Origin of the sequence: Parahaemophilus parainfluenzae, from assembly GCF_001053575.1 — a bacterium.
GTDB classification, from domain to species: domain Bacteria; phylum Pseudomonadota; class Gammaproteobacteria; order Enterobacterales; family Pasteurellaceae; genus Haemophilus_D; species Haemophilus_D parainfluenzae_S.
In genome coordinates this window covers 1-105,084 of the sequence record NZ_JVSL01000022.1, presented here as the reverse complement: position 1 = coordinate 105,084, position 105,084 = coordinate 1, and the positions used below count along the sequence as shown (strand labels likewise).

Below are 105,084 nucleotides of genomic sequence, written 5' to 3'. Positions count from 1 at the left end.
CCCGAGAGGCTTAACTATACAACGCTCAAGGGTTTTGGGTGTTGAGAAGACGAAACAAACTCAGAGAAGAAGAAAGTATTGAAGGTTATCAGCTTGTTTGGTTGTGAGCGCTAGAGATAGCGGAGCAGAAAGAGAGAGAAAAGTTATTAAAGGAATAATCCTGGCGGCGATAGAGCGGTGGTCCCACCTGACCCCATACCGAACTCAGAAGTGAAACGCCGATGCGCCGATGGTAGTGTGGGGCTTCCCCATGTGAGAGTAGGACACCGCCAGGTACTGAATGTGAACCCCGAGCTGAATGGCTTGGGGTTTTTGTTTATGGAGTTTTCAATATTTTAGCAAAGCGTTGATTATATGATACAATCACCGCTGTAATTTTTATAAAACAAGAGAAAATATGACCGCACTTAATGTATTAATTTATCCAGATGATCACCTAAAGATTGTTTGTGAGCCAGTTGCAGAAGTCAATGATGACATTCGTAAAATTGTAGATGATATGTTTGATACGATGTACCAAGAAGAAGGCATTGGTCTTGCTGCTCCACAGGTAGATATCTTGCAGCGTATTATTACGATTGATATTGAAGGCGACAAACAAAATCAATTAGTGTTGATCAATCCAGAAATTTTGGCTTCTGAAGGTGAAACAGGCATTGAAGAAGGTTGTTTATCTATTCCTGGATTCCGTGCTTTAGTGCCTCGTAAAGAAAAAGTCACGGTAAAAGCGTTAGATCGTCATGGAAAAGAATTTACGCTTGATGCAGATGGTTTATTAGCAATCTGTATTCAGCATGAGATCGATCATTTGAACGGTATTTTATTTGTGGATTATCTTTCATCGTTGAAACGTCAACGTATCAAAGAAAAATTAGTGAAATACAAAAAGCAAATTGCAAAACAATAATCAAAAGTGCGGTATAAATGACCGCACTTTTCCTATCAACGCCATAACGTAGAACATTATGAAACCATTGAATATCATCTTTGCCGGTACACCGGACTTCGCAGCACAGCATCTTGCTGCACTTTTAAATTCTCATCACAATATTATTGCTGTTTATACGCAGCCAGATAAACCGGCTGGCCGTGGTAAAAAATTGCAGGCGAGTCCTGTAAAACAATTAGCAGAACAGCATCAAATTCCTGTTTATCAACCAAAATCCTTGCGTAAAGAAGAAGCACAAGCAGAGCTTAAAGCGTTAAATGCTGATGTAATGGTTGTTGTCGCTTATGGTTTAATTTTACCTCAAGCAGTGTTAGATATGCCTCGTTTAGGTTGTTTAAATGTGCATGGCTCTCTCTTACCATGTTGGCGTGGCGCAGCACCTATTCAGCGATCTATTTGGGCGGGTGATCAACAAACAGGTGTGACAATTATGCAGATGGATGCAGGCTTAGATACTGGCGATATGTTACACAAAGTGTATTGCGATATTGATGCGCAAGAAACTTCTGCTTCGCTTTACCATAAATTAGCTGAAATTGCGCCAGCTGCATTGATTGATGTTTTGGATCATTTGGAAGAAGGGAAATTCATTGCAGAAAAACAAGATGATAGCCAAAGTAACTATGCAGAAAAACTTTCCAAAGAAGAGGCTAAATTAGATTGGTCGCTATCGGCAGTCCAGCTTGAACGCAATATTCGTGCGTTTAATCCTTGGCCGATTAGTTTCCTACAATTAACCGATGAGCAAGGTAATGAACAAACCTTAAAAGTTTATGCTGCTACCGTGTTGCCACATGTAGATAAACCAGCTGGGACGATTTTAAGTGTCGATAAAAAAGGTATCCAAATTGCCACGAAAGAAGGCGTTTTAAATTTATTGCAACTTCAGCCTGCAGGCAAGAAACCTATGTCTGTGCAAGACTTCCTCAATGGTCGAGCAGATTGGTTCCAGGTAGGTAAGGTTCTAAACTAATGGTATTTCAACGAAAAAAAACGGAAAAATCGACCGCACTTTCGGTACGCGCTATTGCTGCTCAAGTGATTTTACAGGTTTTAGATCAAGGTAAGTCCTTATCAACGTTGCTTCCTGAAGTGCAATCACAGGTAAAACCACAGGATTTTCCTTTATTACAGGAAATTACCTTTGGTATTTGTCGCGTATTGCCTCGTTTAGAAAATATTATAAAAAAACTATTAGATAAACCATTGAAGGGTAAAACCCGCATAGTGCACTGCCTACTATTGGTGGGATTGTACCAATTACTTTATATGCGAGTGCCCGCTCATGCGGCTGTGGATGAAGTGGTGAATGCCACAAAATCATTGAAATCGGATAGTTTCCGTGGTTTGGTTAATGGTGTACTGCGTCGCTTCTTACGGGAACAAGAAGATATTCTTGCTGTAGTAGATAAACATTGGCAAACGCTTCATCCTGAATGGTTTGTGAATAAACTCAAAAAAGCTTATCCGAATTGGCGTGAAATTATTGAGGCGAATAACCAAAAGCCACCAATGTGGTTACGGGTCAATCAACAGCAAAATAACACGAAAACTTACCGCACTTTGCTAGAAGAGCAAGAAATAGCAGCATTTGAATGTGACAATCCACATGCTTTACGTTTAGCTCAACCGCTTTCTGTCTCGAAATTACCAAATTTTGAACAAGGCGCAGTAACAGTCCAGGATCTCAATGCCCAATGGTCCGCTTTATTGCTTGAGTCACAAAATGATGAATTAATTTTAGATGCTTGCGCGGCGCCAGGTGGGAAAACTACACATATTTTAGAGATGGCGCCGAAAGCGAAGGTAATAGCGCTTGATGTGGAGGCTCATCGATTAAAACGTGTCGAAGAAAATCTTACCCGTTTGAATCAGCAGGCGACAGTTGTTTGTGGTGATGCGACAGAGCCAGAAAAGTGGCTCTCAGAAATAGGTTTAAGTGGTGCATCCTTTGATCGTATTTTATTAGATGCACCTTGCTCAGCAACGGGCGTGATTCGTCGTCATCCAGATATTAAATGGTTACGTCAAGAAACGGATATTGCTCAATTGGTTGCCTTGCAAGGACAAATTCTAAAAGCGCTTTGGGCAAAATTGAAACCTAATGGCATTTTGCTTTACGCGACCTGCTCAGTGCTTCCCGATGAGAATAGTCAGCAAATACAGCATTTTTTAGCTGAAACACCCGATGCAGAATTAATGCCATTGCCGCTTGAACAAACGGAAAATACGATTGGAATCCAATTCTTACCACAAGAGAATGGCGGGGATGGGTTCTATTATGCAAAATTGAGAAAACGGTCAGCTTAAATGAATTTGCCTTTAATTGATGTCGTCATTCCTTGCTATAACGCGGAAAAAACGCTTGTTCGTGCAGTAGAGTCTGTGTTGCAGCAAAATAATCTTGGTAACCTTTGGCTGATTGATGATGCATCGACAGATAATACATTTGAATTAGCCTTACAGCTTGCAGAACAATATCCAGACAGAATCTCTGTCGAGCAAATGCCGAAAAATAGTGGTGTAGCTATGACTCGAAATTGGGGTGCGATGCTCTCTGCTAAGAGTGCGGTCGATTTTGTCGCATTTTTAGATGCGGATGATGCATACGAACCTGGAGCACTAGAAGTGGTAGCGGCAACCTTTCATTTTCAGCCAGATACTTCGGTAGTAAGATTAGCATTAAAACCAATAAATTTAGCCCAACGTTATGCGGAACACCCTAATTTTGATCAGGCGTGGCAATATATGCGCATGACCTGCGGGGGAAACATCGTTTTTAATAAGGCTTTTTTCTTAGCTTGCGGCGGATTTCCAACACATCAATTATTTCGAGAGCTCGGCGGTGAAGATGGCGCTTTAGGCATTGCAACCACTAAAACAGCTAAAGTGGCAACATTATTTGAAGATGTAGGCGTGTTGCATTTTTGTCGAGAAGGTATGCATGCTGAACGTTTACTCGATGGCCTGTTATTTGGTAAACAAGATCCAGCGATTACCGCAGAAAAAATGGCAGAAGCTGAACAAGTCACATCGACGATTTGTCGCCGTATTGAGGCATTAAAGTGCGGTCTAAATTCAGCTGAAATTGGCATCCAACCTTTGGTTGTGGAGAGAACAGAATGAAAATAATCATCTTAGGTGCAGGGCAAGTAGGCACAACACTTGCGGCAAATTTAGTGAGTGAAGATAACGACATCACACTGGTAGATAATGAATCTCAACATTTGCAGAATTTGCAAGATAAGCATGATTTACGTGTGGTTAAAGGTTCGCCTTCTTCACCCAAGATTTTACGAGATGCTGGGGCAGCAGATGCAGACTTGATGGTTGCGGTAACCGCATCTGATGAAACTAATATGATTGCTTGCCAGTTGGGATATACCCTTTTCAACACCCCAACACGTATTGCGCGTATTCGTAATGCGGAATATTTGCGTGAGAAAGATAAATTATTTAATGATGAAAACGTACCAATTGATCATCTGATTTCACCAGAAAATTTAGTTACGGATGAGATTACACGTTTAATTGCTTATCCAGGTGCCTTACAAGTGGCGCATTTTGCCAATAATCGAATTAGCATTGTGGTTGTAAAAGCTTATTACGGTGGTCCTTTAGTAGGTTATGCGTTATCCGCTTTTAAAGAGCATATGCCACACATTGATTGCCGTATCATTTCGATTTTACGTAATGATAGATTAATTCGTCCGCAAGGCTCGACCATTATTGAGGCGGGAGATGAAATCACCTTCATTTGTGCGACAGAGCATATTAAAGCGGTGATGAGTGAGTTGCAACGCCTTGAGAAAACCTACAAACGTATCATGATCGTTGGTAGCGGGAATATTGCCTCAGGTGTGGCAAAACAGTTAGAAGATAAGTATCAAGTAAAACTCATTGAGCGCGATGGAGAAAAAGCGAAAGTTTTAGCTGAAAGGCTCTCTAAAACCCTGGTTTTCCATGGTGATGCTTCTGACCAAAATTTACTTTTTGAAGAGCATATTGAGAGCGTTGATGTTTTTTTATCTCTAAGTGCGGATGATGAAGCCAATATTATGTCGGCGTTACTGGCAAAACGCCTAGGGGCTAAAAAAGCCATGGTGCTTATTCAACGCATGGCGTATATCAATTTGATTCAAGGCGGAACCATTGATATTGCGGTTTCACCACAACAAGCAACAATCTCAGCTTTATTAGGACATGTGCGTAAAGGGGATATCAAAAATGTGGCCTCTTTGCGTCATGGTACCGCGGAAGCCATTGAACTTGTGGTACATGGCGATGCGACAACATCCAATGTGGTTGGAAGACAAATTGGCGATATTAAGCTGCCAGTTGGAGCGATGATTGCGGCAATTTTACGTAAAAATGAAGTAATCATTGCTCGTCGTCAGGTTGTTATTGAAGAAGGCGATAATGTGATTGTTTATATTAATGACAAGAAATCTGTGTCAGAAATTGAAAAATTATTCCAACCAAGTGCATTTTTTATTTAAATAACAGTTTACTTTTTAATCTGAAAACCTATAATACGCACTCTTTTAATTTTTTAAACCAACACAAAAGGAAATTTTATGAGCTTTCTTAAAGAATTCCGCGAATTCGCAATGCGCGGCAACGTAGTAGATATGGCAGTCGGTGTGATCATCGGTGGTGCTTTTGGTAAAATCGTAAGTTCACTTGTCGGTGACGTAGTAATGCCTGTATTAGGTATTTTAACAGGTGGCGTGGATTTCAAAGATTTGAAAATCACGTTAGCTCAAGCTGTAGGTGAAACCCCAGCAGTAACCTTAAACTACGGTGTATTTATTCAAAACGTCTTTGATTTCATCATCATTGCATTTGCAATCTTCATGATGATCAAAGGTATCAACAAAGTGAAAAAACCAGTAGAAGAAGTAAAAGGTCCTTCACAAGAAGAATTACTTACTGAAATTCGCGATTTATTAAAAAAACAATAAGAATTTAATTCAAATAAAAAAGGTTGGTATTTTACCAACCTTTTCTTTTACCTAAAATTTAAGCTTTTAATAATAATGCGACAGCCTCGCAAGCAATGCCTTCACTTCGGCCTGTAAAGCCAAGTTTTTCTGTTGTGGTTGCTTTCACGTTGACTTGTTCAATATCACAATGTAAATTTTCTGCAATCTTCGCTCGCATTGCATCGATATGAGGACGCATTTTAGGGGCTTGTGCAATAATGGTTACATCCACATTACCTACTTTATAGCCTTTTTCTTGTACTTGGCGGAATGCTTCTCGTAATAAAACACGGCTATCTGCATTTTTATATTGCATATCGGTATCAGGGAAGAGTTTACCAATATCCCCTAATGCTGCTGCACCTAATAAAGCATCTGTTAAGGCATGTAAGGCGACATCACCATCAGAATGGGCAATAAACCCAGTGTGGTAAGGCACTTCAACGCCACCAATAATTAAAGGGCGGTCTTCACCAAAGGCATGAACATCAAACCCATGTCCAATTCGTATCATAGTGTTTTCCTTGTTAAATAAAATTCGGCTAAAGCTAAATCTTCTGGACGTGTCACTTTAATATTATCACTTCGTCCTGCGACTAAGTGCGGTTGAAATCCAGCAAGTTCCATTGCAGAGGCTTCATCTGTAATATTGGCGCCTTGAGAAAGCCCCTGTTTAAGTGCATTTCTTAATAGATCGCAACGGAAAAATTGAGGCGTCTGAGCAAGCCAAAGTTCTGAGCGATCTTCTGTTTTAATAATATCTTGTTGTTCATTTGCGCGTTTAATTGTATCCACCGCAGGAATGGCCAAAATAGCACCTTGTTCATCATCGATTTGGAGCAATTTATCTAAATCTTGATGTGTTAAACAAGGTCTAGCCGCATCATGCACCAATACCCAAGCTTGGTCATTTTTGATTGCGCTGAGTCCATTTAGAACTGATTCAGCGCGTGTTTCTCCCCCTTCAACGAGGGTGATGTTTTGATGTGGGAATAAAGTTATTTCAAAAAGATAGGGGTCATTTTTTCCTACTGCAAGAATAACATGATTAATTGCAGGGTGGGATAGAATGACTGAGAGCGTATGTTCCAGAATCGTCTTGTCTCGGATTTTCAGATATTGTTTAGGCTTATTTGCTTGCATACGGCTTCCAACGCCTGCAGCAGGAATGACGGCGATAATTTCACGGCTCATTATTTATGCTCTTTGACGATGTGATAGAACACTTCGTTTGGTTTGACCATATCATGACTCATGCGCGCACGCTCTTCAATAGATTCAAAGCCTTTTGTTAATCCTTGAATTTCGGCGGAAATCATTTGATTTCTTTGTGAGAGCTTTTCATTTTCAGCTTTATTCTCTTTGATTTGAGCTTCGACATCTTTGTAGTCAAAATAGCCGTTTTTACCAAACCAAAGATCGTACTGAAATAGCACGAGAATACCCACTAAAATTCCAATGAAAAGACGCATAAATTACCTATTATTTCTGAAAACTAGGGATAGTTTACCGTGAAATACAGCGAAATGCGATGAAAAAGTGCGGTTAAAAAATAAGATGATTTTGAAATGATCTCATTGGGTTTGTTAGATAGCTTTAAAATGAAAAATGTGATCTAACTCACAAATTAGTTATAAAGTTTGATAAACCCATAGTCACTGCCCAAATAGGCTTGTTATACTTTTGTCTGTCATTATGACTTTTTAACAGAAGGAACAATCAATGAAAACAACATTAAAACTTACCGCTATTGCAGCGATGTCAGCATTTATTTTAACCGGTTGCGCGACTCAAAATAAAAGTGCAGAAGCGGATGCTCAGCTTCAACAACAAGCGGTATTAGGTCTAAACTGGATTCAACAATCAGGTGAATACCAAGCCCTTTCTTACCAAGCATACAATGCGGCAAAAGTGGCATTTGATCACGCTAAAGTGAAAAAAGGTAAGAAAAAAGCCGTTGTGGTGGATTTAGATGAAACCATGTTAGATAACAGCCCTTATGCAGGTTGGCAAGTTCAAAACAACAAACCATTTGATGGCAAAGACTGGACTCGTTGGGTAGAAGCTCGTCAATCAGGTGTTGTACCAGGTGCAGTAGAATTCAATAACTATGTAAATACCCACGGCGGTAAAATGTTCTACGTTTCTAATCGTAAAGAAAGCAATGAAAAAGCAGGTACGATTGATGACATGAAACGTTTAGGTTTTAATGGTGTTGAAGACTCAGCATTTTACTTGAAAAAAGATAAATCACCAAAAGCAGCACGTTTTGAAGAAATTGAAAAACAAGGCTATGAAATCGTCGTTTATGTGGGTGATAACCTCGATGACTTCGGTGATGCGATCTACGGTAAACAAAATGCAGAACGTCGTGATTTCGTTGCACAAAACAAAGCGAAATTTGGTAAAACATTCATCGTTTTACCTAACCCGAACTACGGCGGTTTTGAAGGTGGTTTAGCGAAAGATTACTTCAAAGGTGATTCAAGCAGCAAAGTGAAAGCGCGTTTAGATGCAATTAAAGCTTGGGATGGTAAATAATTCCCTTCTTGAGATAAAGCAACACCCGCAGAGATGCGGGTGTTTTGTTTTAGTCGAAAAGTGCGGTCTATTTTCGCATCATTTTTTCTTTATGCGCTGCGAAGTCACCACCTTTAGCAAGCATGCGAAGCTGTAAGATAACGCGTTCTTTTAACAAATCTTGTTCAGCTTTGGTCATATCTAAGGCATTAGAACCAGCCGTGAATACGATGGTTACCATGCCTTCTGCTTGTACATAAGAGACATATTGAGAGTAGTGATTTTTCTTCGCAATGTATTCAGCTAATTCATCGACAAAGTGTTTGATTTCACGGGCCGCTGCAGTACGGAACGCTTGAGAGGTTCCCGAACTTTCACGTAAAAGCAAACGGAACACATTGGTGCTGTGAGTGATAAATTCAAAAAAGGTTTCAACAGAAACACGGATGACACTGCCGCCGGCATCAATGCGTTTACGCGCTTGGCGCATTAATTGGCGAAGCGTTAAGCCAGCCTCATCAACCATTTCTAATCCGAGCTCATCCATATCGCTAAAGTGGCGATAGAAAGAAGTTGGTGCAATACCCGCCTCTCGTGCAACTTCACGTAAACTTAAATTAGAAAAGCTCTTTTCTGCACTCAACTGATTGAACGCTGCGTCAATTAAGGCTCGACGGGTTTTTTCTTTTTGAATTGCTCGAACGCCTGCCATTTGGTTTTCCTCAGTCTATGATGAATTATTTTTTATTCGCTAAAATTGATTTAACTTGTTCACTGATCGCATTTGCAACGCGTTCATAACGATTACGTAATGGCGATCCTGGGCGATAAACAAGCGCAATAGTACGAGCGGGTTCTGGTGAATGGCAAGGAATATATTTTACGCCTTTACGTGTACCTTCATTTAATACAGCAAGTTCTGGCATAAAGGTAATACCTGCATTAGCTGCCACCATATTGCGTAAGGTTTCTAGGCTCGTCGCTTGGAAGTGAGAGTCTTCTTTAGCACCTGCTGTAAAACAATAATCCAGTGCTTGATTACGTAAGCAGTGTCCATCATCTAGCATGAGCATTTCTTGCCCTTTTAAGGTATTCATGGCAATTTTGCTTTCTGACGCCCATGGATGCTGTTCTGAAACTGCCAGTAACATTTTTTCATCAAAAATGGGTACTTCGATAAAGGCTTCAGTTTCAGGTACACGAGCCACAATTGCACAATCTAGGCGACCCGTTTCTAATTGTTCTAATAATTGATGCGTTTGAGCTTCGTAAAGAAATACTTCAAGATCAGGGAAAGTTTCTTTTAATGTTGGTACAATGTAAGGAAGTAGATAAGGACCAACAGTTGGGATGAGTCCGATGTGTAATGGACCGGTCATTTCTTTACCTTGATTGCTAGCCATCTCTTTAAGTAATTTTACTTCACGTAATACAGTGCGAGCTTGCTCAACAAGCAACATACCTGATTGCGTGAAGAGCACTTTACGGCTAGTACGTTCAAGTAAAATAATGCCTAACTCATCTTCGAGTTTGCGGATTTGGCCACTTAAAGTGGGTTGGCTAACATTGCAAGAATCCGCCGCTCGACGGAAATGTTTAAACTCGGAAAGGGCTACTAAGTATTCTAAATCACGAATATTCATAGGGTTCTCACTTTATAGAATATGTCAATTAAAAGGATAGAATTAATTGATTGTAACTATATCACAAAACTTTCTATAATGCCTATCAAGTTTTTAAGGCAAATTCATTTAACTAACAGAGGAGACACATTATGTCTAATATGGAAGGAAAAAAAGTCCCACAAGTTACATTTCGTACTCGTCAAGGTGATCAATGGGTTGATGTGACTACATCTGAATTATTTGATAACAAAACAGTTGTTGTATTCTCATTACCAGGTGCTTTCACGCCAACTTGTTCATCTTCTCACTTACCACGTTATAACGAGCTTGCACCCGTTTTCAAACAACATGGTGTAGATGATATTTTAGTAGTATCAGTAAATGATACGTTTGTGATGAATGCGTGGAAAGAAGCAGAAGAAGCACATAACGTAAAATTCATTCCAGATGGTAACGGTACTTTCACTGAAGGTATGGGCATGTTAGTTGGAAAAGATGATTTAGGTTTTGGTAAACGTTCTTGGCGTTATTCTATGCTCGTGAAAAATGGCGTAGTGGAAAAAATGTTTATTGAACCAAATGAACCAGGCGATCCATTTAAAGTATCAGATGCAGATACCATGTTGAAATACATTGCACCAAATTACCAAGTGCAAGAATCAATCTCAATCTTCACTAAACCTGGTTGCCCATATTGTGCGAAAGCAAAACAACTTTTACGCGATAAAGGTTTAAGCTTTGAAGAAATCGTATTAGGTCACGATGCAACAATCGTGAGTGTACGTGCAGTTTCTGGTCGTTCAACTGTGCCACAAGTATTCATTGGTGGTAAACACATCGGCGGTAGCGACGATTTAGAAAAATACTTTGCATAATTGATTGCAGGTAGGAATTTTTTATATTTTTGATTATTAGGAACATAAATTAAAAGGGAGCGAAAGCTCCCTTTTTGTTGTTTGTGATTTTGTTTTTATATTCTTAAGCATTAAAGCCAATGTAGCAAACCGAAACTAAAACAATGTAAAAAATGACCGCACTTAGTAGCAATAATTTTACGGCAAGTTTAGGTTTGTGCTGATGTAATTTATAAAGTAAACGCGCAATCAAAACCAAAACAAAGGGATACACCCAAAAGATAATCGAGAAAAGATCGATCTGAAAGTCGCTTAATGTTGGGTTTTTCGCAAAAGCAGTGGAAAGTAGAGAAGCCATAGGCCACAGTAAAATGGGTAAACAAAATGCCGCGATTCCCCAAGCGAAGCCGCTAAATTCTGTCGGCATAGTTTGTTTTTTCATAATGAACCTTATATGATGAACAAAAATTAAATGAAAAAGGAATATAGCAAATGCAGCCTTTATTTGGTAGCGAAACAGATGGTATTCAAGAGAGAAAATTGGTGAAACGTCTATTAAGAAAGAAAAAAATTACGTTTATTTTGACCGCACTTTGCGCGGTGATTTATCTCTTGCAGAATATCGGATTTGAAGAGCCAATTATGGATTTATTCCATTATCCGGCTTATTCTTGGGAAGATCAGGAAATATGGCGCTATTTCACTCATGCTATTGTTCATTTGTCGGTACCGCATATTTTATTTAACCTTTCGTGGTTTTGGTTATTCGGTGGCGCGATTGAACGCCGATTTGGTTCTCTCCATTTTTTATTATTCGTTTTAGTCTCAGCTGCAGTGAGTGGCGCTGTACAGAATTATTTTACCGGTCCCGCCTTTTTCGGGCTATCTGGTGTGGTTTATGCCGTGTTAGGTTATGTGTTGGTGGTGGACAAATTGCACCCGCATAGTTTTGACTTACCAGAAGGCTTTTTTACAATGTTACTGGTAGGGCTTGTATTTGGCTTTATTAGTCCGCTTTTTGGTATTAATATAGGAAACGCTGCTCACATTTCAGGCTTTATCTTAGGATTGGTTTGGGGATTTCTGCAGAGTAAAATTAAGGCTAAATTGTTTAGCTAATTCAAATTTATAGGCATTTATATGAAGCAATCATTACGCCATCAGAAAATAATTGAGCTTGTGAAGCTAAAAGGGTATGCCAGTACAGAAGAGCTGGTTATCGAACTGGAAGTCAGCCCACAGACCATTAGACGAGATCTGAATATCCTTGCAGAACAAGATTTAATTCGTCGTCATCATGGTGGTGCCGCTCCTTCTTCTACCGCAGAAAACTCTGATTACATTGAACGTAAACAATTTTTCCCTTCTCAAAAAAGTGCCATTGCTCGTGAAGTGGCAAAACGTATTCCAAACGGTGCATCCTTATTTATTGATATTGGTACCACGCCTGAAGCGGTAGCTAGCGCCTTGTTAAACCATGAACGGTTACGCATTGTGACAAATAATATCAATGCAGCTCATCTATTACGCCAAAATGAAACCTTTGATATTACGATGGCAGGTGGTTCCTTACGTAAGGATGGGGGCATTATTGGTGAGGCAACGGTTAATTTTATTTCTCAGTTTCGTTTAGATTTCGGGATTCTGGGTATTAGTGCAATTGACCTTGACGGTTCATTATTGGACTATGATTATCATGAAGTCCAAGTGAAACGTGCCATTATAGAAAGCTCACGTCAAACGTTATTAGCGACTGATCATTCAAAATTTTCTCGACAAGCCATTGTGCGATTAGGGGAGCTCAAAGACGTGGATTATCTTTTCACGGATGATGTGCCAAAACAAATTGCGGATTATTTAGAAAATAGCAACACAAAGTTAGTGATTTGCAAATAATAGAAATAGGAAGTGCGGCCAAAATTGACCGCACTTTTTTGGTAAGCATCCATGCCTAGCCACTGCTGTTTCGACCAATTCAAAATTAACTTCATTCACCCAACCTCCTTATTGATGTGAGATGAAACTAATTTTGCTGCAATAGTTGTTAAATTTTAGGGATACAAACGGAGGGCAAATCATTCGACTGCCAATTCTTTATTTAGGACAACGGGGAAGGTTTGCTTGAAGAGTCAAGAAAGACTAGAGCTTGATAGATCAAGTGGGTACATCGAGATCCCTCTCTAAATGTAATTTATTTATACTGCTGTTTTGGTAAAAAGGGAATCTTAAAATTATAAATATGTGATCAAGATCACAAATTAAATGCAAAAAGAAAGCTGCTTATTTTTGTGTATAAAATAAGCAGCTATTTTACTGGTTTTTTATCGATTTAAATTCACCGCGCCTTCGTAACCAAGTTGTCGCCAAGCCTCATAAACTGCAACAGCTACCGAGTTAGATAAGTTCATACTGCGGCTATTTGCGGTCATTGGGATACGGATTTTTTGTTCCATTGGCATTTTATCCAAAATAGACATTGGAATACCACGTGTTTCAGGGCCAAACATTAAATAATCCCCTAATTCAAATTGCACTTCGCTATGCGCAGGGCCGCCTTTAGTAGTGAGTGCAAAAAGACGTTTCGGTTTTTCGCTTTCTAAAAAGGCTTCAAAGGTTTTATGTTTTTTGATTTCAGCAAATTCATGATAATCCAAGCCGGAACGACGTAATTTTTTATCATCCCAGGTAAAGCCAAGTGGCTCGATTAAATGAAGTCGAAAGCCAGTGTTGGCACAAAGACGAATAATATTTCCCGTATTTTGTGGAATTTCAGGTTCGTATAACACAATGTCTAACATAATGATTTCCTAATCTTTTTGATACAGGCGGTAACTCACCATACCTGTGGTTTTTTCTTTTAGTAATTGCCAATTTTCAGGCACGCTTAGCGGTTTGTCTTTTTCTGTTTCCACATAAATCAATGCATGAGGTAAGAGCCAATTCTTTTCCTCTAATAGGGTAATTGCTTGTTCAGCTAAACCAAAATGAAAAGGTGGATCCAAAAATACCACATCAAAGTGCGGTTGATTTTGTGCTTGTTTTAAAAATTCTAAACTATTTTGATTGATCACTTGGGCTTGTTCAGCTGTCGTTTTCAGCGTTTGCAAATTTTTTTTTAATTGATTCGCTACGGTTTTATCCAACTCTAAAAACGTTACCTGTTTCGCTTGTCGAGAAAGAGCCTCAAAGCCAAGTGAGCCACTACCCGCAAAGCAATCAAGACAATGGCTATCCACAATGTAAGGCATTAACCAGTTGAATAAGGTTTCTTTCACGCGATCACCTGTAGGGCGCAAGCCTTCCGCATTTAAAACCGGTAATTTTCGTCCACGCCAAAGACCCGCGATGATTCGAACTTCGCCTTTGGCATTTTGAACTTGCATTTTTTTCATAAAGAAACAGATTTTTAGTGAAAATTGTGCTTAGTTTAGACGATTTTTTGCTAGAATAGGCAGTATTTTTTAAAGATTTGTGTTTAAGAGAAGAATTTATGTCAGAAGAAAAGAAAAAAGGCGGGTTTTGGGCCTCTCTTTTTGGTCGCAATAAAAAGCAAGAAGAACAAAAAATTGAGCCAACTATTGAAGAGTCATCTGTTGAATCTGCCGATGTTTCGCCTACGGAAGAGATTGTTCACAATAGCGAGAACGTTCAATTAGAACAAGTTGAACAGGAAGAATTACAGGAGTTAGCGGAACAGCTGCAAGAGGATAAAGCTGAGAATACCATTGTTGAGCATATTGAACCTGTTGTAGAAGAAGTGATTTCACCTGAAAGTGCGGTCAATATTGAGCCAGTTTTAGATACACCGGTGATTGAGGCAACGGCTGAAGAGACAGAAAAAACAGAAGAAATTTCTACCGCACTTTCTGCGGAAGAACCAACAGAAAGCATTATTGAGCAAGATAATGTCGTTGAAGATCTTCCTGTAGTTGATGCTGAGATTGAGCCTGAAATTGTTGAAGATGTTAAAGATGAATTCCGTTCAGATATTAATACCGAAACGCAAGAAAAACCAAGTGAAGGTGGCTTTTTTAGTCGTTTAGTCAAAGGCTTACTCAAAACTAAACAAAATATTGGTGCAGGTTTCCGAGCGTTCTTTTTAGGTAAAAAGATTGACGATGATTTATTTGAAGAGTTGGAAGAGCAGCTTTTAATTGCGGATATTGGTGTACCAACAACCAATAAAATCATTAAGAATTTAACGGAGCACGCAAGCCGTAAACAGTTACAAGATGCGGAATTGCTTTACCAACAACTTAAAGTTGAAATGGTAGAAATTCTAAAACCAGTTGCAAAACCATTGGTCATTGATACGACTAAAAAGCCTTATGTTATTTTGATGGTTGGCGTAAACGGTGTAGGTAAAACAACCACAATTGGTAAATTGGCTCGTAAATTCCAAAATGAAGGTAAATCAGTCATGTTAGCCGCAGGGGATACTTTCCGTGCCGCAGCAGTAGAACAACTTCAAGTATGGGGTGAACGTAACAATATCCCGGTTGTGGCACAAAGTACAGGTTCAGATTCTGCGTCGGTGATTTTTGATGCGATGCAATCTGCCGCAGCACGTAATATTGATATTTTAATTGCGGATACGGCCGGTCGTTTACAAAATAAAAATAATCTCATGGATGAATTGAAGAAAATCGTTCGTGTCATGAGAAAATACGATGAAACCGCACCGCACGAAATTATGCTTACCTTAGATGCGGGTACAGGGCAGAATGCAATTAGCCAAGCCAAACTCTTTAATGAGGCGGTTGGGTTAACAGGTATTACATTAACCAAATTAGACGGAACAGCAAAAGGTGGGGTAATTTTCGCCATTGCAGATCAGTTTAATTTACCAATTCGTTATATTGGTGTGGGTGAAAAAATTGAAGATTTACGCGAATTTAATGCAGAAGAATTTATTGAAGCATTGTTTGTTCACGAAAATGAAGAATAAAAAGGAATAATAAAGTGATTCGATTTTCAAATGTCTCTAAAGCTTATCACGGTGCGACTCAGCCGGCCTTGCAAGGCTTGAATTTTCATCTTCCTGTTGGAAGTATGACTTATCTTGTTGGGCATTCTGGCGCGGGTAAAAGTACCTTGCTTAAATTAATCATGGGAATGGAAAAGGCGAATGCCGGTAATATTTGGTTTAATGGTCATGATATTACGCGTTTGTCTAAATATGAAATCCCATTTTTACGCCGCCAAATCGGTATGGTTCACCAAGATTACCGTCTATTAACGGATCGTAGCGTAGCAGAAAATGTGGCGTTGCCATTGATTATTGCTGGCATGAACCCGAAAGAAGCACATACACGCGCATTGGTTGCATTAGATCGTGTGGGCTTACGTAGTAAAGCGAATTATATGCCGCCACAAATTTCAGGTGGGGAGCAACAACGCGTGGATATCGCGCGTGCCATTGTGCATAAACCGCAACTTTTATTAGCGGATGAGCCCACAGGTAACCTTGATGATGAACTTTCCTTAGGGATTTTTAATCTTTTTGAAGAGTTTAATCGTTTAGGCATGACGGTGTTAATTGCGACACACGATATCAATTTAATTCAACAAAAACCAAAACCATGTCTTGTGCTTGAACAAGGCTACTTACGCTATTAAGGATAAAAAATGACAAGACGTATTGATGCTTCTTTTGGCGTGCAAACTGCTTATACTTTGCGTTCTGTGTTGAACGATTTAGTAAAACGTAAATTTGGTACATTACTAACAATTCTTGTGATTGCCGTGTCTCTTACGATTCCAACGGTGAGCTATTTGTTATGGAAAAATTTACACTTAGCGACAACTCAATTTTATCCGGAAAGCGAGCTCACAATCTATTTACATAAAAATTTAAGTGAAGAAGATGCTAACTTGGTGGTGGAAAAAATTCGTCAGCAAGAAGGTGTTGAATCGTTAAATTATGTTTCTCGTCAAGACAGTTTGAAAGAATTTAAAAGTTGGTCTGGTTTTGGTGAAGAGTTAGAAATTTTAGATGACAACCCATTACCGGCTGTGGTGATGGTGAAACCCTCTAAAGCGTTTAATGAATCAGAAAAACGAGCTGAGTTACGTGCAAATTTAAATAAAATTAAAGGCGTGCAAGAAGTTCGACTAGATAATGATTGGATGGAAAAATTGACCGCACTTTCGTGGCTTTTCGCACACGTGGCAATTTTCTGTACAGTGTTAATGACAATAGCCGTATTCCTTGTTATCGGAAATAGCATTCGTTCCGATGTTTATAGCAGTCGTGCAAGTATTGATGTGATGAAGCTATTAGGTGCAACGGATCAATTTATTCTTCGTCCTTATCTTTACACTGGTATGATTTATGCAGTGCTAGGTGGATTTGTTGCAGCTGTATTTAGTAGTCTTATTGTGGGTTACTTTACTTCTGCAGTGAAATATGTGACGGATATCTTTGCGGTCACCTTTGAGCTCAATGGATTAGGTGTGGGCGAGCTGATCTTCTTATTAGTAAGTTGCTTGATTATGGGTTATGTTGGTGCATGGATTGCCGCAACAAGACATATTGCAATGTTAGATAATAAGCTGTAGATTTCATTTTATAAAAGTGCGGTCATTTTTTCAGGTGAAAAATACTCGAGAAAATGACCGCACTTTTTTATTTGTGGAAATTAATTGAACAAAAAGCTTGCATAATTAGGTGTTTTTGTGTAATATCCACGGGCTTTCAGATATTGAAAGCCGTTTAATGTAATCATTTATTAAACGAGTATTACGATATGTAATACTAACAATGTTTCCGATTTGGAGACTATATAACAGGTAACTTACACCTCCTTTTCTATTTTGAAGTTAGAATTGTGATTGGTGTTAGTTTTTTATTAGCTAAATTTTATTGGAGCTCTGGTCTAATGCAGAACCAAAGAATCCGTATCCGCTTAAAAGCTTTCGATCACCGTTTGATCGATCAATCTACTGCGGAGATCGTAGAAACAGCTAAACGTACTGGTGCACAAGTTCGTGGTCCAATCCCTTTACCAACTCGTAAAGAGCGTTTCACCGTGTTGATTTCTCCACACGTGAACAAAGACGCGCGTGACCAATACGAAATTCGTACACACAAACGTTTAGTAGATATCGTAGAGCCAACAGAAAAAACTGTTGATGCATTAATGCGTTTAGATTTGGCTGCCGGCGTGGACGTGCAGATCAGCCTAGGTTAATTAAGAGGTTATTACAATGATTGGTTTAGTCGGTCGTAAAGTTGGTATGACCCGTATCTTCAATGAAGACGGTGTTTCTGTACCAGTTACCGTTATCGAAATCGAAGCCAACCGCGTAACTCAAGTTAAAACTCTTGAAAACGATGGCTATACTGCAGTTCAAGTTACTACTGGTTCTAAAAAAGCGAATCGTGTAACTAAACCTGAAGCAGGCCATTTTGTGAAAGCAGGTGTTGAAGCTGGTCGCGGTTTATGGGAATTTCGTACTGAAGGTGAAGAATTCACTTTAGGTCAAGAAATCAATGTTGACATCTTTGCAGATGTTAAAAAAGTAGATGTTACTGGTACTTCTAAAGGTAAAGGTTTCCAAGGTGGTGTTAAACGTTGGAACTTCCGTACTCAAGATGCTACACACGGTAACTCTTTATCACATCGTGTACTTGGTTCTATTGGTCAAAACCAAACTCCAGGTCGTGTGTTTAAAGGTAAAAAAATGGCAGGACATTTAGGTGCTGAGCGTGTAACCGTTCAATCACTTGAAGTTGTTCGTGTAGATGCTGAGCGTAAATTGCTATTAGTAAAAGGTTCTGTACCTGGTGCTATCAATGGCGATGTTATCGTTAAGCCGGCAGTTAAAGCATAAGTCTAGGAGATAGAGATGGAATTACAAGTTGTAGGTGCAAACGCACTAACTGTTTCTGAAACTACCTTCGGACGTGAGTTTAACGAAGCTTTGATTCACCAAGTTGTTGTTGCTTATGCAGCAGGTGCTCGTCAAGGTACTCGTGCGCAAAAAACTCGTGCTGAAGTGTCTGGTTCAGGTAAAAAACCTTGGCGTCAAAAAGGTACAGGTCGTGCTCGTTCTGGTGATATCAAATCACCAATCTGGCGTTCTGGTGGTACAACCTTCGCGGCTAAACCACAAGATCACAGCCAAAAAGTGAACAAGAAAATGTACCGTGGTGCTATCAAAAGCATTCTTTCTGAATTAGTTCGTCAAGACCGTTTGGTTGTTGTTGAAAAATTCGAATTAGATGCACCAAAAACTAAAGTATTAGTACAAAAATTAAAAGATTTAGCAGTTGAAGATGCGTTAATTATCACAGCAAGTTTAGATGAAAATCTATTCTTAGCGGCACGTAACTTATATAAAGTTGATGTACGTGATGTTCAAGGTATCGATCCAGTTAGCTTAATCGCTTTCGATAAAGTGATTGTTACTGTTGACGCTGTGAAACAAATTGAGGAGATCCTAGCATGAGTCAAGAACGTTTGCTAAGCGTGCTACGTGCACCGCACATCTCTGAAAAAGCAACTAACAATGCTGAAAAATCTAACACTGTTGTACTTAAAGTTGCTTTAGATGCGAACAAAGCTGAAATTGCTGCTGCTGTTGCTCAATTATTTGAAGTAAAAGTTGACTCAGTTCGTACCGTGGTTGTTAAAGGTAAAACTAAACGCCGTGGTAACAAAATGGGTCGTCGCAGCGACTGGAAAAAAGCTTATGTAACTTTAGCCGAAGGCCAAAACTTGGACTTCGTGGACAGTGCAGAGTAATCGGAGGAAATTAGAGAATGGCTATCGTTAAATGTAAGCCGACCTCCGCTGGTCGTCGTCACGTTGTTAAAATCGTGAACCCTGAATTATACAAGGGTAAACCTTACGCGCCTCTTCTAGATACTAAATCTAAAACTGGTGGTCGTAACAATTATGGTCGTATTACCACTCGCCACATCGGTGGTGGTCATAAACAACATTACCGTTTAATCGATTTCAAACGTAACAAGTTAGATATCCCAGCGGTTGTTGAACGTTTAGAATATGATCCAAACCGTTCAGCTAACATTGCTTTAGTGCTTTATAAAGATGGTGAACGCCGTTATATCTTAGCACCTAAAGGTTTGTCAGTTGGCGATCAAATCCAATCTGGCGTTAACTCACCAATTAAAGTGGGTAACTCATTACCAATGCGTAATATCCCAGTTGGTTCAACAGTACATAACGTTGAATTAAAACCAGGTAAAGGCGGTCAGATCGCTCGTTCTGCTGGTGCTTATGTACAAATCATCGCTCGTGAAGGCAACTACGTAACTTTACGTTTACGTTCAGGCGAAATGCGTAAAGTATTAGCTGAATGTGTTGCTACAATCGGTGAAGTTGGTAACTCAGAACATATGCTTCGCGTATTGGGTAAAGCTGGTGCTAACCGCTGGAGAGGCATTCGCCCTACAGTTCGTGGTACTGCAATGAACCCAGTAGATCACCCACACGGTGGTGGTGAAGGTCGTAACTTTGGTAAACACCCAGTAACTCCTTGGGGCGTTCAAACTAAAGGTAAGAAAACTCGTCACAACAAACGTACTGATAAATATATCGTACGTCGTCGTGGCAAATAATTTAAATTAATAAGAGGATAAGCCATGCCACGTTCTCTCAAGAAAGGTCCTTTCCTTGACCTACACTTGTTGAAGAAGGTAGAGAAGGCGGTGGAAAGCGGGGATAAAAAACCAATCAAAACTTGGTCCCGTCGTTCAATGATCATTCCTTCAATGATCGGATTGACCATCGCAGTCCATAATGGTCGTCAGCACGTTCCTGTTTATGTATCTGATGAAATGATCGGCCATAAATTAGGTGAATTTGCACCGACTCGTACATACCGCGGTCACGCGGCAGATAAGAAAGCTAAGAAATAAGAGGTAAATAGATGGAAACTATCGCAAAACATCGTTACGCTCGCACTTCTGCCCAAAAAGCTCGCTTAGTTGCCGATTTAATTCGTGGTAAAAAAGTTGCGCAAGCATTAGAAATCTTAACTTTTACTAACAAAAAAGCTGCGGCTTTAGTGAAAAAAGTATTAGAGTCTGCTATTGCTAACGCAGAGCATAATGATGGTGCAGATATCGATGATCTTAAAGTTGCTAAAATCTTCGTTGACGAAGGTCCTAGCATGAAACGTGTTATGCCACGTGCTAAAGGTCGTGCAGATCGTATTTTAAAACGTACTAGCCACATCACTGTGGTTGTGTCAGATCGTTAATAAGTAGAGGAATAGCAATGGGTCAAAAAGTAAATCCAAATGGTATTCGCCTAGGTATTGTAAAACCTTGGAACTCTACTTGGTTCGCGAATACACAAGATTTCGCCGACAATCTTGACGGTGACTTCAAAGTACGCAAATTCTTAACAAAAGAATTAGCAAACGCTTCGGTTTCACGTATTACTATTGAGCGTCCAGCGAAAAGTATTCGTGTAACAATTCACACAGCTCGCCCTGGTATCGTTATCGGTAAAAAAGGTGAAGATGTTGAAAAATTACGTAACGCAGTATCTCAAATCGCTGGCGTTCCGGCTCAAATCAACATTGCTGAAGTGAAAAAACCGGAATTAGATGCAAAATTAGTTGCAGACAGCATCGCTTCTCAATTAGAACGTCGTGTAATGTTCCGTCGTGCTATGAAACGTGCGGTACAAAGCGCAATGCGTTTAGGTGCTAAAGGTATCAAAGTTGAAGTTAGCGGTCGTTTAGGTGGTGCAGAAATCGCACGTTCTGAATGGTATCGTGAAGGTCGTGTACCTCTACATACTCTTCGTGCGGACATCGATTATAACACTGCAGAAGCTCATACTACATACGGCGTAATCGGCGTTAAAGTATGGATCTTCAAAGGTGAAATTTTGGGTGGAATGGCTGCAGTTGCGCAATCAGAACAACAACCTGCCGACAAGCCTAAAAAGGCTCCACGTGGCAAAGGTCGTAAGTAAGGAGAAACGCTAAATGTTGCAACCAAAACGTACAAAATTCCGTAAAGTTCACAAAGGCCGTAACCGTGGTATCGCGGGTGGTACTGAAGTTAGTTTCGGTACATTCGGGTTAAAAGCAGTTGGTCGTGGTCGTTTAACCGCTCGTCAAATTGAAGCGGCTCGTCGTGCAATGACACGTGCAGTTAAACGTCAAGGTAAAATCTGGATCCGTGTTTTCCCAGATAAACCAATTACTGAAAAACCATTAGAAGTCCGTATGGGTAAAGGTAAAGGTAACGTTGAGTACTGGGTAGCCTTAATCCAACCGGGTAAAGTACTTTATGAAATGGATGGTGTGTCTGAAGAGATCGCAAGACAAGCATTTGCATTAGCAGCTGCTAAATTGCCAATCAAGACTACCTTCGTAACTAAGACGGTGATGTAATGAAAGCTCAAGATTTACGTACAAAAAGTGTTGAAGAGCTGAATGATGAATTAGTGAACCTTTTAGGTGAACAGTTCAAATTGCGTATGCAAACAGCCACCGGTCAGCTTCAACAAACCCATCAGGCTAAACAAGTGCGTCGTGATATCGCACGCGTTAAAACCATTTTAACTGAGAAGGCGGGTGAGTAATGACTGATAAAATTCGTAGCGTACAAGGTAAAGTTGTTAGCGACAAAATGGAAAAATCTTTCGTTGTTGCTATTGAACGTAAGGTAAAACACCCGTTATACGGTAAGTTTATCCGTCGTACAACTAAATTACACGTACACGATGAGAACAACGAAGCCAAATTAGGTGATGTAGTAGAGATTCGCGAATGTCGTCCTCTCTCTAAAACCAAATCTTGGACTTTAGTTCGTGTTGTTGAGAAAGCAGTTATTGCTTAATTAACAAATTAAAAAATAAAAGCCAATGGTTATGCCGTTGGCTTTTTTCTTTCCAAGACTTGCTAAAAAGTCATAAAAATTTGATCGCACTTTAAATACGCTAACTTAAGTATAAAATTTTGATTGCGTTTATAGCTTGATTTTGATAAACTCCGCCACCTATCCGCCATATATCTTTATAAGGCATGGATAGGTTCGTCCCGCAAGGGTGTATTATTAACTTAACGGAGCATAAAATATGATCCAAGAACAGACTATGCTGGATGTTGCCGATAACTCTGGTGCTCGCAGCGTAATGTGTATCAAGGTTCTAGGTGGATCGCACCGTCGTTATGCTGCTATTGGTGATATCATCAAAGTTACTGTGAAAGAAGCAATTCCACGCGGTAAAGTTAAAAAAGGTGATGTATTAAAAGCAGTTGTTGTGCGCACCAAGAAGGGTGTTCGTCGCCCAGACGGATCAGTCATTCGCTTCGATGGTAACGCTTGTGTAATTTTAAACAATAACACAGAGCAACCAATCGGTACTCGTATTTTTGGACCGGTGACTCGTGAACTTCGTTCTGAGAAATTCATGAAGATCATTTCTTTGGCACCAGAAGTACTGTAAGGAGAAGTGAGAAATGGCTGCAAAAATTCGTCAAAACGATGAAGTAATCGTACTTGCCGGTAAAGACAAAGGCAAGCGTGGCAAGGTAACTAAAGTGTTACCAAACGGTAAAGTGTTTGTTGAAGGTATCAACATCATCACTAAACATGAAAAACCAGTTCCTGCTTTAGGACAAGCTGGTGGTTTAGTGAAAAAAGAAGCGGCTATCGATGCTTCTAATGTTGCGATTTTCAATCCAAAAACAAACAAAGCTGACCGTGTAGGTTTTAGATTCGAAGACGGCAAAAAAGTACGTTTCTTCAAATCTAACAATGAAATTATCTAACAAACTGGAGTAATGCGATGGCGAAACTGCATGATTACTACAGAGATCAAGTAGTAAACGAGTTAAAAAATAAATTCGGCTACAAATCTGTCATGCAAGTCCCACGAATCGAAAAGATTACCCTGAATATGGGTGTGGGTGAAGCATTGACCGATAAGAAATTGCTAGACAACGCAGTAGCGGACTTAGCAGCAATTAGCGGTCAAAAACCTTTAGTAACTAAAGCTCGTAAATCTGTTGCTGGCTTTAAAATCCGTCAGGGATATCCAATCGGTTGTAAAGTAACACTACGCGGTGAGCGTATGTGGGAGTTCTTTGAACGTTTAATTACAATTGCTGTTCCACGTATTCGTGACTTCCGCGGTTTAAGCGCGAAATCATTTGATGGTCGTGGTAACTACAGCATGGGTGTGCGTGAACAAATCATCTTCCCTGAAATCGATTACGATAAAGTAGATCGTGTACGTGGTTTAGATATCACTATCACAACTACTGCTAAGAATGATGAAGAAGGTCAAGCACTACTTGCTGCCTTTAATTTCCCATTCCGTAAATAAGGCAGGTTATAATGGCAAAACAATCAATGAAAGCACGCGATGTAAAACGCGTTAAATTGGCTGAAAAATTCTTCGCTAAACGTGCAGAATTAAAGAAAATCATTTCTGATGTCAATGCCTCTGACGAAGATCGTTGGAATGCAGTGTTAAAATTACAAACTTTACCACGTGATTCTAGCCCTAGTCGTCAACGTAACCGTTGCCGCCAAACTGGACGTCCTCACGGCGTTTTACGTAAGTTTGGTTTAAGCCGTATTAAGGTTCGTGAAGCTGCTATGCGCGGCGAGATCCCAGGCCTTAGAAAAGCGAGCTGGTAATATACCACTTTATTTTGGAATCGGAGAAAAAGTACAATGAGTATGCAAGATCCAATCGCAGATATGTTGACCCGTATTCGTAACGGTCAAGCTGCGAACAAAGTTGCAATCAATATGCCTTCTTCCAAGCTAAAAGTGGCAATTGCCAACGTATTAGCTGCTGAAGGTTATATCGAAAGCGTTAAAGTTTTAGAAGGTGCAAAACCTGAATTGGAAATTACTTTAAAATATTTCCAAGGCAAACCGGTTGTAGAAAGCATCCAACGTGTAAGCCGTCCTGGTCTTCGTATTTACAAACGTAAAGACGAATTACCGAAAGTTATGGGTGGTTTAGGTGTTGCTGTAATTTCTACATCTAAAGGTGTTATGACTGACCGTGCAGCTCGTCAAGCGGGCTTAGGCGGTGAGATCATCTGTTACGTAGCTTAATAGAGGGGTAGGAAAATGTCTCGTGTTGCAAAGGCACCTGTTAATATTCCTGCCGGCGTTGAAGTTAAACTCGACGGTCAGCTATTAACAGTAAAAGGAAAAAATGGCGAGTTATCTCGCACAATTCATCACTCAGTTGAAGTTAAACAAGATAATGGTCAATTTACTTTCACTCCGCGTGAAGGTTTTGTTGAAGCGAATGCTCAATCGGGTACAGCTCGTGCATTAGTTAATGCAATGGTTATCGGTGTTACTGAAGGCTTCACTAAGAAATTACAACTAGTGGGTGTTGGTTACAGAGCTCAAATTAAAGGCAACGCAGTTGCATTAAGTTTAGGTTTCTCTCACCCTGTGGAGCACACTTTACCAGCAGGTATTACTGCAGAATGCCCTTCACAAACGGAAATCGTTTTAAAAGGTGCTGATAAGCAGTTAATTGGTCAAGTTGCAGCAGATATTCGTGCTTATCGCCGTCCTGAACCTTATAAAGGTAAAGGTGTACGTTACTCTGATGAAGTAGTACGTATGAAAGAGGCTAAGAAGAAATAATTAAGGTAACACTATGGATAAGAAATCAGCTCGTATCCGTCGTGCAGCTCGTGCACGCCATATGATGAGAGAGCAAGGTGTAACTCGTCTAGTTATTCACCGTACTCCGCGTCATATCTACGCACAAGTTATTGCACCAAACGGTTCAGAAGTGCTTGCCGCTGCTTCAACTGTTGAAAAAGCAATTCGTGAGCAAGTTAAATATACCGGTAATAAAGATGCCGCAGCAGTAGTAGGTAAACTTGTTGCTGAGCGCGCATTAGCAAAAGGCGTTAAAGACGTTGCTTTTGACCGTTCCGGTTTTAAATATCATGGTCGTGTCCAAACTTTAGCGGACGCTGCACGTGAAGCTGGTCTACAGTTCTAATGAGGTAAATTGAGATGTCAAACATCGAAAAACAAGCTGGTGAACTGCAAGAGAAGCTAATCGCAGTAAACCGTGTATCAAAAACTGTAAAAGGTGGTCGTATTATGAGCTTTACTGCTTTAACAGTAGTAGGCGATGGTAACGGTCGCGTAGGTTTTGGTTATGGTAAAGCTCGCGAAGTTCCGGCAGCGATCCAAAAAGCGATGGAAAAAGCACGTCGCAATATGATTAATGTCGCTTTAAATGAAGGTACATTACAACACCCAGTTAAAGGTGTTCACACTGGTTCTCGCGTATTTATGCAACCAGCTAGCGAAGGTACAGGTATCATCGCAGGTGGTGCAATGCGTTCAGTGTTAGAAGTTGCTGGTGTACGTAACGTTCTTTCTAAAGCGTATGGTTCAACCAACCCAATCAACGTTGTTCGTGCAACTATTGATGCATTAGCAAATATGAAATCACCAGAAATGGTTGCTGCTAAACGTGGCAAAACCGTTGATGAAATTTTGGGGTAATTGATAATGGCTAAAACTATTAAAGTAACTCAAGTTCGTAGCTCAATTGCTCGTTTACCGAAGCACAAAGCTACCTTGCGTGGTCTTGGTCTTCGCCATATGCACCATACTGTTGAGTTAATCGATACTCCGGCAGTACGTGGTATGATTAACCAAGTTTCATACATGGTTAAAGTGGAGGAGTAAGAGAATGCGTTTAAATACTCTATCTCCGGCTGAAGGTGCTAAGCACAGCGCAAAACGCCTTGGTCGTGGTATTGGTTCAGGTTTAGGAAAAACTGGTGGTCGTGGTCATAAAGGTCAAAAATCTCGTACTGGCGGCGGTGTTCGTCGTGGTTTCGAGGGTGGCCAAATGCCATTATACCGTCGTTTACCAAAATTTGGTTTCACTTCAATGAAATCAGCGGTAACTGCTGAAGTTCGTTTAAACGAATTAACAAAAGTTGAAGGAAATGTTGTCACTTTAGAAGCATTAAAAGCTGCAAACATTTTAACTAAAGATATTCAATTCGCTAAAGTTATCTTAGCTGGTGAAGTGAAATCTGCAGTTACTGTACGTGGTTTACGTGTAACTAAAGGTGCAAAAGCAGCAATCGAAGCTGCTGGCGGTTCAGTTGAGGAATAATTAGCAAATGGCTAAACAACCAGGTTATCAAAGCAGAAGTACTAATAGTGGTACTGGTGAACTAAAAAGCAGATTGCTTTTTGTATTAGGTGCACTTATCGTTTATCGTATTGGTTCTTTTATTCCGCTTCCTGGTATTGATGCCGCCGTGCTAGCTCAATTAGTTGAACAACAAAAAGGCACCATCATTGATATGTTAAACATGTTCTCTGGTGGTGCATTGAGCCGAGCATCAATTTTAGCATTAGGTATCATGCCGTATATCTCGGCATCTATCGTAATGCAATTGCTTGCTACGGTTTCACCTGCTTTAGCAGAATTGAAAAAAGAAGGCGCTGCAGGACAAAGAAAAATCACCAAGTATACTCGTTATGCAACGGTGGTTTTTGCTACTATCCAAGCTATCGCAATTTCTACCGGTTTACCGAATATGTTGCCACAATTAGTGCCAAATATCGGTTTTACTTTTTACTTCACTGCAGTAGTGAGTCTTGTTACCGGAACCATGTTCTTAATGTGGTTAGGTGAGCAAATTACTGAAAGAGGTATTGGTAACGGTATCTCAATTCTTGTTTTTGGTGGTATTGTTGCAGGATTGCCACATGCAATCATCGAAACAGTTGAGCAAGCTCGTCAAGGACAAATGCATCCTTTAGTTCTTCTACTAATCGCTGCTATTGTTTTTGCAGTAACTTACTTTGTTGTCTTCGTAGAGCGTGGACAACGTAGAATTCGTGTTGAATATGCTAAGCGTCAACAAGGGCGTCAAATTTTAGGTGGTCATTCAACTCACTTACCATTAAAAGTTAATATGGCAAACGTAATGCCAGCAATTTTTGCTTCAAGCATTATTTTATTCCCTGCTACATTGACACAATGGTTTGGTCAGAATGATAAGTTTGAGTGGTTAAATGACTTATCAATGTTGTTGAATCCTGGACAACCTTTATATCTTCTTGTTTATGCGGTAGCGATTATTTTCTTCAGTTTCTTCTACACTGCAATGCAATATAATCCACGTGATACAGCAGATAATCTAAAAAAATCTGGTGCATTTATCCCAGGAATTAGACCAGGTGAACAAACATCTCGTTACATTGATAAAGTAATGACTCGCTTAACATTAATTGGCGGTCTTTATGTAACGTTCGTATGTTTAGTCCCTTATATTATGACATCAGCATGGGATGTTAAATTCTACTTCGGTGGTACTTCCTTATTAATCGTTGTTGTTGTAATTATGGATTTTATCGTGCAAGTTCAGAGTCACTTAATGTCGTCTCAATATGAATCTGCGTTAAAAAAAGCAAACCTTAAAGGTTTTGGACAGTAATTGTTCATTTAAGTAAAAAGGATAAGCAATGAAAGTTCGTGCTTCCGTTAAGAAGATGTGTCGTAACTGTAAAATTGTTAAACGTGAAGGTGTTGTTCGCGTATTATGCAGCGACCCTAAACACAAACAACGTCAAGGTTAATTAACATTTCTTCTTGCAAAGAACCGGTTGAGTAGTTATACTACTCAACTCATTTATGTCCTTGGTATTCTGTTTGAGTATCCTGAAAACGGGCTTTTCAAGATCAGAATACCAAATTAGTTAAAATAATAGGAGTGCATAGTGGCCCGTATTGCAGGCATTAACATTCCTGATCACAAACACGCTGTAATCGCTTTAACTGCAATTTACGGTATCGGTAAAACTCGTTCTAAAAGCATTTGTGCTGCAGCGGGTATTGCTGAAGATGTTAAGATCAGCGAATTGTCTGAAGAGCAGATTGACAAACTGCGTGACGAAGTTGGTAAATTTACCGTTGAAGGTGACTTACGTCGTGAAGTAACACTAAACATCAAACGTCTTTTAGACTTAGGTTGTTACCGTGGTTTACGTCATCGTCGTAGTTTACCGGTACGTGGTCAACGTACTAAAACTAATGCGCGTACCCGTAAGGGTCCACGTAAGCCGATCAAAAAATAGTCGGGGTAAATAAAGAATGGCTAAAACACCAGTTCGTGCACGTAAACGTGTAAAAAAACAAGTTGTAGATGGCGTAGCACATATTCACGCATCTTTCAATAATACAATCGTTACCATTACTGACCGTCAAGGTAATGCTTTAGCTTGGGCTACAGCAGGTGGTTCAGGTTTCCGTGGTTCTCGTAAATCTACCCCGTTCGCTGCACAAGTTGCTGCAGAACGTTGTGCTGAAATCGTTAAAGAATTCGGCTTAAAGAACTTGGAAGTTATGGTTAAAGGTCCGGGTCCGGGTCGTGAATCAACAATCCGTGCGTTAAATGCAGCGGGTTTCCGTATCACGAACATCACTGATGTGACTCCGATTCCTCATAACGGTTGTCGTCCACCGAAAAAACGTCGTGTTTAATGGCGTAATAGGATAGTTGGAGAAAGAAAATGGCAAGATATTTGGGCCCTAAACTCAAGCTCAGCCGTCGTGAAGGCACTGATTTATTCCTTAAATCAGGTGTGCGTGCGATTGATTCAAAATGTAAAATTGATACAGCACCAGGTCAACACGGTGCTCGTAAACCGCGTTTGTCTGACTATGGTAGTCAATTACGTGAAAAACAAAAAGTTCGTCGTATCTATGGTATTTTAGAACGTCAATTCCGTAACTACTATAAAGAAGCAAACCGTTTAAAAGGTAATACTGGTGAAAACTTACTAGTATTATTAGAAGGTAGATTGGATAACGTTGTTTATCGCATGGGATTTGCTGCAACTCGCGCAGAAGCTCGTCAATTAGTGAGCCACAAAGCGATTGTCGTAAATGGTCGTGTTGTAAATATCCCATCTTTCCAAGTTTCTGTAAATGATGTTGTTGCTGTTCGTGAGAAATCTAAAAAACAAGCACGTATTAAAGCATCATTAGAATTAGCAGAACAAAGAGAAAAACCAACTTGGTTAGAAGTTGATTCTGCAAAAATGGAAGGTGTGTTCAAACGTGTTCCTGAACGTTCTGATTTATCAGCAGACATTAACGAACATCTGATCGTTGAGCTTTACTCTAAATAATAGTTAAGCTTAAAAGCAAAGAGAGGATAAAATGCAGGGTTCTGTTACAGAATTTTTAAAGCCACGCTTAGTAGATATCGAGCAAATTAGCTCTACTCATGCTAAGGTGATCTTAGAACCGTTAGAGCGTGGCTTTGGTCATACTCTAGGGAATGCATTACGTCGTATCCTTCTGTCTTCAATGCCAGGTTGTGCTGTAACTGAAGTAGAAATTGATGGCGTACTGCACGAATATAGTAGTAAAGAAGGTGTTCAGGAAGATATTCTTGAAGTTCTTTTAAACCTTAAAGGTCTAGCGGTTAAAGTACAGAATAAAGATGATGTTATTCTGACATTAAATAAATCTGGAATTGGCCCTGTTGTTGCAGCAGATATCACCCACGATGGTGATGTTGAGATTGTTAATCCATCACATGTAATCTGTCACTTAACAGACGAAAACGCATCTATTAATATGCGTATTCGTGTTCAACGTGGTAGAGGTTATGTACCTGCATCTGCTCGTACTCATTCACAAAATGAAGACCGTCCTATCGGTCGTTTATTAGTAGACGCTTGTTATAGCCCGGTTGACCGTATTGCTTACAATGTTGAAGCAGCACGTGTTGAACAACGTACTGACTTAGATAAACTAGTTATCGAGTTAGAAACTAACGGGACTATTGATCCGGAAGAAGCAATTCGTCGTGCAGCAACAATTTTAGCAGAGCAACTCGATGCATTCGTTGATTTGCGTGATGTTCGTCAACCTGAAGTCAAGGAAGAAAAACCGGAATTTGATCCGATTTTATTACGTCCTGTTGATGACTTAGAGTTGACAGTTCGTTCTGCTAACTGTTTGAAAGCAGAAACAATTCACTATATCGGTGACTTAGTACAACGTACAGAAGTTGAGTTATTAAAAACGCCTAATCTTGGTAAGAAATCTCTTACTGAAATTAAAGACGTTCTCGCTTCACGTGGCTTGTCACTTGGTATGCGCCTTGAGAATTGGCCACCAGCAAGTATTGCTGAAGACTAGTTTGGTCATAGGTTAAGATTTTTCTGAGAAGGATAAGATCATGCGCCATCGTAAGAGTGGTCGTCAACTAAACCGTAATAGCAGCCATCGCCAAGCGATGTTCCGTAACTTAGCAAGTGCTTTAGTTAGTCATGAAATCATCAAGACTACTTTACCAAAAGCTAAAGAATTACGTCGTGTAGTTGAACCGTTAATTACATTAGCAAAAGAAGATAGCGTTGCAAACCGTCGTTTAGCATTCGCTCGTACTCGTAACATCGAAACTGTTGCGAAATTATTCAATGAATTAGGTCCACGTTTTGCTCAACGTGCAGGTGGTTACACCCGTATCTTAAAATGTGGTTTCCGTGCAGGTGACAACGCTCCAATGGCATACATTGAGTTAGTTGATCGTCCAGAAGTTGCAGAAGCAGCAGCGGAATAATAATTTGTTATAAATAAAAAGGCTCACATCAGTGAGCCTTTTTTATATTTCTTTTTTTCTAAAATTCAGCTTCAGCTCTGAATGTCATTTTTTCACCTGTAATAGGGTGAGTAATCGTAAGTTCTTCTGCATGTAAGCATAAGCGAGGTGACATCGATTTAGCTTGTGGGTGAGAATAAAACTTGTCACCTAAAATTGGATGTCCAAGTGCAAGTGTATGTAAACGTAGTTGGTGTGAGCGTCCTGTAATTGGAGTCAGTTTAACTCGAGTACAGTTGGTCGGTAATCGTTCTAAAACTTCATAAAAAGTGACCGCTCTTTTGCCAAATACAAAATCAATGCGCTGACGAGGGCGATTTTCCCAATCGCAAATCATAGGAAGATTTATTTCCCCACTATCTTGTTCTAAGTGTCCCCATACTAAAGCTTGATAATATTTCTTTGGCTCACGTTCACGAAATTGACGTTTCAACTCTTTATCTGCCGCTTTACTTAATGCAAATAGAATAATCCCACTTGTGGCCATATCTAAGCGGTGTGCAGGTTCACAAAATCCAAATTTCTCTTTTACCCGACTCATTGCACTATCATAGTACTCTGGCTGGTTACCTGGTACAGAAAGTAAACCACTTGGTTTGTTCACCACGCAGATATGATTATCTTGGTAGATAATATCTAAATAAGGTTCTAAAGGGGGATGGTATTCAATAAGTGCCATATTATTCCTTGTTTGTCACTATTACCCGAAGACTATCTAATCGCCAGCTTGCTTTACTTAACTCTTCCAAAGAAACTAAACGTTGTTTTTCTAATAAATCAATTTCCGCCTGACGAATATTTTTATTTACAGCTTTCAAGGCGATAAGTCGATTGAGCTCAGTGCTCAATGTTTGATCGGCTAATTTACTGGCTTCTCGAATTTGAGCTTGTGCAATTTCAGTCATTTTGTGATCGCCTAGTTTAATTAATTGCTCAATATTTGGACGAGCCATTTTAACCATTTTATTCGCAATGTCTTTACCTAGCGGCTTAAGTTTATTTTGCAATGTATCAAAATTAACTTGTCCGGCGAGATCATTTCCTTTGCTGTCCAACAATAAGCGAACAGGTGTAGGTGGAAGAAAACGATTCAGTTGCAAACCTTTTGGTGATTGGCTTTCAATCATATAAATCAATTCAACCAACAGAGTACCAGCAGGAAGTTGTTTATTGACTAATAATGCCATCGATGCTTTGCCAATGTCACCAGAAACAATTAAATCAATACCTTGGCGTATCATTGGGTGATCCCAGGTAAGAAATTCTAATTCCTCACGCGCAAGAGCAAGTTGTCGGTCAAAGGTTACTGTAACACCTTCTTCTTTGAGTCCTGGAAAATCGGGAACAAGCATGGTGCCCGTTGGCGTGATGACAATGCTGTTTTCACCTAAATCATCTTGTTCTACACCAATAATGTCAAATAAATTCAGTGCAAAATCGACTAATTGGGGTGAATTATCGGTTTGAGATATTTCTGCCGCAAGTCTTTGTGCGTTTTCGCCACCATTCGAATTTAACTCTAACAAACGATCACGCCCTTTCTCTAAGGTTAAACGTAATGTTTTTGCTTGTTTTTGCGTTTGGAGGATGAGTTGCTCAAAATCTGCTTTATTTTCTGACCGCACTTTTAATAAAGCTTCATATTGTTCAAACAATGCCATACCAATCGGACAAGTTTGTTCAAAGGCATTTAAACCTTCATGATACCAACGTGCTAAATCTTGCTGTGCAGAACCTAATAGGCAAGGTACGTAAATTTGTACGTCTCGCGTTTGCCCGATGCGATCTAAACGGCCAATACATTGCTCAAGTAAGTCAGGATTTTCTGGTAAATCGAAGAGTACGAGATGACAAGCAAATTGGAAATTTCTGCCTTCAGAACCAATGCTAGAACTCAGTAAAACTTGAGCACCATTTTCGGTATCAGAAAAATAAGCTGCCGCGCGATCTCGTTCAATGATTGACATTCTTTCATGGAAAACAGCACTGCGAATGGCTTCTTTTTCTCGTAAGATTTGCTCAAGTTGAATTGCCGTTTGTGCTGTTTTACAAATGACTAAGATTTTTTTATTTCGGTGTGATTTTAAGAAATCAATTAACCAATGAATTTTTTCATCAGCCTCAGTAGCATCAATCGTTACTTGGTGATAAACCCTGTGAGGGAAACCTTTTACACCTTGGCGTGTATTGCGAAATAAAATACGACTTGTACCGTGTCTATCGATGAGATTTTGAATGAGCTCTTGTCTCGCAGCTTGCTTCTCCTCATCATTATGACAGGCTAAAGCTTTAAATAATGGTTCGACATCTTGCTCATTAAGTAAATCAGAAATATGATTTTTTTCAACCGCACTTAGCGGCTTCTCTGAAAGCAATGATTGCACCGCATCGGCCACAGGTTGGTAATTTTCCTGCTCTTTTAAGAAGGCTTGGTAATCATAAAAACGCTCAGGATCAAGCAAGCGTAATCGTGCAAAATGGCTTTCCAAACCTAGTTGTTCAGGCGTTGCAGTGAGTAATAAAACAGACGGAATAACGTTCGCTAATTGTTCCACCAATAAATAAGCTGCACTCGGCGCATTTTCAGACCAAGCTAAATGATGCGCTTCATCGACAATTAAACAGTCAAATTCAGCTTCAATGGCTTGTTGTACGCGATGAGGATGTGCTTTTAACCAGTCTAATGCACAGATAATTAAGCTTTCTGTGCTAAATGGATTGATCGCTTGTTCGGCAAAATCTTCACAACGTTCTTCATCAAATAATGAAAAATGTAAATTAAAACGACGAAGCATTTCGACAAGCCATTGATGTTGCAAAGTTTCCGGTACAATAATTAACACACGTTGCACTTTTTCAGCAAAAAGCTGGTTTTGCAAAATCATGCCCGCTTCAATGGTTTTACCTAAACCTACTTCATCGGCTAAGAGTACACGAGGATTAACACGATTTCCTACCTCTTGCGCAATATGAAGTTGGTGAGGAATTAACCCCGCACGATTGCCTCGTAAGCCACGCAAAGGCGATTGGAATTGAGCTTGTTGATGTAGAAGCGTTTGATAACGCAACGCAAAATGTTCACTGCGGTCAATTTGCGATGAAAAGAGACGATCTTTCGCTTGGCTAAAGGAGATAATCGGAGAAAGTTCTTTTTCATTGACGATAATCTCTTCGCCTTGCATATTTTTGACTAAATAAAATAAGAGACCATTCATTTCTTGAACATCAAGCACTTCACCTTGCCAACCTGCCTGGTGATGAAGTTGTTCCCCTTTATTCAATGCAATTCGGGTTAATGGCGCTTGTGCCACCGCATAAATTCGGGTTTCATCTGTGGCAGGAAAGTGAAGGGTAATAGAGCGGAAATCTAAGGCGGTAATCATCCCTAATCCGAGGCTATTTTCTGTTTCGCTAATCCAACGTTGACCGATTGCAAATGACATCATCTTCCTCTTAATGAATCTCTTAAAATGGGGCGATATTGTAGTCTGATTATAAGGGAAAGCAAGGTATGGGCATCTAAAAGTATGAAAAATAAAGTGTGATTTATCTCACAATAATCAAATTAAATACCCGCTATGCTTTACTTTAAAAAAGTGCGGTGTGAAAATGGCGTACTTTTTATAAAACAGGAGTGTTCCATGAATTGGACAGAACGACTTAAAGAAGAATTTTTATCCGGTTGGAAGCCTTTTGAAGTGGTATGGGTAGTTATTTTCCTTGCCGCGCAAATTATTGCTTATGTTCTTGCTCCAGATAGCCCATTAGGCATGATTTCGGGTATTGCGGGTATTCTCTGTGTAGTATTGGTGAGTAAAGGAAAAATTAGTAATTATTTCTTTGGGCTTATTTTTGCTTACACCTATTTTTATGTCGCCTGGGGAAACAATTTCCTGGGCGAAATGAATACGGTGCTCTATGTATATATTCCATCACAATTTATCGGTTATTTTATGTGGAAACAACACATGCAAAACGATAATGGCGGTGAAAGTGTAATTGCAAAAGCTTTAACACCAAAAGGTTGGGCAATTTTACTCGTGAGTGTGGGGATTGGTACATTCTGCTTTGTGCAGGCTTTAAAAGCAGCGGGCGGGAGTTCTACAGGATTAGATGGTTTAACCACAATTATCACCGTAGCGGCGCAATTATTGATGATTTTGCGTTATCGTGAGCAATGGTTATTGTGGATTGTCTTAAATGTGCTTTCCATTTTGCTTTGGGCTGAGCAGCCAGCGATGTACTTAATGTATAGTGCTTACTTACTTAACTCATTATATGGTTATTACAACTGGACAAAACTCGTCAAAGCGGAAAGCCATTAATCACATCGATAGAAAAGGGCATAGTCATATGCCCTTACATTTTTAAATAAAATGTCTTCGTCAATGCAATAAATTCCTCTGTGTACTGATTGTTTTCGTTATAAATCACCAAGCTATCTTTTACCTGTGGTAAATGCTCTCGGCTAAACGTGAGTAACATTCGTTGTGGTGCTTTCCCTGTCTTTGTAATGACATCAGTCTGCTTAATACAATAAAGTGCGGTTGAATTTATCAATGTTTTTCCCGCCTCATAAGGCAAGACAAAACTGATTTTTCCTTTTTCGGATAAACAACTCGCCGCCCAATTTAACCAATCTAAATGGCTTTGTTGAACATAACGAGCAAGTGCTCGCTCATCATTTTTACATTCTATACCTTGCGCAAAATAAGGCGGATTCGCCACAATTAAATCAAATTGATGTGCAGTTTGTTGGCAATAGGTTTGCACATCTTGGCGTGTTAAATGAAGACGATTGTGCCATGGCGAAGCCTTGAAGTTTTCTTGTGCTTGTTGTGCTGCAAGGGGATCAAGTTCAACGGCTTCAATTTGGCAATGCTCATGACTTCGTTGGGCGAGCATTAGTGCAACCAAGCCTGTGCCAGTTCCCATATCAAGAATCCGCTGACAATCAGACACATCCGCCCAAGCACCCAGTAAAATGCCATCTGTGCCGACTTTCATTGCACAATGTTGTTGATTAATATGGAATTGTTTAAAGGTAAAGCTGCTCATAAAATCTTGCGGAAAATGACCGCACTTTCAGGTATAATCAGCCCCAATTTTAACAAATTAATGCAAAATAATGAATTTATCCCCATTTGAAGAATTCGATCTTTCCCCCGAATTATTAAAAGCCTTAGAAAAGAAAGGCTACACCCGCCCGACCGCAATCCAATTAGAAGCGATTCCGGCAGCCATGGAAGAACGTGATGTGCTCGGTTCTGCACCAACAGGTACAGGCAAAACTGCTGCATTTTTATTGCCCGCGATTCAGCATTTATTGGATTATCCACGTCGTAAACCAGGGGCACCTCGTATTTTAATTTTAACGCCAACCCGTGAGTTAGCGATGCAGGTTGCAGAGCAAGCGGAAGAGTTGACACAATTCACACATTTGAAGATTGCAACCATTACTGGCGGTGTGGCGTATCAAAATCATGGGGAAGTGTTTAATTCAAATCAAGATATCGTGGTGGCAACACCGGGGCGTTTGTTGCAATACATCAAAGAAGAAAACTTTGATTGTCGTGCGGTAGAAATATTGATTTTTGATGAAGCAGATCGCATGTTGCAAATGGGCTTTGGCCAAGATGCGGAGAAAATTGCCGCTGAAACGCGTTGGCGTAAACAAACCCTTCTTTTCTCTGCCACATTAGAAGGGGAGTTATTAGTCGATTTTGCAGATCGTTTATTAAATGATCCGGTAAAAATCGATGCAGAACCAAGTCGTCGTGAGCGCAAGAAAATCAACCAATGGTATTATCATGCCGACAGCAATGAACATAAAATCAAGTTGCTTGCGCGTTTTATCGAAACCGAGAACGTGAGTCGCGGCATTGTGTTTGTGCGTCGTAGAGAAGATGTGCGTGAGCTTTCTGAGACTTTGCGTAAACGCGGTATTCGTTCTACTTATTTAGAAGGCGATATGGCGCAAACACAACGTAATAATGCCATTGATAAATTAAAATCAGGTGTTGTTACTGTGTTAGTGGCTACTGATGTCGCTGCTCGTGGGATTGATATTGATGATGTGACACATGTCATGAACTTCGATTTACCTTACAGTGCAGATACCTATTTACATCGTATTGGTCGTACGGCTCGTGCAGGGAAAAAGGGCACAGCTGTTTCTTTTGTTGAAGCCCATGATTATAAATTGCTCGGTAAAATAAAACGTTATACGGAAGAGCTTTTGAAAGCACGGATTTTAGAAGGCTTAGAACCTCGCACTAAACCACCAAAAGATGGTGAAGTAAAATCCATGTCTAAAAAGCAAAAGGCGCGTATTAAAGAAAAACGTGAAGAAAAGAAAAAATCAGAGGTGAAGAAGAAAGCCAAATTACGTCATAAAGATACGAAAAATATTGGTAAACGCCGTAAACCAAGCACAGAAAAAACAGATGAGAAATAATAAAAAAATAACCGCCACTTATTAAGTGCGGTTATTTTTTTGACTATTTATTGACTTGGCTACCGATTACGCCACCTAATGCGGCACCACCTAATGTGGTCGCGGTATTACCACCAAGCATATAGCCTGCTGCACCACCAATAGCTGCACCAGCTGTTGTATTTTTTTGTGTACGGTTCATATTTCCACATGCAGCAAGGGAAATAATAGTCATCGCGATAACAAGTGATTTTCCAATTAATTTCATAGGATCTCTCCGTGTTTAACATATAAAACTATCCATATTGATAGTATTCTATAAGACAAACGGAGATGAATGAAAGTTCAGTAAATATATTTAATAGGATTGTTTATCGTATTTTTAATCGTATTTTTATAAGGGTGTTACATTTAATATATTGTTTTAAAATGATATAATTCCAATCTGGATTTATTTAATAACCCTAAGAGGAATCTACTATGAAAGTAAAACATACTTTATTATTAACTGTATTATCAGTTGCTTTAGCTGCTTGTGGCAGTGGTGGTGGCAGTGGTGATAGCAATAGCAATAGCAATAGCAATAGCTCTAGCAATAGCTCTAGCCCTGCACCAAATAATTCTTCGAATAAAAAAGTTGAATTGAAGAAAGATAAAGTAACAGGCTTGAGTTTTACAGGAAACAATTCGATTTTCTTCGATTCTTATGAAAGAGACAATAATATTGATAAATTAAGTGTAAGAGGGAAAGATATTCCACTAGTTGGATCTGATATGATTCGTAATGATGGTTGGTTGCAAGATGCTAAGTCGACAACCTCTGGTGTTACAACTCGAATGATTGGTGATAACCTAAAAAATGCTCGTTATGGTTTGGTGGTTGATCAGATGTCGCATGAGGGTATTCTTTTTGCTCAGGGTAGAGAAACTGATGTAGAAAATATTCCAGCTAGTGGCTCAGCAAGATATGAAGGTCAACATTTGATTGAAGTAGATAATAAAGATAACAAGTTTAGCAACGCTAAATATTACCTTGTAACCGGTAAAGCAACACTTGACGTCAATTTCGGTGATAAGACTATTTCTGGCGCTTTTGAAGTTCCAGCTGAAGATGGTAAAGGTAAAGCAGATCTTCCTTTCAATGCTCAAATTAAAGGCAATAAATTTAGTAATGAAGACGCATCCTCAGTTAGAAGTTTAAGAGTTTCTGGTGGTTTTTATGGCAAAAATGCTGAAGAGGTTGCGGGAGTTTATAATAACTTCAATAGATATGGCGGAGCTTTTGGTGCTAAAAAAGTAAGCAATTAATTATTCTATTTGGTTTGGCCCTGTCTACTTGGCAGGGCCATTATCTAATACTTTCGCAACCACTTTCAAATATTCAATCGCCAATCCATGGTGTCCTGTACTCGCATTAAATACTAAATCTTCACTTAATACACCACAAGGCATATCCTCTGGGATTTTACCGTCCTCATAAGCTTGATAATCTTCTCGCCAGTCACCATCAAAATAATAGTGTTCTAAGGTTTTCATTTTTGGTAAGAAAGCCTGCCATTTTTCAAGAAATTGTTCTGCGTCGGCTAAGAAACTCTCTGCTTCATTAAGAAGGTTTTCCATTTCTGAAATTTTATCTAAGCGTGATTGAGGTAACATAGGTTTCTCCAAAATAAGGTAAAAATAAACCGCACTTTATGTGAACAAAGTGCGGTGAGTTTATCATACGTTTTTAGACTTACACATCATAAGTAGTAGATGCAGTATTACCGCCGCGACCTGTCCAGTTGGTGTGGAAGAATTCACCGCGTGGTTTGTCAGTACGCTCATAAGTATGTGCGCCGAAGTAGTCACGTTGTGCTTGCAATAAGTTTGCTGGCAAACGGGCTGAAGTGTAACCGTCTAAGAAGGTAATCGCAGATGCCATACATGGCATTGGAATGCCCACTTCGATAGATTTTGCCACCACTTTACGCCAGTCACTTAATGCGTTTTCTAAAATGCCTTTGAAGTAGCTATCTGAACCCAAGAAGATTAAATCTGGATTTGCTTCATATGCATCACGAATGTTACCTAAGAAACGGCTACGGATAATACAACCTTCACGCCATAATAATGCTGTTGCACCGTAGTTGATGTTCCAGCCAAATTGTTCAGAGGCTTCACGAATCAGCATAAAGCCTTGTGCGTAAGAAATGATTTTAGACGCCAATAAGGCTTTACGTACCGCTTCAATCCACACTTTTTTATCGCCTTCAACAGGTTGAATTGTTTTGCCAAATAATTGGTTAGCGGCAACACGTTGATCTTTAAAGGAAGATACGCAACGAGCAAAGACAGATTCAGTGATTAAGGTTAATGGAATACCGAAATCTAATGCATTGATACCCGTCCATTTACCGGTCCCTTTTTGGCCAGCTGTATCTAAGATCTTTTCAACTAATGGTTCACCATCAGCATCTTTATAACCAAGAATATCGGTGGTGATATCGATTAAATAGCTATCAAGTTCAGTTTTTTTCCATTCTGCGAAGATAGCTTGCATTTCTTCATAGCTTAAGCCTAAACCTTCTTTTAAGAATTGGTAAGCTTCACAGATTAATTGCATATCGCCATATTCGATACCATTGTGAACCATTTTCACAAAGTGGCCGGCGCCTTCACCGCCAACCCAGTCACAGCAAGGTTCCCCTTGTTCTGTTTTAGCAGCGATTGCTTGGAAGATTGGCTTAACATATGGCCATGCTTCTTGGTTACCACCCGGCATGATAGATGGTCCATGACGTGCGCCTTCTTCACCACCTGAAACACCCGAACCAATAAAGCGAATGCCTTTTTCAGCCAATGCTTTAACACGACGGTTAGTATCAGGATAGTTTGAGTTACCACCATCAATAATGATGTCGCCTTCTTCTAAGTGCGGTAATAATGCCTCAATGAATTGATCTACCACATCACCCGCACGCACCATTAACATTACTTTGCGTGGTTTTTCTAATTTAGAAGCTAAATCTTCTAACGAGTATGCGCCGATAATATTGGTGCCTTTTGCCGGACCTTGTAAAAATTCATCCACTTTTGAAGTGGTACGGTTATATGCCACAACTTTAAAGCCATGATCATTCATATTTAAAATGAGGTTTTGCCCCATTACGGCTAAGCCGATAACACCGATGTCGCCTTTTACTGACATTGTTTTCTCCTGTTTGTGAGGTACAGATGCACCTATCATTTAGTATTTATTGTAAAGTATAAGAAGCTTGTTTTAGATATTCTATAGCCAAACTTCTTTTAAATTTCTCTAATTAAAGAGCTACCTTGCTCTAACGTGTCTAGCCACTGCCATTTTTCATGGCCGACGAGTTTACTTTCTTCTAAAGAAAATGTTGTACAACAACGACCCAGACGATTTTCTAGAGATTGATTTAAATGTTGATACGTAAATTCAATTTGAGTATCGTCAATCCATTTTCCAATTAAAAAGCCTTTTAAAATTTCACCGCCACCATATTCTGCCCAAATCATTTTACCTTGTTGATGGTAATGAAATTCTGTTTGGCTACTGACCTCACCATTTGCGGTATTTTCAACAGCAACAAATTTTTTATTATCTAAATTCAACATTAAGTCACTCCGCATCTGATGTATCTATATCTTATTTTTGCATAATGTAATGCATTTCGACATTTTTCGCTTTTGCGGCTTTTTCTAGATCTGCTTTATCACTTTGACTATCTCCAACAAGGTATAAAGATACATCCTTGCCGACCTTTTCTGCATTATTTAGTCCATACATAGCAACTGCTTTATTCACAGATTGACTGTTCCCTGCAATTCCAATGTGTAAATTATCTGTAGCTAAAAGAGATACGAGTCGTTTTCCTGAAGTACCACCTGCGGTTCTAATCGTTGCTACAAGCATTCCATTTGAAACTGGGTTTCCTGCTTCTGGAACTTGAAGCATTACTGAGCGATTATCTTTTGGCATTTGTGTCGCTAACTGATCTAAAGATGGACCAGATGAACAAGCAAATAACAACGTTGAAGTAAGTAGTACAAACAGTTTTTTCATTTTTGTCTCCATATCATTCTAATAAATTAACTCTTCGTCCATGCACTCATATGTTGAGTAAATCCAATATGCGGATAATAATCTACTGCTTGTGGAGCAGATAAAAGCACAATTTTGGCTTGTGGATGTAAGGCTTGTTTAGTGTGTTCAATTAACTGCAAGCCGATACCTTGTTTTTGATATTGCTCATCAACCGCTAAATCAGATAAATAACAGCAGTAGGCAAAATCCGTCACGGAACGTGCCACACCCACTAATCGTTCACCATCCCAAGCGGTGACTAATAAATCCGCATGATGCAACATTGCCGCGACGCGTTTTTCATCCTCTAACGGACGGCGTGCCCCGAGCGTTGTTTTATTTAACAATTCAATAAATTGTTTAACTGAAATTGGTTCATTTACTTTGTAGTCTATCATTTTGCAATCCTATGGTATTTGATACTCAACTTGTTATAGCAATTTCGCCGCCGCTTTATCCAAATACCATTCCGTCACGCCATTTTTTGCTTTAATTTTTGCTGCGGGATAAGGCAGATTCTCTGCAGGAGTCGTTTGGATTTCTTTTAAAATGTCTGCTTTGCTTTCGCCAGTGACTAAATAGGTAATGCGTTTGGCTTGTTCAATGAGTTTGGCTGTTTTAGAAATGCGAATTTGACCACTTTCAGGGTGTTTGGCAATGACAGCTAGGTTTTCATCATCAAAATTAGTTTGATGTGGGAAGAGAGAAGCGGTATGACCGTCAGTCCCCATACCTAAAATGATCCAATCAAAAACACCGTTTGGAATGACCGCACTTAATTCTTCTTCGAAACGTTTTAACTCAAAGTGCGGTTCATTTTCGCCACGAATTCGGTGGATATTTTCTGCGGGAATTTGAATATGATCAAATAAGCGTTTTTGCACTTCACCGTAGTTGCTTTCTGAATCTGTTGGCGGAACCATGCGATCATCACCCCACCAAAAATGCAGATTTCTCCAGTTGATTTGTTCGGTATAAGGCGCTTTGGCTAAAGTTTTGAATAACAGCTTAGGCGTTGAACCGCCAGAAAGAGAAATATGCACAGGGTGATTTAATTGGCTATAAATCACAAATTCTTGGGCGATCTTTTCAACAGCGTGTTGAGCCGTTGGGAAGGTGATGGTGTTCATGTTTGTTTCTCTCTATTCGGTGATAAGCCTTCTTCTATTTATTGAAGAAGGCGAGATATTGATGACTAAACCTTTTTCTTCATTTTACCGCTTGGTTTACGCCATACGCGACCACTTTTCGCAATGAGTTTTTCGGCTGCAATCGGTCCCCAAGTGCCCGCTTCATATTCGTAGATTCGACCACCAGCTTCTTTGTAATCCAAAATCGGTTGCACAAATTTCCATGCAGCGTGCACCGCATCCGTACGCGCAAAGAGTGTGGCATCGCCCTTCATCGCATCAAGCAATAAGCGTTCATAAGCCGTGAGCACTTGCTCATCGGCTAAATCGGCATAACGGAAATCCATTGAGACTTCTTTGGCTTCAAAGCCCGCACCTGGTTTTTTCAAACCAAAGCGCATTGAAATGGCTTCATCAGGTTGAATACGGATGATCAATTTATTCTCAGGCGCATTTTGACTGAATACCGGATGTGGTGTAGTTTTGAAATGAATCACAATTTCTGTCACACGTGCCGGTAAGCGTTTACCTGTACGCACATAGAAAGGTACGCCAGCCCAACGCCAGTTTTCGATTTCGCAACGTAATGCCATAAAGGTTTCAGTGCGAGAGTTAGCTGGAACGCCTTTTTCCTGTAAATAGCCTTTAACTTCTTTGCCATCAATTTCCGCTGCAGTATATTGACCAAGCACTAAGTTGTGCTCAACGTCATCTTGCGTTAATGGACGTAAAGAATGCATGACTTTGGCCACTTCATCACGCATTGAGTTCGCATTGATGATTGCGGGTGGTTCCATGGCAACCATGGCTAAAACTTGTAATAAGTGGTTTTGGAACATGTCACGCATTGCGCCAGAACCATCATAATAGCCACCACGTTCTTCTACACCAATGGCTTCGGCACCCGTAATTTCGACATAATCAATGTAATTACGGTTCCAAAGTGGTTCGAATAAGCCATTCGAGAAGCGCAAAACAAGCAAGTTTTGTACGGTTTCTTTACCAAGATAATGATCGATACGATAGATCTGATGTTCTTCAAAGAAACGATGAATTTGGACGTCGAGTTCTTGTGCTGTTTTTTCATCGTAACCAAAAGGTTTTTCGACAATAATACGTTTCCAACCGTCTTTTTCTTCGTTTAAACCATGGGCCGCGAGGCATTCTGGAATTACACCATATAAGCTTGGTGGCGTGGACATATAGTAAAGGGTGTTGCCATTTGTTTGATATTTAGTATGTAATTCTTCTAAACGTGGGACTAATTTACCGTAATCCGCAGCATCAGATGTGTTTACCGCTTGGTAATAGAGATGACTACAAAAAGCGTCTAGCGTTTCTGGAGTGGTTTCTTCTGTTTCAAGTAACGCTTCACGCATTTTTTCACGGAAAGTCTCATCGTTTAATTCTGAACGCGCGACACCTAATACAGAAAATTTGTTTAAACGACCAAATTTGAAGAGATTATAAAGTGCTGGAATGAGTTTACGGTGCGTTAAATCACCGGAAGCACCAAAAATCACGATACAGTTATTATTAGTTTGCATATTATTCCTTATTGTTCCGAGTAGTATTTTTAAATAATGCAATATATTACTGCACTTTACCAATCGAACCAATCAATTAAATTGAAAGACAGATGCCCAATTTTGTGTATTATCTGCCACCATCACAAAGGGTGGATTAATTAAACTTTCACGCTGATTATAGGTGAGCGGCTGATACTGCGGATCGAAAATCATTCCATTGATTTCAGCTAATAAAATTTCAGCGCCAGCCGTGTCCCATTCACCGGTTTTACCGAGTCGAACATAGCAATCAACGGTTCCTTCTGCGACTAAACCACTTTTTAAACTACTCGAACCAACTACCGTAAATTCACATGACAAATTCTTCGTTAAAATTGACCGCACTTTTTCTTGTGAGGTAGTAGCGCCAACGGCAATTTTTAATGGTTTTGTAAGATCAATTTTTCTTGGCTGTAAGCGTGTTATCTCTTTATCACTCTGTTTGAATGCGCCGAAACCTTTCATGGCGTAATAGCTGATATTCAAAATAGGGAAGTGAATCACACCTAGCACAGGTTGGTGGTTTTGCACGAGTGTAATTAATACCGAAAATTGATCCGTGCGATCAATAAATTGCTGCGTACCATCAAGGGGATCGATTAACCAATAAGTTTGCCAAGTTTGGCGTTGTTCAAAGGGGATGTTGCAGTTTTCTTCTGAAAGAACAGGAATCTCAGGAAAAAGTGCGGTCAGTTTTTCGATTAAAAATTGGCTGACAAATAAATCTGCTTCTGTGACAGGGGTGTTATCCGATTTGGTTTGTATTGTCACGTCCTGTTGGTAAAAACGAGCTAAATGTTTTCCCGCTTCATTAGCGAGCATGCGGGCTTGATCGAGAAGAGATTGAGATAATTGCATGTTTATTTCCTACTTTGATTTCGGTAATAACAAGGAGAGGAAAATTGTCGTATAGATTGCTAGGATGACAGAGCCCTCTAAGACGAATAATATACGGTCTGTCAGATATTGGGTATTTTGTGCGATGAGAAGATTGCCGATACTCCAATAACAAAAAAGAATGATAAATGAAAAAATGAGAATTTTATTCCATTGATGACGTAGATAGCCGCGGTATTTAGCAAAGTAAGCGTTGATTATCGCCGGCACGGTGAGTGGCCAGAATGTTAGAAAGAAACCAAATAATGCGGCATCGAAGTTCCCTTCTTTGCAGTAGTCCATTCCGAAAGCGACATAAGCAATAATGCTACCGATTAGCTGCGTCACCAATGGGAAGATGATAATTGCTTTTAGATAAGGGGATTGCGTAGACACCTTAAACTCCTAGAAAAATAGGCTATCCGAGGACAGCCTATTTAAATCCATTATTTCGATTTCTTCGCACGTAATACACGAGAAACAAAAATAAAGATACCAAAGATAAATACGGCAAGACCAAGTAATTCGCCAATATTATCCCAGTTTTCTAACGCTAAGGCTAATGGTGCTTCTGAACCACCCGAAGTCACAGATGCTGCAATAATAAAGGCTAAGATAACACCCATCAAGCTTTCACCTACAATTAAACCTGCCGCGAAGAGTGTGCCGAAACGTTCTGCTTTTTTCTCTACTTCAGCGTCATGAGTGCGTTTTGCATAGTTTTTAATATGACGGGTGATGAACCATGCCATTACAGCCCCAACGACAACCGGCATATTGATTGATGGTGGAAGGTAGATACCAATCCCGACGGCTAATACCGGTAAGGCAAAGCGACTGTTACTGGTTTTACGCATAAATGCATCTACAATAATCAACACAATACCTAAGCCCACACCACTTAAAATATAAGTCCATTCTAATTGGTTCGTAAAAATACCTTTTGAAATGGTGGTCATAATAGTTGCTTGTGGCGCAGAAAGTGCTTGTGTTGGATCCATATCTGGACGTGGTAATGCACCCGTGAAACCATAAGCGTGGTATAAAATTTCTAATACCGGCGCAATCACTAATGCACCAACGAAACAACCAATGATTAATGCAACCTGTTGTCTCCAAGGAGTTGCTTCCACTAAAAGACCGGTTTTTAAGTCTTGTAAGTTATCATTTGAAATGGTTGCTGTGGTTAATACGATAGATGCTGTGAATAAGGTCAATGCGGTTAAGAATTTTTGACCATCAGCAGTTTCAAATAAACCACTGCTTTTACCAATAGTCACTAAAACAAGTGAAATCACGATAACAGAAATAATCCCGATACCAGAAATTGGGCTGGAAGATGAACCAACTAATCCTGCCATATAACCAGAAGCCGCTGCAACGAAGAAGCCGATTAACACCGCAAGTAGAGTACAAACTACCACTAATAACACGGCAAGCTCAGCAGAAATTGGTGCTGCGGCAACGAAGTGATATAAAGAAATCACGATTAACACGACTGTCGCCAATAAAATGTAAATGATGGTTTTTGGTGATAAGTCGATATCAATACGATGTTCTGATTCAGCTTGTGAGCCTTTTAACATACGGAAAGAATGAACCATCCCTTCAATCATTGGTTTGAAAAGGATTAATAATGTCCAAATTGCTGCAATACCGATAGTACCTACACCGATAAAGCGAACTTTCGTTTTCCATTCAGCCATGGCATAACTAACAATAGAGGCATCCGTTGGCATGTCGCCTGTTGCGGTGAAATAAGGCACTGCTACACCCCAAGCAAGGAATGTACCGAATAACATAGCAAGACCGCCCACGATACCAATTAAATAACCGGCACCCACTAAGGCAAGAGAGAAGCCCATTGGTAATTGGAAAATCGCTTTGCCGTTAGAGAACCATGCGCTCGCGCTATCAGACATGACACGTAATGCGTTGGTTAAGAATGCAACGGTTCCTGCAAAAATACCGCCGTAAGCAATATCTTTTACACCACTGTCGCTTTCGTCATTATTACCTGCTTTTAAGATTTCAGCTGCAGCCACACCTTCAGGGTAAGGTAAGTCGCTGTTTACGACCATCGCACGACGTAATGGAATAGTGAATAATACGCCCAATGTACCGCCAGCAGCACAGATGAGCACTGTTTGCCAGAATGGGAATTCTTGCCAGTAACCCATCATTAATAGACCAGGAAGCACGAAAATAACAGAAGATAATGTCCCCGCTGATGAAGCTTGGGTTTGTACCATGTTATTTTCTAAAATACTGGAATCCTTGAAGAATTTTAAAACTGCCATAGAGATAACGGCAGCAGGAATGGAGGACGCAAACGTCATCCCCACTTTAAGACCCAAATAAACGTTAGATGCAGTGAAGATCACTGTAATTAACGCCCCAAGGAACATCCCCCGGAAGGTCAATTCTTTTAAATTATTATGAGACATAGATTTTCCTGTTTATTTTGAAAAATGGCGATACATTCTCAAAAAAAGAATATTTATGCAAGTTTTATTTAAAGTTAATCGCTTGCGATTAGAATTTATCTAAATTTATTCGATTAATTTACGTTTTTTCAAAAAATCTCGTAAAGAATAAAGTGCAGCTAGGTTTCTGGCTTCATTAAATTCATCACTGACCAAAAGTGCATCAAGTTGTGATAAAGGATAACGCACGATTTCTAATGGTTCAGGCTCATCCCCTTCTAGTTGATTTGGATACAGATATTCACCTAATAACACGTGCATTTTATGTCCCATAATTTGTGGATTGATTTTCATAGTACGTAAAAATGTCCATTTTTTTGCACCGAAGCCAATTTCTTCCTGTAATTCTCGATTTGCACTTTGTTCTGGCGTTTCTCCCATATCCATTCCACCTTTTACAAAGCCTAACTCATATTGTTCTGTTCCTACCGCGTATTCACGAACAAGAAGTAAATTTTCACCATCAATTGCAATCACTATGACAGAATCGCGATTGAAAGGGCGGAAACGTTCGTAAGTGCGGTCAATTCCATTAGAGAATTTGAGATCAACAGCTTGAATCTCAAACAAGCGGGATTTTGCCACTGTGGAAAGGGAGAGAATGTGTGGAAGTTGTTTTTTCATGATATTAGCCCTATTATCTTGTCATTGGCTCATCATACGCAAAGTGAGAGAAATAGGAAGAGTTATGGCTGAAAATAACGAAGTACGATTAGATAAATGGCTCTGGGCAGCACGTTTTTATAAAACCCGTAGCATTGCGAAAGCGATGATTGAAGGGGGCAAAGTACATTACAATGGCCAACGTGCAAAAGTAAGCAAAAATGTAGAAGTCGGCGCTATGATTAAGCTACGTCAAGGCAACGATGAAAAAGAAATTGAAGTGATTGCGTTGAGTGACCAACGCCGTGGCGCCCCTGAAGCTCAACTGCTTTACCAAGAAACAGCACAGAGTGTGAAAAAACGGGAAGAAATGGCATGGGCAAGAAAAAATAATGCCCTTTCGATGCCACATCCTGATCGTCGTCCAAACAAAAAAGAACGTCGAGATTTATTGAAATTTAAACACCAAGATGAGTTCTAGAAAACAAAAGTGCGGTCAAATTTGACCGCACTTTTTGATTCATTATTTTGTTCTGTTTGGATTCCATCCACACAGTTTAGCTAATCGAGAGTATTCATCATCTGGCATACTTTTGATGTGATCTGGATGAATGTAACAATCTTCATATACTTTGTCGTAAACTTGATCGACCAAAAAGCATCCATTAAAAAGGAAAATAGAGCCTATTGCTAGGAATGCCAAACTCATTTTATAGATTATTTTCATTTGTTATCCTTTAATGATTTTTATGACTTGTACTGTATAGGATTTTGTCGGTATAAGCCATTGCAATCGCTGAAATCAAGAAAGAAAAATGAATAATCACTTCCCACATAATCGTTTTTTCAGAAATTTTTGAGGCATTCACAAAGGTTTGCAATAAGTGAATAGACGAAATGCTGATAATTGACATAGAAAGTTTCACTTTCAGCACAGTTGCATTCACATGACTCATCCATTCAGGTTGATCCGGATGATTTTTCGTGCGTAGTTTTGAGACGAAAATCTCATAACCACCTAATGTTACCATCACCAATAAGTTCGCAATCATCACCACATCAATGAGATTGAGGACGGCGAGCATAATGGTGTCTGCATCCATTTCATTAACATTGGTGATGAGATACCACAAGTTTTTCATAAACTTGTAGGCATAGATGCCTTGCACGACAATTAAACCTAAGTAAATAGGCACTTGTAACCAACGGCTTGCAAAAATTGTTTTGCTTAGAAAACTGGTTTGTTCGTTATATTTTGCGCATGGATCCGTGATTTCTTTTTGTTCTGTTGCCATAAAATTCCCCACAAATAAAAAATTCAAATAAAAAAGCGGCAAGAAAATAGCCGCTTTTAAAGAAAAATTCAACAGGTATGTTTTATTTTACCCCGTTCTCGGTAGTGATAAGGGATAGGCGCGTTAAATCCACGTCATTATTGAGCAATTCAACGTTTGGCATGCTCTTGTTAGCCTTCGCTGACAAGTCTTTAAATCGCTCGACTTTCCCCACTAAACCCTGTTGCCCCACAAGAGCGGTAACAGTACTGTTATATTGATTGCTCACGGTGGAAAGGGTATTGCCCAGTTTGCTCAAGCGTTCTGCTACCAAGCAAATCTGGTTGTAAATTTCGCCTGCTTTTTCTGCGATTTCTTTAGCCTCAGCATTACCTCGTTCGATACGCCATAAATTTGCCACCGTGCGTAAAATTGGCATTAAGGTCGTGTGCGACACCATAATGACATTTTTCTCGTAGCCATAGTTAAACAGACTTGGGTCTAATTTTAAGGCTTCAATATAAGCGGGTTCCACAGCGATGAACATCAAGACAAAATTAGGGCTACGCATGCCAATCAAATTGCTGTAATCCTTGCGGTGCAAGTCATCAATGTGATTTTTCAACGCTTTAATATGCTCCCTTAGTAAACGCTCACGTTCGAATTCATCCTCAGAATTGACCGCACTTTCGTAAGCATTTAATGACATTTTGCTATCAATGATGATATTTTTCTCATCGGGCAGATTCAGTACAAAATCAGGATAGTTTCGTCCGCCTTGCTCATCTTTAAAATGGGCCTGTGCACTGTAATGCAAGTTCTCAATTAAACCAGCCAACTGAAGTGCGCGCTCAAGTTGTACTTCTCCCCAGTTGCCTAAGGTTTTCTTTTCACCTTTTAGTGCAGAGGTTAAATTATTGGCTTCTTTCGACATGTTTAAGCCAATTTCCAACACCTTTTTGATTTCCGCTTCTAAACCCGCATTGCCTTTTACTGATTCCGAATGGATTTCATTGACTCGTTTTTGAAAGCCTTCGATTTGTTCACGGAAGGGCTTCAACAAGGTTTCCAATGCCGTCTGATTGGTTTGATTAAAGGATTGGCTTTTTTCTTCCAAAATGCGGTTGGCCAGATTTTGGAACTCTACGCCAAGCTGTTGTTTGGATTGTTCAATATGCTGTTGCTGTTCAGCAAAATGCTTTTCTTTTTCGGAAAGCGTGGTTTTGAGCTCTGTTAATTCCTGTGAAAGTGCGGTCAATTTTTCCTGCGTTTTTTGCTGCTCTTGTTCTTTTCTAAGTAGATTTTCCTGAGCTTGTTGTAATTGACCTTGCAAGCTTTCGGCTTGTGCAGATGCTATCCCAAAACGTTCTTTTAATGCGGTGATTTGCCCGCCAATTTGATCGTGACGGAGTTGCTCTTCATCTAATTCTTTTTCTAAATATTGGATTTTTTCATCACGTTCATTAAGGCGAGTTTGCAAACCTTCTGCATGAGTTTGCGCTTTAACGGCTTGTTGTTCTAATTGATTTTTGACCGCACTTAAAGAATCAAAACGCTCCGCTAATTGATTGTAATCTTCGATAGTTTTATTGAGATCTTGTTGTAATTCTTGCGTATCTCGTTTGCTGCGGCTTAATAGAAAAAGCATCACAATACTGATAAAAACCAGCACGGCAATGATGATTAAATATTGATTAGACGTGAGTTCTGACATAAATAGGCTCCTAGAAACGCAAAAATTTTAGCATATTCCCAGAAACTTTTTAAAAATTAAGATTGTTAATTAGATAAGAAAAGTGCGGTCAAAATAACCGCACTTTTTTTATAAAGATTAGTAGTTTGAGTTAATCAATACTTCTTCGCCGTAGCCACCAAGGGTTGGCATTGGTTGGTAAGTAGAGTTTGCTGCACGCATTAAACGAATACCACGAATACCTGCTTCTTTTGCGGCTAGGATATCGTCATCGCTGTCACCATAGTGAATACTCACTTTGTGCTCAATAATACCCGGTGTTTTGTTATATTTAGTTGGAAGTTTGCGACCACCCATGAATTCTACAGGATGCATGTCTTTAATATTAAAGGCTTTTTGTAGCACTGGTGTCACACCATCTTTATCGCCTGCTGTACGACCCGTAATGAAATAAATTTGGTCACCACGTGCTTGGTGCATATTAATTAAATCTACCGCAATTTGTTTTGGAATAGAATATTGGTCACAACCCGCATTTACTTCATTCCAGAAATCTTGATTTTTTAAGTAATCATTTTTACCTGGTGAGTATTTTTCTTGGCCGTGATAGAAACAAGGACTACTGAAAAGTACAGTATCGTCAATGTCGAAGCTCACATTAATGGGTGCTTTGCCTTCCAATTCTTTTTTCAATTGTTCAACAGAGATCCAGTGAATCGGTTTTTGCTCTGTCATTTCACGAGCATTCGTACCTTGTTCAGTGTAAGGTTCTTTGTTTGATGCAAAAGTAGAGACTGCGCTTGCCGCTAAAATTGCAATGGCAGAAAGTTTAAGTAAATTTTTCATGTTTTCCTCATTAAGTAGTTTGTTTTACTTGTAACAAATCATATCCCTTTAAAATATGGGTGTGAAATAATAGCAATCGTTTGCTATTTAAAAAAGTGATCTTTGTCACATTTTTTTGAAATGGTTGTTTAATAAAGCATCAAAGAAAAATTTCCCCTTGAATTTGGCGGAATCGATCGCCATATAACGAATAACTTTTCTTAAAAGAAGGATAAAAAAGAATGACAACAATTGTAAGCGTACGTCGTAATGGCCAAGTGGTTGTTGGGGGCGATGGACAGGTTTCATTAGGCAACACCGTCATGAAAGGGAATGCCCGTAAAGTACGCCGTTTATATAATGGCAAAGTTTTAGCCGGTTTCGCAGGTGGTACAGCCGATGCGTTCACCTTATTTGAATTATTTGAGCGTAAATTAGAAATGCATCAAGGGCATTTGTTAAAAGCCGCCGTGGAATTAGCGAAAGATTGGCGAACCGATCGTGCGTTACGCAAGTTAGAAGCAATGCTGATTGTAGCGGATGAAAAAGAAAGTTTAATCATTACCGGTATTGGTGATGTGGTGCAACCGGAAGCCGATCAGATTTTAGCCATTGGTTCTGGCGGTAACTATGCATTATCGGCAGCCCGTGCGTTGGTGGAGAATACTGATTTATCAGCTCGTGAAATTGTGGAAAAATCTTTAAAAATTGCCGGTGATATTTGCGTGTTTACCAATACAAATTTCACTATTGAAGAATTACCGAATAAATAAGGAAAAATTATGTCTGAAATGACCCCTCGTGAAATTGTTTCCGAATTAGATCAACATATTATCGGCCAAAAAGAGGCGAAAAGAGCGGTTGCGATCGCATTACGTAACCGTTGGAGAAGAATGCAGTTGCAAGAACCACTTCGCCATGAAGTCACCCCTAAAAATATTTTAATGATTGGGCCAACGGGTGTGGGTAAAACCGAGATTGCACGTCGTCTTGCAAAATTAGCCAATGCGCCATTCATTAAAGTGGAAGCAACCAAGTTCACCGAAGTGGGCTATGTGGGGAAAGAAGTGGATTCCATTATCCGGGATTTAACGGACAGTGCGATGAAATTGGTTCGCCAACAAGAAATTGCGAAAAATCGTGCGAAAGCAGAAGATGCGGCGGAAGACCGTATTTTAGATGCATTATTGCCCCCACCGAAAAATCAATGGGGTGAAGTCGAAAACCACGATACCAACAGCAGCACTCGCCAAGCGTTCCGTAAAAAATTACGCGAAGGGCAATTAGACGATAAAGAAATCGAAATTGATGTGTCTGCGGGCGTGTCAATGGGCGTGGAAATCATGGCACCTCCAGGCATGGAAGAAATGACCAATCAGTTGCAATCCATGTTCCAAAGCCTGGGTTCGGATAAAACCAAAAAACGCAAAATGAAAATTAAGGATGCATTAAAAACCTTAATTGACGATGAAGCTGCCAAATTGATTAATCCGGAAGAATTGAAACAAAAAGCCATTGATGCAGTTGAACAAAACGGTATCGTGTTTATTGATGAGATCGACAAGATCTGTAAAAAAGGCGAATACAGTGGTGCAGATGTTTCTCGTGAAGGTGTGCAACGTGACTTATTACCATTAGTGGAAGGTTCAACAGTTAATACGAAACACGGGATGGTGAAAACTGATCATATTCTCTTTATTGCATCAGGAGCATTCCAAGTGGCGCGTCCATCGGATTTAATTCCAGAATTGCAAGGTCGTTTGCCGATTCGTGTTGAATTGTCTGCATTAACGGCAGAGGATTTTGAGCGTATTCTAACTGAGCCAAATGCGTCTTTAACGGAGCAATATAAAGCGCTTATGGCGACAGAAGGCGTGAGCATTGAGTTTACACAAGATGCCATTAAGAAGATTGCTGAAGCCGCCTTCCGTGTGAATGAGAAAACGGAGAATATCGGTGCAAGACGTTTACATACCGTTATGGAACGTTTAATGGATAAAATCTCATTTGATGCGAGCGATATGAACGGACAAACCGTGAATATTGATGCGGCCTATGTGATTGAGGCATTAGGCGAAGTGATTGAAAACGAAGATTTAAGTCGATTCATTCTGTAATGAAAGTTTAGATAAAGAAAAAGTGCGGTTATTTTTAACCGCACTTTTTTATCTCTTAAATGAAGATTAGTGACCGCCACAACCACAGCCGCCATGACCGTGTCCGTGATCATGATCGTGATGATGACCACCGCCACAGCAACCGCCGTGTCCGTGATCGTGATCATGGTGGTGATGACCGTGACCGCCACACCCACAACCGTGACCATCTTCGTCATCATGATGATGGTGGTGATCATGTGCGCCATGTACGTGACCGTGAGCAATTTCTTCTAATGTTGCTTCACGAGTGCCAACAACTTCCACAGTGAAGTGTAATTCTTGGCCCGCTAACATGTGGTTACCATCAACTACCACTTCATCACCATCTACTTCCGTGATCACAACAGGAACCGGGCCGATGTCTGTATCTGCTAAGAAACGCATACCAACCACCACTTCATCAACGCCTTGGAATACCTCTTTGGGTACACGTTGAACCATATTTTCATTGTATTCGCCGTAGCCTTCTTCAGGTTGAACACGCACTTCAAATTTGTCGCCAACTTCTTTACCTTCTAAAGCATTTTCAAGACCAATGATTAAGTTATTGTGGCCTTGTAAATATTCTAATGGTTGATTTGCTGGTGCTTCATCAACTAATACACCGTCTTGAGTACGTACTTGGTAAGCGATACTCACAACCGTATTTTTTGCTATTTTCATAGTGTTTTCCTTATTAAAAAAATCGTCGTTCATTGTATAGAAAATTATTCTTTAAGCAATGCAATTCGCGCATTCACACTGACTTTAATTTTCTCTTTGCCACTTTGAGTGTAAGTTTCATCTTTTTCATCCGAGTAAGAGAAACTTTTTGCCATCATTGCCCCTGCAGCATAAGGGCGGAAATCATTCGCGGAATCATTGGCAGAAGACACGTCAAGGCTTTGTGTGTGATAACCTTTCATCTGCAAAGATTCTTGAATTAATAGGGCTTTATCTTTAACTTTTGCTAAAGCCTCTTTGGTTAATTCATTTTCTAAACTACTTAATTTCTCACGTGAAACAGAGGCACTTACGCGATCAATGGCTAATACGCCATCTAATTCATGTACTAATGTTGATAATGCTTGAGAATCTTTACTTTCTAAGGTTAATTCTGCACGCGCAATCCAGCCTTGTTGTTTGCCTTTATTGTCATAGCGAATCCAGGTATTGCGAGAATTATCTTTAATTTCAACCGCACTTTGTGCTTTTGCCAACTCAATGGCTTTATTCATTTTTTCCGCCATAGTTTTATTGAGTGCGGATAAATCATTGCCTTCCGCTTGGTAAAAAAGGGACACTTGCAATAAATCTCGTTCTACCTCTCTTTCAGCTTCAACACTAAAGCTGACATCCGTTGACTGATGAAATACGGGTTCTGTTGCAAAAGAAGCGATAGGCAAGGCAAGTAATGCTAAAGAAAGCGTTTTGAGTTTCATTGTTTCATTCCTATTTGGGTAAGATAAAAATTAAGGGCGGTTTAATACGCCCTTTGTTATTATTAATGTAAACGTTCGTTGTCGTCTTCGACATCTTCATCGTCAAAAAATTCGCCGTCATCGCCGTATTCATCGTCCTCGGCATTCGGATCTTCAAAATACGTGCCCCAGCCATCATAAATGCCTTTGTATTTTTCCACTAATGGTAAAATTTCTTTTTGTTGTGCATCGATAATTTCGGGCTTTAATTCTACTTCACTGATGATGTCAAAGCAGAAAATGACCTTGCCACTTTCATCTTCAAATTCTTCCGCTTCTGACACTTCATAGCCTGCTTTGAAAGCATCCACAGCAATTTTTTCTAATGTATCAAAATCATAATGAGCGATGTGATGTTCGATAATATAAAGGGCATCCGGATCGCTGCCGTCATTTAATAAATCCGTAATGATTTCACGAGTTTCTTCTTGGAGTTCGTTAAAGTTCGTCATAAGGCATTCCTTTTGTCAGAAAAAGTGCGGTCATTGTAGGGGATAAAGATGAAAATGTCGCTAAAAATTTATGCTCATTTCAGTTTGCCTTGACGGGGAGGAAAGGTTAAAATTCTGCGCGAATAAATTGTGTTTAACATGCCCAGCTGATCACGCTATTTATTGCAGCGAAAAAGTTGGGCTTTCTTATTTTAGAACGAAAAAAATGGTCAAACATCTCCCTTATTTCACCTTAAAAACACCGCCAAAATCAACCGCACTTTTAAAGCAAGCGTTCGCTGACTTTATTGTTAAAGAAGATCTCGGCTATGAAATGTCAGGCGAAGGCGAATTTGTGGCGGTAAAAATCCGTAAAACGGATTGCAATACATTGTTTGTAGGCGAAAAGTTAGCCAAGTTTGCAGGTGTTTCTGAGCGAAATATGGGGTATGCCGGTTTGAAAGATCGTCATGGCATTACGGAACAATGGTTTTGTTTACAAATGCCGGGGAAGGAAACACCAGATTTTAGCCAATTTCAGTTGGAAGGCGTCGAGATTTTAGACGTCACTCGCCACAATCGTAAAATTCGTACGGGTAGTCTTCAAGGAAATGCCTTCGAGATTTTATTGCGCGGTGCAAAAGAAAGTGATGAGTTGAATGTACGCTTAAATTTTGTGGCGAAATATGGTTTCCCTAACTATTTCACCGAACAACGTTTTGGACGCGACGGTCATAATCTGACTCAAGCGATTCGTTGGGCGAAAGGGGAGATTAAGGTCAAAGATCGTAAAAAACGCAGTTTTTATCTTTCAGCAGCTCGCAGCGAAATTTTTAATTTAGTTGTAGCAGAACGAATTGAACAAAATGTGGCAGATCAGGTTCTAAGAGACGATATTGTGCAATTAAACGGATCGCACAGTTGGTTTAAGGCCGATGAAAATGAAGATTTAGCAGTCTTACAGCAACGTTTGAACGAACAAGATATTTTGCTCACCGCGCCTTTAATTGGCGAAGAAAATTTATCTGCAAGTGCGGTCGAAAATAAAGTGGTTTTGGAACATCAGGTTTTCCAAGAATTAATGAAACAAGAAAGAATGAAAGCCGCTCGCCGCCCTTTATTGATGCAGGCAAAAGATTTCCATTGGACGTTTGTTGAAGAAGGATTGAAGCTCTCATTTTATTTGCCGGCAGGGAGTTATGCCACTGCATTGGTGCGAGAGTTAGTGAATATTAAGGAAGAAGAATAATGCGAATTTTAGTCAGCAATGATGACGGTTTTCATGCCGAAGGGATTCAAGTTTTAGCAAAAGAATTACGCAAAATTGCCGATGTGGTGATCGTTGCGCCCGATCGTAATCGTAGCGCGGCATCAAGCTCATTAACGCTTGTTGAGCCACTTCGCCCACGTCATTTAGATAGTGGTGATTATTGCGTGAATGGCACACCGGCTGACTGTGTGCATTTGGCACTAAACGGTTTTTTATCTGGACAAGTGGATCTTGTCGTATCAGGCATTAACGCGGGTTGCAATATGGGGGATGATACGATTTATTCAGGTACTTTGGCTGCAGCATTGGAAGGTCGCCATTTAGGGTTGCCAGCTATTGCGGTATCTTTAGATGGTCGTTTGCATTATGAAACAGCGGCTCGTGTAGTGTGCGATTTAATTCCGAAATTACATCCTCAATTATTGAATAAACGCGAAGTGATCAATATCAATGTGCCAGATTTGCCTTACGAAGAACTCAAAGGCATTAAAGTCTGTCATTTAGGTTATCGCTCATCCGCTGCAGAAGTGATTAAACAAGAAGATCCTCGTGGCGAAAATATTTATTGGATTGGCCCGTCAGGCTTGCCAGAATATGATGGTGAAGGTACAGATTTTCATGCGGTAAAAAATGGTTATGTTGCCATTACGCCAATTCAAGCGGATCTTACGGCTCATCAGTCAATTGCTGCTTTACAAGATTGGCTGGAAAGTGAATAATGTGCCGTTTTGAAACGAATTTTCCCTATTGAAGCAATAAAGGATAAGTGAATGAATATTTTTGGTGCGATGTATGATAAAACAATGCAATGGTCAAAACATCGCTTTGCCGTGTTTTGGTTATCCTTTGTGAGTTTTATTGAGGCCATTTTTTTCCCTGTTCCACCAGATGTGATGTTGATTCCGATGTCAATGTCAAAACCGAAAAGTGCATTTCGTTTTGCGCTTTATACGGCGGTCGCTTCAGTAGTGGGGGGAATGATTGGTTATGCTATTGGTTACTATGCCTTTGATTGGGTACAAGGCTATATTCAACAATGGGGTTACCAAGCCGCTTGGGAGCAGGCCATGGCGTGGTTTAAAGAATGGGGTATTTTAGTGGTCTTTGTTGCCGGTTTTAGTCCTATTCCTTATAAAGTTTTCACCATTTGTGCCGGCGTGATGCAAATGTCATTTATACCCTTTGTGATAACCGCATTTGTATCGCGTTTTGCTCGTTTTATTTTAGTGGCAAAACTGGCCGCATGGGGCGGAGAGAAATTCGCCGCGAAATTACGTAAATCCATTGAAATCATTGGTTGGAGTGTGGTTGCTCTGGCTGTGATTGCTTATCTTATTTTAAAATAACAGGATGACCTTTTTTATGAATAAATTACTCTTAATTATCTCGAGTGCATTGCTGATTTCTGCTTGTACGGGAGAGCCGAAAAAACAAGATTCCGATGCGTTACCTGATGGTATTATGCAGCCAGTCGAGGGAACGGGAGCGGTTGCCGGTGGTAGCTTTATGCCGGAAATTGAAAAGAATTCGATGCCAAATCAAATGAAATAAATTTAATGTTAAAGGAAGAATAAATGAAAAAATCGTTTTTATTGCTCCCTGTGAGTATCGCTATTTTAACAGCTTGTAGTTCAAATAGCCCTGCGCCAATTGAAAATGTAGATGGCACACTTTCTCCGGGTGTAATGCAGCCTGTTGATAATAATTCGAGCGGTACATGGCAGCCAGAAATTCAACAAAATACGATGCCAAATACCATGGGTAATAGCGTGCCAACGGGCACTCAAACACCACAACCAAGTTTCCAACCGACGTATCAACCGGTTCAACAACCTGCTGCAGCACAGCCTAAACCAACGCCAGCTCCAGCACCAGTTCAACCACAAACTAAAACAGTAACCAAAACGGTTTCTGATTGCACCAGCTCTGGCGCAATCAACGTGCCTCGTAATCCAAATACTAATGCACCGGATTACAGCCAAATTCAAAAAGGTTCATACAAAGGAAATACCTATAAAGTAAACAAAGGCGATACCATGTTCTTAATCGCTTACTTGACCGGTATGGACGTGAAAGATTTAGCAAGCATGAATAATATGAAAGAGCCTTATAGCTTAAGTGTGGGCCAAACGTTAAAAATTTCAAATTGTTCTACTAAAACGGTTACTACGACTGTACCAGTGAAAACGACAGCACCAGCTGCACCGGCAGCTCCTGCTGAGCCAGAAGTGACTTATACACCAGGTGCAAACGGTACTCAAATTGGTTCTGATGGTACGGTAATTGGTCCAATTAAATCAGGTGTTGCAACAGGTGGTGCATCAACACCAGCGTTTACCAACAATACACCTAGCACACCGGTGACAACGACAACTCAAGTGGAAACCACAAACAATACGCCAGTTAATGCAAACGTTGTAGCACCAGTGGCATCGAATGTGGCATGGCAATGGCCAACCCAAGGCAACGTGCTCCAAGGTTTCTCTAACTCCGATGGTGGTAACAAAGGGATTGATATCAGTGGTTCTCGTGGACAAGCAGTTAAAGCGGCTGCGAGTGGTCGTGTTGTTTATGCGGGTAACGCATTACGTGGCTACGGTAACTTAATCATCATCAAACATAATGATGATTTCTTAAGTGCTTATGCACACAACGACAAGATCCTTGTGAGCGATCAACAAGAAGTGAAAGCGGGTCAAGAGATTGCGAAAATGGGTAGCACAGGAACCAATGCTGTGAAACTTCACTTTGAGATCCGTTATAAAGGTAAATCTGTCGATCCAGTTAGATATTTACCGAGAAGATAATCTTTTCTCAGAAAAAAGTGCGGTTAAAAATGACCGCACTTTTTGTTATACTCTCACCAATTTTTTCTCAATGCTTAGAATCTAAGGTTAATTCAATGCGTACAAGTCAATATTTATTCTCAACATTAAAAGAAACCCCAGCTGAAGCGGCCATTGTGAGCCATCAATTAATGCTTCGTGCGGGGATGATTCGTCCTCTTGCTTCAGGTCTTTATAACTGGATGCCAACAGGCTGGCGTGTGCTTCGTAAAGTAGAAAAAATCATCCGTGAAGAAATGGATAAAAGCGGCGCGCTTGAAATCAAAATGCCAGTCGTGCAACCAGCAGAATTATGGGAAGAATCAGGCCGTTGGGAACAATATGGCCCAGAATTACTTCGTTTTGAGGATCGTGGTAATCGTAACTTTGTATTAGGTCCAACACATGAAGAAGTGATTACGGATTTAGTTCGTCGTGAAGTGTCATCATACAAACAACTTCCGATTAACTTATACCAAATTCAAACCAAATTCCGTGATGAAGTACGTCCTCGTTTCGGTGTCATGCGTTCACGTGAATTTATCATGAAAGATGCGTATTCTTTCCATGCGGATCATGCGAGCTTGCAACAAACGTATGATGTGATGTACCAAACTTATAGCAATATTTTCAATCGCTTAGGTTTAGATTTCCGTGCAGTACAAGCGGATACCGGTTCTATCGGAGGGAGCGCCTCACATGAATTCCAAGTGTTAGCAAACAGCGGTGAAGATGATGTGATTTTCTCTACGGAATCAGATTACGCAGCAAACATTGAGTTAGCAGAAGCGGTGGCGATTGGTGAACGCGCCGCGCCAACGAAAGCAATGGAATTAGTTGATACGCCAAATGCAAAAACAATTGCTGAGTTGGTGGAACAATTCAATTTGCCAATTGAGAAAACAGTTAAAACCTTAATCGTAAAAGGGGCAAGCGAAGAGCAACCGTTAGTGGCATTAGTCATTCGTGGTGACCATGAATTAAATGAAATTAAAGCAGAAAAATTACCTGAAGTGGCTTCACCATTTGAGTTTGCGGATGAAGCTGTTATCAAAGCAAAAATTGGTGCGGGTGTTGGTTCATTAGGCCCTGTTAATCTCAATATTCCAGTGATTATTGACCGTTCAGTGGCGTTAGTGTCTGATTTCAGCGCGGGTGCAAACATTGATGGTAAACATTACTTCAATATCAACTGGGAACGTGATGTAGCGTTACCAAAAGTAGCGGATATTCGTAACGTAGTTGAAGGTGATCCAAGCCCAGATGGTAAAGGTACCTTATTGATCAAACGTGGTATCGAAGTGGGTCATATTTTCCAATTAGGTAAAAAATATTCAGAAGCCATGAATGCAACCGTTCAAGGTGAAGATGGTCGTCCAATGGTCGTAACCATGGGATGTTACGGTATTGGTGTAACGCGTGTGGTCGCAGCAGCGATTGAACAGCATTTTGACGAGCGCGGTATTGTATGGCCAACAGATGAAATTGCGCCATTCACCGTAGCTGTTGTGCCAATGAATATGCATAAATCTGAAAGCGTTCAAGAATATGCCGAAGAGTTGTACCGCACTTTACAAGCACAAGGCGTAGAAGTGATCTTTGATGATCGTAAAGAGCGTCCAGGTGTGATGTTTGCCGATATGGAACTTATCGGTGTACCACACATGGTGGTAATTGGGGAGAAAAATCTCGCAAACGGCGAAATTGAATACAAAAATCGCCGCACCGGTGAAAAACAAATGATTGCAAAAGATCAGTTGTTAGATTTCTTAAAAGGACAAATTAAAGCTTAATTAAGTCTTTGATGATTAAAAAGGAGATTGAGGCATCCACTTCAATCTCCTTTTTTATTATTGATTAGTAATTGCTTGAGGTATTACCAGAAGTACCAGTTATAATGGCAATCCCTGCGCTTGCACCAATTCGTGTCGCACCTGCTTCAATCATGGCTAGTGCGGTTTGAGTATCACGAATACCGCCAGAGGCTTTTACTCCAATGTTGCCTACCGTTTTCTTCATTAAAGCGACATCTTCTACGGTTGCACCGCCTTTATTGAAACCGGTTGAGGTTTTAACGAATGCCACACCTAACGCTTTACAGATTTCACAGGCTTTCACAATTTCTTCTTTGGTGAGTAAGCAGGTTTCCAAAATCACTTTAAGTGGCACGCCATGACAAGCGGTTAATACAGCTTGAATGTCGTCTTTTACGGCATCCCATTTATTGGATTTAATCAAGCCGACATTAATTACCATATCGATCTCACCCGCACCCGCTTTGATGGCTTCTTGGGTTTCAAACGCTTTGACTGAGGATAAGTTGGCACCGAGTGGAAAACCGACTACCGTACAAATTTTGACGTTTGAGCCAGCGAGTTTTTCTTTGGCTAAAGGAATATAGCCTGAATTAATGCAGACTGAATAAAAGCCGTATTGAATGGCTTCATCGCAGAGCTTAAGAATATCCTGTTCTGTTTTTTCTGCAGTAAGGGCAGTGTGATCAATATACTGTGCTAATTGTTTACTATCCATATTTTTTCTCCTTATAAAATGATGTGATTATCATAACAAAATCTCTGCAATTTTGACCGCACTTTTCTGATCGATTACAATCCATTTATCCTAGATCATGAAATTTTATTGTGAAACTTAAAACATTATTAAAAAATGCGATTTCGCTCCTGCTAACGTTGATTGTCGTAAGCAGTATTCTCGATTTTATTCGTAAACCTAATATTCCGCCTGAAATCAATGCGACGGCACTTTATGATTTACAGGGGAATGCCTTCTTTTTACCCCAATTAGATCAAGCTAAGCCGACGATCATTTATTTCTGGGGAAGTTGGTGCGGTTATTGTCGTTATACTTCTCCAGCGATTAATTCACTTTCAGAAGAAGGCTATCCGGTAATCTCTGTCGCGCTACGTTCAGGAACAAATAAGGACGTGGAAGATTATTTACAAACCCATTACTATCAGTTTACAACGGTGAATGATCCTCAAGGCAAGATTGCGGATCAATGGCAGGTGAATGTGACACCGACGATTATTATTTTAAATAAAGGAAAAATGGATTTGGCCACAACGGGTTGGACAAGTTATTGGGGGCTAAAAGTGCGGTTGTTTTTCACAGAGTTTTTTGGCTAAGTGGCACAAAATCTATTACAATACACAGACTTATTTTAAAGAGGACAGAATTATGATTATCGTAACAGGTGGCGCCGGCTTTATCGGCAGTAATATCGTTAAAGCATTGAACGATATGGGACGCAAAGATATTTTAGTGGTAGATAACTTAAAAGATGGGACTAAATTCATTAACTTAGTGGATCTTGATATCGCAGATTATTGTGATAAAGAAGACTTCATTGCGTCAATTATTGCAGGCGATGATTTAGGTGATATCGATGCGGTATTCCATGAAGGGGCTTGCTCAGCGACTACTGAATGGGACGGTAAATACATCATGCACAATAACTACGAGTATTCAAAAGAGTTATTGCATTACTGCTTAGATCGTCAAATTCCGTTCTTGTATGCATCAAGTGCGGCGACTTATGGTGATAAAACTGAATTCCGTGAAGAGCGTGAATTTGAAGGTCCATTGAATGTGTACGGTTATTCTAAATTCTTATTTGACCAATATGTGCGTGCGATTTTACCTGAAGCGCAATCACCGGTATGTGGTTTCCGTTATTTTAACGTTTATGGTCCGCGTGAAGGACACAAAGGCTCAATGGCGAGTGTGGCATTCCATTTAAATAACCAAATCCTGAAAGGCGAAAATCCAAAATTATTTGCAGGCAGTGAACACTTCCGCCGTGATTTCGTTTATGTAGGTGATGTGGCTCAAGTCAACATTTGGTGCTGGCAAAATGGTATTTCAGGTATTTTTAACTGTGGTACCGGTAATGCAGAGTCTTTTGCAGAAGTGGCAAAAGCAGTGATTAAATTCCATGGCAAAGGTGCAGTGGAAACTATTCCATTCCCAGAACATTTGAAATCTCGCTATCAAGAATATACGCAAGCTAACCTTGAGAAACTTCGTGCAACTGGCTACGACAAACCATTTAAAACCGTAGCGGAAGGTGTGGCTGAGTACATGGCGTGGTTAAATAAATAAAAATATTGAACAAATAATGTCGTTCAATACTAGAAAATGAATAAAGTGCGGTTAAAATTGGTCTTATTTTTAGCCGCACTTTTGTTATAAGGTCAAGCATGAATATTTTAATTATCGGCCCGTCTTGGGTCGGCGATATGATGATGTCGCACAGTTTGTATCAACAACTCAAACGGCAATACCCTGATTGCCAAATTGATGTGATGGCGCCGAATTGGTGTAAACCGCTTTTAGCCCGTATGCCAGAAGTGCGTCATGCCATTGAAATGCCGCTCGGACATGGCAAGTTTGCCTTGTGCGAACGTTATCGTTTAGGTAAGGCATTACGCAATCAATATGATATGGCGATTGTGTTACCAAACTCCTTGAAGTCAGCCTTTATTCCTGCCTTTGCAAAAATTGCGGTGCGTCGAGGCTGGAAAGGGGAAAGCCGTTATTTCTTACTTAACGATTTACGCAATAACAAACGTGATTACCCCATGATGGTGCAACGTTATGTGGCGTTAGCTTTTGAGCGAAATGCAGTACCGAAAGCGGCAGATATTCCTGTTCTAAAACCTTATTTAACCGTTGACCCAACTCAACAAGCGGAAACCTTAAAAAACTTTGAAAAACAGACCGCACTTTTAGGCGAACGTCTGATAATCGGTTTCTGTCCTGGAGCTGAATTTGGTCCAGCTAAACGTTGGCCGCATTATCATTATGCTAAGTTAGCCGAAATGCTGATTGAAAAAGGCTATGCGGTAGAATTATTTGGTTCACCAAAAGATGTGGAAGCAGGAGAGCAAATCCGCAATGCGTTGCCAGCAGAACTGCAACCGTTTTGTTTAAATTTAGCGGGACAAACTAACCTGAATCAAGCGGTAGATTTAATTGCTAACTGTACGGCAGTAGTGAGTAATGACAGTGGCTTAATGCATATTGCCGCTGCGACAGATCGTCCATTGGTTGCACTTTACGGCCCAACGAGTCCAACTTATACACCACCATTATCTGATAAAGCCGTGATTATTCGTTTAATTGAAGGCGATTTAATTAAGGTGCGTAAAAGTACAGATAGCTCAGAAGGGTATCATCAAAGTTTGATTGATATTACACCAGAAATGGCATTAGAAAAATTAGAGGCATTATTAGCAAAATGAACCCTCTCCGCATACACTTACAATTAATCGGAATGGCTATTTTATGGGGGGCATCTTGGCCTTGGGGGCGGGTGGTTGCCCAAGCTATGCCGACATTTGTTGCCTCCAGTTTGCGATTTTTCTTTGCGATTATTCCGCTCATGATTTGGTTATATGCGGCAAATCGCTTTAAATATGCGAAACAACTAAGAGCAAACCAATGGATAGGTTTGTTTGTGACTGCCTTTTTCGGTGTTTTTGCCTATTCCACGTTTTTTATCTGGGGACTGAAATATCTTCCTGCGGGGCAAGCAGCCGTGATTGTAGCAACAAACCCTGTTTTCACGACACTTTTGGCAATTTTTTTATTTAAAGAAAAATGGAATCGATGGGTAATACTCGGAATGATTATTGCCATGAGTGGATCACTATTGGCTCTCACAAAAGGGAATTTTTTACAGATGATGGATTCATTTGGCTTTGGGCAAATATTATTAATTGGGGCGCTAATTTGTTGGGTCGTTTACACCTTATTGGCGAGAAAAGTACTCGCGGGAATTGATTCGCTCACCGCAACCACATTATCTTCTATTTTTGGTTTTTTATTGTTATTTATGAGCGCGTTATGCGTGGAAAGTGCAGACGATTGGCTTACGGTATTGAATTTATCTCAAGGTGAGTGGATCAGTTTGCTTGGTCTCGCATTTGGAGCAACAGTATTAGCCTATGCATGGTATTTTGATGGGGTGAAATACTTAGGGGCAGGTAATGCCTCAGCTTATATCATACTTGTGCCGATTTTGGGGATTTTATTCTCAGCCGTTTGGTTGAATGAACAAGTGGATTCATCCTTAATTATTGGTGGTATTTTAGCTGTATCAGGTCTCGGTATTATGCACTGGGGAAGAAGGTTAATTAAATGAAAGTATGCGTGATCAAAACGTCTTCTATGGGTGATGTAATCCATACTTTGCCGGCATTGACTGATGCGCAGCGTGCTATTCCTAATCTCTCTATTGATTGGGTGGTAGAAGAGAATTTTGCCGAAATTCCACATTGGCATTCTGCCGTGAAGCAAATCATTCCAATTGCCTTAAGACGTTGGCGAAAATCGCCTTTTTCGACTCAGACCAAAAACGAGTGGAAATCTTACCGCGCGTTATTGCAAGCCAAGCAATATGATGCCGTGATTGACGCACAAGGGCTTTTTAAGAGTGCTTTTTTTGTAACACGCTTAGCTAATGGCATTAAACATGGCTATGATTGCAAAAGTATCCGTGAACCGATTGCTTCATTTTTCTACGATAAAAAATACACTATTTCCTATCAACAACATGCGGTAGAACGTATTCGTCAACTTTTTGCGCAAGCCTTATCTTATCCATTACCGAAAGAAAAAGGGGATTATGACATTGCTCGACATTTCATTTCCGAAGATTCTATCGAACCTTATGTGATCTTTTTTCATTCTACGACAAGAGATGAAAAGCATTGGCCAGAACGAGAATGGCGAAATTTAATCGAAAAACTGACTGCACTTTCTGTTCAAGTTCGTTTACCTTGGGGAAACGAAAAAGAAAAGGCGAGAGCAGAGCGATTGGCTGTCGGCTTATCTCATGTAGTTGTTTTGCCTAGGCTTTCATTGCATGAATTGGCTGAACAAATTGCCAATGCGAAAGCCGTGGTATCGGTAGACACAGGACTTGCCCATTTGACTGCCGCACTGGATAAACCCAATATTACGCTTTATGGCGCAACAGATCCGACCTTAATTGGCTGTTATGGTCAAAATCAGCATTATTTAACAGCGAATTCAATGGAAAACATTACCTCAGACCAAGTATTTTCTGCGCTTAATTTATTAATTAAATAGGCGATAAAATAATCGAATATGTATTTATCTGGATTGATTTTAGTCAAAATATTGCCTATTTTCTGATAGTTGGCAAAATTTAGGGTTGACCATTTAGGTTGTAGTGTATAAACTGCAAAAAGTTCAATTTTTTAATAAACTTCATTAAATAATAGGGAAAGCGTTATGAAAAAAACACTTCTTGCTTTATCTGTAGCGGCATTAGCAGCAGGAGCAGGTTCTGCACAAGCTTATAACTTCCACATTGACCAAACTGGTACAGATGTTGATTTTTACGGTTCTTTACGTGTTAAATGGGAAAGCACCTCTAACAAAACTAACTATGTAAACGGTGATGTAACTAAAGAGCACATCAATCACGCAGTTGATAACGACAACTCACGTTTCGGTTTCAAATTAAAACAAAGCTTAGGTGGGGATTTCTACGCTTTAGGCCGTGCGGAATGGCGTATGCGTGGTGATGCGCCTTCACAACATGATTTTGACCATGTTTATACTCGCCAACTTTATGCTGGTTTTGGCCACAAACAATTCGGTGAGTTAACTTACGGTAATATGACAACTATTACTGATGAAGTAACACAAAGTGATTTAGCAAATACTTATAGCTTGACTGATGGTTTATTAGAGACTTCAGCTCGTCGTGTAACACAATATGTTTATAATGGTGACTATGGTTCAAATAAAGTGAAATTTGGTGCGTACTACGGCGGTTCAAGCAAACGTAACATCAAAAACGTAGATTTAAAAAATAACCGTAAAAACACTTGGGGTACAGGTCTTATCTTTGATCATGAAATTGATAGTATCCAAAATGTAACTGTCGCAGCAGGTTTCACTCGTGAAATCTCTGAAAATGCTAACAAAACAGCATATTACAGCAATGCTTACGCTTTAGGCTTAGCATATAACTTTGTTCACACTACTTATGGTTTAGACTTTGCTCACAAAGATACTAAAAATAAAGATGGTGCAGGTAACAAAGTAAAAAATAATGAAGTGACCGCAGTAATTCGCCAAGGTTTAAATGAAGACTGGAATGTATATGCAATGTATTCTTACAAAACTGAGAAAACTTTACCTGTAGGTTCTGCATATTCAAAATCAACAGATCGCCAATTCTTAGTGGGTACTGAATACTATGTGTATAATCAAGGTTCATTAAAAGTGAAACCATTCTTAGAATGGCAAGCTACTCGTACTAAATACGAGAATACCTTCGATAAAGACTCAGGTAAACAGCTTGATCGTAGCCGTGACTTCAAAACTGTTATCGGTTTACGTGCATACTGGTAATTTATCAGTTTAATCTTATAAAACGAGCGGATAGTGAAAGCTATCCGCTTTTCTTTTTGGCTTGTAATTTTGATTTTCACCCCCATAATACTGCACAGGCACGAAGTGCGGTAACAAAACGACATCTTTTTTGAACGTTTTAGATTTATTCACAAAATTGACCGCACTTTTTACTCAAAGAATAAATAGGAACAAATAATGAATTATACTCAAGATAATGACAAACTTTACCGTTACCTTTTTCAAAACCGTGCAGTGCGTGGTGAATGGGTGCGATTAAACCAAACTTTTACTGATACCTTGAATACCCATCATTATCCAAAAGCAGTACAAAACTTATTGGGTGAGATGATGGTAGCGACTAATTTGTTGACCGCAACATTAAAATTTAACGGTAATATTACTGTTCAAATTCAAGGTGATGGCCCATTAAAATTAGCTTTAGTAAATGGTAATGACCAACAACAGATCCGTGCATTAGCACGTGTACAAGGTGATATTCAAGATGGTATGAGCCTTCATGATATGATCGGTAAAGGTGTGTTAGTGATTACGATTGCTCCAACTGAAGGTGAACGTTATCAAGGCGTTATCGGTTTAGATAAACCAACGATTACGGAATGTTTAGAAGACTATTTTGTCCGTTCAGAACAATTACAAACCCAACTTATTATTCGCACAGGTGAATATGAAGGCAAACCAGTTGCTGCAGGGATGTTGTTGCAAATCATGCCAGATGGTCAAGGTACACCAGAAGATTTTGAGCATTTAACTACTTTAGTTGCAACCGTAAAAGATGATGAGTTATTTGGATTGCCCGCAGAAGAATTGCTTTATCGTTTATATCATGAAGAAGTAGTGGAAGTTTTTGAACCGCAAACTGTTTCTTTCTTCTGCGGTTGCTCACCTGAGCGTTCAGGGGCAGCATTATTACTGATTCCAGAAGCTGAAATTGAGGAAATCTTAGAGGAGCATAAAGGCAGCATTGATATGCAGTGTGAATGTTGTGGCACGCATTACTTCTTCAATAAAGAAGCGATTGATAAACTCAAACAAGCCCAATAAGAAAAATCCCCGTTCATGATAACGGGGATTTTTTTATGGCCTTTATTGTTGAACTTGTTCTAAACAATGTTTGATGGCATCCGGAATCGAGCCACCATGATTTTTATTGGGAATGGAAATAAACTCTACGGAATTACCTTGTTTTTCCAATATTTCCGCCAATTGATGCGCATTGATTGTTCGCATTTGTTTCCGTTGATTAATTCGTTGTAATTGTTCTTCAGTCATATTCGGATCCTCTTCAGGATGCTCTTCATAATAGCCTAATGTAATCAGAATATGTGATGGTTTTTGGCTAATCCATGGTTCATTTTGAGGTAGAAATGAGCCATTTCCCCACCAAAGAGAAGGGCTTGCCAACGTGTAATGTTGAAATAAATCCGGTTGATGGAAGAGTACATACAATCCAAATAATCCACCAAAAGAATGACCGAAGAAATATTGTTTTTCCTTATTGATATCGAAATGCTGTTCAATATAAGGCTTTACGTCTTGTTGAATAAAACGTAGAAAATCAGTAGCTTTTCCGCCTTTGGCGAATTCGGCACCTTCTGCCGGGAAAGTGTAGTCTCTCGTGCGTTCTTCAATGACATAAGCTTTATCTGATACATAACCGATACCGACAATAAGCGGGAGAGGTTTATTGGGATTGACTGCATTCACTGCCATTGGAAATTGAGCATTGCCATCTAAGGTGTAAAGTGCGGTCAGTTTTTGTGATGTTTTTGGCGGTACCGCAATAAACAAACGATAATGTTTGTTTTCAAAGGTAAAATCTTTTTGTTGAATTTGATACATTTTTTTCATGCTTTCTTGAATAGGAGGAATCTTAAAGTCAGGTTCTGCTTGAGTACTTTGTGTAAACATCAGCAGGAAAAATAAAAAGGGTAAACGCAGAAATGAGAACATGGTTATTCGGTCTTAATTTGAGAATGGTTATCACTATATAGTAAAAGTAAAGGTGAAATCAACTGCACTTCATCTTGGCTCCCCAAAACACCCTAAAAATAGGTAGGAATTTTCAATGAATGTTCAAAAATTTGATCTAGTTAACATTTTTTTTCTGGCAATTCCCCTACAATAACCATAGGAAAAATTTTTAAACTTTAATCAAGAGGTGAACTATGACTGACATTAAAAATGTAATTAAAGAACTTGAAGCCATTGGTATTCATGACGTAAAAGAAGTGGTTTATAACCCAAGCTATGAACAACTTTTTGAAGAAGAAACCAAACCAGGTTTAGAAGGTTTTGAAAAAGGTACACTTACCACAACTGGTGCGGTGGCAGTAGATACTGGGATCTTTACTGGTCGTTCACCGAAAGATAAGTATATCGTTTTAGATGATACTACAAAAGATACCGTATGGTGGACATCTGATGTAGCTAAAAACGATAACAAACCAATGACTCAAGAAACTTGGTCAAGCTTGAAAGGTCTTGTGACTAAACAACTTTCTGGTAAACGTTTATTCGTGGTTGATGGTTTCTGTGGCGCAAGTGAACAAGACCGTATCGCAGTGCGTATTGTGACTGAAGTAGCATGGCAAGCACACTTTGTGAAAAATATGTTCATTCGTCCGACAGAAGAACAATTAAAAACCTTTAAACCTGATTTCGTGGTAATGAATGGTTCTAAATGCACCAACCCGAACTGGAAAGAACAAGGTTTGAACTCTGAAAACTTCGTTGCATTCAACTTAACTGAGCGTATCCAATTAATCGGTGGTACTTGGTACGGTGGCGAAATGAAGAAAGGTATGTTCTCAATGATGAACTACTTCCTACCACTTAAAGGTGTAGGTGCAATGCACTGTTCTGCTAACGTAGGTAAAGATGGTGATGTAGCAATCTTCTTCGGTTTATCTGGTACAGGTAAAACCACACTTTCTACCGATCCAAAACGTGAATTAATCGGTGACGATGAGCACGGTTGGGATGATGTAGGTATCTTCAACTTTGAAGGTGGTTGCTACGCGAAAACTATCCATCTTTCTGAAGAAAATGAGCCGGATATCTATCGCGCAATCCGTCGTGATGCGTTATTAGAAAACGTCGTGGTTCGTGCAGATGGTTCAGTTGATTTCGATGATGGTTCTAAAACTGAAAATACTCGTGTGTCTTACCCAATTTATCACATTGATAATATTGTTAAACCAGTCTCTCGTGCTGGTCACGCAACGAAAGTTATTTTCTTAACTGCGGACGCATTCGGTGTGTTACCTCCTGTGTCTAAATTGACACCAGAGCAAACCAAATACTACTTCTTATCTGGTTTTACTGCTAAATTAGCAGGTACAGAGCGTGGTATTACTGAGCCAACGCCAACTTTCTCAGCATGTTTCGGTGCAGCGTTCTTAACTCTCCACCCAACACAATATGCTCAAGTGTTAGTTAAACGTATGCAAGCTGCTGGTGCAGAAGCTTACTTAGTTAATACTGGTTGGAACGGTACAGGTAAACGTATCTCAATCAAAGATACTCGTGGTATTATCGATGCCATCTTAGATGGTTCTATCGAAAAAGCAGAAATGGGCGAGTTACCAATCTTTGATTTAGCGATTCCAAAAGCATTACCAGGTGTAGATCCTGCGATCTTAGACCCTCGTGATACTTATGCAGATAAAGCACAATGGGAAGCGAAAGCGAAAGACCTTGCTGGACGTTTCGTGAAAAACTTCGAAAAATATGCGACTAATGCAGAAGGTAAAGCGCTTATCGCAGCAGGTCCAAAAGCTTAATTAGAGAATATCGTATCTAATTAAACATTTCTAAAAATAACCGCACTTTGATTTACAAATCAAAGTGCGGTTTTTTTATATTAAGTTTTTGCGAGTTATTCTTTTGCTACGGTAAGAATAGACCAAATATAAGCCAATATGACCAGTACCGCAGAGACAGAAAACATGATGCTGACCACATCAACAAAAAAGAAACTTTCCAGAATCGGTTTAGTGAAGATGCGTTCCGCATATCTCGCGACAAAAGTGATGATATAAGCCCATAAAGCCCAGGTAACTAGATCTAGTACAAAGCTTTTGGCTTTAATCAGCAAGGGAAGGCTGCTACCTTTATTAATAACCATCAATTGTTGTAAAGTGGCGGTTGCCATTATTTAAACTCCTCTGTCAGGGCTTGTCCAGACAGCTAGCTTGGACTTGTTTCTAAAAATCGCTTTTGGGATTCCAACGAGTAACGTTACTGTATTGAGTAACCAATAAACGTAGGGATACCAAATGCAGGAAATTCCATATTGGATCAATCCTTTTTCATAACGTGAATCAATGTATAAACTTAAGAGACACTGTAAGAAGAAGGAAAAAAACATGATCGAGATATTTGTTTCAAACAGCTCCATGTTTTGAATACCTATACCTAAGGTAATCTTGCGGTATAGTGCAAGTGCAACCAGTGCAACTAATAAGATTGCCCAAGTTGCTGTAACAAAATATTCGGCATACATTGGCCATAGACGGCGGTTTCTCCAACGCCAGACCTGAGGGAAATATTTGAGAATGGTTTCAGCACCACCTTGTGCCCAGCGTAAACGCTGTTTGTATAAGCCATAAAGACGTTCAGGCATTAATACCCAACATAAGGCACGAGGCTCATACATGATGTTGTAACCAGCCGTTTGAATTTTCCAACTAACATCAATGTCTTCGGTGATCATGTTGGTGCTCCAGCCACCGATTTCTTCCATTACATCTTTGCGGAATAGACAACATACGCCGGATACCGTGAAAATGGTTCCCATTAGACTTTGAGCGCGTTTGATTAAACCGATAATGGAGCTAAATTCAGAAACTTGTAGACGACCTAAAATGGTGCTGCGGTTACGTACGCGTGGATTGCCAGTAACGGCGCCATAAGCACGGTTTAATTCGAGGGATTGCACCATGTAATCGATCGCATCGAAATCCAATACTGCATCGCCATCAATACAGGCTACATATTCACCTTTAGCAACTAACAAACCATGATTTAATGCACTGGCTTTACCTTGGTTTTCTTGGTGAAGCGCCACGATGCGTTCGTCAGCTTTGGCCCAACGATCAATAATTTCACCCGTGTTATCTTTACTGCCATCGTTGATGAAGATTAGTTCATAGTTTGGGTATCTGAGTTGGAGCAAGTAAGGAATAGCTTCATCTAGGTTGTCCCCTTCGTTATAGCAAGGCACCATAATGCTGACCATCGGAACACGTTCCTTTGGCATTTGTTGGAAAGTTGGTTGCCCAAGTTTTCCTTCCATAAAAAGGTAATAACACAGACTTGCAGTCACCCAATATATCGCCATTCCGGCAGGATACATGAATACGAAGATACTCACGGCTTCTAAGAATTGTTAGTTCATAAGTCAATCCTTATTGTTTTCCTGCATTCGTATTTACGGAAAAATACGGTTTCATTTTGTTCATATCCGGTTGATTCGTTAAAAAGTTATCCGGATAGTAGCCATAGCTATAAATATGATTTTTTTGTAATAGCGTCATCCAATCAATCAATTCGGATTCAGGAATTGGCTTTTGAGTCCGCCAATTCACCGCTTGGAATTCAAATAAGACTTTCTCTAATGGCGCTAGGGCTTTCACATTTTCAATGAGAGACGCAAACCATTGATAGGCTTCTTTTTGTGAAATAGGCTGCTCATTTTCCATGTATGGCATCGCCATAATGGCTGTCGTGTCGTAATTTTCGGTGAGCGTTTTTAAATTTTGTGCTAACCATTCTTCAGCATTTGGATTAGTGATCACTGAGGCATAAAGATTACGAGCCGTTTTTAGAGAATATGAACCACGCAAGAAATAAGGTTTTAACGCATCGGTGAGTTGATGGGTTAATTGGATTAAATCCTGTGTTTTTTGTTTTGCTTGTGAGCTAACCATGCCTTCAGCATGATTACCTTCAGCTCCTTCAAAATCGGTTAGGAACGCGTCATCATGGAATAAAATGCCGTTAAATTTGGCGTGGAATGACAAATCGTTATAAATGGATTTAATGATTTCAACATTCTGGTTGTTATAAGGTGAAAGACGTAAATAGGCCGTTGTTGAAGGCTTACCCGTGCGGCTATCAATGACATATTCCGCCTCTTTTACGCTTTTGCGTAAATCAAAGGCGAGTACAGGCATCCAAGCGTAGACTTGTACGCCCGCGCGCGTTTGCAATTGCCAGGCAATTCGACCAAAAATATCATCGCGAACAGGAAGATATTTATTAGGGAAATACAAGGCATCCGCTACACCATCTCCATCAGGATCGGAGAAAGCTTGAAGATAAACTGTCGTCACACCATAGCGATAGATACGCTCGATTAATTTATCAAGGTTTTTGGCTTGTTGAGCTTTATTTGCGTCGTAGACATAGTCTAAATCAACATGTAGCACACGTTGAATTTGCTTGCTTTCATCAATACCATCGAGATAGTTTTTAACGGTATTTAGATCGGTTTCTGCATTAAGTAATAAACGTCCAATATGTTTATCACCCACTTTATTGATGATTTTCTCACCTAATGAGAAATAGTGTGGCATTCCTGCTTGTCGTGCAATTTGCACCGCAACATCATTAAATTGTCCATAAGGCCACACCATTACACGTGGTTTCTTACCAATATGATTGACTAACGTTTGAACAGAACGAGTGAAATCAGATTTTAATCTGTTTTTGTAGGCATCTTCCGTTTCATATTTTCCGTTTTTATATTCAGGCGCAATCACTGCGGGCAATTGACCACCAGATGGGTTAGCATTAATACCGTTATGAAGATTATGTGTATGGGAAGCAACTTCAACGAGTCCACTTTGTTCCATTTCTTTGACTTGCGACCAAGTAGCAAAAACAGAACGATCCAGCATTTTATCGGCATAAGTGATTTTTTGATTTTCTGGCGTATCTAACCACCCCGTTACAGGCGCAAAGACAGCTGGGTAGTTATAGGCCTTTAATAGAGGGAAGACCACGTTGTACATGGTCTCATAGCCATCGTCGAAGCTTAGTAATACCGCATTATCAGGTAATGTGCCTTTACCATTTTCAGCATCGATAACTTGCTGCCAACTGATCACGTTGTATCCGTTTTCTTTTAACCAATTAAAATGTTTAATTAAGGTTTGGGCTGAAATCGTTTGAGGAAAATACTGTTTTTGATTTTCAGCCGCACTTTCATCCACAACTGAGTGATAGGCTAATACGCCATAACGATCTTGCGAAAAGGCAAAAGCAGAGAAAAGGGAAAGCGTGCAAATAATGATTTTTGCAAAATGTTTTAGAGATCTCATAAGGTTATACCGCTTAAGTATTTAATAATAAATAGAGAAGTTTAAATTTCCGAAATTGTTGAATTCAGCACTGCCGTCGTAAATATTCTTTTTACGCCCGATTTCATAAGACACGCCAAATTTTTTACCAACACGCCATTGATGTCCGTAGCTAATCGACCACATCTTTTCTCGATTAAGTTCTGCCTGTTTATAAGCACCTACGCTGGCTTTCAAGTGGTGATTTAAGACTAAGCCATAATTAAGTGGTTGGTAGTAACTTAAATCTGCACCGAATTCCAAGCTTGTCGCTTTTAGTGGGTTGTAATATTCAGCAGAATCAATGGTTTTATTTTTGCTGTAATCGACTCTGAAATTGTTGGTTAGCGTCCAACGGTCATGTTTGAATGTATTGAGATTCAACCAGAAATTGGCTTCTTTTCTTAAGTTGCCGTCATCAAATTTCATGACGCCACCACCTAGCCCAGCTTGGAAAATATCGGAATAGGAATATGTGGTAGAGAAACCAATATCTTTGGTATACACACCTTTATTGATGGCTTTAACTGGAGTACCACTACCATTAATATTGGCATTTAAATTAAATGACCAGTGTTGGTTGAGGGTATAATTTGCCTCTGTAGAGAAATAGGCTTTATCATTAAGCTTAACGCCTTTCCCGCTTTCCATTTTCACTTGGAGTGGATAGAAATTGAGCTCTGTTCCTACGCCAATTCGGCGAGAAATGAGACTTTCTTTGTCATAAGGGGAACGAGTTTCTAAGTAATGAACGTAGAGATCGTGACCATTTGCTGTTTTCGGTGTGTAAATCGCATAATCTTGGCTACTTTCATTGCTATAACTGATTGGTGAGGTACGATGCTGTAAGCCGATACTTCCTACAATTTTGCTAGAACGTGCTTGTTCGTAATGGTTTATGAGGGATTGTGCTGACTGACGTTGTTCTTCATTCATTGCATCAATTGTTTTTGAAACTGTTGGTAAATCATTTTGACTTAAAGCAGTTTCTGCCAGGTTATTGCGTGCTTCTTGCTGATCATTTTTACTCAAAAAATAACCGGCTTTTTCAGTCCATAATTTGGCATCATCATAGTTACCACGATTTCGCTCAAGTTCTGCTTTTTGCAACATAGCCCATGGATCACCAGGCGTTTTGTTAAATAGACGATCATCAATAAGTTGCTGAGCCAATTTGCTGTTACCACGCCATAACGCTAAACGTGCCAAACCAAAATAGCGAGAATCGTAGCCTGGATTCAGAATTTTTGATGTTCGGGTATAGTCATGGATATAAACATTTGAATTCATACGCTCCAAATATTGTTGCGCCAATTCAAATTTTCCCGCATCGCTTGCAGTCAGAGAAAGTTTATGAAGTAAACCATCACTCACAGCGAGTTTATGGTTTAAGGCTTGTTGTTCAACTGATTGATAAATCGCTAATGCTTTGTGTGGTGAGCCTTTTGCTGCCCAATAATCCCCAAAGGCTTCTTCTAAATACGCAGGCACATTAGATTGAGCTTGTAATGTACTGAAGTTGTCCTCTATTTCATCAAATTTATTCAATCGGACACCCATCACAAAACGGTCTTGCAATGCTTGTTGATACAAAGGATGTTCAGGGTTAATTTTGGCCAAAAGTGCGGTCAATTCTTCAAATGATTTTTCTTGTTGTGTAGGCGTTGTCGCATTTTTTGAAGAGGTAATTGTCTTACCATGCTCAAACCACATCATGTCTTTTTGATTGAATTGATCAGGATAGGCTTTTTGTAATTTCTCTTGTAATGGTTGAAGGTTGTATTTCGATGCTAAACGATACAACTCTCTCATTAAGGTGATATTTTTTGGATTTTGTTCTAACTGACGTTGCCAACGGCCAAGTTTAGCCATGTCGGGTTCAGTGAAATCAAGCAAATAACTTTCTGCATCAAGATAGGCATTATCTTGTCCGAAACGTTTTTTATAAACACTGAGTGCATTTTTGGCAGCAGAGTAGTTTTTGGTTTCTGTGAAAGCTAATGCGCCACCAAGCCATCCATTTGGATTATCAGGGTATTGCTTTTGCAATTGGGAATAGAATACAACGGCACGATCGTATTGTTTTTCATTTCGAGCGGCTTTGCCTAAATTTTCGAGTTCATTTTGGGAAAATTGCGCTGGAGCGCAGCTTTCGCAAAGTGAAAGTGCTTTAGCGGATTGATTCGTCCTCAGATAGAGTGTCATTAAATCATCGCGCACTTTCGAATTCTGAGTCCTCTTAAATAAGGACTCAAGTTTGGGAATAGCTTGATTTAATTGGAGATCGCCTTGACGGGAGAAAATGATGATGTTTTCTCGTTCGGTATCAATAGCGGATTTTTGGGCATAGGCAACCTGTGCTAAAGAGGTACTGACACCTGCTAATAGCATTGCCTTAAAGGCATGAGATAGAGATTTCATTTTTAGCTTCTACTATATTAATAATAATTATTTATCTAGTGCTTCTTTATGTCAGACAATGTAAAGAAAGTTTAAGTTTCGTAAAGTGGTCGGATCTCTTTATAAGCTATGAAGAAATTAATTGTGGATAAAGTAGGCGCTTTAGGTGAGAAAATAGGCGTTTTAGTAAAATAAAACGCCTATTTTATATTTAGAGAAGTGATTGAATGTTATTTCAAAATAAACATCGGTGTGTTGCTGATAGGATCACGATAAATGATGACATCTAAATCAAACACATCCTTCAGCAACTCTTCGGTCATTACTTCATCAGGTGTACCTTGTGCCATCACTGCACCTTTTTTCATCACGATTAAGTGATCGCAATAGCGACAGGCTTGGTTGAGATCATGCAACACCGTAATCACCGTTTTACCGTTTTGTTGCATTTGTCGCATCATGCCCATAAGTTCAGCTTGGCGGTTTAAATCCAGATAAGTGGTAGGCTCATCGAGTAGCACTAATTCAGCATCTTGTGCAAGTGTCATGGCTAAAAATACACGTTGTTGCTGACCACCAGATAAATCGGAAACCAACTGTTCGGCGAGTTCGGCAGTTTGCGTTTGTGCCATCGCCCAAGTCACCAATTCTTCATCTTTTTGACTGAGTTTACCCCATAGATTTAAGTAAGGCGAACGCCCGTAAGCGATCAATTCGCGTACTTTGATCCCTTCTGGTACGAGGTGTTGCTGCGGGAGAAAAGCCAATTCTTGGGCATATTCTTTAGGGCTTTTTTGCCAAATGTCCTTGCCTTTATGGGTGATTGTGCCTTGCTTCGGCTTAAGCAAGCGAGCCACCGCTTTTAATGTGGTGGACTTACAGCAACCATTTGGGCCGATTAACGCAATCACTTTATTTTTCGGGAATTTTAGCGACAGATTTTTAACCACGAGTTTATCTTGATAACCTAAAGATAAATTATTGATTTCAATGCTCATTATTTAGTTCTCATCAATAAGTAGAAGAAATATGGCGCACCGATAATCGCGGTCAGAATACCTGCCGGCAGTTCCGTTGGTGGGTCAATCACCCGCGCCAAAATATCCGAAAGTTGTAATAAGAGGGCGCCAATAATCAAGGCTGCCGGTAATAGGGTGAGATGTCTGCCGCCGACTAAACGACGAGCAAGGTGTGGAGCAACCAAGCCTAAAAAGGCAATCGGACCACAAATTGCCACAGCTGTAGTGGAAAGGGCTACCGCTAACACTAAAACGCTGATTTGCACTTTATTTACGGTTACGCCCAAGGTGGAGGCTTTGTTTTCACCTAAACCAAGGGTATCGAGATCGCGACAGAAAATAAATGGCAAAGGCAGCAATACCACTAACCATGGTAATACCACATTCAAATAAGACCAGCTGCGTCCCCATAGGCTTCCTGTGAGCCATAACATAGCCGTGTTGATCTCGACCGGATTGGTCAGCATCAGATAATGACTAATGGCTGCCCACAATGCGGAAAGTGCGACCCCAATGATTGCCATTTTGATAGGGCGGAAGTTAAAACCGCACACGATCCATAAAATGGCAAAAGAGAGCACACCTCCTAAAAAGGCAAAAATTGGCATCCAGTAAAATGCTAAGTTTGGCAAGAACATCAATACCGAAACGGCAACCAACCCAGCCGCGTTGTTAATCCCTAAAATATCGGGAGAGGCAAGTGGATTGCGCACCACGCTTTGCACTAACACACCAGAAATTGCTAAGGCTCCGCCTAATAAAATCGCTAATACTGCACGGGGTAGGCGATATTCCATCAAGGTAAAATAGTTTTTATCATCAGGCTGAAAGGCCGCCCAAATTTCCTCAAAAGAAAGCGTATAAGTGCCAAGGCGAATACTCAATCCAAAGAGCAGTACCATTAGACTAAGCGTGACGACATAAAAGCTGATAGCACGAAAAGATACATGAGAGGTTCGCATTAGTGTCTTCCTCTGGCAAATAATACAAAGACTGGGGCACCGATTAAGGCAAGCACCGCACCAGCAGGCACTTCGCTAGGAAAGTTGACCGCGCGGGCAATGGTATCTGCAGCGAGCATTAAAATTGCGCCAAGTAACATCGCCATAGGGAGCGATTTTCGCAAGTCATAACCAATCCAATAGCGTGCCAGATGGGGCACTAGTAAGCCGATAAAGGCTACTGGGCCAGCAACACTCACGCTTGAACCTACAATCAATAACGCCATGATGTTAGCGTACCAACGTAAACGGAAGAGATTGATGCCTAACGAACGCGCAGATTCATCGCTTAAATTGAGTAAATTTAAACGACTAGCAAAGAATAGACAGAAAAGTGCGGTCAAAATAAAGAACGGAAATAACGTCAATAATTCATTCCAACGAGCATGTGCAATGCCGCCAGCTAGCCAACTCATAATACCGAAGGCATGATCTTCCGCGATAATCAGCACCAATTTAGTGAGTGCTGCACAAAGTAGTGATACGGCAATCCCTGCTAAAATCACTCGGCTACGATCTCCACTGTTGTCTTTCCAGCCATTGCTGATCAGCATCACCACAAACCAACTCAGACCGCCACCGATACTAGCCACTAAAGCAATGCTATAACCAGAAAGAATCAAGGGGCTAAACGCACTGGCGGTTACCATGGCAAGACTGGCTCCAGAGTTCACGCTAAGTAGTGTAGGCGAGGCAAGTGGATTGCGCGTAATGGTTTGTAGCAACGCTCCTGCCACCGCAAGATTGGCGCCTAAAATCATGCCAACTAATGCGCGCGGTAGGCGTAAATCGGCTACCGTAATTTTGGCAATTTCGTCGCCATCGGGGAGGAGCGCTTGTAAAGCTGCAAGCGGTCGAATTTCGATGGGATAATACAAAAACAGGCTTCCCCATAATAGGAAAGCCAGAATGATAAGGGGAAGCCCCCAACGGAAAGTGGACTTCATCATTATTTTTGTTTCACGAAACCTTCAATTTGTTTTGCCATAATTTTGCTCGCTTCTAAGCCACGACCGCGAGCCCACATGTCGGCGTCAACGCTGTAAACATGGTTCGCTTTTACGGCAGGAATGGCTTTCCAAAGTGGCTCAGCTTCCCATTTGCGCGCAATACTTTCATCACGATAATGGGCGATGAACAAGTATTCCGGTTTTTCCATTACTAATTGTTCAAGGTTGATTTCTACGAAAGCTTGATCACTATTGAGTTTAGTTGGGGCAAAACCTAATGTCGTTAAGAAACTACCCACATAGCCATTATCATTTTGGATATTAAATTTATCTTCTCGGGAAGTACCAAATGAGGCTTTTTTGCCTTGCACACCTAAATTTTTTGCGATGTTGGCAATGTAATCATTATGTTCATTGATTTTTGCTTTCATTTCGCTACTTTTACCGACTAAATCACCAATTTTCTGCGCGGTTTCAAGATTTTCTTGGTAGCTTTCATGACGGGAATCAAACATCACCGTTGGTGCGATTTTTTTCAATTCTTCAAATACTGCAGTATGGCGAGATGGATCAGCAATAATTAAATCGGGTTTGAGAGAAGCAATCACTTCAAGACTCGGTTGAGAACGCGTACCAACGGATTGCCATGCAGCAATTTTTTCGCGTACTTGCGGCAGAATACGATCGACTTTGTTGTCGTCAGCCACACCCACTGGGCTAACACCGACTTGGGCTAAAGCATCCACAAAAGAATATTCCAATGCCACAACACGGCTTGGGGTTTTATCAAGGGTAAATTCACCTTTCGCATCTTTAACCGTCACGGCGCTAGCGAATGCGGATACCATTAATAATGCAGAAGCTAAAGTGGTTTTGAATAATTTTTTCATAATGTGTCCTCAATAATAAAAACCATTTGGATTATACACTCAAACAATGTTATTGAGAATAGTTATATTTTATCTATTTGGTCGGATTTCTCTATTTTGCCCGCATTCTAGCAAGCAAGTTGACAGCGATAATGATGACTAATGAACCAATCCAGAAATTCAGACTAGGTACGTTATCCCAGAAGAGCCAGTCACAGATGCTGGAGAAAATCACGCCAGTAAAAGCAAAAGGCGTAATAACATTTGCAGGCGCGTATTTAAAGGCGCGAGTCAATAACAATTGGAAAATAAGACCGAATCCGCCCACTAAAAGTAGCAGAGTAAATCCATGTAATGTTGGCATTTTCCACTGCGTGATGAAAAAGAGTGGCAATAAAATCGAGCCTAATAAGTGAAAGTAAAACACGATATTTTTAGGTGAGTTGTGTTTATTGAGCTCTTGTAAGCTGATAAATGCCATGGCTGCTAGCACTGCTGCACCTAAAGCATAGCCTACATGGATAGGGTTGATATTCATTGAGCCGTTGGTCAGCATAATGATGGATACACCAACAAATCCCATAAAACTGCAAGCCAATACTTTTAATGGTGTTCTGACTTTAAAGAAAAACAGCAATAAAGGCACAAAAAGTGCGGACGTATTCATCAATAAAATTGCAATGGAAATCGGCAAATATTTAATGGCGTAGAAGGTTAGCAACATACTGGCAATGCCGGCGAGGTTGCGCAAAACGAGAAATTTCCATTGCGACATATCGACTTTGAAATCTCCATCTTTAATTAAAAAGGGGAGGAGAAACACAAAACCAATAAAGAAACGGGAAAATAAAATTTCACTGGACGGTAATTCATCAGAGGCGTATTTTACAAATACGCCCATTAAGGCAATGCTGATGTAAGCTAACACCATACAAACAACAGCTTTTTGATAATTATTGCGGAGATGTATGTTTGGCATAAAGGTTCCTTGCACAAAGTGCGGTAAAAAAATTGCCTTATTTTGTAAGAAAATGGGCTTGTCTTCGTCTAATGAAATGCAAGCTGAAGATTTTTCTATAATAAGGAAAGAAAATGAAATATACAAAAACATTTCTCATATTGACCGCACTTTTTGGCGGTTTGCAAAGTAGTTTAACGTATGCTGATAATACAACCTCATCAAAGGAGCAAAAAATGACAATGGAAAGCAAACAAGAACAACGCATTATTTATCTTGCTGGTGGTTGTTTTTGGGGACTAGAAGCTTATATGGAGCGTATTCAAGGCGTGACTGATGCCGTTTCAGGTTATGCTAATGGAAAAGGTGATACCACCAACTATCAATTATTGCATGCGACAGATCATGCTGAAACCGTGAAAGTCACTTACGATCCAAACAAAATTTCGCTAGATAAATTACTGCAATATTATTTCCGCGTTATCGAACCAACCAGTATTAATAGGCAAGGCAATGATCGTGGCAGACAATATCGAACTGGCATTTATTATCAAAATGAACAAGATAAAGCGGTTATTGAAGCGGCATTGAAAGCCTTACAAAGTAAATATCAAGCGCCGATTCAAATTGAAGTAGAACCATTGAAAAATTATGTAGAGGCGGAAGAGTATCATCAGGATTATCTCAAGAAAAATCCGAATGGTTATTGCCATATTGACATCAAAAAAGCCGATGAGCCATTAATTGATGATAAAAAATACCCCAAACCAAGTGATGCAGAATTAAAGCAAAAATTGACCGCACTTCAATATGATGTGACGCAAGGTAAACATACTGAACGCTCTTTTAGTAACGAATATTGGGATAATTTCGCGCCGGGTATTTATGTGGATATCACCACGGGAGAACCGTTATTTTCTTCCAAAGATAAATTTGAATCGGGTTGTGGCTGGCCAAGCTTTACTAAACCGATTGCCGCTGAAGTGGCGGAGTATCAAAAAGACAATAGCTTTAATATGACTCGTATTGAGGTGTTAAGTCGCAGTGGCCATGCCCATTTAGGCCATGTATTTGATGATGGTCCACGTGATAAAGGTGGTTTACGTTATTGCATCAACAGCGCATCGATTAAGTTTATTCCATTGGATGAAATGGAAAAACAAGGTTATGGCGATTTGATTCCCTTTGTGAAATAAGAGGAAAAAATGAAAAAAATATTGACCGCACTTTTATTATTTTTGAGTCCATTGAGTTTTGCACAAGAAAAGGTGTCTTTGGCTGATGTTCCATTGAAAACATTGGATAATCAAACTGTATCTTTATCACAATATCAAGGCAAACCACTTTACATCAAAATGTGGGCATCTTGGTGTCCAATTTGTCTGGCAGGTTTAGCGGAAATTGACGATCTTAGTGCTGAAAAGAATTTGGATTTTAATGTGATTACGATTGCCTCACCTGGACAAAAAAACGAACAAAATAGCCAAAAATTTATCAATTGGTATAAAGGCTTGGACTATAAAAATATCACGGTATTATTGGATGAAAACGGTGAAATCATTAAACGAGCCAATGTATTAGGCTATCCATTTAATTTGCTGTTGGATAAGGATTTAAACCTTATCAAAGAACAACCAGGGCATCTCAATTCAGATCAAATAAAACAATTTGTGAAGGAATAAAAAAGTGCGGTCAAAAATGACCGCACTTTTAATATTGGCTTGATTATGCAAATGCCTGTAATTCAGGGTTGATTGGGGTTTCAGCAATGTTGTTCACATAGTTACATAATGTGGCGAGGCTAACCCCTAAAATCACATCAATGGCATTTTCTTGGGTATAACCCGCATCAAAGAATGCTTTAAGCTGCGCTTCCGTTAATTTTGCTTTTTGTAAAATAACGGCAAGGGTGAAACGCGCTAAAGTATCGAGTTTTTTATCACTTTCAATACGAGCAGTTGCACGAATTTGGTTTACAAGCTCTTCTTCAAGTTTTAATACTTTTAAAGCGATCTTCGTGTGGCCAGCTACACAGAAACCACATCCATTGACTACGGCAGCGGTAATTTGCACCACTTCGCGTTCTGTTGCCGTTAAGCTGTTACGACCATTAATGCCACCCACTGTGCGATAAGTTTCAAGTGCGGTAGGGGCGTTCGCAAGAACACCAATTAAATTTGGAATAAAACCATTGGCATTTTTTACGGCTTTTAAAGCTTCTTGTGCTGCTTCAGGGGCTGATTCAATAGTGTGAATTTTAAATTGAGACATAAACTACTCCTAAGGGATAAATCATAAATTTCCGCTTGATAATACCTTTCTAACTTAAGTAAGAAAAAGAAGAAAAGCTTATTTCATATAGCTAAAAGTTATGATTATTTTGGATCAGCTATGCTAAATGCGTTTTGACGACAGACAGTAATCTCTCCAACTCTTTTTTGCCTTTTTCAGAAAGGACTTTGTTGTCGTGCAATATTTGGGTAGCACGTGCTTCAATAAAGTAGAGATAATCTCTGTTTTGGGTTTCTTGAAATTGCTTCTCGGCTAACTGCATTTCGGTGAAGTCTTTATTGGTTTGGGCAATTAGCATTTTTTGACCGATTAACACAATCAGTGCGGCAATTAAAGCGATGACAGCACCATAGCCATTAGTAGGATAATAAAGAATGCCCGCCAGAACAAAAAGTGCGGTCACTAAATTGGATGAATTTTTGATATAGCCTTCAGCCGGTGGTGGTTTGATGAGATCTTTCAGGTTCATAGGATTTATATGTCATGCTAAAAATTTGCCCTCCCTCAAGCGAAAGAGGGAAGGCAATATCATAATATATTACGCTAACACACCAAAATGATAGCCTAAAATACCCACGCCGAATAAGGCGAAGATGATGTACATGGCGTTAACTTTTTTACGTAATAAATACATACATAAGAAAGTTAAACCTAACGCTGCAAGGCCTGGGAGAAGATCGTTTAACACGCTTTGTACGGTGGTCACCACTTCTTCGCCCATTTGGTTTTTATAGCGGGAAAGTTCTAATGGAATATTAATGCTTGTCCATTTCGATACCAGTGACCCCATGACAAAGAGACCAAGGATTGACGCCCCCTGCGTCAATTTTTGTAAGCGGCCGCCACCCATATCGTTAACGATGGTGGTACCTTTTTCATAGCCATATTTAAAGCCATACCAACGGGTTAAACCGCGGCAAAGGTTGATACCGATGAAGAAAAGTAATGGCCCTAAAAGGCTACCGGTAAGGGCTAAGCCCGCACCAAGTGCCGCGAGTACAGGACGTAATGTTCCCCAGAAAATTGGGTCACCCACACCGGCTAATGGGCCCATTAAACCGACTTTCACCCCGCTGATTGCTGAGTCATCAATATCGTTACCGTTCGCACGTTCTTGTTCCATTGCGGCGGTTACACCGATGATAGATGATGCCACCCAAGGCTGGGTGTTGAAGAATTCTAAGTGGCGTTTTAATGCCGCCGCTTGATCTTCTTTTTTGCTGTAAAGACGTTTAATGGCAGGGATCATCGATACACAGAAACCCATTGCTTGCATACGTTCAAAGTTGAAGGAACCTAGCAAGAAAGTTGAACGCCAGTAAGTGCTACGAATATCGCCTTTTGTTAATGATTTTTTAGTTTGTTCAGTCATAATTTCTTCCTTATAGTCCTTCAAGTTCATCATCAGCTAATTCACGTTTTGCAACTGCTTGTGGTGCAGTAGATTGATGGAAACGTGGGTTTAATTGAATATAAATCATCGCTAAGCATGTGCCTAAAATACCGAGACCGACAAGGTTGTAATTGGTGAAAGAGGCGATTACGAAGCCTAGGAAGAAGAATGGCATTAACGCGCCTGCACGCATCATATTGATGACCATCGCATAACCGACGACTACGATAAAGCCACCAGCGATTTGTAAACCACGAGTAACCACTTCAGGAATCGCGTTCAATGCTTCGGTCACCGTATCCGTACCTGCCACTAATGCAACGAAGAAGGTTGGAATTGCCACACGTAACGCTTGTAATGCAAGACCGCTGAAGTGACAGAATTCAATACCGCGGAAGTTCGCTTTTGCGGCAAAATCATCGGCTTTGTGTTGAAGGAAGATGGTTAAAGTACGAACGAAGATGGTTAATACTTGACCTGCAGCCGCTACCGGAATCGCAATCGCTAATGCGCTCCCTTTATCTTGGCCGCCTTTGATGACGAGGATAGTCGCAATCACACTGGCTAATGCTGCATCTGGTGCCATTGCTGCACCCACGTTCATCCAGCCTAATGCCACTAATTCAAGGGTACCACCGACAATAATACCAGTTTCTAAATCACCTAATACTAAGCCGATTAGGGTACAAGCAACTAAAGGACGATGAGTTTGACGTTCGTCCAATACACTCCCCATACCGCAAATGGCGGCAACGAGCGTGACTAAAATAATTTCCATTGTTGTCATAATGAATTGTCCTCGTAATTAAAATTGAATCGCATCAAGCTCTTTGTGCGTGAGCATTGATTTCGGGCTGCTCGCCACTTGTTGTAAGCTTAATTCCACGCCTTTATCTAAAAGCTGTTTAAATGCCGCTACATCTGTTGGGTTGACGGCAACCGCTTGCGAAATAAGTTTATCGCCTTCGCGATAGGTCATACCGCCCACATTGACCTTATCAATTTTCACGCCACCCTCGATTAAACGCAGGATGTCTGTTGGATTGGTCACCAACCAAAGAATGTTTTTACCTGCATATTTCGGGTTGTGATACACCTTAATGGCTTTTTCCACTGGAATCACATAAGCTTTCAAATGTTCAGGGGCAATTTGAAGTAATAAATCACGACGAAGCGCATCATTCGCCACATCATCATTTACCGCAAAAATCGCTTCACATTTCACTGCTTTCGCCCAAGAGGTCGCCACTTGACCGTGGATTAAACGGCTATCAATACGCAATAAGGAAATGTTCATATTGCCAGAAAGTGTGGTTGGATTTGGAGAGGTTTTTGGTGCTTCAGCTGGTTTAGCAGCGGGTGTTGGAGCAGGCTTGCTTTCTTTAGGTTGACGGAAGGATTTCACGGCAGCGACCCCGACTTCTTTCGCGGTTTCTACCAATTCATCTAAGCTAGCGCCATCTTTAGCATCAAGCACTTCTAGCAACATCGGTAGATTAATGCCGGTGACGATATCGGTATTATCTCTTTCACTGGCGACTCGGCTTGCCGCGTTATAAGGGCTACCACCAAATAAATCGACCAAAAAGAGCACCGGTTCATTTTCAGGCAGCGAGGCAATAATCGCATTATATTTCTCGATTAAATGCTCACCGCCTTCACCCGGTAAGAAAGTCACGACATGGCAGTTTTCATCTTCGCCATACACCATAGCGGCGGAATTGACGATTTCTTCAGAAAACTTACCGTGCGTTGCAACGATAATGTGGGTCATGGATATTCCTCCCATTGAGTTGATAAAATCAGTCTATTTTGCTTTCAATACGCATTACGCAAACGATTGCTCCGAATGGGGTTTAGTGTATGGATTTGAAGATTACCGTCAAATAAAGAATAGTCAAATAGTGATCGAGATCAAATAAACAGGTAAGATGACTTACAACTTTTGAGGTATTTATGAATGAAATGCAAAGTGCGGTTGATTTTTGGACGATTTTTATCGAATGGAAAGCATTTCGCGACAAGACAAATAGGAAAAGGTTAAAATAGGCCAAATTTTATGTTGGGAGTTTAGATGTTTTTTGTTTATCTCATTATCGCCTTAGCGGCAGGTGTCGCACTCGCGACGCAATCAGCCATTAATACGCAGTTGGCGAAAGCCATGAGTGGTGAAGCGGTGATCGCAACCTTTATTTCTTTTGCAGTGGGAACGATTGTTCTCTTTTTTATTGCTTGGGTGAAAACCGATTTATGGGGCAATTTGTCTGCTATCCCTTCACAGCCTTGGTGGAAATTAATCGGTGGGATACTTGGTGCAATCGTCGTTTTCACAACGGTTTTACTTGCGCCTAAACTCGGTATTACCGCGATGTTATTTTTTATCATCGTCGGACAATTAATTACCGCAACCACTATCGATCATTTTGGTCTTATTGGAATGCCGATCCGAGAAGTGAACATCACAAAATTCATCGGCTTAATTATTGTCGCCTTTGGATTGGTGTTTTATTTCTTTGGGGATAAGTTAGTTGAGCTATTTAGATAAAATTAATGTTAAGAAAATAGTTTTTATATCACTTAAGTATAAATATTTATAATATGAAAAAAGTTATTTTATTATCTTGTGTATCAAAGAAAGCAAATGAAAAGGCAAAGGCAAAAGATTTGTACCTTAGTCCACTATTTAAAAAGAGCCTAGCTTATGCCTATAAACTTAAGCCTGATGCGATATACATTCTGTCGGCAAAGCATCATTTACTTGAATTAGATAGTGTAATAGAACCTTATGATGTAACGCTGAATAAAATGAAAAAAAATGATAGATTGAACTGGGGCAAAAAAGTTATTGAGCTACTGAAATGGAAAGTTGACTTAGAAAGTGATCGATTCATTATTTTAGCGGGTAATAACTATATTTTACCAATTAAAGATAGCTTAATTCATATTGAACAGCCGTTCTATAAAATGAGATTAGGTGAGAGATTAAGTTTTCTAAATAAAGAACTAGAGGAGAATAAAGAAGAATGACTTCATTAGCTTGTGAATTACATTGTCTGCTGAATAAGAAAGAACGATTTAAGTTCCCTTTTGACAAGTTTAAGCTACCTAAAAATGGTATTTATATCATCTTTGAGAAAGGTGAAAGCTTTGGAAAAATGGACAGAATAGTGAGAGTCGGAACTCATACTGGTGAAAATCAGTTACGCTCACGTCTAATGCAGCATTTTGTCAAAGAAAATAAGAATAGAAGTATTTTTAGAAAAAATATAGGTCGATGCTTTTTGAACATAGAAAATCAAGGTTATTTAGATTTATGGGAACTTGACATAACTCCAAAAGAAGGAAGAGAGGAGAAACTAAAAAGGATTGATCGTGAGTTTGAAAAAACGTTAGAAAAACGTATTAGCCAATATATTCAGACTAATCTTTCATTTTGCGTTTTTGAAGTTAATACTAAAGAAGAACGCTTATTTTGGGAAAGTAAAATCACTTCAACACTTTCTAATGCAGCTAAATTCGGTGAAATTAAACCTTCAGAAAATTGGTTAGGCAATCACTCTACAAAAGATAAAATTAGAGAAAGTGGCTTATGGCAGGTTAATGAGCTATATAAAGAGAGTTTAACTGAAGCTGAATTAGAAAAACTATTGGCTCTTGTGAAATAATTATTTAGGTCTAGATATTTCTATTTGTAACTGTGTAATTGGGGAAACTATGCGAAAGCGTTGCCTGTGGGCTTTGATTATTTTGTTGCTGTTGATCGTAGTAAGCGTTGGCTTAGTGCGCGTTTTTGCGACCCCGAAACGTGTGGAACAACTTGCAAATCATTTTTTAGCACCGCATTATCACATTGAATTAGCGGATGACTGGCAATGGAAAGCGACAGGTTTAACGCTACCTGAGCTAAAAGTGAAAACAGACCAATGTACCCTTGTAAACCTCGATAATACGCAACTCACTTGGTGGAATAAACGTAGTCTTGATGTTGAAAAGGCGAGTTTGAATTATGATTGTTTAACTCATTTACCAAGCGATAACGCTGAAAAAACACCACCAAATTTGACCGCACTTTGGGCAGCATTACCTATTTCTGATGTCAAAGTTAAACACTTTCAATTAACAAATACCGAAGCACTGAAACAAGCCGCGTTGCAGCCTTTCTTATCGGCTGATTGGGCGTTAAATGCAAACTATAACGGTAACCAATTAGCACTCGAAGCCCAAGCGAATAATGACGGGCTTGAGCTGCATCATCAATCCACGGTCACGCCGCGAGATGGGATCTTCCAATGGACGGGCAATACCGATATCAAACAATCAGGCGATAAAACCTATGATCTTCAGTTCACTGCAAATTTTGAGCCCGATCTTTCTCAACTCCCTCAACAAGGAAATGTTTTATTCAATTGGAATAACCCAGAACTTGCTGTAACCAAAGGCGAGGCAAAAGTGTCATGGCAAGGTGCGGATGGTCAGTTAAATGTTCAAGATTTAACAGCAAATTCACCGTTGTTGGATGTGCCTTTTGTGTTTACCAAAGACGGTTTGGATATTTCATGGGGGAAATTTTATTGGACCTTCGACAGCTATCAACCGATTAAAGGTTTCCTTGGGTTATCTATTCACCGTGCGGCAGAAGGCTTATTGCCATTAAGCATTGATATGAACGTGATCTTGCAAACCTTTGGCGAAATGGGCAAAGGGGAGATCGTGATTTCAGGTAAAAATGGCGAAATCGGTGGTGGCGATGATAATAATGAATTGGATTTTGAGCTGAAAACTCGCGGGGATTTACGTTATAACTCGACTGTAGCTCTCACCAATTTAACTTATCATCTAGGCGGAATTTTTACGCATCCCGTGGTGTACTTTTATCCGGGCTCTGTCTTTAAAATGGATACTGTGCAACCAGATACCAAATTGCATGTTCGTTTACCGTTAGATGACATTATTATCGGTCGTTATGGCTTAGAAGGGCGTTTGCAAGCAACGTTGAATGGCACAACCCCGCAGTTTGAAAATCTCAATTTAAAATTAGACGGAAACGCCCACGAGTTTATTGCCGGTATTAAAACCGTGTTTGACTTCCGAGATGAAGAACATAAGTTACAGTCGGTGGAAAAACAAGCGACAAACCGTTGGGATTGGATTATCAATGGAAGTGCAAACTGGAAATCCTTAAATACGCCAGTCAAAATGGAAGGGAAAGGCTTTTGGGAAGCCGATCATATTGAATTAAATCAACTTTCTGCCCATTCCAAAGAAGTCAAAATGAAAGAGGTAAAAATGGCACCACTTTCATTGGAACTTAAAGATCGACTCCGCTGGGATTATGAAGAAGAACATATTCGAGGCTTGTTACAAGCGAAAACTGATTGGATTGAGCTGGCTTATGTCGGTCGTTTTGTTTCGCCTGTTTTTGGTTTAGGCATTGATGGTAAGAGTATCAGTAACTTCAATTTTGCAGGTGATTTGAAGGCTGGTTCTCTTGGGCCCTTAGATGTTTGGGGTATATATCAGAATAGTGTACTTTCAGGCGAAATTAGCTGGAAAGAACAATCCGCAAAAGTATTCCAATCACTCTTCCCACAAAAATGGAATTGGTTAATCCATGAAGGGAGCATCAAAGGACAGAGCAAATTCGTGATTAATACCAATGGCGTGAAAATGGGCGGAGAGCTGAACCTAAAAAACGGTAAAATCACCATGCCAGATGGTGAAGTGTATGGCTTGAATATTCGCTTCCCAATGAATTATGAAAACGAGGCATTACAAGTGGCTTCAGGCAAACCCATTCATATTTCGACTAAAAATATTCGCTATGGAGCACTTTCTGTTGCAAATGGGGAATTGGATTTATTCGGGCGCTATCCGAATACCATGACAAATCCACTTATCTTAAAAAATGTGAAACTTTCCTTATTTGATGGTGAATTGACAGTACCTCAGCTCACTTTCCCACAAAGTAAAATGGCGACACTTTCTTTTACCAATATCGATTTAGCCCAAGTGTTAGCTTTGGCACAATATAATCAAGTAACCTTAACCGGCCGCGCGAATGCGACCCTGCCATTTTGGCTCGGACATAAGGAATGTTTGATTTGTAATGGCACATTGGAACAAGTGGGGAATGTGTCCATTAAATTAACGGATGAAATGGTGAAAGGGCTGAAAAAAGGCGGTTGGACAGAGAATATTTTGGTGGATTTATTAAAAGAAATGGAACTGCAAAATTCCCATGCGGCGGTGACGCTCGATCCGAAAGGACAAATGACGTTGCGTGCAAGTATTAGCGGGTTTAATCCAACCAAGCGAACCCATAATCCGATAACGTTAAATTATACGCACCAAGAAAATATGTTTGAATTGTGGAATATGATTGACTACGGCTCGCAATTTGAACAAAATCTGCAATATAAACTTTATAAGCAATTAGACAAAGACAAATGATAAAACACCTTAAATTTCAACCGCACTTTTTTATTTTTGCGGCAATATTTACACTCACAGCTTGCACACCGACCATTCAATTGGACACACCAAAGGAAGGTATCACTATTAATATGAACGTGGTGGTAGATCACAATATTAAAGTGGAAATGGATGAAAAATCTCAGAAAGCCGTGGGTGAAGTAGAGTCTGCGAAGAAATAATTGAATAAATTAAAAAGGCCATCTGAATGTTAGATTTCAGATGGCCTTTTTATTTTTAAGTGAGGTTAAATTTTACTTAATTTTTACTTTATTTACAGTTTATTATCTTTATATTTAGGCGTATGATGGCAATTAGTTTTACATACCCCCTAAATTTATTTAGGTAAATATATTATTTCTATTTAATGGAGATTGAATGATGAAAAAATTACTAGTAGCAGCAATTTCAGCGGTTGCCATTACTACCTCTTTTGTTGCTTATGCAGATGTTACGCCACAAGCAAAACAAAGTATGGCACAACCAGAAAAAGCAAAGGGCGTTTGGATTGATGTGCGTTCTGCTGAGGAGTTTAATGCTGGTCATTTACAAGGTGCGGTGAATATTCCACATGATAAAATCATTGAAGGTGTTAAAGCGATTGGCTCAGATAAAGATGCACCGATCAACCTTTACTGCCGTAGCGGTCGCCGTGCCGAAGCCGCACTCACTGAGCTGAAAAATGCAGGCTATACCAATGTTACTAACCATGGTGGTTATGAAGATTTGGTTAAAAAAGGTTTGAAATAACAGCACATTATTTAAAGTAAAAATCCCCTAGATAAGCATTTAGGGGATTTTTATTATAAAGTGCGGGCAGATTTTCGTTTGCTAAATACAATAATCTTCTTTTAATAAGTGACGATAGGCATAAAGATAAGATGCGCCGACAAATGCTGCACCACCCGTGACATTGCCTAAAAAGACAGGAATCATATTGAAGAAGAATTGGCTCCAAGTCACATTAGCACCGGCAAAAATCCCGGCAGGAATAATAAACATATTAGCGACAAAGTGTTGTAATCCGATAAGCACAAAAATCATCACTGGGAACCATATGGCTAGGATACGACCGGAGGTTTGTTTGGCGCCGAAATAGAACCAGATACCCATGCAGACCATCCAGTTACAGGCAATAGCTGAAACAAAGGCACGACCAAAATCCATTTGCACTTTAGCCTCGGCAATCGCGATGGTTTTAGCGACAGCAGCACCTTCTGATAAACCGACATAATGCCCTAAGAAATAGGCCATAAACAGCGCACCGAGCAGGTTGCCCAAACTCACGACAATCCAGTTACGAAATAATTTTTTAAGGCTTACTCTTTTGGTTAAACGGCCTAATGCCATCATCATCATATTTCCCGTGGCTAATTCACCACCACCGATTAGAATACAAATCAAACAAATAGGAAACACGGCTGCACCAAGTAATGTTGATAGTCCACTCCACTCTGGAGGAATACCGCTCACGACTTTTAAATAGGCCATATAACCAAAACTCACATAGCCGCCACCTAAAAAGCTTAAAATAGCCAGTGTTTTTAGGTGTCCTTCCGACTTAGCATAACTTTTATCAATAACATCTTGTAAGATTTCGTGGGGATAAAGATCGCGATGCTGCATAGTTGTACCTCTAGTGAAAATAAAACGGTAAAAATGTAGCAAACCACATAGCAAAACCGAAAGAACTGTTAACTATATATGCTGATTTTTAGTTATAACGAAATTGAATAATAATCCGAACCTCAAATTAGGTGCCTAGGTTCTTTTTTAGGGGAAAAGAGCGGTTAAATTTTCGTGAATTTTTGTAAAAGTTTATAAAAATCTGACCGCTTGCATGTATAGAAAAAGCGTTGCTCTAGTGACATAGAACAACGCTTTTGTTTTTTATTTTTTAAATTATATGTAACTTAGAATGGAATGTTATCATCAAATGCGTCCATTGGTGGCTCAGCTTGTGGTGCTGGCGCAGATTGAGCTGGACGAGATTGATAGCTTGGTTGTGGTGCTGATTGTGCCGGTGCATAACCGCCCATCTCTTGATTGCGACCACCTAACATTTGTAAGTTATCACCTTGAATTTCAGTGGTGTAACGATCTTGGCCATTGTTATCTTGCCATTTGCGGGTTTTTAAACGACCTTCAACATAAACTTGTGAACCTTTGCGTAAGTATTGCCCCGCAATTTCCGCTAAACGACGATATAACACGATACGGTGCCATTCTGTCACTTCGCGACGTTCGCCTGTGTTTTTATCTGTCCAGCTTTCACTTGTTGCCACACTGATATTTGCTACCGCTTCGCCATTTGGCATCGTGCGGATTTCAGGGTCATTACCTAAATTACCTACGATGATTACTTTATTAATACCTGCCATAGAATCCTCTATATTTTAGAAATAAGGTGAAAAATTTTGGCTATTTTGCCTTAAAAGAAACAAAAGATCCATAAAAATTAACTGGATATTTGCACAGATATTGAAATATGCGATAATGGTCGCAATTTTTGAATTTATTTTCTTAAGGCAATCGCTTTTTTTATGGATACTATCGACATTCGTGGGGCTAGAACCCACAACCTCAAAAACATCAATTTAACCATTCCGCGCGATAAATTAATTGTGATTACAGGCTTGTCCGGTTCGGGCAAATCTTCTTTAGCATTTGATACGCTTTATGCGGAAGGGCAGCGTCGTTATGTGGAATCGCTCTCTGCTTACGCGCGTCAGTTCCTTTCTTTGATGGAAAAACCTGATGTGGATTCGATTGAGGGCTTGTCACCAGCGATTTCTATTGAGCAAAAATCCACTTCTCATAACCCGCGTTCAACCGTGGGCACGATCACCGAAATTTATGATTACCTGCGTTTGCTGTTTGCTCGCGTAGGGGAGCCGCGTTGTCCTGATCATGATGTGCCATTAACGGCACAAACCATCAGTCAAATGGTGGATAAAGTTTTAAGTCTGCCAGAAGAAAGCAAAATGATGTTGCTAGCGCCTGTGGTGAAAAACCGTAAAGGTGAGCATGTTAAGTTGTTAGATAGTTTAGCGGCACAAGGTTATATTCGTGCAAGAATTGATGGTGAAATCTGTGATTTATCTGATCCGCCTGAACTTGCGTTACAGAAAAAGCATACCATTGAAGTGGTGGTGGACCGTTTTAAAGTGCGGTCAGATTTAGCCACACGTTTAGCAGAATCTTTTGAGACAGCTTTGGAGCTTTCAGGGGGTACGGCTGTGGTGGCTGATATGGATGATCCTAAAGCTGAAGAGTTGGTTTTCTCAGCGAATTTTGCTTGTCCGCATTGTGGTTATTCTGTACCCGAATTAGAGCCTCGCTTATTTTCATTTAATAACCCAGCAGGGGCGTGTCCAACTTGTGATGGCTTAGGTGTTCAGCAGTTCTTCGATGAAAGCCGTGTGGTGCAAAATGAAAGCATTTCCCTCGCAAGCGGTGCGGTGAAAGGTTGGGATCGTCGTAATTTCTATTACTATCAAATGCTTACCTCGTTGGCGAAACATTATAAATTTGATATTGAAACTCCATACGAAGATTTGCCACAAAAAATTAAAGATATTGTGATGCACGGTTCAGGCAAGGAAGAAATTGAATTCCAATACATGAACGACCGTGGCGATGTGGTGATCCGCAAACATCCTTTTGAAGGGATTTTGAATAATATGGCGCGTCGTTACAAAGAAACGGAATCCATGTCTGTACGCGAAGAATTGGCGAAAAATATCAGCAACCGCCCTTGTGCTGATTGTGGTGGTTCACGTCTTCGTCCAGAAGCTCGTAACGTGTATATCGGTAATATTAACTTGCCACAAATTTCAGAGAAAAGCATTGGTGAAAGTCTTGAGTTTTTCCAAGGACTCACCTTAGCAGGTCAAAAAGCGCAAATTGCAGAAAAAATCCTGAAAGAGATCAGAGAGCGGTTAGAATTTTTAGTGAATGTGGGTTTGAATTATCTTTCCCTTTCTCGTTCAGCAGAAACCCTTTCAGGTGGTGAAGCGCAACGTATTCGTCTTGCGAGTCAGATTGGTGCGGGCTTAGTGGGCGTCATGTATGTGTTGGATGAACCTTCTATCGGTTTGCATCAACGCGATAATGAACGTCTGTTAAATACGCTGATTCATTTGCGTAATTTGGGCAACACCGTGATTGTGGTGGAACATGATGAAGATGCCATTCGAGAAGCCGATCATATTATTGATATTGGTCCTGGGGCGGGTGTGCATGGTGGCCAAGTGATTGCTCAGGGGACAGCCAAAGAGATTATGGAGAACCCAAATTCGATTACGGGTAAGTTCTTATCGGGCGAAGAAAAAATCGAAATTCCAAAAAAACGAACCGCACTTGATAAAAGCAAACTTCTAAAATTAAAAGGGGCGACAGGGAATAATCTGAAAGGTGTAAATTTAGAAATTCCAGTGGGCTTATTTACTTGTATTACGGGGGTATCAGGTTCAGGCAAATCAACGCTAATTAATGATACGTTATTCCCATTGGCTCAAAACGCCTTAAATCGAGCGGAAAAAACGGATTTTGCGCCTTATAAATCCATTGAAGGCTTGGAATATTTTGACAAAGTGATCGATATTAACCAAAGTCCGATCGGCCGTACACCGCGTTCTAACCCTGCGACTTACACGGGCTTATTTACCCCAATTCGTGAATTATTTGCGGGCGTGCCAGAAGCGCGTGCGCGTGGTTATAATCCAGGACGCTTTAGCTTTAACGTACGCGGTGGTCGTTGTGAAGCATGCCAAGGTGATGGAGTGCTGAAAGTTGAGATGCATTTCTTGCCGGATGTGTATGTACCTTGTGATCAATGTAAGGGTAAACGCTATAACCGTGAAACCTTGGAGATCCGATACAAAGGTAAAACTATTCACCAAGTATTAGATATGACGGTAGAAGAGGCGCGTGAGTTTTTTGATGCGATCCCAATGATTGCGCGTAAATTGCAAACCCTAATGGATGTAGGCTTATCTTACATTCGTTTAGGTCAGTCTTCTACCACGCTTTCAGGTGGTGAGGCACAACGCGTTAAGTTAGCGACAGAGCTTTCAAAACGTGATACCGGTAAAACCCTTTATATTTTGGATGAACCGACAACCGGCTTGCATTTTGCTGATATTAAACAACTTCTCGAAGTGTTACACCGCTTGCGCGATCAAGGCAATACTATCGTGGTGATAGAACACAACTTAGATGTGATCAAAACCGCAGACTGGATTGTGGATCTTGGTCCTGAAGGGGGCAGTGGCGGTGGTCAAATTATCGCAACTGGCACACCGGAAGACGTCGCTAAAGTCAAAGGTTCACATACCGCGAGATTCCTGAAAGACATCTTAGCAAAAGGCTAGAAAAAACAACCGCACTTTTGAGCATCATCAAAGTGCGGTTATTTTTTTGAGATTTTTAATGGCGATTTCCAAAAGGTGGTTTGGCGAACCAGACGATAACAAATAATGCTAAGAAAATTATCGCAGATAACCAGAAGATCTCATTAGCGCCAATAATAAAGCCTTGAGCGGTGATTTGTTTCGCGAGATATGATGCCGTTTGTTGTTCGTTTAAACCAAAACTTGCCATCGTCTGGAAGAACTGTTGGGAAATTGGATTATATGGAGTAATCGCTTCCGTGAGTTGAGTATGATGCACAGCTTCACGGTTATACCACATAAATGTTGTGAGGGATGTTCCTACCGAACCAGCAAGGGTTCGAAGGAAATTAAATAAACTCGATGCCGAAGCCATTTTTTCGGGTGGTAAACCTGAGAGCGTAATGGTTGTCAGCGGCATAAAGAAGCAAGCAACCGCTAAACCTTGCACAAATTGTGGCAAGGCAACATCGGCAAAGGTCATCCCAGGCTCAAAGGTCACAGCTCGCCAATAAAAGGTCAGGGCATAAACCATAAAGCTGATTGTGACTAAAATTCGCATATCAATTTTATGCCCTAATTTACCGATGATTGGCGAAAGTAAAATCGGGAATAATCCCACTGGGGCGGCTGCGAGCCCAGCCCAAGTCGCGGTGTAGCCATAAACTTGTTGGAGTAGAAGTGGGATAAGTACAACAGACCCCAAATACACTAAAAAAGCGAGACTAGTTGAAAGGCAGCCTACGCTAAAGTTGCGTGATTTGAAAAGTGAAATATCTACAACGGGATTGTCATCCGTCAGTTCCCAAATAGTGAGTGCGATCAAACACACAACCGCAATCACGGTGAGAACAATAATCTCCGTTGAATTAAACCAATCTTGCTCTCTTCCTTGGTCCAGCATTAATTGCAAGCAGCCTACGCCAAGAACTAATAAAACAAGCCCAACGGTATCAATAGGTTGGTGAGATATTTGGCTTTCTCTATCGCCTAGAATTTTCCAACTCATTAAGACGACGGCCAATCCAATGGGAACATTGATGAAAAAGATCCAACCCCAATGAATGTTATCGCTGATCCAGCCGCCTAAAATGGGCCCAAAAATAGGAGCGACTACCACGGTCATTGACCAAAAAGCCAGCGCCATGCCTCGTTTTTTAGGCGGATAGTTATTGAGTAATAAACTTTGCGAAAGAGGAATGATTGGACCGGCTACTGCACCTTGGATGACACGGCAAATAATCAACATTTCCAAACTATGTGAAATGCCACAAAGCCAAGAGGCAAGGACGAAAAGTAAGGTTGAGATTAAAAATAACCGCACTTCGCCGAAACGTTTCGCTAGCCAGCCGGTGATAGGAATTGAGATTGCATTGGCCACACCGAACGAGGTGATGACCCATGTGCCTTGGCTGGATGAAGCCCCTAAATCACCTGCAATAGTCGGAATAGCAACGTTAGCGATGGTGGAATCCAACACCTGCATAAAAGTCGCAAGCGAGAGCGCTAACGTGAGAATAACCAGTGCACCGCCTTGTACCGGCGAAAAATGAGATTGCGACATCGTGAAACCTAATAGCTATTGTCGCGAATAATGGATTCGATCAAATTATTGACCGCACTTTCATCATATTGCAGCACATTGGTGGAATAAAGTGTTGTAGCTGGCGCTTGGTTACGCAAGGTTTCACCTTGGCTATCACTAACATTCACTTTCACGGTGGCAGAAAGACCAATACGTAATGGATTTTCAGCCAGCTGTTGTGGATCCAATTGAATTCGTACAGGCACACGTTGCACCACTTTGATCCAGTTACCGGTCGCATTTTGGGTTGGCAATAATGAGAATGCACTGCCCGTACCCATTTCGATTCCTACCACTTTTCCATCAAAAGTTTTATCTTTTCCGTAGAGATCGAAGTGAATTTTAACGGGCTGACCAATTCGCATATGGGTTAATTGTGTTTCTTTAAAGTTGGCATCTAACCACATTTGATCAGTAGTGACTACTGCCATTAATGCGCCACCAACAGAAACCGCTTGTCCTACTTGTGCATTGCGACGAGCCACATAGCCTTTAATTGGGCTGCGGATTTTTGTCCGTTCTAAATTCAACCAAGCTTGTTTCAAATTACTGACCGCACTTTGAATTTGGGGCTGTTCACTTAAAGGACCATCTAGCAATAAGGCTTGATTTGCCTCAAGTTGGTTTTGTGAGGTTATTAAGTTTGCTTTGGCGAGTTCAACCGCTTCTTTGGCGTGTTGGAACGATTCTTTATCGATTGCGCCATCTTTGACTAATTGAACGCGACGATTCAAGTTTCCTTGTGCTTGAGCAAGGGTGATTTCATTCGCACGAACGGCTGATTTTAATTGTTTTATGGTGTAATTCAGTTGAGAAATTTGGCGAACGGCATTGGCTAAATTACTTTTAGCTTGCTCAAAACTTAATTTGGCATTGGTATCATCCAGCTCTAATAACACGTCACCGGCTTGTACGGGATCCATATTATCGACATTAATTTTCGCAATATTTCCCGCCACCTGTGCTGAGACCATCACCTGATTGCCGCTCACATAGGCATCTTCGGTTTCTTCAAAGCCTTTAATAAAGAAAAACCAATAAGTCGCAGAACCGATTGCAATCAGAAGAAGTAAAAGAATAAAAATGGAAAGCCCTTTTTTACGTTGTTGAGATTTATTATTTGAGGACGTTTGTGTATCTGTTTGTTGATCGGACATAATGCGAGCCTTATGAGAAAATGCTGAAGTAAAAAGGCTTCAGCCTATAAAATATGAATGTTTGTTCATTATGAACGTGAATTAAAATTATTTCAAGGATGACCGCACTTTAGTGACAGAAAGTGCGGTTATTTTTTAGGTTGATTTATTTACATATCTTTACAAAAATTAGACTTGAAAACTCTAGATTTTTTGAAAGTTGTAATGGATAATAAACTGTTGTTTTATTACCTGTTTATTTTTGGTCAGGTTATTTATTCAACTATATAAAATAGAATAGAATAGAAGGATTTAACAGAGGAGCTTTATCTTTTATGAACAAGATTTTTAAAGTAATTTGGAATCGTACTACACAATCGTTGGTGGTTACTTCTGAGTTAGCGAAAGGGGTCGCTAAAGCATCATGTGACACGGACGGGGAGAGCAAGTCCTCATTAGGCAAAATTTTTAAATTATCGGCATTATCTTTGCTGCTTTTAGATGTAACAGGTATTGCATATGCTACAATTCCTGAAGGCACAGTGACTCGAACTGCTGGTCAAGCGATAGCAATTGGTGGTGGAAGTTGGACAGATGGCCCCGGTGCTGTTGTTTTGGGGGCATCATCCATAGCTACAGGTGGAGTAAAAGGCATTGCAATTGGTCATACTGTTAGGGCTAATGGGCAAGATGCTCTTGCGGTTGGTACAAACTCTGCGGCATCAACTCAGGGTTCTGCTTTTGGTCGTTTAGCAAATGCAACGACTGATGGTACAGCGCTAGGTAATCAAGCAACCGCAAGCGGCACAAAATCACTTGCAGCGGGTAACCAAGCAACTGCAAGTGGTGAAAGTTCAGTTGCAGTGGGTGATTCAACTAATGCTTCTGGTGGCGCAGCAGTTGCAATGGGCAAATTAGCTAATGCCTCTGGTAATGAGGCATTAGCGATGGGGTTTTCAACTAAAGCCTCTGGTGATGAGGCATTAGCTATGGGTAAAGGAGCTAATGCTTCTGCTAACGCAGCATTTGCTATGGGGGTATTTGCTTGTGCGACAAATACAAGTTCGCTCGCTTTGGGGACGAACGCTAAAGCTCAAGGTATGGGCACAGTTGCTCTCGGTGCGGACGCTGTAACGAGCGCAGATACAGGCGCAATGGCTCTTGGCGGAAATGCTTCGGGGATTTATTCTGTAGCGGTAGTGAGTGGCTCTCAAACTAAAGGTGGCTATGCGATTGCGATGGGCTATAACGCGATTAGTAAAGATAGCGGTATTGCCCAAGGTTTAAATGCGAATGCGGCTAACAATGCAATTTCCTTAGGTCGAGACTCTAAAGCACTTGCGAAGAGTGGTGTTGCATTGGGTGGAAGTGCTACGGCAACAAATGCGCAAGATGTTGCTTTAGGGGCAGGATCTGTCACAGAAAATAGACATGCATTACCTTCTGTAACCGCAGGTGGTGTCGAAGTTGGTAATAATGGTGCTGGAAAAGGGTATGGTGTTGTCGCCGTAGGTAATAGCGGTAACCAACGTCAAATTCATTATGTTTCTGCAGGTGCAATTAGCGCAACTTCAACGGATGCGATTAATGGTTCACAGCTTTACAACGTGATTACAGTCGTAAATTCAACAGCAAGTACGGCAACACTAGCAAAAGCTGTTGCAGATGATGCTAAAACTAAAGCAGATGATGCTAAAGCTAAAGCAGAAAGAGCAGACGGTGCAGCAGCTGATGCGAAAGGTACGGCAAATTATGCTCGAAATCTCGCAACAACGGCAAACACTACCGCAAACAATGCTTTGGAGTTAGCTAATCAAGCAGCTAATATTTATTTCCATGTAAATGATGGAATAGAGGATATAGATCGACCTGTGTCAGATGAAAGTTTAAGAACTAATGGCGGCTCAGTTCGTTCGTCTGCTGGTGCACAAGGTATGTTTTCTATTACAGCAGGTATGCGAGCCACAACTACCGCAACAGCATATAATGCAATTGCTATGGGTAACGGTGCTTCGGCAGCATCTGAAGATGCTGTGGTAGTTGGTTCTAATAGTGCAGCTCGAACAGGTACGGTAAATGCAACCGTGTTAGGTGCTAATTCTGTGGCAGAAGCAAATTCAGTGAATGCGACTGTAGTGGGACAATTCTCTGCAGCGGGTAATAATACTCAAAACACTATTGCTGTAGGTGTTGCAAATAACGTAAAAGATGGCGTTAAAAATAACACGATTATTGGACATGGTAATACTATTGCATCAAACGGTACAACCGTATTGGGTAATAACTTAAATATCGCTGCAGGTTTAGATGAAGCAGTGGTTTTAGGTAATCATTCAACTACGACAGGTTCTCATCCTATTGCAAATGTAACTGAAGCAACTGTGGGTAATTTAACCTATAGTGGCTTCAAAGGAACCGTTGCAGGCGCAGGTAGCTTTGTAAGCGTAGGTGCGGTAGATGATGAGCGTAAATTGATCAATGTTGCAGCAGGAAATATTTCCGCGACTTCAACAGAAGCGATCAATGGTTCACAACTTTATGCAGTAACTTCACAGCTAGATCAAACAAATGAAACAGCCAAGACAGCCGCTTCAAGTGCAAGTAATGCAGTTTCTTTAGCCTCTACAGCAGCTTCAGCGGCAACATCAGCGGCGGAAGTGGTTACCAGCAACTTAAGTAAAATTGAAAGTGCAGCTTCAGCAGCGGTAAGTGCCGCTTCATCAGCAAATAGCTCAGCGACAGCTGCAAGTACTTCAGCATCTGCGGCAGATTCTTCAGCGAAAGCCGCAAGCTCATCAGCGTCAGCGGCAGATAGCTCAGCGACTGCAGCAAGCTCTTCAGCTTCAGCGGCAGATTCTTCTGCGAAAGCCGCAAGCTCTTCAGCTTCAGCAGCAGATAGCTCAGCAACTGCAGCAAGCTCTTCAGCTTCAGCGGCAGATTCTTCAGCGAAAGCCGCAAGCTCTTCAGCTTCAGCAGCAGATTCTTCAGCGACTGCAGCAAGCTCATCAGCGTCAGCGGCAGATTCTTCTGCAACAGCAGCAAGCTCTTCAGCTTCAGCAGCAGATAGCTCTGCAACCGCAGCAAGCTCATCAGCATCTGCGGCAGATTCTTCAGCGAAAGCCGCAAGCTCTTCAGCGTCAGC

120 protein-coding genes, 1 rRNA gene and 1 pseudogene are annotated in these 105,084 nt (G+C 40.2%); 72 read left to right on the top strand and 50 right to left on the bottom strand.

What is annotated here, in order from left to right:
* Positions 1-159: 159 nt before the first annotated feature.
* The 7 genes from rrf to mscL all read left to right on the top strand — a co-directional run bounded on the left by rrf (position 160) and on the right by mscL (position 5,913).
* Positions 160-275: ribosomal RNA gene (rrf, locus tag AC979_RS04935) — 5S ribosomal RNA — on the top strand.
* Between the two features lie 122 nt (positions 276-397).
* Entirely contained in the window at positions 398-907 is a 510-nt protein-coding gene (gene def / locus AC979_RS04930; RefSeq protein WP_049373110.1) for a peptide deformylase, read from the top strand.
* Positions 908-965: 58 nt separating this feature from the next.
* Positions 966-1,922, top strand: a complete 957-nt coding sequence (gene fmt / locus AC979_RS04925) for a methionyl-tRNA formyltransferase (RefSeq protein ID WP_049373108.1) — start codon at positions 966-968, stop codon at positions 1,920-1,922.
* On the top strand, positions 1,922-3,259 hold the full coding sequence (gene rsmB, locus AC979_RS04920; protein ID WP_049373106.1) for a 16S rRNA (cytosine(967)-C(5))-methyltransferase RsmB: 1,338 nt from the start codon (positions 1,922-1,924) through the stop codon (positions 3,257-3,259). Before fmt ends, rsmB begins: the two co-directional genes overlap by 1 nt.
* Complete coding sequence (locus AC979_RS04915; protein ID WP_049373105.1) at positions 3,260-4,075, top strand: glycosyltransferase family A protein; 816 nt, start codon at positions 3,260-3,262, stop codon at positions 4,073-4,075. It begins immediately after the preceding gene.
* Positions 4,072-5,448 (top strand): Trk system potassium transporter TrkA, encoded by a 1,377-nt coding sequence (trkA, locus tag AC979_RS04910; protein ID WP_049373103.1) that lies wholly within the window; start codon positions 4,072-4,074, stop codon positions 5,446-5,448. The genes AC979_RS04915 and trkA overlap by 4 nt, the downstream gene beginning before the upstream one ends.
* A 78-nt stretch (positions 5,449-5,526) precedes the next feature.
* Entirely contained in the window at positions 5,527-5,913 is a 387-nt protein-coding gene (gene mscL / locus AC979_RS04905; RefSeq protein ID WP_049364681.1) for a large-conductance mechanosensitive channel protein MscL, read from the top strand.
* A 58-nt stretch (positions 5,914-5,971) separates the two neighbouring features.
* On the opposite strand, the gene ispF is transcribed toward mscL, so the two are convergent.
* Genes ispF through ftsB form a run of 3 tightly spaced genes read right to left on the bottom strand, consistent with a single transcriptional unit; the run spans position 5,972 to position 7,406 of the window.
* On the bottom strand, positions 5,972-6,448 hold the full coding sequence (ispF, locus tag AC979_RS04900; protein ID WP_049373101.1) for a 2-C-methyl-D-erythritol 2,4-cyclodiphosphate synthase: 477 nt from the start codon (positions 6,446-6,448) through the stop codon (positions 5,972-5,974).
* The gene (gene ispD, locus AC979_RS04895; RefSeq protein ID WP_049373100.1) at positions 6,445-7,128 is read right to left on the bottom strand and encodes a 2-C-methyl-D-erythritol 4-phosphate cytidylyltransferase; all 684 of its coding nucleotides are present in this window, start codon (positions 7,126-7,128) and stop codon (positions 6,445-6,447) included. Before ispD ends, ispF begins: the two co-directional genes overlap by 4 nt.
* Positions 7,128-7,406 carry a cell division protein FtsB gene (gene ftsB / locus AC979_RS04890; RefSeq protein WP_014064556.1) on the bottom strand — a complete coding sequence of 93 codons (279 nt, stop codon included), beginning with the start codon at positions 7,404-7,406 and terminating at the stop codon, positions 7,128-7,130. The genes ispD and ftsB overlap by 1 nt, the downstream gene beginning before the upstream one ends.
* Positions 7,407-7,656: 250 nt before the next feature.
* Here ftsB and AC979_RS04885 point away from each other — a divergent pair, with 250 nt between their 5' ends.
* Positions 7,657-8,475 (top strand): 5'-nucleotidase, lipoprotein e(P4) family, encoded by an 819-nt coding sequence (locus tag AC979_RS04885; RefSeq protein ID WP_049368061.1) that lies wholly within the window; start codon positions 7,657-7,659, stop codon positions 8,473-8,475.
* A 67-nt stretch (positions 8,476-8,542) separates the two neighbouring features.
* Here AC979_RS04885 and fabR read toward each other — a convergent pair whose 3' ends face one another.
* A complete protein-coding gene (gene fabR / locus AC979_RS04880) occupies positions 8,543-9,166 on the bottom strand; it encodes an HTH-type transcriptional repressor FabR (protein WP_014064558.1) in 624 nt (207 codons plus the stop codon).
* 25 nt (positions 9,167-9,191) lie between these two features.
* Positions 9,192-10,097, bottom strand: coding sequence for a DNA-binding transcriptional regulator OxyR (oxyR, locus tag AC979_RS04875; protein WP_049373098.1), 906 nt, complete (start codon positions 10,095-10,097; stop codon positions 9,192-9,194).
* Positions 10,098-10,228: 131 nt separating this feature from the next.
* Here oxyR and pgdx point away from each other — a divergent pair, with 131 nt between their 5' ends.
* Complete coding sequence (pgdx, locus tag AC979_RS04870; protein ID WP_049364685.1) at positions 10,229-10,954, top strand: hybrid peroxiredoxin PGdx; 726 nt, start codon at positions 10,229-10,231, stop codon at positions 10,952-10,954.
* Positions 10,955-11,057: 103 nt separating this feature from the next.
* On the opposite strand, the gene AC979_RS04865 is transcribed toward pgdx, so the two are convergent.
* Positions 11,058-11,375, bottom strand: a complete 318-nt coding sequence (locus AC979_RS04865) for a DUF5389 domain-containing protein (protein ID WP_049373097.1) — start codon at positions 11,373-11,375, stop codon at positions 11,058-11,060.
* Between the two features lie 50 nt (positions 11,376-11,425).
* Between AC979_RS04865 and AC979_RS04860 the strand changes: the two genes are divergently transcribed.
* Together AC979_RS04860 and AC979_RS04855 are read left to right on the top strand one after the other, a co-directional pair.
* Entirely contained in the window at positions 11,426-12,052 is a 627-nt protein-coding gene (locus AC979_RS04860) for a rhomboid family intramembrane serine protease (protein WP_049373096.1), read from the top strand.
* A gap of 21 nt (positions 12,053-12,073) precedes the next feature.
* Positions 12,074-12,829, top strand: a complete 756-nt coding sequence (locus AC979_RS04855) for a DeoR/GlpR family transcriptional regulator (RefSeq protein ID WP_049373094.1) — start codon at positions 12,074-12,076, stop codon at positions 12,827-12,829.
* A gap of 425 nt (positions 12,830-13,254) precedes the next feature.
* On the opposite strand, the gene trmL is transcribed toward AC979_RS04855, so the two are convergent.
* Positions 13,255-13,731 carry a tRNA (uridine(34)/cytosine(34)/5-carboxymethylaminomethyluridine(34)-2'-O)-methyltransferase TrmL gene (gene trmL, locus AC979_RS04850; RefSeq protein ID WP_005695079.1) on the bottom strand — a complete coding sequence of 159 codons (477 nt, stop codon included), beginning with the start codon at positions 13,729-13,731 and terminating at the stop codon, positions 13,255-13,257.
* A gap of 9 nt (positions 13,732-13,740) precedes the next feature.
* On the bottom strand, positions 13,741-14,325 hold the full coding sequence (rsmD, locus tag AC979_RS04845; protein WP_049373092.1) for a 16S rRNA (guanine(966)-N(2))-methyltransferase RsmD: 585 nt from the start codon (positions 14,323-14,325) through the stop codon (positions 13,741-13,743).
* A 98-nt stretch (positions 14,326-14,423) separates the two neighbouring features.
* Here rsmD and ftsY point away from each other — a divergent pair, with 98 nt between their 5' ends.
* The 31 genes from ftsY to rplQ all read left to right on the top strand — a co-directional run bounded on the left by ftsY (position 14,424) and on the right by rplQ (position 31,531).
* Positions 14,424-15,881, top strand: a complete 1,458-nt coding sequence (ftsY, locus tag AC979_RS04840; protein WP_049373090.1) for a signal recognition particle-docking protein FtsY — start codon at positions 14,424-14,426, stop codon at positions 15,879-15,881.
* A 14-nt stretch (positions 15,882-15,895) separates the two neighbouring features.
* Entirely contained in the window at positions 15,896-16,552 is a 657-nt protein-coding gene (gene ftsE, locus AC979_RS04835; RefSeq protein WP_049364690.1) for a cell division ATP-binding protein FtsE, read from the top strand.
* Between the two features lie 9 nt (positions 16,553-16,561).
* The gene (gene ftsX, locus AC979_RS04830) at positions 16,562-17,494 is read left to right on the top strand and encodes a permease-like cell division protein FtsX (RefSeq protein ID WP_005698904.1); all 933 of its coding nucleotides are present in this window, start codon (positions 16,562-16,564) and stop codon (positions 17,492-17,494) included.
* Positions 17,495-17,814: 320 nt separating this feature from the next.
* Positions 17,815-18,126: a 30S ribosomal protein S10 gene (gene rpsJ / locus AC979_RS04825; RefSeq protein WP_001181005.1), complete on the top strand. Its 312-nt coding sequence runs from the start codon at positions 17,815-17,817 to the stop codon at positions 18,124-18,126.
* A gap of 16 nt (positions 18,127-18,142) precedes the next feature.
* Complete coding sequence (gene rplC / locus AC979_RS04820; protein ID WP_005632753.1) at positions 18,143-18,769, top strand: 50S ribosomal protein L3; 627 nt, start codon at positions 18,143-18,145, stop codon at positions 18,767-18,769.
* Between the two features lie 15 nt (positions 18,770-18,784).
* A complete protein-coding gene (rplD, locus tag AC979_RS04815) occupies positions 18,785-19,387 on the top strand; it encodes a 50S ribosomal protein L4 (protein WP_005695085.1) in 603 nt (200 codons plus the stop codon).
* On the top strand, positions 19,384-19,683 hold the full coding sequence (gene rplW / locus AC979_RS04810) for a 50S ribosomal protein L23 (RefSeq protein ID WP_005632756.1): 300 nt from the start codon (positions 19,384-19,386) through the stop codon (positions 19,681-19,683). Before rplD ends, rplW begins: the two co-directional genes overlap by 4 nt.
* Positions 19,684-19,700: 17 nt before the next feature.
* Entirely contained in the window at positions 19,701-20,522 is an 822-nt protein-coding gene (gene rplB, locus AC979_RS04805; protein ID WP_005640979.1) for a 50S ribosomal protein L2, read from the top strand.
* Between the two features lie 24 nt (positions 20,523-20,546).
* Positions 20,547-20,822, top strand: coding sequence for a 30S ribosomal protein S19 (gene rpsS / locus AC979_RS04800; protein WP_005539416.1), 276 nt, complete (start codon positions 20,547-20,549; stop codon positions 20,820-20,822).
* 11 nt (positions 20,823-20,833) lie between these two features.
* A complete protein-coding gene (gene rplV, locus AC979_RS04795) occupies positions 20,834-21,166 on the top strand; it encodes a 50S ribosomal protein L22 (RefSeq protein ID WP_005625897.1) in 333 nt (110 codons plus the stop codon).
* 17 nt (positions 21,167-21,183) lie between these two features.
* Positions 21,184-21,891, top strand: a complete 708-nt coding sequence (gene rpsC, locus AC979_RS04790) for a 30S ribosomal protein S3 (protein WP_005640982.1) — start codon at positions 21,184-21,186, stop codon at positions 21,889-21,891.
* A gap of 13 nt (positions 21,892-21,904) precedes the next feature.
* Entirely contained in the window at positions 21,905-22,315 is a 411-nt protein-coding gene (gene rplP / locus AC979_RS04785; RefSeq protein WP_005695088.1) for a 50S ribosomal protein L16, read from the top strand.
* Entirely contained in the window at positions 22,315-22,506 is a 192-nt protein-coding gene (rpmC, locus tag AC979_RS04780) for a 50S ribosomal protein L29 (protein WP_014064571.1), read from the top strand. The genes rplP and rpmC overlap by 1 nt, the downstream gene beginning before the upstream one ends.
* On the top strand, positions 22,506-22,763 hold the full coding sequence (rpsQ, locus tag AC979_RS04775) for a 30S ribosomal protein S17 (RefSeq protein ID WP_005695091.1): 258 nt from the start codon (positions 22,506-22,508) through the stop codon (positions 22,761-22,763). The genes rpmC and rpsQ overlap by 1 nt, the downstream gene beginning before the upstream one ends.
* Before the next feature lie 238 nt (positions 22,764-23,001).
* On the top strand, positions 23,002-23,373 hold the full coding sequence (gene rplN / locus AC979_RS04770; RefSeq protein WP_005619403.1) for a 50S ribosomal protein L14: 372 nt from the start codon (positions 23,002-23,004) through the stop codon (positions 23,371-23,373).
* 13 nt (positions 23,374-23,386) lie between these two features.
* Entirely contained in the window at positions 23,387-23,698 is a 312-nt protein-coding gene (gene rplX, locus AC979_RS04765; RefSeq protein ID WP_005695092.1) for a 50S ribosomal protein L24, read from the top strand.
* 17 nt (positions 23,699-23,715) lie between these two features.
* Positions 23,716-24,255, top strand: a complete 540-nt coding sequence (gene rplE / locus AC979_RS04760; RefSeq protein WP_005695093.1) for a 50S ribosomal protein L5 — start codon at positions 23,716-23,718, stop codon at positions 24,253-24,255.
* Positions 24,256-24,266: 11 nt separating this feature from the next.
* Complete coding sequence (rpsN, locus tag AC979_RS04755; protein WP_005695094.1) at positions 24,267-24,572, top strand: 30S ribosomal protein S14; 306 nt, start codon at positions 24,267-24,269, stop codon at positions 24,570-24,572.
* Between the two features lie 36 nt (positions 24,573-24,608).
* A complete protein-coding gene (gene rpsH, locus AC979_RS04750) occupies positions 24,609-25,001 on the top strand; it encodes a 30S ribosomal protein S8 (RefSeq protein WP_005625877.1) in 393 nt (130 codons plus the stop codon).
* A gap of 15 nt (positions 25,002-25,016) precedes the next feature.
* On the top strand, positions 25,017-25,550 hold the full coding sequence (gene rplF, locus AC979_RS04745) for a 50S ribosomal protein L6 (RefSeq protein WP_005695095.1): 534 nt from the start codon (positions 25,017-25,019) through the stop codon (positions 25,548-25,550).
* Between the two features lie 13 nt (positions 25,551-25,563).
* The gene (gene rplR / locus AC979_RS04740; RefSeq protein WP_005695097.1) at positions 25,564-25,917 is read left to right on the top strand and encodes a 50S ribosomal protein L18; all 354 of its coding nucleotides are present in this window, start codon (positions 25,564-25,566) and stop codon (positions 25,915-25,917) included.
* A 14-nt stretch (positions 25,918-25,931) separates the two neighbouring features.
* A complete protein-coding gene (gene rpsE / locus AC979_RS04735; protein ID WP_005695098.1) occupies positions 25,932-26,432 on the top strand; it encodes a 30S ribosomal protein S5 in 501 nt (166 codons plus the stop codon).
* A 6-nt stretch (positions 26,433-26,438) separates the two neighbouring features.
* On the top strand, positions 26,439-26,618 hold the full coding sequence (gene rpmD, locus AC979_RS04730; protein WP_005543631.1) for a 50S ribosomal protein L30: 180 nt from the start codon (positions 26,439-26,441) through the stop codon (positions 26,616-26,618).
* Positions 26,619-26,622: 4 nt separating this feature from the next.
* Positions 26,623-27,057, top strand: coding sequence for a 50S ribosomal protein L15 (rplO, locus tag AC979_RS04725; protein WP_005695100.1), 435 nt, complete (start codon positions 26,623-26,625; stop codon positions 27,055-27,057).
* A 7-nt stretch (positions 27,058-27,064) separates the two neighbouring features.
* Entirely contained in the window at positions 27,065-28,390 is a 1,326-nt protein-coding gene (secY, locus tag AC979_RS04720) for a preprotein translocase subunit SecY (protein WP_005695101.1), read from the top strand.
* 28 nt (positions 28,391-28,418) lie between these two features.
* Positions 28,419-28,532, top strand: a complete 114-nt coding sequence (gene rpmJ / locus AC979_RS04715) for a 50S ribosomal protein L36 (protein WP_005625868.1) — start codon at positions 28,419-28,421, stop codon at positions 28,530-28,532.
* A gap of 141 nt (positions 28,533-28,673) precedes the next feature.
* Positions 28,674-29,030: a 30S ribosomal protein S13 gene (rpsM, locus tag AC979_RS04710; RefSeq protein WP_005548758.1), complete on the top strand. Its 357-nt coding sequence runs from the start codon at positions 28,674-28,676 to the stop codon at positions 29,028-29,030.
* A gap of 16 nt (positions 29,031-29,046) precedes the next feature.
* Complete coding sequence (gene rpsK, locus AC979_RS04705; protein WP_005543603.1) at positions 29,047-29,436, top strand: 30S ribosomal protein S11; 390 nt, start codon at positions 29,047-29,049, stop codon at positions 29,434-29,436.
* Between the two features lie 29 nt (positions 29,437-29,465).
* Positions 29,466-30,086, top strand: a complete 621-nt coding sequence (gene rpsD / locus AC979_RS04700; protein ID WP_005625866.1) for a 30S ribosomal protein S4 — start codon at positions 29,466-29,468, stop codon at positions 30,084-30,086.
* Between the two features lie 31 nt (positions 30,087-30,117).
* Positions 30,118-31,107: a DNA-directed RNA polymerase subunit alpha gene (locus AC979_RS04695; protein WP_005695102.1), complete on the top strand. Its 990-nt coding sequence runs from the start codon at positions 30,118-30,120 to the stop codon at positions 31,105-31,107.
* A gap of 40 nt (positions 31,108-31,147) precedes the next feature.
* Positions 31,148-31,531: a 50S ribosomal protein L17 gene (gene rplQ / locus AC979_RS04690; RefSeq protein ID WP_005695104.1), complete on the top strand. Its 384-nt coding sequence runs from the start codon at positions 31,148-31,150 to the stop codon at positions 31,529-31,531.
* A gap of 58 nt (positions 31,532-31,589) precedes the next feature.
* Here rplQ and rluA read toward each other — a convergent pair whose 3' ends face one another.
* On the bottom strand, positions 31,590-32,249 hold the full coding sequence (gene rluA / locus AC979_RS04685; protein ID WP_049373088.1) for a bifunctional tRNA pseudouridine(32) synthase/23S rRNA pseudouridine(746) synthase RluA: 660 nt from the start codon (positions 32,247-32,249) through the stop codon (positions 31,590-31,592).
* A gap of 1 nt (position 32,250) precedes the next feature.
* The gene (gene rapA, locus AC979_RS04680) at positions 32,251-35,013 is read right to left on the bottom strand and encodes an RNA polymerase-associated protein RapA (protein ID WP_049373085.1); all 2,763 of its coding nucleotides are present in this window, start codon (positions 35,011-35,013) and stop codon (positions 32,251-32,253) included.
* A 198-nt stretch (positions 35,014-35,211) separates the two neighbouring features.
* Between rapA and pnuC the strand changes: the two genes are divergently transcribed.
* Positions 35,212-35,895, top strand: coding sequence for a nicotinamide riboside transporter PnuC (pnuC, locus tag AC979_RS04675; RefSeq protein WP_049373084.1), 684 nt, complete (start codon positions 35,212-35,214; stop codon positions 35,893-35,895).
* A gap of 34 nt (positions 35,896-35,929) precedes the next feature.
* On the opposite strand, the gene AC979_RS04670 is transcribed toward pnuC, so the two are convergent.
* A complete protein-coding gene (locus tag AC979_RS04670; RefSeq protein ID WP_049373082.1) occupies positions 35,930-36,628 on the bottom strand; it encodes a tRNA1(Val) (adenine(37)-N6)-methyltransferase in 699 nt (232 codons plus the stop codon).
* A 70-nt stretch (positions 36,629-36,698) separates the two neighbouring features.
* On the opposite strand from AC979_RS04670, the gene srmB reads away from it, so the two are divergent.
* Complete coding sequence (gene srmB / locus AC979_RS04665; RefSeq protein ID WP_049373080.1) at positions 36,699-38,027, top strand: ATP-dependent RNA helicase SrmB; 1,329 nt, start codon at positions 36,699-36,701, stop codon at positions 38,025-38,027.
* Between the two features lie 43 nt (positions 38,028-38,070).
* Here the strand turns inward: srmB and AC979_RS04660 are convergent, their stop codons facing one another.
* Complete coding sequence (locus AC979_RS04660; RefSeq protein WP_049373078.1) at positions 38,071-38,274, bottom strand: surface antigen; 204 nt, start codon at positions 38,272-38,274, stop codon at positions 38,071-38,073.
* Positions 38,275-38,486: 212 nt separating this feature from the next.
* Between AC979_RS04660 and AC979_RS04655 the strand changes: the two genes are divergently transcribed.
* Positions 38,487-39,314 carry a transferrin-binding protein-like solute binding protein gene (locus AC979_RS04655; RefSeq protein WP_049373076.1) on the top strand — a complete coding sequence of 276 codons (828 nt, stop codon included), beginning with the start codon at positions 38,487-38,489 and terminating at the stop codon, positions 39,312-39,314.
* Between the two features lie 24 nt (positions 39,315-39,338).
* Here the strand turns inward: AC979_RS04655 and AC979_RS04650 are convergent, their stop codons facing one another.
* The 11 genes from AC979_RS04650 to nudE form a co-directional block, all read right to left on the bottom strand.
* Positions 39,339-39,662 (bottom strand): DUF4298 domain-containing protein, encoded by a 324-nt coding sequence (locus tag AC979_RS04650; protein WP_049369903.1) that lies wholly within the window; start codon positions 39,660-39,662, stop codon positions 39,339-39,341.
* Positions 39,663-39,741: 79 nt separating this feature from the next.
* Positions 39,742-41,196: a decarboxylating NADP(+)-dependent phosphogluconate dehydrogenase gene (gene gnd, locus AC979_RS04645; protein WP_049373074.1), complete on the bottom strand. Its 1,455-nt coding sequence runs from the start codon at positions 41,194-41,196 to the stop codon at positions 39,742-39,744.
* A 98-nt stretch (positions 41,197-41,294) separates the two neighbouring features.
* On the bottom strand, positions 41,295-41,627 hold the full coding sequence (locus AC979_RS04640; RefSeq protein ID WP_049373073.1) for a hypothetical protein: 333 nt from the start codon (positions 41,625-41,627) through the stop codon (positions 41,295-41,297).
* Positions 41,628-41,658: 31 nt separating this feature from the next.
* Complete coding sequence (locus AC979_RS04635; protein ID WP_065420070.1) at positions 41,659-42,075, bottom strand: hypothetical protein; 417 nt, start codon at positions 42,073-42,075, stop codon at positions 41,659-41,661.
* Positions 42,076-42,101: 26 nt separating this feature from the next.
* Complete coding sequence (locus AC979_RS04630; protein WP_049373071.1) at positions 42,102-42,494, bottom strand: GNAT family N-acetyltransferase; 393 nt, start codon at positions 42,492-42,494, stop codon at positions 42,102-42,104.
* Positions 42,495-42,527: 33 nt separating this feature from the next.
* Positions 42,528-43,226, bottom strand: a complete 699-nt coding sequence (pgl, locus tag AC979_RS04625; RefSeq protein WP_049369899.1) for a 6-phosphogluconolactonase — start codon at positions 43,224-43,226, stop codon at positions 42,528-42,530.
* Between the two features lie 65 nt (positions 43,227-43,291).
* The gene (zwf, locus tag AC979_RS04620; RefSeq protein ID WP_049369898.1) at positions 43,292-44,773 is read right to left on the bottom strand and encodes a glucose-6-phosphate dehydrogenase; all 1,482 of its coding nucleotides are present in this window, start codon (positions 44,771-44,773) and stop codon (positions 43,292-43,294) included.
* A gap of 72 nt (positions 44,774-44,845) precedes the next feature.
* Complete coding sequence (gene cysQ / locus AC979_RS04615; RefSeq protein ID WP_049373069.1) at positions 44,846-45,652, bottom strand: 3'(2'),5'-bisphosphate nucleotidase CysQ; 807 nt, start codon at positions 45,650-45,652, stop codon at positions 44,846-44,848.
* Between the two features lie 9 nt (positions 45,653-45,661).
* Complete coding sequence (locus AC979_RS04610) at positions 45,662-46,066, bottom strand: hypothetical protein (protein ID WP_049373067.1); 405 nt, start codon at positions 46,064-46,066, stop codon at positions 45,662-45,664.
* A gap of 50 nt (positions 46,067-46,116) precedes the next feature.
* Positions 46,117-48,117 carry an OPT family oligopeptide transporter gene (locus tag AC979_RS04605; protein ID WP_080971308.1) on the bottom strand — a complete coding sequence of 667 codons (2,001 nt, stop codon included), beginning with the start codon at positions 48,115-48,117 and terminating at the stop codon, positions 46,117-46,119.
* A gap of 105 nt (positions 48,118-48,222) precedes the next feature.
* A complete protein-coding gene (nudE, locus tag AC979_RS04600; protein WP_049373066.1) occupies positions 48,223-48,780 on the bottom strand; it encodes an ADP compounds hydrolase NudE in 558 nt (185 codons plus the stop codon).
* Between the two features lie 64 nt (positions 48,781-48,844).
* On the opposite strand from nudE, the gene hslR reads away from it, so the two are divergent.
* On the top strand, positions 48,845-49,240 hold the full coding sequence (hslR, locus tag AC979_RS04595; RefSeq protein ID WP_014064594.1) for a ribosome-associated heat shock protein Hsp15: 396 nt from the start codon (positions 48,845-48,847) through the stop codon (positions 49,238-49,240).
* Positions 49,241-49,282: 42 nt separating this feature from the next.
* Here hslR and AC979_RS10615 read toward each other — a convergent pair whose 3' ends face one another.
* From AC979_RS10615 to aphA, 4 genes are all read right to left on the bottom strand, one after another.
* Positions 49,283-49,414 (bottom strand): hypothetical protein, encoded by a 132-nt coding sequence (locus AC979_RS10615; protein ID WP_275042248.1) that lies wholly within the window; start codon positions 49,412-49,414, stop codon positions 49,283-49,285.
* Between the two features lie 82 nt (positions 49,415-49,496).
* Positions 49,497-50,054: a TIGR00645 family protein gene (locus tag AC979_RS04585; RefSeq protein ID WP_049371844.1), complete on the bottom strand. Its 558-nt coding sequence runs from the start codon at positions 50,052-50,054 to the stop codon at positions 49,497-49,499.
* Positions 50,055-50,136: 82 nt separating this feature from the next.
* Positions 50,137-51,747, bottom strand: a complete 1,611-nt coding sequence (gene rmuC / locus AC979_RS04580; protein WP_049373062.1) for a DNA recombination protein RmuC — start codon at positions 51,745-51,747, stop codon at positions 50,137-50,139.
* 117 nt (positions 51,748-51,864) lie between these two features.
* Positions 51,865-52,572: an acid phosphatase AphA gene (aphA, locus tag AC979_RS04575; RefSeq protein WP_014064597.1), complete on the bottom strand. Its 708-nt coding sequence runs from the start codon at positions 52,570-52,572 to the stop codon at positions 51,865-51,867.
* Positions 52,573-52,793: 221 nt separating this feature from the next.
* On the opposite strand from aphA, the gene hslV reads away from it, so the two are divergent.
* Complete coding sequence (gene hslV / locus AC979_RS04570; RefSeq protein WP_005695137.1) at positions 52,794-53,324, top strand: ATP-dependent protease subunit HslV; 531 nt, start codon at positions 52,794-52,796, stop codon at positions 53,322-53,324.
* Between the two features lie 9 nt (positions 53,325-53,333).
* A complete protein-coding gene (gene hslU, locus AC979_RS04565) occupies positions 53,334-54,668 on the top strand; it encodes an HslU--HslV peptidase ATPase subunit (RefSeq protein ID WP_049369891.1) in 1,335 nt (444 codons plus the stop codon).
* Between the two features lie 66 nt (positions 54,669-54,734).
* Here hslU and slyD read toward each other — a convergent pair whose 3' ends face one another.
* From slyD to rraB, 3 genes are all read right to left on the bottom strand, one after another.
* Positions 54,735-55,373, bottom strand: coding sequence for a peptidylprolyl isomerase (gene slyD / locus AC979_RS04560; protein ID WP_049373060.1), 639 nt, complete (start codon positions 55,371-55,373; stop codon positions 54,735-54,737).
* 44 nt (positions 55,374-55,417) lie between these two features.
* The gene (locus tag AC979_RS04555; RefSeq protein ID WP_049373058.1) at positions 55,418-56,131 is read right to left on the bottom strand and encodes an SIMPL domain-containing protein; all 714 of its coding nucleotides are present in this window, start codon (positions 56,129-56,131) and stop codon (positions 55,418-55,420) included.
* 62 nt (positions 56,132-56,193) lie between these two features.
* Positions 56,194-56,622, bottom strand: a complete 429-nt coding sequence (gene rraB, locus AC979_RS04550) for a ribonuclease E inhibitor RraB (RefSeq protein WP_005695141.1) — start codon at positions 56,620-56,622, stop codon at positions 56,194-56,196.
* A 205-nt stretch (positions 56,623-56,827) separates the two neighbouring features.
* On the opposite strand from rraB, the gene truD reads away from it, so the two are divergent.
* From truD to proS, 6 genes are all read left to right on the top strand, one after another.
* On the top strand, positions 56,828-57,850 hold the full coding sequence (gene truD / locus AC979_RS04545; RefSeq protein ID WP_049373056.1) for a tRNA pseudouridine(13) synthase TruD: 1,023 nt from the start codon (positions 56,828-56,830) through the stop codon (positions 57,848-57,850).
* Entirely contained in the window at positions 57,850-58,590 is a 741-nt protein-coding gene (surE, locus tag AC979_RS04540) for a 5'/3'-nucleotidase SurE (protein WP_049364714.1), read from the top strand. The genes truD and surE overlap by 1 nt, the downstream gene beginning before the upstream one ends.
* A gap of 51 nt (positions 58,591-58,641) precedes the next feature.
* Positions 58,642-59,217, top strand: a complete 576-nt coding sequence (locus AC979_RS04535) for a YqaA family protein (RefSeq protein WP_049373054.1) — start codon at positions 58,642-58,644, stop codon at positions 59,215-59,217.
* 16 nt (positions 59,218-59,233) lie between these two features.
* The gene (locus tag AC979_RS04530) at positions 59,234-59,422 is read left to right on the top strand and encodes a hypothetical protein (RefSeq protein WP_049373052.1); all 189 of its coding nucleotides are present in this window, start codon (positions 59,234-59,236) and stop codon (positions 59,420-59,422) included.
* A 23-nt stretch (positions 59,423-59,445) separates the two neighbouring features.
* Positions 59,446-60,678, top strand: a complete 1,233-nt coding sequence (gene nlpD / locus AC979_RS04525) for a murein hydrolase activator NlpD (RefSeq protein ID WP_049373050.1) — start codon at positions 59,446-59,448, stop codon at positions 60,676-60,678.
* Between the two features lie 95 nt (positions 60,679-60,773).
* On the top strand, positions 60,774-62,489 hold the full coding sequence (gene proS, locus AC979_RS04520; protein WP_049369887.1) for a proline--tRNA ligase: 1,716 nt from the start codon (positions 60,774-60,776) through the stop codon (positions 62,487-62,489).
* A gap of 64 nt (positions 62,490-62,553) precedes the next feature.
* Here proS and deoC read toward each other — a convergent pair whose 3' ends face one another.
* Positions 62,554-63,228, bottom strand: coding sequence for a deoxyribose-phosphate aldolase (gene deoC, locus AC979_RS04515; RefSeq protein ID WP_049373048.1), 675 nt, complete (start codon positions 63,226-63,228; stop codon positions 62,554-62,556).
* 110 nt (positions 63,229-63,338) lie between these two features.
* On the opposite strand from deoC, the gene AC979_RS04510 reads away from it, so the two are divergent.
* The 7 genes from AC979_RS04510 to hslO all read left to right on the top strand — a co-directional run bounded on the left by AC979_RS04510 (position 63,339) and on the right by hslO (position 70,173).
* A complete protein-coding gene (locus tag AC979_RS04510; RefSeq protein ID WP_049373044.1) occupies positions 63,339-63,842 on the top strand; it encodes a protein disulfide oxidoreductase in 504 nt (167 codons plus the stop codon).
* 52 nt (positions 63,843-63,894) lie between these two features.
* Positions 63,895-64,818, top strand: coding sequence for an ADP-glyceromanno-heptose 6-epimerase (gene rfaD, locus AC979_RS04505; RefSeq protein ID WP_049373042.1), 924 nt, complete (start codon positions 63,895-63,897; stop codon positions 64,816-64,818).
* A 98-nt stretch (positions 64,819-64,916) separates the two neighbouring features.
* Positions 64,917-65,960 (top strand): lipopolysaccharide heptosyltransferase II, encoded by a 1,044-nt coding sequence (gene waaF / locus AC979_RS04500; RefSeq protein ID WP_049373040.1) that lies wholly within the window; start codon positions 64,917-64,919, stop codon positions 65,958-65,960.
* Positions 65,957-66,862 (top strand): DMT family transporter, encoded by a 906-nt coding sequence (locus tag AC979_RS04495; protein WP_049364722.1) that lies wholly within the window; start codon positions 65,957-65,959, stop codon positions 66,860-66,862. The genes waaF and AC979_RS04495 overlap by 4 nt, the downstream gene beginning before the upstream one ends.
* Complete coding sequence (gene rfaC / locus AC979_RS04490; protein ID WP_049373038.1) at positions 66,859-67,812, top strand: lipopolysaccharide heptosyltransferase RfaC; 954 nt, start codon at positions 66,859-66,861, stop codon at positions 67,810-67,812. Before AC979_RS04495 ends, rfaC begins: the two co-directional genes overlap by 4 nt.
* Before the next feature lie 165 nt (positions 67,813-67,977).
* Positions 67,978-69,108 (top strand): porin, encoded by a 1,131-nt coding sequence (locus tag AC979_RS04485; protein WP_049369880.1) that lies wholly within the window; start codon positions 67,978-67,980, stop codon positions 69,106-69,108.
* A 198-nt stretch (positions 69,109-69,306) separates the two neighbouring features.
* Positions 69,307-70,173: an Hsp33 family molecular chaperone HslO gene (hslO, locus tag AC979_RS04480; protein ID WP_049368103.1), complete on the top strand. Its 867-nt coding sequence runs from the start codon at positions 69,307-69,309 to the stop codon at positions 70,171-70,173.
* A 42-nt stretch (positions 70,174-70,215) separates the two neighbouring features.
* Here the strand turns inward: hslO and AC979_RS04475 are convergent, their stop codons facing one another.
* A complete protein-coding gene (locus AC979_RS04475) occupies positions 70,216-71,040 on the bottom strand; it encodes an alpha/beta hydrolase (RefSeq protein WP_049373113.1) in 825 nt (274 codons plus the stop codon).
* Positions 71,041-71,297: 257 nt separating this feature from the next.
* Between AC979_RS04475 and pckA the strand changes: the two genes are divergently transcribed.
* Positions 71,298-72,914 carry a phosphoenolpyruvate carboxykinase (ATP) gene (gene pckA, locus AC979_RS04470; protein ID WP_049368104.1) on the top strand — a complete coding sequence of 539 codons (1,617 nt, stop codon included), beginning with the start codon at positions 71,298-71,300 and terminating at the stop codon, positions 72,912-72,914.
* 95 nt (positions 72,915-73,009) lie between these two features.
* Here the strand turns inward: pckA and AC979_RS04465 are convergent, their stop codons facing one another.
* The 9 genes from AC979_RS04465 to AC979_RS04425 form a co-directional block, all read right to left on the bottom strand.
* A complete protein-coding gene (locus AC979_RS04465; RefSeq protein WP_065420546.1) occupies positions 73,010-73,285 on the bottom strand; it encodes an HmsD in 276 nt (91 codons plus the stop codon).
* Positions 73,286-73,288: 3 nt separating this feature from the next.
* Positions 73,289-74,488 (bottom strand): poly-beta-1,6-N-acetyl-D-glucosamine synthase, encoded by a 1,200-nt coding sequence (gene pgaC / locus AC979_RS04460; RefSeq protein WP_049373036.1) that lies wholly within the window; start codon positions 74,486-74,488, stop codon positions 73,289-73,291.
* A gap of 52 nt (positions 74,489-74,540) precedes the next feature.
* Complete coding sequence (gene pgaB, locus AC979_RS04455; RefSeq protein WP_049373034.1) at positions 74,541-76,457, bottom strand: poly-beta-1,6-N-acetyl-D-glucosamine N-deacetylase PgaB; 1,917 nt, start codon at positions 76,455-76,457, stop codon at positions 74,541-74,543.
* Between the two features lie 21 nt (positions 76,458-76,478).
* The gene (gene pgaA, locus AC979_RS04450) at positions 76,479-78,896 is read right to left on the bottom strand and encodes a poly-beta-1,6 N-acetyl-D-glucosamine export porin PgaA (RefSeq protein WP_049373032.1); all 2,418 of its coding nucleotides are present in this window, start codon (positions 78,894-78,896) and stop codon (positions 76,479-76,481) included.
* A 209-nt stretch (positions 78,897-79,105) separates the two neighbouring features.
* Positions 79,106-79,873, bottom strand: coding sequence for a Fe(3+) dicitrate ABC transporter ATP-binding protein FecE (gene fecE / locus AC979_RS04445; protein ID WP_049373030.1), 768 nt, complete (start codon positions 79,871-79,873; stop codon positions 79,106-79,108).
* Complete coding sequence (fecD, locus tag AC979_RS04440; protein WP_049373028.1) at positions 79,873-80,856, bottom strand: Fe(3+) dicitrate ABC transporter permease subunit FecD; 984 nt, start codon at positions 80,854-80,856, stop codon at positions 79,873-79,875. Before fecD ends, fecE begins: the two co-directional genes overlap by 1 nt.
* Positions 80,856-81,845, bottom strand: a complete 990-nt coding sequence (gene fecC, locus AC979_RS04435) for an iron-dicitrate ABC transporter permease FecC (RefSeq protein ID WP_049373026.1) — start codon at positions 81,843-81,845, stop codon at positions 80,856-80,858. The genes fecD and fecC overlap by 1 nt, the downstream gene beginning before the upstream one ends.
* The gene (locus AC979_RS04430) at positions 81,845-82,735 is read right to left on the bottom strand and encodes a Fe(3+) dicitrate ABC transporter substrate-binding protein (protein ID WP_049373024.1); all 891 of its coding nucleotides are present in this window, start codon (positions 82,733-82,735) and stop codon (positions 81,845-81,847) included. Before AC979_RS04430 ends, fecC begins: the two co-directional genes overlap by 1 nt.
* Before the next feature lie 91 nt (positions 82,736-82,826).
* Entirely contained in the window at positions 82,827-83,693 is an 867-nt protein-coding gene (locus AC979_RS04425) for a DMT family transporter (RefSeq protein WP_049373022.1), read from the bottom strand.
* Between the two features lie 113 nt (positions 83,694-83,806).
* Between AC979_RS04425 and msrAB the strand changes: the two genes are divergently transcribed.
* Positions 83,807-84,868, top strand: a complete 1,062-nt coding sequence (gene msrAB, locus AC979_RS04420) for a bifunctional peptide-methionine (S)-S-oxide reductase MsrA/peptide-methionine (R)-S-oxide reductase MsrB (protein WP_049373020.1) — start codon at positions 83,807-83,809, stop codon at positions 84,866-84,868.
* A gap of 9 nt (positions 84,869-84,877) precedes the next feature.
* Positions 84,878-85,354: a redoxin family protein gene (locus tag AC979_RS04415; RefSeq protein WP_049373018.1), complete on the top strand. Its 477-nt coding sequence runs from the start codon at positions 84,878-84,880 to the stop codon at positions 85,352-85,354.
* 43 nt (positions 85,355-85,397) lie between these two features.
* Here AC979_RS04415 and AC979_RS04410 read toward each other — a convergent pair whose 3' ends face one another.
* The 5 genes and pseudogenes from AC979_RS04410 to AC979_RS10140 all read right to left on the bottom strand — a co-directional run bounded on the left by AC979_RS04410 (position 85,398) and on the right by AC979_RS10140 (position 89,131).
* Complete coding sequence (locus AC979_RS04410) at positions 85,398-85,943, bottom strand: carboxymuconolactone decarboxylase family protein (RefSeq protein ID WP_005698926.1); 546 nt, start codon at positions 85,941-85,943, stop codon at positions 85,398-85,400.
* 121 nt (positions 85,944-86,064) lie between these two features.
* Positions 86,065-86,433: pseudogene (locus AC979_RS04405) on the bottom strand (hypothetical protein); the annotation flags it as partial.
* 69 nt (positions 86,434-86,502) lie between these two features.
* Entirely contained in the window at positions 86,503-87,336 is an 834-nt protein-coding gene (gene manZ / locus AC979_RS04400) for a PTS mannose transporter subunit IID (RefSeq protein WP_049368117.1), read from the bottom strand.
* A gap of 10 nt (positions 87,337-87,346) precedes the next feature.
* Entirely contained in the window at positions 87,347-88,144 is a 798-nt protein-coding gene (locus tag AC979_RS04395; RefSeq protein WP_005695178.1) for a PTS mannose/fructose/sorbose transporter subunit IIC, read from the bottom strand.
* 18 nt (positions 88,145-88,162) lie between these two features.
* The gene (locus AC979_RS10140; protein WP_065420563.1) at positions 88,163-89,131 is read right to left on the bottom strand and encodes a mannose/fructose/sorbose PTS transporter subunit IIB; all 969 of its coding nucleotides are present in this window, start codon (positions 89,129-89,131) and stop codon (positions 88,163-88,165) included.
* Between the two features lie 300 nt (positions 89,132-89,431).
* On the opposite strand from AC979_RS10140, the gene AC979_RS04385 reads away from it, so the two are divergent.
* From AC979_RS04385 to AC979_RS04360, 6 genes are all read left to right on the top strand, one after another.
* Positions 89,432-89,902 (top strand): DMT family transporter, encoded by a 471-nt coding sequence (locus tag AC979_RS04385; protein WP_049373015.1) that lies wholly within the window; start codon positions 89,432-89,434, stop codon positions 89,900-89,902.
* Between the two features lie 53 nt (positions 89,903-89,955).
* On the top strand, positions 89,956-90,384 hold the full coding sequence (locus AC979_RS04380) for a DUF6884 domain-containing protein (RefSeq protein ID WP_049373013.1): 429 nt from the start codon (positions 89,956-89,958) through the stop codon (positions 90,382-90,384).
* Positions 90,381-91,022, top strand: a complete 642-nt coding sequence (locus AC979_RS04375; RefSeq protein WP_049373011.1) for a hypothetical protein — start codon at positions 90,381-90,383, stop codon at positions 91,020-91,022. The genes AC979_RS04380 and AC979_RS04375 overlap by 4 nt, the downstream gene beginning before the upstream one ends.
* A gap of 49 nt (positions 91,023-91,071) precedes the next feature.
* Positions 91,072-93,807, top strand: coding sequence for a YdbH family protein (locus AC979_RS04370; protein ID WP_049373009.1), 2,736 nt, complete (start codon positions 91,072-91,074; stop codon positions 93,805-93,807).
* Complete coding sequence (locus AC979_RS04365; protein ID WP_049373007.1) at positions 93,804-94,010, top strand: YnbE family lipoprotein; 207 nt, start codon at positions 93,804-93,806, stop codon at positions 94,008-94,010. The genes AC979_RS04370 and AC979_RS04365 overlap by 4 nt, the downstream gene beginning before the upstream one ends.
* A 199-nt stretch (positions 94,011-94,209) precedes the next feature.
* A complete protein-coding gene (locus tag AC979_RS04360; RefSeq protein ID WP_049373111.1) occupies positions 94,210-94,578 on the top strand; it encodes a rhodanese-like domain-containing protein in 369 nt (122 codons plus the stop codon).
* A gap of 81 nt (positions 94,579-94,659) precedes the next feature.
* Here AC979_RS04360 and AC979_RS04355 read toward each other — a convergent pair whose 3' ends face one another.
* Both AC979_RS04355 and AC979_RS04350 read right to left on the bottom strand, forming a co-directional pair.
* On the bottom strand, positions 94,660-95,454 hold the full coding sequence (locus tag AC979_RS04355) for a formate/nitrite transporter family protein (RefSeq protein WP_049373005.1): 795 nt from the start codon (positions 95,452-95,454) through the stop codon (positions 94,660-94,662).
* 287 nt (positions 95,455-95,741) lie between these two features.
* Positions 95,742-96,209, bottom strand: a complete 468-nt coding sequence (locus AC979_RS04350) for a single-stranded DNA-binding protein (RefSeq protein WP_005698907.1) — start codon at positions 96,207-96,209, stop codon at positions 95,742-95,744.
* Positions 96,210-96,371: 162 nt separating this feature from the next.
* Between AC979_RS04350 and uvrA the strand changes: the two genes are divergently transcribed.
* Entirely contained in the window at positions 96,372-99,203 is a 2,832-nt protein-coding gene (uvrA, locus tag AC979_RS04345; RefSeq protein WP_049373003.1) for an excinuclease ABC subunit UvrA, read from the top strand.
* Between the two features lie 55 nt (positions 99,204-99,258).
* Here the strand turns inward: uvrA and AC979_RS04340 are convergent, their stop codons facing one another.
* Both AC979_RS04340 and AC979_RS04335 read right to left on the bottom strand, forming a co-directional pair.
* Positions 99,259-100,785, bottom strand: a complete 1,527-nt coding sequence (locus AC979_RS04340) for a DHA2 family efflux MFS transporter permease subunit (protein WP_049373002.1) — start codon at positions 100,783-100,785, stop codon at positions 99,259-99,261.
* 8 nt (positions 100,786-100,793) lie between these two features.
* Entirely contained in the window at positions 100,794-101,963 is a 1,170-nt protein-coding gene (locus tag AC979_RS04335) for an EmrA/EmrK family multidrug efflux transporter periplasmic adaptor subunit (protein ID WP_049373001.1), read from the bottom strand.
* 314 nt (positions 101,964-102,277) lie between these two features.
* On the opposite strand from AC979_RS04335, the gene AC979_RS04330 reads away from it, so the two are divergent.
* On the top strand, positions 102,278-105,084 hold a 2,807-nt coding region (locus tag AC979_RS04330; protein WP_049373000.1), incomplete at its 3' end, for an ESPR-type extended signal peptide-containing protein.

Coding starts and splice junctions, on each gene's coding strand:
- def (WP_049373110.1), top strand. CDS start 398: ATGACCGCACTTAATGTATTAATTTATCCAGATGATCACCTAAAGATT.
- fmt (WP_049373108.1), top strand. CDS start 966: ATGAAACCATTGAATATCATCTTTGCCGGTACACCGGACTTCGCAGCA.
- rsmB (WP_049373106.1), top strand. CDS start 1,922: ATGGTATTTCAACGAAAAAAAACGGAAAAATCGACCGCACTTTCGGTA.
- AC979_RS04915 (WP_049373105.1), top strand. CDS start 3,260: ATGAATTTGCCTTTAATTGATGTCGTCATTCCTTGCTATAACGCGGAA.
- trkA (WP_049373103.1), top strand. CDS start 4,072: ATGAAAATAATCATCTTAGGTGCAGGGCAAGTAGGCACAACACTTGCG.
- mscL (WP_049364681.1), top strand. CDS start 5,527: ATGAGCTTTCTTAAAGAATTCCGCGAATTCGCAATGCGCGGCAACGTA.
- ispF (WP_049373101.1), bottom strand. CDS start 6,448: ATGATACGAATTGGACATGGGTTTGATGTTCATGCCTTTGGTGAAGAC.
- ispD (WP_049373100.1), bottom strand. CDS start 7,128: ATGAGCCGTGAAATTATCGCCGTCATTCCTGCTGCAGGCGTTGGAAGC.
- ftsB (WP_014064556.1), bottom strand. CDS start 7,406: ATGCGTCTTTTCATTGGAATTTTAGTGGGTATTCTCGTGCTATTTCAG.
- AC979_RS04885 (WP_049368061.1), top strand. CDS start 7,657: ATGAAAACAACATTAAAACTTACCGCTATTGCAGCGATGTCAGCATTT.
- fabR (WP_014064558.1), bottom strand. CDS start 9,166: ATGGCAGGCGTTCGAGCAATTCAAAAAGAAAAAACCCGTCGAGCCTTA.
- oxyR (WP_049373098.1), bottom strand. CDS start 10,097: ATGAATATTCGTGATTTAGAATACTTAGTAGCCCTTTCCGAGTTTAAA.
- pgdx (WP_049364685.1), top strand. CDS start 10,229: ATGTCTAATATGGAAGGAAAAAAAGTCCCACAAGTTACATTTCGTACT.
- AC979_RS04865 (WP_049373097.1), bottom strand. CDS start 11,375: ATGAAAAAACAAACTATGCCGACAGAATTTAGCGGCTTCGCTTGGGGA.
- AC979_RS04860 (WP_049373096.1), top strand. CDS start 11,426: ATGCAGCCTTTATTTGGTAGCGAAACAGATGGTATTCAAGAGAGAAAA.
- AC979_RS04855 (WP_049373094.1), top strand. CDS start 12,074: ATGAAGCAATCATTACGCCATCAGAAAATAATTGAGCTTGTGAAGCTA.
- trmL (WP_005695079.1), bottom strand. CDS start 13,731: ATGTTAGACATTGTGTTATACGAACCTGAAATTCCACAAAATACGGGA.
- rsmD (WP_049373092.1), bottom strand. CDS start 14,325: ATGAAAAAAATGCAAGTTCAAAATGCCAAAGGCGAAGTTCGAATCATC.
- ftsY (WP_049373090.1), top strand. CDS start 14,424: ATGTCAGAAGAAAAGAAAAAAGGCGGGTTTTGGGCCTCTCTTTTTGGT.
- ftsX (WP_005698904.1), top strand. CDS start 16,562: ATGACAAGACGTATTGATGCTTCTTTTGGCGTGCAAACTGCTTATACT.
- rpsJ (WP_001181005.1), top strand. CDS start 17,815: ATGCAGAACCAAAGAATCCGTATCCGCTTAAAAGCTTTCGATCACCGT.
- rplC (WP_005632753.1), top strand. CDS start 18,143: ATGATTGGTTTAGTCGGTCGTAAAGTTGGTATGACCCGTATCTTCAAT.
- rplD (WP_005695085.1), top strand. CDS start 18,785: ATGGAATTACAAGTTGTAGGTGCAAACGCACTAACTGTTTCTGAAACT.
- rplW (WP_005632756.1), top strand. CDS start 19,384: ATGAGTCAAGAACGTTTGCTAAGCGTGCTACGTGCACCGCACATCTCT.
- rplB (WP_005640979.1), top strand. CDS start 19,701: ATGGCTATCGTTAAATGTAAGCCGACCTCCGCTGGTCGTCGTCACGTT.
- rpsS (WP_005539416.1), top strand. CDS start 20,547: ATGCCACGTTCTCTCAAGAAAGGTCCTTTCCTTGACCTACACTTGTTG.
- rplV (WP_005625897.1), top strand. CDS start 20,834: ATGGAAACTATCGCAAAACATCGTTACGCTCGCACTTCTGCCCAAAAA.
- rpsC (WP_005640982.1), top strand. CDS start 21,184: ATGGGTCAAAAAGTAAATCCAAATGGTATTCGCCTAGGTATTGTAAAA.
- rplP (WP_005695088.1), top strand. CDS start 21,905: ATGTTGCAACCAAAACGTACAAAATTCCGTAAAGTTCACAAAGGCCGT.
- rpmC (WP_014064571.1), top strand. CDS start 22,315: ATGAAAGCTCAAGATTTACGTACAAAAAGTGTTGAAGAGCTGAATGAT.
- rpsQ (WP_005695091.1), top strand. CDS start 22,506: ATGACTGATAAAATTCGTAGCGTACAAGGTAAAGTTGTTAGCGACAAA.
- rplN (WP_005619403.1), top strand. CDS start 23,002: ATGATCCAAGAACAGACTATGCTGGATGTTGCCGATAACTCTGGTGCT.
- rplX (WP_005695092.1), top strand. CDS start 23,387: ATGGCTGCAAAAATTCGTCAAAACGATGAAGTAATCGTACTTGCCGGT.
- rplE (WP_005695093.1), top strand. CDS start 23,716: ATGGCGAAACTGCATGATTACTACAGAGATCAAGTAGTAAACGAGTTA.
- rpsN (WP_005695094.1), top strand. CDS start 24,267: ATGGCAAAACAATCAATGAAAGCACGCGATGTAAAACGCGTTAAATTG.
- rpsH (WP_005625877.1), top strand. CDS start 24,609: ATGAGTATGCAAGATCCAATCGCAGATATGTTGACCCGTATTCGTAAC.
- rplF (WP_005695095.1), top strand. CDS start 25,017: ATGTCTCGTGTTGCAAAGGCACCTGTTAATATTCCTGCCGGCGTTGAA.
- rplR (WP_005695097.1), top strand. CDS start 25,564: ATGGATAAGAAATCAGCTCGTATCCGTCGTGCAGCTCGTGCACGCCAT.
- rpsE (WP_005695098.1), top strand. CDS start 25,932: ATGTCAAACATCGAAAAACAAGCTGGTGAACTGCAAGAGAAGCTAATC.
- rpmD (WP_005543631.1), top strand. CDS start 26,439: ATGGCTAAAACTATTAAAGTAACTCAAGTTCGTAGCTCAATTGCTCGT.
- rplO (WP_005695100.1), top strand. CDS start 26,623: ATGCGTTTAAATACTCTATCTCCGGCTGAAGGTGCTAAGCACAGCGCA.
- secY (WP_005695101.1), top strand. CDS start 27,065: ATGGCTAAACAACCAGGTTATCAAAGCAGAAGTACTAATAGTGGTACT.
- rpmJ (WP_005625868.1), top strand. CDS start 28,419: ATGAAAGTTCGTGCTTCCGTTAAGAAGATGTGTCGTAACTGTAAAATT.
- rpsK (WP_005543603.1), top strand. CDS start 29,047: ATGGCTAAAACACCAGTTCGTGCACGTAAACGTGTAAAAAAACAAGTT.
- rpsD (WP_005625866.1), top strand. CDS start 29,466: ATGGCAAGATATTTGGGCCCTAAACTCAAGCTCAGCCGTCGTGAAGGC.
- AC979_RS04695 (WP_005695102.1), top strand. CDS start 30,118: ATGCAGGGTTCTGTTACAGAATTTTTAAAGCCACGCTTAGTAGATATC.
- rplQ (WP_005695104.1), top strand. CDS start 31,148: ATGCGCCATCGTAAGAGTGGTCGTCAACTAAACCGTAATAGCAGCCAT.
- rluA (WP_049373088.1), bottom strand. CDS start 32,249: ATGGCACTTATTGAATACCATCCCCCTTTAGAACCTTATTTAGATATT.
- rapA (WP_049373085.1), bottom strand. CDS start 35,013: ATGTCATTTGCAATCGGTCAACGTTGGATTAGCGAAACAGAAAATAGC.
- pnuC (WP_049373084.1), top strand. CDS start 35,212: ATGAATTGGACAGAACGACTTAAAGAAGAATTTTTATCCGGTTGGAAG.
- AC979_RS04670 (WP_049373082.1), bottom strand. CDS start 36,628: ATGAGCAGCTTTACCTTTAAACAATTCCATATTAATCAACAACATTGT.
- srmB (WP_049373080.1), top strand. CDS start 36,699: ATGAATTTATCCCCATTTGAAGAATTCGATCTTTCCCCCGAATTATTA.
- AC979_RS04660 (WP_049373078.1), bottom strand. CDS start 38,274: ATGAAATTAATTGGAAAATCACTTGTTATCGCGATGACTATTATTTCC.
- AC979_RS04655 (WP_049373076.1), top strand. CDS start 38,487: ATGAAAGTAAAACATACTTTATTATTAACTGTATTATCAGTTGCTTTA.
- AC979_RS04650 (WP_049369903.1), bottom strand. CDS start 39,662: ATGTTACCTCAATCACGCTTAGATAAAATTTCAGAAATGGAAAACCTT.
- gnd (WP_049373074.1), bottom strand. CDS start 41,196: ATGTCAGTAAAAGGCGACATCGGTGTTATCGGCTTAGCCGTAATGGGG.
- AC979_RS04640 (WP_049373073.1), bottom strand. CDS start 41,627: ATGTTGAATTTAGATAATAAAAAATTTGTTGCTGTTGAAAATACCGCA.
- AC979_RS04635 (WP_065420070.1), bottom strand. CDS start 42,075: ATGAAAAAACTGTTTGTACTACTTACTTCAACGTTGTTATTTGCTTGT.
- AC979_RS04630 (WP_049373071.1), bottom strand. CDS start 42,494: ATGATAGACTACAAAGTAAATGAACCAATTTCAGTTAAACAATTTATT.
- pgl (WP_049369899.1), bottom strand. CDS start 43,226: ATGAACACCATCACCTTCCCAACGGCTCAACACGCTGTTGAAAAGATC.
- zwf (WP_049369898.1), bottom strand. CDS start 44,773: ATGCAAACTAATAATAACTGTATCGTGATTTTTGGTGCTTCCGGTGAT.
- cysQ (WP_049373069.1), bottom strand. CDS start 45,652: ATGCAATTATCTCAATCTCTTCTCGATCAAGCCCGCATGCTCGCTAAT.
- AC979_RS04605 (WP_080971308.1), bottom strand. CDS start 48,117: ATGTCTCATAATAATTTAAAAGAATTGACCTTCCGGGGGATGTTCCTT.
- nudE (WP_049373066.1), bottom strand. CDS start 48,780: ATGAAAAAACAACTTCCACACATTCTCTCCCTTTCCACAGTGGCAAAA.
- hslR (WP_014064594.1), top strand. CDS start 48,845: ATGGCTGAAAATAACGAAGTACGATTAGATAAATGGCTCTGGGCAGCA.
- AC979_RS04585 (WP_049371844.1), bottom strand. CDS start 50,054: ATGGCAACAGAACAAAAAGAAATCACGGATCCATGCGCAAAATATAAC.
- rmuC (WP_049373062.1), bottom strand. CDS start 51,747: ATGTCAGAACTCACGTCTAATCAATATTTAATCATCATTGCCGTGCTG.
- aphA (WP_014064597.1), bottom strand. CDS start 52,572: ATGAAAAATTTACTTAAACTTTCTGCCATTGCAATTTTAGCGGCAAGC.
- hslV (WP_005695137.1), top strand. CDS start 52,794: ATGACAACAATTGTAAGCGTACGTCGTAATGGCCAAGTGGTTGTTGGG.
- hslU (WP_049369891.1), top strand. CDS start 53,334: ATGTCTGAAATGACCCCTCGTGAAATTGTTTCCGAATTAGATCAACAT.
- slyD (WP_049373060.1), bottom strand. CDS start 55,373: ATGAAAATAGCAAAAAATACGGTTGTGAGTATCGCTTACCAAGTACGT.
- AC979_RS04555 (WP_049373058.1), bottom strand. CDS start 56,131: ATGAAACTCAAAACGCTTTCTTTAGCATTACTTGCCTTGCCTATCGCT.
- rraB (WP_005695141.1), bottom strand. CDS start 56,622: ATGACGAACTTTAACGAACTCCAAGAAGAAACTCGTGAAATCATTACG.
- truD (WP_049373056.1), top strand. CDS start 56,828: ATGGTCAAACATCTCCCTTATTTCACCTTAAAAACACCGCCAAAATCA.
- surE (WP_049364714.1), top strand. CDS start 57,850: ATGCGAATTTTAGTCAGCAATGATGACGGTTTTCATGCCGAAGGGATT.
- AC979_RS04535 (WP_049373054.1), top strand. CDS start 58,642: ATGAATATTTTTGGTGCGATGTATGATAAAACAATGCAATGGTCAAAA.
- AC979_RS04530 (WP_049373052.1), top strand. CDS start 59,234: ATGAATAAATTACTCTTAATTATCTCGAGTGCATTGCTGATTTCTGCT.
- nlpD (WP_049373050.1), top strand. CDS start 59,446: ATGAAAAAATCGTTTTTATTGCTCCCTGTGAGTATCGCTATTTTAACA.
- proS (WP_049369887.1), top strand. CDS start 60,774: ATGCGTACAAGTCAATATTTATTCTCAACATTAAAAGAAACCCCAGCT.
- deoC (WP_049373048.1), bottom strand. CDS start 63,228: ATGGATAGTAAACAATTAGCACAGTATATTGATCACACTGCCCTTACT.
- rfaD (WP_049373042.1), top strand. CDS start 63,895: ATGATTATCGTAACAGGTGGCGCCGGCTTTATCGGCAGTAATATCGTT.
- waaF (WP_049373040.1), top strand. CDS start 64,917: ATGAATATTTTAATTATCGGCCCGTCTTGGGTCGGCGATATGATGATG.
- AC979_RS04495 (WP_049364722.1), top strand. CDS start 65,957: ATGAACCCTCTCCGCATACACTTACAATTAATCGGAATGGCTATTTTA.
- rfaC (WP_049373038.1), top strand. CDS start 66,859: ATGAAAGTATGCGTGATCAAAACGTCTTCTATGGGTGATGTAATCCAT.
- AC979_RS04485 (WP_049369880.1), top strand. CDS start 67,978: ATGAAAAAAACACTTCTTGCTTTATCTGTAGCGGCATTAGCAGCAGGA.
- hslO (WP_049368103.1), top strand. CDS start 69,307: ATGAATTATACTCAAGATAATGACAAACTTTACCGTTACCTTTTTCAA.
- AC979_RS04475 (WP_049373113.1), bottom strand. CDS start 71,040: ATGTTTACACAAAGTACTCAAGCAGAACCTGACTTTAAGATTCCTCCT.
- pckA (WP_049368104.1), top strand. CDS start 71,298: ATGACTGACATTAAAAATGTAATTAAAGAACTTGAAGCCATTGGTATT.
- AC979_RS04465 (WP_065420546.1), bottom strand. CDS start 73,285: ATGGCAACCGCCACTTTACAACAATTGATGGTTATTAATAAAGGTAGC.
- pgaC (WP_049373036.1), bottom strand. CDS start 74,488: ATGTATCCTGCCGGAATGGCGATATATTGGGTGACTGCAAGTCTGTGT.
- pgaB (WP_049373034.1), bottom strand. CDS start 76,457: ATGAGATCTCTAAAACATTTTGCAAAAATCATTATTTGCACGCTTTCC.
- pgaA (WP_049373032.1), bottom strand. CDS start 78,896: ATGAAATCTCTATCTCATGCCTTTAAGGCAATGCTATTAGCAGGTGTC.
- fecE (WP_049373030.1), bottom strand. CDS start 79,873: ATGAGCATTGAAATCAATAATTTATCTTTAGGTTATCAAGATAAACTC.
- fecD (WP_049373028.1), bottom strand. CDS start 80,856: ATGCGAACCTCTCATGTATCTTTTCGTGCTATCAGCTTTTATGTCGTC.
- fecC (WP_049373026.1), bottom strand. CDS start 81,845: ATGATGAAGTCCACTTTCCGTTGGGGGCTTCCCCTTATCATTCTGGCT.
- AC979_RS04430 (WP_049373024.1), bottom strand. CDS start 82,735: ATGAAAAAATTATTCAAAACCACTTTAGCTTCTGCATTATTAATGGTA.
- AC979_RS04425 (WP_049373022.1), bottom strand. CDS start 83,693: ATGCCAAACATACATCTCCGCAATAATTATCAAAAAGCTGTTGTTTGT.
- msrAB (WP_049373020.1), top strand. CDS start 83,807: ATGAAATATACAAAAACATTTCTCATATTGACCGCACTTTTTGGCGGT.
- AC979_RS04415 (WP_049373018.1), top strand. CDS start 84,878: ATGAAAAAAATATTGACCGCACTTTTATTATTTTTGAGTCCATTGAGT.
- AC979_RS04410 (WP_005698926.1), bottom strand. CDS start 85,943: ATGTCTCAATTTAAAATTCACACTATTGAATCAGCCCCTGAAGCAGCA.
- manZ (WP_049368117.1), bottom strand. CDS start 87,336: ATGACTGAACAAACTAAAAAATCATTAACAAAAGGCGATATTCGTAGC.
- AC979_RS04395 (WP_005695178.1), bottom strand. CDS start 88,144: ATGACAACAATGGAAATTATTTTAGTCACGCTCGTTGCCGCCATTTGC.
- AC979_RS10140 (WP_065420563.1), bottom strand. CDS start 89,131: ATGACCCACATTATCGTTGCAACGCACGGTAAGTTTTCTGAAGAAATC.
- AC979_RS04385 (WP_049373015.1), top strand. CDS start 89,432: ATGTTTTTTGTTTATCTCATTATCGCCTTAGCGGCAGGTGTCGCACTC.
- AC979_RS04380 (WP_049373013.1), top strand. CDS start 89,956: ATGAAAAAAGTTATTTTATTATCTTGTGTATCAAAGAAAGCAAATGAA.
- AC979_RS04375 (WP_049373011.1), top strand. CDS start 90,381: ATGACTTCATTAGCTTGTGAATTACATTGTCTGCTGAATAAGAAAGAA.
- AC979_RS04370 (WP_049373009.1), top strand. CDS start 91,072: ATGCGAAAGCGTTGCCTGTGGGCTTTGATTATTTTGTTGCTGTTGATC.
- AC979_RS04365 (WP_049373007.1), top strand. CDS start 93,804: ATGATAAAACACCTTAAATTTCAACCGCACTTTTTTATTTTTGCGGCA.
- AC979_RS04360 (WP_049373111.1), top strand. CDS start 94,210: ATGAAAAAATTACTAGTAGCAGCAATTTCAGCGGTTGCCATTACTACC.
- AC979_RS04355 (WP_049373005.1), bottom strand. CDS start 95,454: ATGCAGCATCGCGATCTTTATCCCCACGAAATCTTACAAGATGTTATT.
- AC979_RS04350 (WP_005698907.1), bottom strand. CDS start 96,209: ATGGCAGGTATTAATAAAGTAATCATCGTAGGTAATTTAGGTAATGAC.
- uvrA (WP_049373003.1), top strand. CDS start 96,372: ATGGATACTATCGACATTCGTGGGGCTAGAACCCACAACCTCAAAAAC.
- AC979_RS04340 (WP_049373002.1), bottom strand. CDS start 100,785: ATGTCGCAATCTCATTTTTCGCCGGTACAAGGCGGTGCACTGGTTATT.
- AC979_RS04335 (WP_049373001.1), bottom strand. CDS start 101,963: ATGTCCGATCAACAAACAGATACACAAACGTCCTCAAATAATAAATCT.